The sequence below is a fragment of the Bacillus cereus group sp. Bc031 genome (assembly GCF_027716265.1).
GTDB lineage: Bacteria > Bacillota > Bacilli > Bacillales > Bacillaceae_G > Bacillus_A > Bacillus_A paranthracis.
This window is the reverse complement of sequence record NZ_JAQFUL010000006.1, coordinates 1-112,520: the sequence shown is the minus strand read 5'-3', so window position 1 is coordinate 112,520 and position 112,520 is coordinate 1. Positions and strand designations below refer to the sequence as shown.

The window sequence follows — 112,520 nt, the reverse complement described above, 5'->3', positions numbered from 1 at the left end:
CTGTTGAATACAGAAATCATCTTCTTGATGCCGCCTAACTTTTTTTAAAATGTCCTTTACAAAGGGTACGGATTAAAGAGGAACTTCTTTTACTTAATTTCGATATCCGCAGAATGAATATGATGTACTTTTCCTTCATGGTCTTCTAGGAGCAATACACCATCCTCTGTAATTCCTTTTGCTATCCCTGTAATTGTCTCTCTCATCGTTCGAGCGTTAATTTCTTTCCCGATGCTTACAGCGTAACTTTCCCAAAGAATTTTAATGACAGAGAAACCATTTTGTAAATACTCTTCATATAATTTTTCTAGTTGTAAAAAGATTTGTTGCATAAGCTCCGCACGAACAATTGGCTTACCAGATTCAATCGCTAAAGAAGTAGCAATATGCTGAATTTCCTCATCAAAATGTTCTTGCTTTTGATTCGCATTAATACCAATACCCATAATGACAGCATTAATTTTATCAGGATCAGCTTGCATTTCTGTTAATATTCCTACAGCCTTTTTCCCTTGAATTAAAATATCATTCGGCCATTTTATTCCTACGTTTACACCTGTGCACTTTTCAATTGCTTGCGCAACGCTAACAGCGGCTAACAAAGTAAGTTGTGGTGCATGTTGAACCGGGATTGATGGACGTAAAATAATACTCATCCAAATTCCTGTTCCTTTTGGTGAATGCCATTTTCTGCTTAAACGACCTCTACCCGCTGTTTGTTCTTCTGCCACAACAATTGTTCCTTCTTCTGCATCTTCATAAGCAAGCTTTGCTGCAATATGTTGCGTCGATTCAACGGACTCTTCAAAATACACTGTTCTACCAATATGTTTCGTTTGTAACCCTAACTGTATTTCATTCGCAGTCACTTTGTCTGGCTTACTTGCAATTCGATAACCTAATCGACGCACAGCTTCAAGTTCATATCCCTCATTCCGAAGGTCCTCCATATGTTTCCACACAGCAGTTCTTGAGCAACCAAGTTTATCACTAATCGTTTGACCAGATACAAACTCGCCATCCGCTTCCGAAAAAACTTGCAATAACTGCTTTCTTATAGTAGATTGCATTCTTGCAGCCACTCCCTTATACACTCTTTCTCATTTACTACGTTTCCTTGTACAATTGCTTCTTCAATTTTTTGAATCATTTCAGCAACCCACGGACCTGGCTTTTTATTTGCCCAGTTTAACAAATCATTCCCAGTCACATTCATCTCTTGTCGACTCTTAATTGGCAATGCTTGAAACAACGTTTGTACCCGGTTAACAGCTGTATGATCATAGCTTTCAATCATCGCTTCATATACCCTTTCTGCCATTTCAGCTATATGAATTCCCGTTTTATAAAGAAGAACTGTATCCCAATCCTTCTCCTTTCTCTTACGGATTGTTAATAAAACTGCGACGATATCTTTTATTTTTTTATTCGAAAACTTCCATTGACGTAAAAAGACAGCTGGATGTTCTTCTCCAATACAATATAAGAAAAACGCCCACGCCTCAATGTCTGCTTCAAAAGAATCCCATTTATACTGCGTAGCTTTTAACAATTTCTCTTCTGACATCTGTAAATATGGTAGATGAGAAAATAGTTTCGTTTCTACTAATTCTTTGAGAGCCTTCACACAATATGTGCCAGTTAACAGTTTTTCAAACTCCACTGTAATTCTCTCAATTGCTATATGTTCCAGCAAATGTCCATATGTTTCAATTGCTTGCTTCGTTTTCGTCTCTAAAGAAAAACCTAACGTACTTACGAACCGAATACCACGCATCATTCGCAGGGCATCTTCTTGAAACCGATCCGCAGCATTTCCCACTGTCACAATTTCTCTCTTTTGAATCGCTTCCTGTCCAGCAAATAAATCAACCATTTTTCCTTCTTCTGTCATTGCAATTGCATTCATTGTGAAATCACGACGTTTTAAATCCTCTTCTAATGAACGAACAAATTGAACACTACTAGGTCTTCGAAAGTCTTCATATTCACTCTCTGTTCGAAAAGTGGTTACCTCATAAGGCTCACCATTTTCTACGACAATTACAGTTCCATGTTCAAGACCAACAGGAACATGTCTTGGAAATATAGCCATCACTTCTTCTGGTAAAGCAGATGTCGCAATATCAATATCTCCAATCGGCCTATCGATAATAAGGTCTCTTACGCTTCCACCGACAAAGTAAGCCTCATGCCCTTGTTGCTTTAAAGTCTCAATAATAGAACTAGCTTTTTTAAATCTTTCCATTTTTGTCATCCCTTAGTACATCATAGTAAATCGTTTCATATTGTGAGACGATTTTTTCAGAGCGAAACTGCTCGTAAACACTTTCTCTTGCTCGCTCTCCCATATTACGGTGAAGTTCTTCATCCTTTAATAGCTGAATGGCTTGATCTGCCACTCCTGTTGTATCGCCAACTTCACATAAATATCCTGTATCACCATGTTGAATGACTTCTGGAATACCTCCAACCCTTGTTCCGATACAAGGTACACCACACGCCATCGCTTCTAATAAAACAAGACCAAAACTCTCCTTCTCTGATAAAAGCAACATTAAATCACTCATCGCAAGTAGTTCTGCAACATTATCTTGCTTCCCTAAGAATAAGACGCGATCTTCAATATGTAAATTTTTCACCAACTGTAAAATCGTGCAAAATTCTGGTCCATCTCCAACAAGAAGCAACTTCGCATCTACTTCTGTAACAATTTTAGCGAATGCCTGCACAACATCTTGCACACGTTTCACTTTACGGAAGTTTGAAATGTGAATGAGTATCTTTTCACTCTCACTTATACCGTATTCTTTCTTTAATTGGGTCATATCACGTTTGAAATATACACGTTCGTCTATAAAGTTATATACCGTTTGAATGTCTTTATTTGGTTTTACAAGCTCATGCGTTTCGCTAATTAATGAATGCGAGACAGCCGTCACAACATCAGATTGCTCAATACCAAAACGAATTAAATTATTTAGCGAAGGGTCGGATCCTAACACAGTAATATCTGTTCCATGCAAGGTTGTAACAATTTTAATACGCTCTCCAATCATTTGTTTTGCTAAATAAGCACAAATGGCATGTGGTATTGCGTAATGCACATGTAAAATGTCTAGGTTTTCTCTTTGTGCAACCTCTGCCATTTTACTCGCTAACGCTAAATCGTATGGTGGATATTGAAATACAGAGTATTGATTTACCGTCACTTCATGAAAATAAATGTTTGGATACACTTTATTTAACCGGAATGGTAAACCCGATGTAATAAAATGAATTTCATGCCCGCGTTCCGCTAATTGCTTTCCTAATTCTGTTCCAACAACTCCAGAACCACCTACAGAAGGATAACATGTAATACCTATTTTTAATTTCATTTACATCCCCCTATTAAATCAGCATGTAATAAAACCGGTTTCTTACTCATAAACCCTTCGGCATATAAAACTCCAACTTCTTTTCCAAACATTTTCTCACGGGCGACTACAGTTTCAACGTAACCTTCTGTTAACGGCGTTTTCACACCATCACTCCCTGTTGAAAACTGACTTTCATACGCTTCTAATGCTTCCACCTTTTGCGATACGTATTCACTAATATCTATACAAAAATTCGGTTTATGAAAACCATTAATCATATAATGATAAAAAGACTCCACACGATGTGGTGGAACCTCTGGCATATATTTGCGAATTCCCGCTGAAAAAATAGCTTCTTCCACAAGTTTTGCACAATTTGCATGATCTGGATGACGATCTTCATAATACGGCGCAAAAACTAGTTTTGGTTTATATGTACGAATTACCTTTACAATTTCACGTATATACTCTTCTTTCATATACAAACCACGGTCTGGCATCGCTAAATTTAGTCTCGTTTTTACTCCCATTATACGAGCTGCCGCCTTCGCTTCTTCTTTTCTTAACTCTATCGTTCCGTTAGAAGAAAGATCAGCTTCTGTTAAATCACAAATACCTACTTCATACCCTTGCTTCGTATATTTAGCAATGGTACCCGCCATGCCGATTTCAACATCATCGGCATGGGCACCAAACGCTAATATATGTAATCCACTCATAATTGTTCCCCTCATTTTCTTAACTTGCGGTAATCTAAATCTCCTCGCTCTAATGCGTGCATTAACATTTCAGCACTTGCCATATTCGTCGCAAGTGGAATTGCATATACATCACATAAACGAAGCAATGCATTCACATCCGGTTCATGCGGTTGTGCTGTTAATGGATCGCGGAAGAAAATTACCATGTCTAAATCATTTTTTGCAATCATTGCACCAATTTCTTGATCGCCGCCAAGAGGACCAGATTGATATCTTGTTACAACTAAGCCGGTCGCTTCCATAATACGAAGTCCTGTCGTTCCTGTTGCAAATAATTCATGTTGTTCAAAAATTGGTTTATATGCGTATGCAAACGAAACCATGTCGTCTTTCTTTTTGTCATGTGCGATTAAGGCAATTTTCATCCGTTGTCTCCCCTTTAGTCGATAATATTTTCTAAACCGTACACAAGATGATCTAGATTCATTACTGTCTCAATTGATAGTTTTACACCAGACATAAATGATGCACGATTGAATGAATCATGACGAACTGTTAACATTTGTCCGTCTCCACCAAACATTACTTCTTGGTGTGCAATAAGCCCTGGTAAACGTACACTATGAATATGAATGCCGTCTACATTTGCACCACGAGCCCCTTCTAGTTGCTCTACTTCATTTGGATGACCTTGCTGCTTTGATTCACGATTTTGACGGATTAATTCTACTGTTTTTACCGCTGTACCAGATGGTGCATCTAGTTTTTGATCATGATGCAATTCAATTACTTCAACATCTTGGAAGTATTTCGCTGCCATTTGTGAGAATTTCATCATAAGAACTGCACCAATTGCAAAGTTTGGAGCGATAATTGTTCCTACTGCTTTTTCTTTCGCAGTCTCGGTTAATTGTTTTAGCTCTTCTTCTGTAAATCCAGTTGTACCAATAACAGAACGAAGTCCACGCTCAACTGCTAGTGTAACGTGTTGTTTCCCAACTTCTGGCGTTGTTAAATCTAACAACACATCTGCTTCTACTTCCTCTAAACAAGTATGTAAATCTGCGTAAATAGGTGCATCTAGCGCTGGCATTCCCGGTAAATCAGAGATTTTCTCTCCACCATGCTTATAATCCACTGCTGCTACTAAATTAAAATGTTCCGTTCTTTCCATAAGAAGAACTGCTTCATGTCCCATACGTCCTCTTGGTCCAGCGATAATTACTTTAATTTCTTTCATTATTCTTTCTCTCCCTCATCAATACGTGTCCAGCGATCTTTATCGCGAGTATTAAATTTATTCATTACAATGTTATGTGCTGTTTCTAAATCAATATTTAAACTATTTGCCATACAAATCATAACAAATAATACATCTCCAAGCTCTTCTTCAATACTACGTTCTTTTTCAGTTGTTTTCTTCGGTTTCTCACCATAATAATGATTCACCTCTCTTGCAAGCTCCCCCATTTCTTCCGTTAAACGAGCCATCATTGCAAGTGGACTGAAATAACCTTCTTTAAACTGACCAATATATGCATCAACTTCTTTCTGCATATCCTTCATCGTTTTCGCTTCCATACAATTCACCTCTAATCCTTCCTCTTTCATGTTAGCCAATTCATCGCGATTTGACAAATATTATTCCCCGCTAAACACCTATTTGCGACCCTTTTTGGGAAAGATTATAATAAAGTGAAACTTCTTTTGCGTTTTTGGCAAAAAATCAACCAGAACCAATCGATTTTTATAACCTTCACTATTTTCACTAGCAACTAGAAATTACTTATCATTATGTTTTACCGTTTCAGCGGAGCAATGCCATTTACATAATTAGGGGGATTTCTATATGACATCAAATTTGAAGATTCGAAATATCATTTTTATTTTAATCGGTTCCGCTATTTTTTCTTTCGGTATTGTGAATATCAATATTGAAAATCACCTTGCAGAAGGTGGATTTACCGGTATTACACTATTATTGTATTTTCTATTTAAGTTTGACCCTTCTTATTCAAACTTAATTTTAAATATCCCTATATTTTTTATTGGTTGGAAGTTACTTGGAAGAGCGACATTTATATATACACTAATCGGCACCTTTAGCGTATCTTTATTTCTATGGATTTTTCAGCGTTACGAAGTTCTCAACTTACATGTAAACTTACAAAATGATATGACACTCGCAGCTTTATTTGCTGGGGCATTTATTGGTATCGGTCTTGGGATCATATTTAAATACGGCGGAACTACTGGCGGTGTAGATATTATTGCGAGACTCGCTCATAAATATGTTGGCTGGAGTATGGGGAAAACGATGTTTATGTTTGATGCTATCGTCATTATCGTCTCTATCCTTACCTATTTATCATATCGCGAGGGTATGTATACGTTAGTTGCTGTTTTTATCGGGGCGAAAGTCATTGATTTTATGCAAGAAGGAGCCTATGCAGCAAAAGGAGCAACTATTATCTCCGATAAAAACGATGAAATTGCTGCTAAAATTTTATCTGAGATGGAGCGCGGAGCGACCTTTTTAAAAGCTGTTGGATCGTATACAAAAGTGGAACGGAACGTATTGTATTGCGTTGTGGCTAAAAATGAAATCGTGAAATTAAAAAATATTATTACTTCTGTAGATCCTCATGCATTTGTTGCAGTAAGTGACGTACATGATGTAGTTGGTGAAGGTTTTACGTTGGATGAAAATAAAAACCCATTACATACATAAACACAACTAGAAAAGCTTTTTAGCTTTTCTAGTTTTTTATTACGTATTGCTTAAGTTTCTCTAAATCCTCATAAATAAGCTCCAATAAGCCCCGATTATAAAAAATGGAAGCAGGATGGAAGGTCGGAAAAATATGATATTCTTTCTCTGACCATGTAAATTCTGCACTTTGCATATCCTTTAATTTTTGAATGGGCTGTTTTAATAATTGTCCGTGCACATCTGTAATCTTTTTATCTTTTCCTGCTAAACGTTGAAGACCGATATTGCCAAGCGTGAAGATAAGCTTCGGATTTATTTTCTCTAATTCATAATCTAACAACGGTGCATGGGCAACTATTTCTCCTTGATTTGGCGTTCTATTATACTTTTTTTGTATGATTTCACCATTTCGTTCTTTTTTCTCTCGCCACTTATAAGGTCTACTCCGAACAGCACTCGTAATATATACTTCTTCCCTTGTAACGTGAATACGTTCTAAAAAACCCATTAATTGTTTTCCGGCTCTCCCGCTAAACGGAATCCCATTATGAATTTCTGTTTCACCAGGCGCTTCTCCTAACAACATAAATTTCGGATTTTCAGGGCCTTGTCCACTTAAAAAACCTTCTAATTGATAAGGAGCACTACGCTCCTTCACCTGTTTTACTAAATGGTCTGGATATTTCATTTCCCCACCGCCTTTCCGCATTACTTCTATTATTTCTATTTGCAATACATTATATAATTCAATCCACAAAACAAAAAAGACTATCAAAATTGATAGTCTTTAGTCGTCGCTACGCTGCATACCAGTATAAATTAATACGAGACGTAATAATTCAAATACCGCTACGGCTGCAGCTGCTACATATGTTAATGCTGCCGCATTTAATACTTTACGAGCTTGGCCATATTCATCTGTTGATACGATTCCTAACGCTTCAATTTGTTGCATCGCACGCTTTGATGCATCAAACTCAACTGGTAATGTAACGAGTTGGAACACAACACCTGCTGCCATTAAAATGATACCTAAAAATATCATGTTGGCCATCGATGCAAAAATACCGATCATAATAAATATCCAAGAAATATTTGAACCAAAGTTCGCAACTGGCACTAACGAATGACGAATACGCATAAAGTTATAATCTTTTGCATCTTGAATTGCGTGTCCTACTTCGTGTGCTGCAACTGCTGTACCAGCAACTGAATGACCGTAATAGTTATCTGTTGATAATCGAACTGTTTTGGCAGTTGGATCATAATGGTCTGATAAATGACCTGGTGTTTCTTCTACAGCTACGTTGTATAATCCATTTTCATCTAAGATTTTCCGAGCCACTTCTGCTCCTGTCATACCTGATGTTGAATAAACTTGTGAATACTTGCTATAGGCACTACGTACTTTTGACTGTGCATACAACGGTATGATCAAAATGATCGCGAAGTAAATTAAATAAAACATCATGAACCTCCATTGAAGTTTTAATTATAGTACTTCTCATTCTATTTTCTTCTGCCACCATTGTCAATGAATAAACCTTACAATCCGAATCTTTATTTATTACATTATCTATTCTTAGAATGTACATTACTTTTTCTTTTTTCTCTCTCTCCTTTATACTTTCTCCACCCAACATAAGTTAATGTGAATAAAATAAGACCTCCAGTAATTGTCATAAACCAAATGAGAGAAGGTGCAATTTCATCTTTTTTTACTGTATGAAATATTTTGTGCAAATCTCCTTTAATGATTCCTAATTGCATTTGCCCACCTTTTGTTTTTAACATAACGTTACGAAATTCATCTAAATAAGATAAATGGGCATTTACACGCTGCACTTCATTTTCTGGCAAGGCAATCATTAAGCTTGGATAAATAATATTAAATTCATGTAAAAATGTGTTTAACGTTTGTTGAAACTGTCCCGTATCTTCTTTTTTCATCGCTTTTTCCATTTGAGAAAAGGCATCCATTACTTTTCCTTCTCTTTCCATCCAAAGTGGTTGATATTTCGATACTTGCGCATCGACAGCGAGCTGCAGGGCTAACACATTATCAATTTTAACTTGTTTCCTTACATCTTCTTCCGCGAGAGATTGTTTCGCCTTGTCGTAAGCTAAAGAAATAACTCTAACTTGATCTGGCGTTACTTCCTGCTTCTTTTCATTCCCCTTTATTACAAACTGCTCCGAGAAATGTTGCAGTACTTGTACTGCTTTTTCATCTTCATTACGCTTCACTAATTGTAATGAGTCATCTAACAACCCTGTTAGTTCACTCCACTCCTCAGCATATATACGTAACGGAAACATGATAATTAGAAATGCAATCAGTCCAATTAATGTTCTCTTCATCACGGTCCCCCCTATAACTACTAGTACAAAATATGTTAATGTGGACAAGAATAGAACAGAACTGGACCGAAAAATATATTATCGTTTTACAAACAAAAAAAATTCTCTTTAAACAGAGAATTTTTCTTTTGAAATCCTTTTCTTTTTTACGAAATATTTATACAAGCTATAACAAATTATGCTACCACATAAAATAAATAATAAAATAGCACACGCTGCATGCATAAAAAACTCTTCTGGTAACATTAATATAATCGGATCCTTCTCAGGATCAAAAACCCAATAATCATTACTGAATAAAAGCTTATGGAATATCACAAAACTCTTTTCAAAATTAATAACAATCGGTAACATTAACGCTATTGGAAAAATGATTGTTAAAATAGATCCATGTAGTAAAAACTTTTCATTTTTCTTTTTTAACAAATACATGCCGCCTACTATTGCAATTATAATTGTCGCATACATTACATATTGAATCTTTACTAAAATGTTTTTCACATCTACAAAATGAACACGGCCATTTGTAGACATATCTAGTGTTGGCAAATGTAATGCTCCGTCATAAAATGGCGATAAATATGTGATAAGCACATCATAATTTCTTTTAATATCATCCTTCGTCATATCTGCTAAATCTGGAATGTTCAAAAAATCAATTTCAAAATAATATAGCCATTTTCCATATACAACCGCCGTTGTTGCGAGTGCAAATATAGAAAATGCTATGCTATATGAAACAATTATCGTAATCAATCGATCCAATATTTTTGTACCACTCGTATTTTTCTTCATTTTCTCCCCCTACATATTCTAACTATCATAAAGAAAACTGTTTTCGATTCTCACGTAAGCAATAATAATATGTCATACAAAGCACAGCAATGCTTAACCAGAACGTAAAATAACCAATTTCTCCTACAAACAAATGCATAATTCCGTATCTCGGCATTTGCCAGAACAAATAATCAATTGCATCATTATGTAATGTCCATATAGCGGCTACCGCAAAATGCCATTTTTTTATACGGTAAAACGGTGCATATAGCACTGCTTGTACTGCCATCGCAAAATGCGAAAGCATTAACATATACCCGATAAGGCCAATAGGACCTTTTACATAGATCATAACCCCATTTAAAACAACAGCCCATATACCATATTTTATTAAAGTAACAATCGCTAGCGCCTCTATTAATCCCCAATTTCTCTTTATTAAAAAAGCGATTAAAACAAAGACAAAAAAAAGACTTGCCATAGGACTATCGGGTACAAACGGCCAAAATATAGGTAAAGTTTCTTTTAATTGATTTCCATACCATATGAATCCGTATATTGTACCTAATATGTTAACAACTAATAAAAATAATAATACGGAGCGTTGCCTTAACATTGCATACAAGTAAACCAAGCTGTATGTCCAACACCTTTCATTCTTTCATCAAACTCTACTCTATTATATAGTAAACTTTCTATCATCAAAATAAAAAGCTGACTACAAATTTTGTAGTCAGCTTTTTATTATTTTTTATTATACTTTGCAACGAATTCCGAAAGCTTCTTCAGTTCCTCATCTGTACCTTTAAATACACCTTTAGGCATGGAACCTTTTCCCTCTTTCGCAATTTTAGCAATTTCTTCTGGCTTCAAAGTTAAATTTTGCAGTGCTGGTGCTGCTGCGCCGCCCTGTAAATTGTCACCGTGACATGTTAAACAAGTATTTTTTTGCATTAATTTATAACCGTCATCATTTTTATCAACTGGTGCTGTTTTTACAATTGCTCCTTGTTTTTTTGCAGCTTCCCAGTCGTGGTGTGCTACAGATTCCCAAGTTAAAAAGATAATCGATGCAACTGCTAAAAGCATAAATCCCGTTGCTACAGGACGCTTCAATGGGCGTCTTTCTGGGCCTCGATCAAGAAATGGAGCTAACAGTAATGCGCCAAACGCAATCCCTGGCATAATGAACGCTCCAATTACAGTAAATGAGCCAGAAGCATAAGAATACTTTAATAACTGATACAAGAATAAGAAATACCAATCTGGAAGTGGTATATACCCAGCATCAGTTGGATCCGCCATTCTTTCAAGCGGTGACGGATGCGCCACTGTTAAACATAAATAACCGATTAAAAAAACTGCACCAACCATCCATTCTTTTAACAAGAAGTTCGGCCAAAATGCTTCTGTTTTCCCTGGGTATTCCGAATAGTCTTTTGGAATATTTGGTTTCCGAGCTACTGGTACCCGAGAATCTCCTACAAACTTCATCCCTTTGCCGCGATGCATAATCTCCCTCCTTTAGTTCTTTCCCCTTTAATTTAGCAATCTCTTATAGTGGACCGGAAATACCTTGTTTGCGAATCATGATGAAGTGGAAGGCCATTAAACCTAGAAGTGCTGCTGGTAAGAAGAAGACGTGAATAGCAAAGAAGCGAGTTAATGTTTGAGCGCCAACAATTTCGGAATGACCAGCGAGTAATGTTTTAATGTAAGGACCAATGAGCGGCGTTTGCTCTGCAATTTGAATCCCTACTTTCGTAGCAAATAACGCTTTCATATCCCACGGTAATAAATATCCGGTAAAACCAAGACCTAACATAACAAAGAAAATAAGAACACCAACAATCCAGTTTAGCTCACGAGGCTTTTTATACGCACCCTGGAAGAAAACTCTAAGTGTATGTAAAAACATCATTACAATGACGAGACTAGCACCCCAGTGGTGCATACCACGAACAATTTGCCCATATGCAACTTCATTTTGCAAATAATAAACCGATTCCCAAGCATTTTTAATATCAGGCACATAATACATCGTCAAAAACATTCCAGATAAAATTTGAATTACAGTAACGAAAAAGGTAAGTCCGCCAAAGCAATAAACGAATGCAGAAAAGTGATGTGCCGGGTTTACATGTTCAGGTACTTCATGATCAGCGATATCACGCCATATTGGTGTAATATCTAACCTTTCATCTACCCAATCATAAATTTTATTTAGCATCTACTTTGCACCCCCTCTTGGCTTCGCTTTTCCTAAGTACAGCGTTCCATCTTTCACTTTAGATTCGTATACATCAAGTGGAGCAAGGGGCGGCGTGCCTTTAATGTTTATCCCGTCTTTTGTGTAACGGCCCCCGTGACATGGACAAAAGAATTGATTCGGATGTGCTTTGTCCGAATTCCAGTTCACTGTACATCCTAAATGTTTACATACTGGAGAGAACGCAACAATGTCTCCGCTTTCATCTTTATGAACCCAAGCTGATTTTGGCTCTTCGGACTTGTACCAACCATCAACCTGCTTCACCTTAAAGTCGAAACGTTTCGGCTCTGTTGTAATATCCTTTACTTGTGCAACAGCAACCATATCCGTTCCCGCTTCTTTTCTTAACACCGGATCAAGCGCAAATCGCGTCATCGGCATTAAAATACCCGCTGCCATAAAGCCTCCTACCCCTGTAAGGGTGTAATTTAAAAACTGTCTTCTTGACACACGATGTTCTTTCTCGCTCACGAAAATTTCCCCCCTCTATCAGAAATTGTCCCCTCGTGATAAATTATATAAAAAATAAAAACTAGGACACTATCATGATATAATACGCTCATGCACAGGTCAATATCATACTACTCATAATAATAAGAACTTTCTGTTTATTATTATTTTCCCCATTTTTCTTCTAACATTACCATTATATTTTTTATATGTGCATGAATCACTTCTCTTTTCGCTTGATCACTAAATTGTTCTAACGCTAATGAAGGAAACCAAAATAAATCTCCCTGCAATTCTTGCATATCTTCTTTCCATGAAAAATCACTTGTAACATAAGCAATATGCTTAAAACCTTGCTTTTTCAAATGATTTGTCCATTCTTGCAAACGACCTTTTTCGTTTTTTTGACTTTCTACCAGATACGTAAATGCAGGTAATAAAAGCACTCTTCCTTTATATTCTCTTTCTAGCTCCATACTCAACAATTCGATAAATTCCCCTTGTTCTACTACCATTTTCATTTCTTTCGCTGCTGAAATTGATAAAAGTGGTATAACACCCGTATCTACATATTCTCTTGCTTGCTCAAACTGTTCCACATCTTTTACAATCCATTTCAAATGTCTTCCCTCCCCCGTCTATAAATGACAGAACTTTCACTTTATATATATTAAACCATACTAAAAGAGGTAAAAAAAGAAAAACTACCTATATTAAGGTAGTTTTTCTTGAAAAAGTCTGAAATTTGTAAAATTTTATGAATCCAAATGAATTCTATAACATCTTTAACTCCGCTGTTAACCTATGAAACGCTTCCTTATCTTGCTTATCCAGCGCTTCATCAATTTGTTTCAAAAGACGTTCTCTTCTAAAAGAAAATACACTTTCTTCTAAAAACCTTTCTGCAAGTAAACGATCTTTTTCATTTACTTCAATGTGCTTTGGTAAATATGGGTTTTCTTCTAATACAGCTACGTAATTGGCATTTTGAAACGATGATTTAAAATTGAGTTGAATATAAATATCCTCATCTCGATTTAAACGAATATCATGAAACGATTTTTCAGCATCTGTTGTCATAACATTTTGTTTAAAAAAGTGAAACGGTGTGTCTTTTACACAATTCGCGGACATTACTAAGCCACGCGGACAATATTTTGCATGCTCTACGAAGTGGACTTTATGCATCAATTGGTCGTGACTCATTAAATAATTCAAAATCCATACACATTCACGCTGTTTCAGTTGGTAATTATTCAAAAACCATTTTACAAAATCCTTCTTCTCGTTTACAGAAACAGGGGTATTCATAGCAATTAAGTCCCTCCTCTGTCTTTCTCTTTTCTTTTTAGATTCAAGAAGCGGTATTCAGTTTCCTTCCAACTTATGAAAAATCCTCTAAATTATATAACAATTCTTCAATATGAATTTGTGTCGGGTCTAGTTGTATTAACTGAGTAAATACTTCTTTCGCCTCTTTTCGCATACCTTCTTCCAATAAGAAATAACCGTACTCTTCCAAGAAGTCTGGATGATTCTTAAAAGAAGTATATGCACTTTCATAGTGTTTTAATGCATCAGAATACATTTCTAATTGTTTTTTTGCAAACGCAAGATCCCAAAGTAGTTGTGTATCTGATTCTCCGCTATCGATAGCACGCTCTACAACGGCAATTAGCTCTTCATACTTTTCTTGTTCCTTTAAGATATATGCATATTTTAATGTTGCACCTAAATGTCCTGGATCTAACTCAAGCGCTTTTTGAAGCACTTCCTCTGCTTCCGCTATTTTCCCTAATTTCGCTGCAATGTTCGCTAATTCTACATAGAATGGTACAGAAAGTTCATCTACTTTAATTCCTTCATGAAGTGTTTCATAGCTTTCTTGAAGCATTCCTTCTTTTTCATAGCTTTTCGCTAAATACATGTAAAGAGATGCATACTCAGGATCTAATTCTTTCAGTTCTTGCCAAGCACCAATTGCTCTTTGGTATTCTTCACCTTGGTATAACGTGAATGCATATCCAAATAATGAGTGAATATCTTTTTGTTCCTCTAAACCTGCTTCGTAGTAAGAAATCGCCTCTTCCCAATTTCCAATGGCACTTAACGTTTCTCCAAGGCGCAGTGCAATGACAACACCACCCATTACTTTATGCTCCGCTAATAGCGACTCATAATAAGTAATTGCCTTTTGTTCTTCACCTTTACTACTATATAACTCTGCTAATCCAAACGTAATGACAGGCTCGTCAGGCATCATTTCTTTCGCCTTTAATAGTTTTTGTTCTGCTACATCATCAAAACCTTGCATTTGGAATAAATCCGCAACTAGTAATAATGATTGAACATATAAATCATCATTTTCTGGAATATCATGAAGCACTTCAATTGCTTCATCTTCTTTGTCTAGATCAATATATAATTCTGCTAAAAATACAGTGAATTCACTTTCTTCTGGATACAATAAACGCAAATCTTCTGTAATAGCTAACGCTTCATCCGTAAATCCAAGTGTATGATAATAGCGAGCGATATCATACTTCTCTTCATCATTCGCAATTTTTAATTGTTCTTTTAATAATTGTAATCCTTTTTCCGCTTCACCATTTTCAATATATGAAACAGCTTGTTCAAACTTTTGCATAAACGTCTCCTTTAATTCTAAAAAATATTCTTTTCTGTTCATTTCCCCCGCTATTAACGGGCAGGAAGACCCCACCTCAAAATTCAGCTAGGGCAAAGAAGTTAGTTTTGGGGGCAACTGCCCGTAAAAGCCCGATTGGTGTGGGCTAATAATCAGCGGGGGATAAACATCCCCCCACTGATTAAAGTTTCACTTTATCATAAGCAACTCATTGTTAGAACGCAACCTTTAGAATGAGCATGCTTCTTCTTACAGAGTAGTTAATTGTTCAAAGGTTCGGATATGATACCGATACCTTCTTATCTTCTTCTATTGTACCGCTTTCTTTTATGACCGTGCAAATAACTTCTCCCACTAATTATCGAGCCATACCAATCTTGATTTACAGAACAACTTAATTACTAAACTTCAACTTTTTTAATGCGATAAAAAAGACTCCTCTAATAGGAGCCTTCACAATCTCTTAAGAATATGTTTCCTCTTTCTGTACTTGCTCATTTACAAGTTCTTTCAGTAACTCTATAATTTCATCATTTTCTTCTTTCAAACCGACAGTAATACGAATGCCATCATCGATACCAAATGCAGCACCAGAACGAACAATATATCCTTTTTTCATTAATCGTTCAAAAGCTTCATTACCAGGAATACCGAGTTTTAAGAAAATGAAATTTGTTTGAGATGGATAATAGAATACGTTATATTCCTTACAAAATGCGTAATATTGATGTAATCCTTCTTCATTCTTTTTCACACATTCTTGTAAAAATGCTTGATCTTCTAATGCAGCAAGTGCTACAGATTGCGCTACAGTCGATGTATTAAACGGTAACCTCGCTACTTCTAGCTGCCCGATTAACTCCGTATTACCAACTGCATATCCGATACGGAAAGCAGCTAGACCATATGCTTTTGAAAACGTACGCAATACCATAAGATTTTCATACTTTTCAAGAAGTGGTAATGTTTGCGGATAGTCTTCTGCTCCCGCATATTCATAATATGCTTCGTCCATAATAACAAGCGCTGACTTAGGAACTGATTCTAAAAATGAAAGTAATTTTTGTTTTTCTACATATGTACCTGTCGGATTATTCGGGTTACAAATCCATACAATCTTCGTTTGATCATCTACTTGCTGTAACATCGCATCTAAATCGTGAACGCCATCTTTAAGTGGTACTTCACGAACTTCTGCTCCTTCAATAACAGCATGGTGATGGTATTGTGAGAATGTTGGATTCGCCATTACAACATTTGTTCCTTCGTGTAGTAACGCACGACTAATCATTTGAATAACTTCATCTAATCCACTACCAAATAACAGTTGTTCCGCTTTAACACCTAAATGTTTTGCTACTTGTGTCCGAAGTTCAAAGGCATGTCCATCTGGATAAAGAGCGTATTGACTCGCTAAAGAAGTTAATGCTTCTGTTACGCGTGCTGAGCAACCGAATGGATTTTCGTTCGATGCTAATTTCACAATTTTTGATAATCCATATTCCCTTTTTACTTCTTCAATATTTTTCCCAGGTACATATGCTCTCAAAGTTAACAATTGCTCTTTCACTCTCATTTTTCTTCCCCCAGTCGTTTTATTCAATTCGATTACAATACGGTTATACTCCCTTACTATAATCGTTTATCATAACTGTCACTATTACGAAAATGCTTCTAAATAGGCTCTCCATAGCTGTTATCTACTTCTTATACCCATATCCTTTTGAAATGCCTCTAACGCAATATGAACAGTCTCATCAGGAATAGATACGACATTCACTACCCCATATTCCTGCATAAGTACCATATGAATTGTTCCTGCATTCGCTTTCTTATCTTGTTTCATCAACCCGACGAGGCGTTCTACACTTAAATCACTTGGCATTTTTGGATAGCCGTACTTCAAGAACCACTGCTTCATCTCTTCATAAGCAAGATTTACCTTATACACTTGTTCACTTAAGAATATAGCAAATAACATTCCAACCGCTACTCCGTCACCGTGAGTAATATTTCCATATCCTAGTTCTTTTTCTAGAGCATGGCCTAACGTATGTCCAAAGTTTAAATGTGCACGTACGCCTTTTTCTGTTTCATCTTGCGCTACAATGTTTGCCTTTACAGGAATCGCCTTCGTTAATATGTGGATTAATTTCTCATCACGAAGATCTGCTAATGTTTGCACTTCTTCTTTTAGCCAATAATATAGCTTTACATCACCAATTAGAGCATGTTTTATCACTTCTGCATAACCTGAGCGCCACTCTTTTTCAGGAAGAGACTGTAAAAACGGCGTATGATATACAACTGCTTCTGGTTGATGGAATGCACCTATCATATTTTTACCTAACGGATGATTGATTGCTACTTTCCCACCTACCGCGCTATCGTGAGCTAATAAAGTAGTGGGAACTTGAACAAAGCGAATTCCACGCATAAACGACGCAGCAACAAAACCAGCTAAATCTCCAATCATCCCGCCTCCAAGTGCGATAATTAAAGAATTTCTATCTAATTTATTTTCAAGAGCTGACGTATGAGCCGCATAGAAATTTTCAAAGGACTTCTCTTTTTCACCACTCGGTACAACGAATGAAAATACTTTTTGATCTATTTGCAACGCATCTACAACTGTCTGTAAATGTAAAGGTGCAACAGCCTCATCTGAAATAATCATAATGTTTGATACAGATGGCTGCATGTTTTGAACGATTGTTGTCAAATGTGACAACGATTCTTTTCCTACATGTACATCATATTCTTTTGATTTCGTTTGAATATGTATGTTTTCCATTAAAATCCCCTCGCATATTCATTATGTTTCTCAATATTTTCACGAATAAGGTCCATACGATCTAATCCAAATTGTTCTATTAAAGCTGTCGCTAATTCCCAAGCTACAACCGCTTCCGCAACGACACTAGCTGCTGGAACAGCACAACTATCTGAACGTTCAATACTTGCTGTAAAAGGCTCTTTCGTATCAATATCGACACTTTGAAGAGGTTTATATAGTGTAGGTATCGGTTTCATCACTCCGCGCACAACAATTGGCATTCCAGTCGTCATACCGCCTTCTAAACCACCCGCGTTATTTGTTCTTCTTGTATATCCATGCTCTTCATCCCACAAAATTTCATCATGAACTTCGCTACCCGGTCTATGTGCTGCTTCAAAACCAATTCCAATCTCGACCCCTTTAAAGGCATTAATGCTCATTATTGCGGCTGCTAATTTTGCATCTAGTTTTCGATCATAGTGCACATAGCTGCCTACTCCAATTGGCATTCCTTCCACAATTACTTCCACGATGCCACCGATTGAATCACCATTTGATTTCGCATCATCAATTGCTTTTATCATTTGATTACCAGCTTCTTCATCTAAACAGCGTACAGGTGATGCTTCTGTAATACTTTTTAATTCTTCAATTGAACGATACGTAGTCTCTTTAGCCTGTACACCTCCAATTTCAATTACATGGCCTGCTACTGCAATACCAAGTTCCGCTAACACTTTTTTTGCAACCGCACCAGCAGCAACACGTACTGTCGTTTCGCGTGCCGAAGAGCGTTCCAGTACATTTCTCATATCTCTATGACCATATTTAATCGCACCATTTAAATCAGCATGTCCAGGTCTTGGTTTTGTTACTTTCCTTTTCATTTCTTTTTCTTCTTGTTCCGTTAACGGCTCTGCACCCATAATTTTTGTCCAATGTGCAAAATCACGGTTTTCAACAACAAGTGCAATTGGAGAACCTAATGTCTCTCCATGTCTAACACCACTTACAATTTGCACTTGATCTGTTTCAATTTGCATGCGTCTACCACGCCCATATCCCTTTTGCCTTCTAGCTAACTCTTCATTTATATCATCCGCTACTAATGGTAGTCCGGCTGGAACACCTTCTATAATCGTTGTAAGTTGTGGACCATGAGATTCACCAGCTGTAATATATCGCATACGTTATTCCTCTTTTCGTATATGTATTTATCTCGCTATATTAAGCAATAATTTTATCTTTCATTACTCTAAAAATATGAAAGAGTTATTCATACATCAGCCATTCGCTTATTCTCCGATAGGCCTTTACTTTACATATCAATATATCATAACAGCTCTAACTTCGTAACTAATAGAAATAAAAAAAGTGCAAGAAGAATACCCCTATTCTCCTTGCACTTTCTACTATTATCACAGTGATTAAAGCGTTTACAAATTATTTCAAAATAATTAGTAAATCCATTCATTCATTAATTTTGAGTAGTCAACTAATTCTTCTTCCTTAAAGAAAATACCAATCTCGCGCTCTGCACTTTCTAACGAATCAGAACCATGGATAATGTTTTTTGCAACAGTTACACCGAAATCTCCACGAATTGTTCCAGGAGCTGCTTCATGTGGTCTTGTTTTACCCATCATGTTACGAGCTGTATCTACTACACCTTCACCTTGCCATACCATTGCGAATACAGGACCAGATGTAATAAAGTCTACTAATTCACCAAAGAAAGGTTTTTCTGTGTGCTCAGCATAGTGTTGTCCAGCGATTTCTGGAGTGACTTGCATTAATTTTGCACCAACTAATTGAAAGCCCTTCTTCTCAAAACGAGCTACAATTTCCCCAATGAAGGCACGTTGTACACCGTCTGGTTTAACCATTAGAAATGTTTTTTCCATAAAAAATCTCTCCACTTCTGAATTATGTATGTAATTGTATATCCCCACACACATATTAACACCCTTATCACAATTGTGCAATAGTTTTGAAATAGAGAGATTATTTTATTTTTTAGAAAAAACACTAAAATTTTCGTTTTCCAATATACTTTGCTACATTTTGTAATGCATACTTTGCTTGTCCACGTGGGAGTGGTTTTATCATTTCTAATGCTTTATGTAAATAACGTTCACTAAACGCAAATGCTTTATCAATAGCAGCACTATTCTTTACAGCTTCAATAATTTCTTTCATTTCGTCCGCTGTTGTATTTTCATGTACAGATCTGATTTTCTTACAAAGGATTGGATCTTCCATAGCATATAAGGCAGGAAGCGTAATGTTTCCTTGCAATAAATCGCCCCCAGCAGGTTTTCCAAGTTTCTCTTCTGTAGAAACGAAGTCTAAAATGTCATCAATAATTTGATACGACATCCCTACGAAATAGCCATACCAAAACAGACGGCTTACCGTATCACGATTAGCGCCAGCAGCAATCGCTCCTAGTTGGCAACTTGCAGCAATTAATAAAGCGGTTTTTCGCTTTATTCTTCTTAAATATGTTCTTAAATTTTGGTCATAGTTATACTTATCTTTAATTTGTTCGATTTCACCTTTACAAACTTCTAAAATGGTATGCGATAGCGCCTGATGCGCCTCTGGAATTTCAATATTCGTTATACATTCAAGAGACTTAGCGAATAAATAGTCCCCTGTATACATTGCAATACGATCTCCCCATTTCGCATTCACAGTTGCACTACCACGTCGTAAAAACGCAGCATCAATAACATCATCGTGAACAAGAGAAGCCATATGAATAAGTTCTAACGCAACAGCTACATGCTTAATTGCATCTAACTTATAATCTCCAAATTTCCCCGCAAGCAACACAAATACAGGACGAATTCGCTTCCCACCAGCTTCAATAAGTTGTAATGCCGCCTCTTCTACTAATGGCTGTTCAGAAGCAACTGCCTTTTTTAATTCTTTTTCTATCACATTAATATCCGATCGTAAAAAAGAGTACATAAGTTGTAACTTCATATTGTTCACCTTAACCTAAAACTTCTTTTTTCTATTTTGATTCTGGTTTCATGCCTAAATGCATCGCTGCTACCCCAAAAGTAAATGGCTTCACTTGCACACGTTCAAGTCCAGCTTTTTCGAACATATTAGCCAATTCTTTCATACCTGGGAATGTACTAGCAGATTCTTGTAGCCATGAATATTCTTTATAACTTTTCGCAAATAACTTTCCAAATAACGGCATGATATATTTAAAGTATAAAATATAACCTTGTCGAAAACCAATCATTGTTGGTTGAGATGTTTCTAAACAAATTACTTTTCCACCTGGTTTTACTACACGCGTCATTTCTTTTAATACGTGCATATAATCCGGTACATTACGTAAACCAAATCCAATCGTTACATAATCAAACGTGTTATCTTCAAATGGAAGTTCCATTGCATTCCCGTGCAGAAGTTCTACTTGTTTTAATTGTAACGCCTCTACCTTTTGCTTACCAACAGATAACATATTTTCGCTGAAGTCTAAACCAACAACCTTGCCCTGTTCACCCACCGCTCCAGCTAGCGCAATTGTCCAGTCCGCTGTTCCGCAACATACATCAAGCGCTTTACTACCTGGTTTTACATCCATAATGCGCATCGTCTCTTTGCGCCACGCTTTATGTCTTTGAAAACTAATTACAGAATTCATCACATCGTATTTATCAGAGATTTTCTCAAATACATCATGTACTCTTTCTTCTTTTGATTGTTGCATGCTCGTACCTTCTTCCAATGTAAAATTGCTTATGTCTTCGATGTATCTCTTAACACAGAGTTTATTTCGCTTATATCTGTGTGATTTTCTAAAAATTGATTTTCTTTCTTCCTAAGTTTCATCATCCATCCATTCATAACTGTTTCTGCATCTGCTTTATCGTTCACAATCCCTTGAACAGCTTGAAAAACAGGTGAATGTTGTTTATTAACATGTAGTTCACATTCTTTTTGGAGACGATTTTTCCCTAGTACATATGTTATAAACGGCTTCCAATGCGCTAAATGAAAATGATCACATGTTTTTTGCAACAGTGCAGACTCAATCATTACTACACTCTCCATTATGTCATCCACCGTTTTATACGCTTTTTGATATAACATTATTTTGTGTTCATTAATTTCTTTAATTCCTTCAGCAAGCGCACGAATTAAAACAATATCACGATTCATAGACAATAAGTAATAATATAACCCGCTATAGTAATCACCAGCAAGCACTGTTAACTGGCGACGCTTATGCGATTCATTCGCTTCTTCCCCTGCTTTATTTGATACTCTTTCATGTGTATCAAGCGCAATTTGCACAAGCATAATCGTCACTACATAATGCTCAATTTGTTCTATATGTAAATTTGCACCTTTTAAAGCACCATATAACAATGCGATTTTCTCTTCATCAATAAATGGTTCTTCAATATAGTTTATAAAATAAGGATGGCGTAATTTCACCATCAATTTCTCTCTTATACCCGCATACCCTCCGTAGATGTCACACACAAAAATCACCCTTGTTTTCTAATTCATAAAACTTATTATAACACATACACTCTATTTTCTATAACCAAAACTTGGCTACTCTTTCCAAACTTCTACCGAACTACATAACATCTTCTATTCTTTTAAGTAATCTTTCTATTCTCACTCTGCCTCGCTAAAACTATATCATTTATTTACAAAAAAAAAAAAAAGAAAAGCAGTTTCCCACTTTTCTTTACTTCGTTTTAATAAAAGATAAAATTTCACTACGTGCTGCAGCATCATTTTCTAGCACACCACGTACTGCTGTTGTTACTGTTTTTGCACCTGGCTTTTTCACACCGCGCATCGTCATACACATATGTTCCGCTTCTACTACTACCATTACACCATGCGGCTCTAGTACTTCCATAATAGAGTTCGCTACCGTTGATGTAATACGTTCTTGCAGTTGTGGACGACGTGCAATTGTATCTACAGTACGAGCTAATTTACTTAACCCTGTCACTTTTCCGCCTTGCGGAATATATGCAACGTGAGCAACTCCATAGAATGGAACTAAATGATGCTCACACATCGAATAAAACGGTATATCTTTTACTAGTACAAGCTCCTCATGATCTTCTCCGAACACTTTGTGTAAATGTTCTTTCGGATCTTCATGCATACCTGAGAACACTTCTGCGTACATTTTTGCAACACGCTTTGGTGTATCAAGTACTCCCTCTCGATTAGGATCATCTCCAATTGCCTCTAAAATAAGGCGTACTGCATGTTCAATTTGTTCTAAATTAACTTTTGCCATCCGCTAGCCCTCCCGAAAACCTAAAAGTGATACGAACACATTCTAGCATATTTATGTTTTTAAAAGCAAAAAGAAGAGTTTCCAAAAAGGAAACTCTTCTTCCCTGTTAATATGTAAGGATTATTTAACCGCATCTTTTAACGCTTTACCAGGTTTGAATGCAGGTACTTTACTTGCAGCGATTTCAATCTCCTCACCTGTTTGTGGGTTACGACCTTTACGAGCCGCACGCTCACGAACTTCGAAGTTACCGAATCCGATCAGTTGTACTTTATCACCTTGTTTTAAAGCTTCTAAGATAGAATCAAAAACAGCGTCTACTGCTTTTGTTGCGTCCTTTTTAGAAAGGGAACTTGCTTCTGCAACAGCATTGATTAAATCTGTCTTGTTCATGCCATTCACCTCCTCCCAAAGATAAGACTGTATAATGATCATAAAATGAGTCTTACTTTCATTTGTAGGCAATTTTTGCAAATTCTATACTACAAAGATGTAGATAAATCATTATCAACGCCTATATTATACGATTCTCCTTTATAATTCAATATTTTTAAGGAAATTGTTACTCTTAAAATGTGAAAATCTGATGAAACTTGACAATTTACAACAATATATTAGATAATAGCTGTTTATTTTCCTATTCTATATGCGAAAATTAAAAAATCCCTCTACGATGAGAGGGATTTTTTCTTATAATATAATCGCAATTAATCCGCCAGATCCTTCATTAATAATTCTTTCTAGCGTTTCTTTTAATTTATATCTCGCATTTTCTGGCATTAAAGATAGTTTCGCTTGAATGCCTTCCCGAACAATAGAACTCAGTGAACGTCCAAATATATCAGAATTCCAAATTGATAATGGATCATCTTCAAAATCTTGCATTAAGTAACGAACTAGTTCTTCACTTTGTTTTTCCGTACCAATGATTGGCTCAAACGTAGACTCCACATCTACTTTAATCATATGAATAGATGGAGCTACAGCTTTTAATTTCACACCAAATCTTGAACCGTGACGAATAATTTCTGGTTCATCTAAACTCATGTCAGCTAACGCAGGCGCCGCTACACCATATCCTGTTTGTTTGACCATACGCAGAGCATCCGCCACTTGATCGTATTCTATTTTCGCATGAGATAAATCGAGCATAAGCTTCAATAAATGATCTTTCCCTCGAATTTCTACTCCTACTACTTCTTTTAAAATTTGATCATATAATTCATCTGGTGCATATAAATCAATCTCTGCTACGCCTTGCCCCATATCAATGCCAGCTAGGCTCGCTCGATCAATAAATTCATACTGACTAAACTGCCATACGACACGGTCTACATCACGAAGACGTTTTATATCCTTCACAGTCTCTTGAACGGCTTCTTGATAACTTTGGCGTAACCAATGCCCTTCATTTAGCACCATTACCCAGCTCGGAAGGTTCACATTCACTTCTAAAACAGGGAACTCGAATAACGCCTCTCGAAGTACATTGTATACATCTGTTTCTCTTAAACTTTCAACACTCATGGCAATGACTGGGATATCATATTCTTCAGATAAGCTTTGGCGCAATTGCTCTGTATCTGGATGATACGGCTGTACAGTGTTAATGATCATAATGAAAGGTTTTCCGACTTCTTTTAGCTCATTTACGACGCGTTCTTCTGCCTCTATATAATCTCTTCTTGGAATTTCACCAATCGTTCCATCTGTTGTAATTACAACACCAATTGTTGAATGTTCTTGAATTACTTTACGTGTTCCGATTTCTGCAGCTTCATGGAATGGAATAGGTTCTTCATACCAAGGAGTATTAATCATGCGCGGGCCATTCTCATCTTCATAACCTTTCGCTCCTGGAACAGTATATCCGACGCAATCTACTAATCGAATATTCACTTCAAGACCTTCATCTACTTCGATAGAAACCGCTTGGTTTGGAACAAATTTCGGTTCCGTCGTCATAATTGTACGGCCAGCAGCACTTTGAGGTAGTTCATCCTGCGCTCTTTGACGGTCAGACTCATTTTCAATATTAGGAATAACTACAAGTTCCATAAATTTTTTAATGAATGTTGATTTCCCTGTTCGAACAGCTCCTACAACTCCAAAATAAATATCACCGCCTGTGCGTTCCGCAATATCTTTAAAAATATCTACCTTTTCCAAGTGATTCCCTCCCTCAATATTTTTGGGAATAATTCCACGTTTATAGTCAACTAATACCTTCTCTAACGTTGCCTATAATATCTGATATAATATAATGGTATTCTAGAAGTTCGAACAATATATCATATAATTTTGTCCAATTTCATATGACTATTAAAAAAATACCTTTTGTTTGCATCGCAAGTTGTGTAACATAAAAACCTTTCTTCTAGAACTTATTCACTAAAAGAAAGGTTCATGACTTATGATTTTAAAAAAATTGGTTCTCCACTCTTTACCGTATACGGTAAAGAATACGCAGGTACAAACGGAGAATCTTTCGAAAGTATATTTCGAATATCTTCCCCCTCCTTAAATTGCCCTTCATTTTTTTTCAACGCTTCATATAAGTCGATTCTATAATCAACATAAATTTCTCCCTTCTCATTAATTACAAAAGGAAGGCCTTTACCAGAATATGGACTTGTCACTTGCGGTACATCTTTATATCCAAGTTTTTTGAAATCTAATTCATACACACCATCTGAAATTACCTTTTTAAATGGTGGATATTGATGTTCATCTCGATACATCCTCAGCTTTAATGATAATTGCTGAATTTGTTCAGCCATCCTCACATCAATTAATTTTACTGTTGGGTTTGTTTCAACGTCTATTAATACGTATTGATATACTCCCCCGCTTTCATAGGCATTCCCTGGTGCTTCTTGTATGTAACGCGGAGAAATCTTTTGAAAATCGATTGGGTATTTTTGATAAATAGGCGTATTCATATCCCGCGTCTTAATTGGCAATATCCCGTCATTTTGCTCCTTAAATGTCGCAACAGCTTTTTGAACGACTTGTAGCTGATCTTCATAAGGAACAGCATTTTGTTTCATATTTTCTTTTGGATACAGACACCCTGTTAAAATGCTCATACAACAAAATATTAAAATAATATGGACTTTTTTCACTAGTAATCACCTTTTCATACTAATATAACTCGCTCCGTACCATGCCCTTTACTGCTGTACAGGACCACTAAATACAACAAGAAAAATAACAATTCCTGACACAATCATGAGGGTGTACGCTACCAATGCTGTAATCCCTTTCAAAACTTTATTCTTTATTTTATATCTGCTTAGTAAAATAAAACTTACTGCAAAAAACATAAATCCAATTGCTCCTAAAGCAAACCACATTTTTATAAGCCCTTCCGACATATACACACCCCTTTTTATTAATCTATTTTTATACTATTTTAACAAATTAAAATCTTTAAACAAATACAAAAAAGAACATTTTACTACAAATCGAGAATATGTAGTTTTAATCAATAGGTTTTTCAGCATTTTCCACCAGTCTAGATAAAAATAAAACCGAAGCGAGCATATCTCTCGCTTCGGTTGACCAAATATGCCCAAAACAGCTCTATTCCCATACTTTCATGGCTATCATATGCAATTTACAAACTCTTTGTTTCTCATATTTTATTTTTTAAACATTTTGCTTAACGAGCCAAAATCTGTCGGCATATTATTGTTAATAATCGCTTTTACAATTTGATCCTCTTGTTCTTTCGGCACTTCACGTCCTGCCATAAGAGCCACCTGATGAATCAATTGACGAAGTACAGTCTCATCACGTAAATTCGCATTTTGTACCGATGATGCTAATTTAAAAATATCTTCTTTATTCACTTTCGCTTCTTTTTCAATGTTATTAAAAATGTTGTTATCCATTCTTTTCACCCTCTCCTCAAGTTACTCTTCATCCTATGCAAAAATAAAAAAATGGTGAAAAGACCCAAAAAATAAAAAGCGACAGAAGTACAAATGTACTTCTGTCGCTTTTCTTTAAAGTAAGTCAGGTATAGCTTCCACTTCGTGTTTTCGAACACGCCCCATTAATGAGCCTACTGCATCTTTTACATTATTCCCATTGAATAGCACATCATATAAAGCAGCTGTAATTGGCATTTCTACTTCCATTTTTTCTGCCAATTCATGAGCAGCTTTCGTTGTTCTTACACCTTCGACAACCATACCCATACTTTCTAACACTTCTTCTAAAGAGTGTCCTTTTCCAAGCATATTTCCAGCACGCCAATTTCGGCTATGAACACTTGTACAAGTTACAATTAAGTCACCCATACCAGTTAGTCCAGCAAACGTTAACGGATTTCCACCCATTTTTCTTCCTAAACGAGCAATCTCCGTTAAACCACGCGTCATTAATGCCGCTTTCGCATTATCCCCTAATCCAAGACCATCAGTTATCCCAGCAGCTAATGCGATAATATTTTTTAACGCACCACCAAGTTCAACTCCAACGATATCTGGATTTGTGTATACACGGAAGTAACTATTCATAAACAAATCTTGTACTTCCTCAGCCGCTTCCATACGCTTTGCTGCAGACGTAACAGTTGTCGCTTGGCGCAACCCTACTTCTTCAGCATGACTCGGTCCAGACAGTACAACAACATCTTTAATCAAGTCCTCTGGAATTTCTTCCTCAATCACTTCCGAAATACGTTTTGACGTACCAGGTTCAATTCCTTTACTTGCATGAATCCAAGTAGTGGGGCCCGCTACATATTTCTTCATATCTTGCAGTACTTCTCTATACGCTTTCGTTGGTACTACAAGAAGTACTACATTTACATCTACTAATGCTTCTTCTAAAGAAGAGTAGGCTACGATTGTGCTTGGCAATGTAATTCCTGGGAGATATCGACTATTCTCATGTTTTGTATTAATCTCATCCATAAGTTCAGAACGATTTCCCCAAATACGTACATCATGCCCATTGTCAGCTAATACCATCGCTAACGCTGTTCCCCAGCTACCTGCTCCAACTACTGTGATTTTTGTCATAAAATCACATCCTCTCCATTAGTCTCTTGCTCTAGCGATAATGTGAATCGGTGTTCCTACAAAGCCGAATGATTCACGTAAACGATTCTTTAAGAAGCGCTCATATGAGAAGTGCAATAGTTCTGGATCGTTTACAAACACAACAAATGTTGGTGGTTTTACCGCAACTTGTGTTGCATAGAAAATCTTCAGACGACTACCATTATGCGTTGGCGTTGGATTCATCGCTACCGCATCCATAATTACATCATTTAATACGTTCGTTTGAATACGGATACTATGGCTTTCATTTACCTCATCAATAACCGGTATTAACGTTTGTGTACGTTTTCTCGTTTTTGCAGATAAGAATACAATCGGTGCGTACTCTAAAAATTGGAAATGAGCACGGATGTTTTCTTCAAATGCTTTCATTGTTTTCTCGTCTTTTTTCACTGCGTCCCATTTGTTTACAACGATCACGACAGCTCGCCCTGAATCATGAGCGTATCCAGCGATTTTTTTATCTTGTTCAATAATTCCTTCTTCACCGTCTAAAACGACTAAAACAACGTCAGAACGTTCAATCGCTCTTAGTGCACGAAGTACACTATACTTTTCTGTACTTTCATACACTTTCCCTTTTTTACGCATACCAGCTGTATCAATAATTACATAATCTTTTCCATCTTTACTATATGGTGTATCGACAGCATCACGAGTTGTTCCTGCTACATTACTAACAATTACACGCTCTTGACCAAGAAGAGCATTTACAAGTGATGATTTCCCTACGTTTGGACGTCCAATTAAAGAGAAACGAATTGTATCTTCATCATATCCGTCTTCTTCAATCTTTGGAAAATGCTGTGCAGCTTCGTCTAATAAGTCACCTAATCCTAATCCGTGTGTACCTGAAATTGGGAATGGCTCACCAAATCCTAATGCATAGAAATCATAAATGTCACTGCGCATTTCCGGATTGTCCACTTTATTTACTGCAAGTACAACCGGTTTATTTGAACGATATAATATTTTCGCAACTTCTTCATCAGCTGCTGTTACACCGTCACGACCATTTGTCATAAAAATGATAACATCTGCTTCATCAATTGCCACTTCAGCTTGTTGACGAATTTGTGTCAAAAATGGCTCGTCTCCAATATCAATTCCACCTGTATCAATAATGTTAAATTCATGATTTAACCATTCTCCAGCGCTATAAATACGATCGCGCGTTACACCTGGAATATCTTCTACAATTGAAACTCTCTCTCCAACAATTCTATTGAAAATAGTAGATTTCCCTACGTTCGGGCGGCCTACTATTGCTATTACTGGTTTCGGCATATACTTTCATCCTTTCAACTTGCTTCTGTTTATTATGTAAAAAACCCTTCTTTGTGCAAGAAGGGATTTGCATTCCAGAATATTTCTCAGCGTATCAAAACACCTCACATTATAACACACGTTGCTAATGTTTCACAATAATATATACATTCTCTTGTAAGCGATGCGCAATGCCATCTAGAATTGCCTCTAAATTATTTGCAACAAATTCTAACTCCTCTGTCGATTCACAAGTAAACAGAGGGGCACCACCAGCAAATTTCTCCGGAGTCGTTGTAATAACTGCAAGAATTACACTTTCTAACATCATCTCTTATCTCCCCTTCCTTTCGGGGCTTCCGATGACATATGAACAGCACTTTCTAACGTCGGCACGTTCCCTATGACACCTATTGCTTTCTCCACATCTTGATCTTGTGGTAAGACAAAGATTCCAACCCTGCCATCCTCTAAATCACGCTTTGCTAGCGGCGCAAGTGCCGGCGTACCAGAATCTCTATAAATCCCTAAAGCAACAGAAACATCATGTAAAATAGCTTGTCGTTGCCCTAAGTTTGAGATTGTCACCATCGCATCAATTGATTTCGGTCTTAAAATAAAGCCCATTCCATATTTCATAATTTCCTCTTGTCTTGCTGGCAATCCAATATTCATAATGTAAATATTATCAATATATAGCCCCGCCCCTTCAAAACGAAGTGGAACATGCTCGATATCAACAAGATCATGCAACCTCTTACCAGACATTAATGTTTTCGCGATAAAAAATGCGATGATAGCCATAACGACTCCAGCAATCCATGAACGGAACCCTATATAAGCAAACGTCGTTACAAACGACGTTAACATCGCCAAATAGTTGCGACTTTCAAAAACTAATGCAATTCCTTCAATATATGTATTCCCACGTGGTACAAGCTCATAACCATCTAATTGTTGAAGTGTATTTCTTTCCATATTACGCACATCACGAAACTGTGTTGCTGCTAACGTAAGAAACGTAATGGCAGAAAAATCTTTTTTCAATATAGACGGAATTGCAATCGCTCCTAAAGCCGCCGCAATTAACCCCATCGCAATATGAATAATTTTCCCGTGGAGCCTCGTCGGATATTGCCGGGTATCTGTCCGAAGCATGAGCACTCTCGTTACTGTCCCTGCTATTACGCCGCATAAAATGGCCGGTGTATATTCAATCATGTATTACCCTCGCCTTTCTTTTACGTGTTTTCCTCTTAAACTGTTCCATGTGTACGGAGACTTTCGCAATCCAAAATAAAATTGCCATGAATAATGTAGAAACAGCAACGATATCAAAAAACGCTAAACTACCGTAATCGTAAGGAAAATGCAGTTTCCGAAAAATAATTGTCACAAACAATTCTCCCTGTAACATTCCTATATAAAGAGAACATAGTCGTAATATGCGATCCTCATGTAATAAAACGGATGCATATACAAGAGCGCTACTTAACAAAAACAACCTGTCCACCACAATCCAAATTGGATCATATACTTCTAACAAATGAAAACTTGTATATAACATTGCAATAATAAGTGCCGAAAGTAAGCTATATAATTTTTTCCAAATAGAATAGAGCGTGAGTCCTATAAAAGCTATACCAGAAAGTAAAAGTGCATTTACTGATACCGTAAATGAAGCAATCGTTACATGTAACGGAGAACAAATAATAAAAATCAATATACAGGCGCTTATCTTCCACCGAATAGAGTCCTTTTTCATAAAAAATGTTACGACAATCCACCCTATCCAAGCTACAAAATAAAAAGTACTCCCTTCCATCATTTCACCTCCTATGTTTTCCATTATGGGAACTTTTTATGAAAGTTAATCCACTTTCTTCGCGCATAGTTTTTTCATATAACAGCAACACTTTTAATAAGGAGGTGCTATTCATTATGGGTAAAGATCGTCAAGAAAAAAAACTAAGAGAATCTCGCCGCGTTGAATCTGATCGTGACCAATCACTACAATATCCGGGTGCAACTGGACTTGATACACCTGAGCAAGCTCGAAAACAGAATCAGCACTAATGAATACAAAAAGACGGTTTCGATATTGTACGAAACCGTCTTTTACATATTTCTTCATAATTTCTATTCATATTGAAATAACATTTCACATACAAATCTTTCTAAACTTTATTTTTATCCATACCTATTTTTCTTAGAAAAATTAAACCTTCTGCAATAATTCAATGGCACATTATCTACATTTCTCAGTCGCAAATTTTACAAGATACTGTTTATATATAGGAATTATTTCATTTTTCTAGAATATCAATTCCATCCCTCGCTTTATATTACTAAAATGAATAGAAAACAAAAAAATCAACCAAACGGTCGATTTTTTATCTTCTACTATAATGCGTCGTATCAATGCCACGCTGCGTTAACCAATGATACGTTTCGCCCTTTACAACAAGAGGAACAGACTGTAACTCTTCTATCGTCTTCGCGCCAAGAGCTGTCATAATAAATTTCAAGTCTGCATGTAATAGATCAATTTCATCCACTAACTTCTCGATACCATCTTGCATTAAAATGCGTAAAAAGTATCCAGCAAAAGCAGTTGTATTCGCCCCTAATGCGATTGCTTTCGCTACGTCAAGCGCTGTTTGTATACCCCCAGATGCAATAAAAGAGAGGTTATTATTTGTAGAGGTTGCTTCAATAATCGAGGTAGCTGTTTGTATGCCCCAGTTATTAAAATAAGAAAGCATTCGCTGTCTTCTTTCATTTTCAACAGCAGCAAAATTCGTACCACCTTGTCCGCCAATATCAATTGCCGTTACACCTACGCTCGCTAACTGTTGCATTGTTTCCTTACTCATCCCAAATCCAACTTCTTTTACAATGACAGGAACTTTACTATTTAAAACAATTTTCTCAATACGCTGAAGTACACCAGTAAAGTCACGGTCTCCTTCTGGCATCGTTAACTCTTGTATGACATTTAAATGAATTTGCAATGCATTCGCTTCAACCATATCAACAGCACGCTCTGCCTGTTCAACAGTTGCCTCACTACCTAAATTAGCAAAGAAAATACCATTTGGATTTACCTTTCTAATAATCTTATAAGAAGCAGCCTCACTTTCATCTTTTAACGCTGCCATTTGCGATCCTACAGCCATGGCAAGGTTATGACGTTTCGCTACATATGCTAATTGCTCATTAATATGTAACGTTTTCTCTCCTCCACCACCAGTCATCGCATTGATAAAAATCGGCGAACTTAGTGAAAGTTCGCCGATTTTTGTTTCACATGTTATTGTGTCATAATTTGAATTTGGCAAGCTTTGATGCACAAAATCAATATCATGAAAGCCATGCGTACGAGACTGACCAGTAGAAAGAGCGTATTCAATATGATCTAATTTACGTTTTGCCCTTACCACTTGTACCCCTCTTTATTTTTTTAATTTTTTCAGTTGTTCACCAATAATGTCACTTAATTGGAAAGTAGCAGAATCAGCATTCGGTTCATACTGACTATAATCTTCAGTTACATTATTTTCCTCAAGCGCTTCTTTTATACTTAAAGAAATACGTTTCTCTGCTACATGCACTTCAAGCACTTTCACTTTTACTTCTTGTCCCATTTCCAATACTTCATTTGGATTTTTCACGTGACGATTTGCAATTTGAGATACATGCACAAGACCTTCAACGCCCGGTAAAATTTCAACGAATGCACCGAATGTAACAAGACGTTTTACTACTCCTTCACGAATATCTCCAGCTTTTACTTCGCCACCAACATTTTCCCAAGGTCCCGGTTGAGCTGCTTTAATTGATAAAGAAATACGTTGTGTGTCAGCATCAACAGATAATACCTTTACTTTTACCTTTTGACCTTGCTCTAATACTTCAGAAGGTTGCTCTACACGTTCGTGTGAAATTTGTGAAATATGAACTAAACCGTCCACACCGCCAACATTAACGAAAGCACCAAAATCCGTTAGTCGTTGTACTGTCCCTTCAACAACGTCGCCTTCTTTTAATGAAGAAATTGCTTCTTTCTTCTTAGAATCTAGTTCTAATTCTACTACCGCTTTATGCGAAAGGATTACACGATTTTTTTCACGGTCCAATTCAACAATTTTCACGGCTAATGTTTTGCCTTTATAGTCAGTAAAATCTTCTACATAATGTACTTCTACAAGTGAAGCTGGTATAAAGCCACGAACACCAAGGTCCACAACTAATCCACCATTCACGATATCTTTTACGGTAACATCAAATACGTGACCAGAAGTAAATTTCTCTTGTAATTCTACCCATGCTTTTTCTGCATCAACAGCACGTTTAGATAATACAAGATCATCCTCTTCTAACTTAATAACCTTTAATTCTAGTGTTTGATCTAATTCTACAACATCGCTTGCTTTTTCAATATGAACGTTAGCTAATTCACTAATTGGAATTACGCCATCTGTTTTGTATCCAACATTTACAAGCACTTGTTTCTCTTCAACTTTCGTTACAGTACCTGTAACAACGTCACCAACTTGTAATTCTTTTGAATCCATAACTTCTTCATTCATTTTCTCTACCATGGAAATACCTCCCTACAGAATTGACAAAGCATTTTTTATGTATATACGAAATGAAAACAATTGTTTTCATTTGCATGTTTAAGAATTTATCATCACATACGTAAGCTTCATACATTTCACTAGAAAATATATTAAACCTATATAAATAGTATACAGCAAAATCATGTTGAAGAAAGTATGTTTTGAAATATAATAGCGAATATATTCTGACAGTTTTATTCCTCTTTAACTAACTTCTTATAAATCCAGTCATTTGTCAAGGAAAGAGACTCACAATTCACGTATCCTTTACATTTTTATATAAACAAAAAAGAAAGAGGCTCCCCCCTTTCTTTATTTCGCAAACACTCCCGAAACAATACCCATAATTTTTTGGACAACTTCTTCAATTGATAAAGAAGTTGTATCTAATTCCAATGCATCATCAGCTTTTTTTAGAGGAGAAACTTCGCGTTCTGAATCTAATTTATCACGCTGAGCAATTTCTTCTTTTAATTGCTCTAAATTAGAATCGAAACCTTTATTCATATTTTCTAAATGTCTTCTTTCTGCTCTTTCTTCAACAGAAGCAAGCATAAAGATCTTCACTTCAGCATCTGGTAACACATGTGTACCAATATCACGACCATCCATTACAACGCCGCCTTTTTCCGCTAACTCTTGTTGACGGCGTACCATTTCTTCACGAACAAGGCGATGTTTCGCCACAATCGATACTCGATTCGTTACCTCAGTTGTACGAATTACTTCAGAAACATCTTGTCCATTTAAAAATACAAGTTGTGTATTTTCTCCTTGCTGAAACTCGATTTTCACATTTTTTACAACTTCCATTAACTGCTCTTCATTTTCAATATCCACTTTTTGCTCAAGGGCTGCGTATGTAATCGTACGATACATTGCGCCTGTATCAATATAAACGTAAGAAAGCTTCTTCGCTACAACTTTCGCAACTGTACTTTTTCCAGCAGCTGCTGGACCATCTATAGCAATTGAAATTCGTTTATCCATTGTAACACCTCATTTTTTCACTTATAAAACAAAACGAAAAGCAGGTATTCTCCTGCTTCTTCTCATTTGCTTCACGTCATTAAATCCTCAATTATTGTAGCATAATCCTTCATAGAAGAAAATGAAAACTACCTATTCACCTGTAAGATTTCTGCTTTGTTTTTTACCATGACACCTTCATAATAAACAATTTTAGATAAATATTTCACTGATGACTTATGTATAAATAACAATTGCACAACAGAAAGACAAATGAATTGTATTATTAATATACGAATAAGCATTCTCTCCATCTTTTTCAACGTAATGGCTCCCTCCTATACTGTATTTGCACATTTCGTTTCGTAATTTTATACATCGTACATATAGCATTTCATTTTATTGTCATTTTCGAGGCATACTTTTATACATTTCCATTGTCGAATTTACTCAAAACATGTTATGTTCTAAATGTATTTTTTTACTTGAAAGGGGTATAAGCATTGAAAAGAATCCTAGTTTTACACACAGGTGGAACAATTGCAATGGAGGAAGATAAAGAAACTGGGGTCGTACAACCAGGTGAAAAAAATCCTCTTTTAAAATTCATTCCTGATTTAGAAGGCGATGTTGATTTAATCGTTGAAGATGTGTTTCATCTACCATCTCCTCATATGACACCGAGCGAAATGTTACAATTACAAGTCATCATTGATGAAAGAGTAAAACAAGACAACATTCATGGCGTAGTCATTACGCATGGTACGGATACATTAGAAGAAACGGCCTATTTCTTAGATTTAACAGTACAAGCAACTATTCCGATCGTTGTAACAGGCGCAATGCGCTCTAGCAATGAATTAGGTGCTGATGGTCTATATAACTTCTTATCAGCTGTAAAAGTCGCTAGCAGTAGTGAAGCTGCCGAAAAAGGCGTTTTAGTCGTATTAAACGACGAAATTCATTGCGCTACAAACGTAACGAAAACACATACAAGTAATGTAGCAACATTCCAAAGTCCACAGTATGGACCAATCGGTATGGTAACAAAACGTGGTGTTGTATTCCACCATGCTTTAGTACATCACGAAACATATTCAGTAAATAAGGTTTCTAAAAATGTAGTCGTTCTAAAAGCGTACGCTGGTATGGACGATACATTGTTAGCAGCAATTGAAAATCTTCCAGTAGACGGGATTGTTATTGAAGCGCTTGGACAAGGTAATTTACCTCCAAGAACACTTCCTAGTCTAGAACGGCTAATAAATAAAGGAATTCCTGTCGTATTAGTTTCTCGCTGTTTCAATGGGATCGTTCAAGATGTATATTCATATGAAGGTGGCGGCAAACAATTAAAAGATATGGGTATTGTATTCACATACGGTTTAAACGCTCAAAAAGCACGTATTAAATTATTAGTTGCATTAGAGAATACAACTTCTCATGAAGCAATCCAAAACATGTTTATGCACGATTAAAAAAGAAGCTGTCGAAGTTTATTCCGACAGCTTCTTTTTATATTTCTCTTGTTGCAATGGTTTGCGCAATCGCATCCCCATGAAATCGACCGTTCTCAATAAATATTTCATTTGCATTATTTCCAGCAGCAATTACACCTGCAATGAAAATATTTGCAGCGTTCGTTTCCATCGTATCCTCTGCATAAATTGGACGTCCTGTCGCTTCATCAATCCGAACACCCATCTTTGTTAAGAAACTATGATCAGGATGGTAACCAGTCATCGCAAATACAAAATCATTTTGGATTGTATATGCTTCGCCATCAACTGTATACGTTAATGTATGTTCAGTAATTTCTTTCACATGAGCCCCGAAATGCATGTGAATTGTACCATTTCGAACTAACGCCTCAAACTCTGGCAAAATCCAAGGCTTTATGCTTGGTGAATACTCACTTCCGCGATATAGTACCGTTACACGCGCACCAGCTTTCACAAGCTCTAACGCGGCATCTACACTCGAGTTTTTCCCACCTATAACTACTACATCTCGATCAAAATAAGGATGTCCTTCTTTAAAATAGTGAGCTACCTTCTTCAATTCCTCACCTGGAACGTTCATATAATTTGGATTGTCATAATATCCAGTTGCTACAACAATATATTTCGCTATATACATTTCTTTACTTCCGTCACGCTTTGTCGTTTCAACCTGAAAAACTTCTCCATCTTTTTGAACTTTCTCTACTCGTTCAAAAGCATTTACACGTACAGATTTACGCTTTACTACTTCACGATAATACGCAAGCGCTTGATTTCGAACAGGCTTACGATTTTCTGTAATAAAAGCTACATCACCAATTTCTAATTTTTCACTAGAAGAGAAAAATGTTTGATGGGTTGGATAATTATAAATCGCATTTACAATGTTTCCTTTTTCAATTACTAACGGATTTATCCCTACCTTTTGCAACGAAATTGCTGCTGCTAATCCGCACGGACCGCCTCCAATTATGATAGCTGTTTCTTTCTGCATACTCGGTTCACTCCTAGTCTTCTACCAATACACTATTTATAAAAACAAGAAAAAACCTACTTACAGCAGTAGGCACCTATCTTTATTGTATTCATTTTTCATATATTTGTCATCTAAACGAAACGTACATCCGATAGACATCTGCTAAAAACTGCTGAAATTTAATACCTTGTTTCCCTAAAACATTTTCAGGATCAATCTTTCTGGCTGGATCAAGTGTTTTATGTGATACGATATCTTTTTTCGGATTCAAGCCGAAGTTTTGACATAAATACGCATGATACCACGTAAAACGTGTATATGCTTCCCAAAAATTAACATCACCGCCATAACAAAGCTCCACTCCAATGGCAGCCTTATTGGCATCATACCCATATAAGTCATTATCTGTCGGCACACCATATCGAACATGATAAGCAACTTCATTTATAGGAATAATTTCTAGTATTGTTTTGTCATCTATAAATGTATGTGCCGAAGCTTTCGGTTGTATTTCATTAAAATAATCCCGATTCCCAATCGCATTGCTACCAGGATTCCCCGTATCATGGCTTACAATAAACCTTACTTTAGAAAGAGGAATTCCCGGCCGTGAACTTCCATATCCAATATAGTTACGCTCTATAGGAAACATCGCCATTACTACCAACTCCCGCTTCAAAAGATTACCTTACTTCTTTATATATGTATTCGGTAGCAATGTCCTTATAGCATATTTCTTACGCGAAGAGAAAATCGAAAATATTTGATGTGAACACCATAAATAATAAAATACTTACAGCAACTCCATAAAAACCGTAAAACCAAACACAATCTTCTTTCGTATCTAAACCGAAAAATTTATTTACTGATTGTAATAATGTGCCGCGCTTACTTTGTTTGTTTCTTAATACTTCCACTCGTTCTACAACATCCGCTGGCATCATAAATCTTTGGTCTACTGTCATTTTCATCATTTATCTCTCCTTAAAATCATTTCCGTTTTGTTTATCTAAGGAGAGTATAGCACGTTTGTTCGCATAGAACAAGCGTTCTTTTCGTTTTTATTTTATTTTTCAGCAAATCCAGTAAGAATCGTGATTACAAAGGCGATAATTGGCCCTACTACAACCGCACCAAATATTAAAAACAGTAGCCCTTCCCCGAACACCCGAACAATACTTGTCTTTTTGGCTTTCGTCGTTCTTGCAAGTTCTCCCTCTAACCTCTTAACCTTTTCTTCTAATTGTTCTACCCGTTCCATCATTTCATTTCCCATTTACAACACCTCACTCTAATACTTCAACAAAAAAAACGTGATTCCCTCGAAAGGAATCACGTTTTCTCACAATATAATATTATACCCAACCTCTGAAGCGACTTGCTTCAGCCATTTTACGAACACCGACCATATACGCTGCTAAGCGCATATTCACTTTACGAACTTGTGCTGTTTCATAAATAGAATCAAATGATCTTACCATTACTTTTTCTAAACGTTGTTCTACTTCTTCTTCAGTCCAGTAGTAACCTTGGTTATTTTGTACCCACTCAAAGTAAGATACTGTTACCCCACCCGCACTCGCTAATACGTCTGGAACAAGTAAAATTCCGCGATCTGTTAAAATTTTAGTTGCTTCTAATGTTGTTGGACCATTTGCAGCTTCAACAACGATTTTTGCTTTAATATCATTAGCATTTTCTTCTGTAATTTGGTTCTCAATTGCAGCTGGAACTAAAATGTCGCAATCAATTTCTAACAATTCTTTGTTTGAAATTGTATTATTAAATAGTTTTGTTACTGTACCGAAGCTATCACGACGGTCTAATAAATAATCAATATCTAATCCGTTTGGATCATGTAATGCGCCGTAAGCATCTGAGATCGCAATAACTTTCGCACCTGCATCATGCATAAATTTAGCTAAGAAGCTACCAGCATTACCGAATCCTTGAACAACAACGCGTGCACCTTTAATATCAATGTCGCGTTTTTTTGCAGCTTCGCGAATACAAATTGTAACACCTTTCGCTGTTGCTGTTTCACGTCCATGTGATCCACCTAATACAAGTGGCTTACCTGTAATAAATCCTGGTGAATTAAATTCGTCAATACGGCTATACTCATCCATCATCCATGCCATAATTTGAGAGTTTGTGAATACATCTGGAGCTGGAATATCTTTCGTCGGTCCTACGATTTGGCTAATTGCTCGTACATAACCGCGGCTTAATCTTTCTAACTCACGGAATGACATTTCACGCGGGTCACAGATAATTCCACCTTTACCTCCGCCATATGGTAAATCAACAATACCACATTTTAAACTCATCCAAATTGAAAGTGCTTTCACTTCATTTTCTGTTACATTCGGATGGAAGCGAATTCCACCTTTCGTTGGACCAACAGCATCATTATGTTGTGCACGATATCCTGTAAATATTTTAACAGTCCCGTCATCCATACGAACTGGTATTTTCACTGTCATCATACGAACTGGTTCTTTTAATAATTCATATACTTCGTTTGGATAACCCAATTTTTCTAACGCTTCACTGATAACAATTTGTGTTGAATTCAATAGTTCAAAATGTTGTTCCCTTTGTTGTTGTGTTTTTGTTTGAGTTCCCTTTTCGGCTACCATAGTAAGTAAACCCCCTGTAATTTCACTTGTTTAGTAAACCTTCATTGCCTAGTATACACCGTTAAATTTGGAATGCAATAGAAAACGCTAACAAATATATACAAAGTATCTTCTTTTGCAAGCGTTTTCACTATCATTATAGTCCTTTTATCGCTTTTAGAAAAGTAAAATACTTAAATATTTAAATATTTTTTATTTTATTCATGTACAGTACTTTGAAAAAATACATTTAAGTAAGGTAAAAAACAAAACCTTAGCTATGTTACATTAGCTAAGGTTTTGTTTTTTCACAAAGTAATTGTGTATTTGTTCAATTGCTTGAGAAGCCATTAATTCTTTACCATACTCCATTAGACGATAAATAGTTACTGTAGACGGATTACCATATTCCGCTAAAATAGCTATAAAATCTGCCTTCAGTAATTGTATTTGCTCCTCTTCTTCCATCCAAAGATAGAAACGCCCATCCCACGTATATAATTTTCCGCCAGTTACATCAAGGTTATATAAACGATTCGACAGGTTAATTACGTCATCTAGTGTAGCAAACTCATAAAGGATATGCTCGCTTTCATCTAGAGTCACTTGCATTTCAATAAACTCGTCACGGAACTCATCATCTGTATCCGCTTCTTGATGTTCTTTCGTTACAATTACGACCATTCCTTGTGCTTGTAGAGAAAATACTTCAACTGCAATCGGGCCATCCGCTTCAAATCCCAATTCTTTATTTGCTTCTTGCATCATATCACGAAATAATTGCTGTACTTTCGGTGCATTTCTCCACAAATCTTCTTTCGTTAATCCTCGTTCAGATAAATCATCAAATGTTAAGAAAATTTTTATCTTATTGTAATTTAATCGTTCCAGCCTCATCTCATACCCTCCCTACGCAACCAATGAATATAATTTTTATTATATGAAATAGAAAATAGATGGTTCTTTTCGAACAACTATTCTAACATTTTTAACCAATCATCCCATTCTTCTTTCGTGTCACCAATTAGGCTTGTTTGAATGTTCAACTGATCTCCAGCACCTATTTCTCCTATAACCCCAACAGAAAGGTTTTCACTTTTTTCTTGCAACAAATTCAAGTAGCTCGTTGCGTTCTTCAGTTCTCGTCCGTCATCAAAAGAGATTACTACATATTTAGGTCTTATTTGCTCAACAGCTAACGTAATACTATCTTCCGCTAAGCTTGCCCTAATATATATCACCTCATATCCTTTTAATCGTAAATACGTTGAGAAAACAAACCCTTTCAACATATTACTTTCTAACACAACAACTTTGTGTATAGAAGAAAACGATGATGCATTATGATATACCATCCCTAGACGCGTTTGTAAAAATGATACGACATATTGGAATTGCACCATTGTAACTTCATTATTATTTTTTAACGTTAACAATTTATTTGACACTTGAAGAACAATACTTGCGATAACTTTTTCTGTTGCATAAATACTAAAGGCCTCGTTTAACAATGCAGAAGTTGTAATTTCATCAAATTTTAACAAAGCTTGTAGTAAATCGTCCACTAAAACAACTTCTCTATCGTAATGTATTTCATTTTGAACACTATTCTGCAAACGATTCCCTTCTAATAATTGAACTGCTTGTCCAATCATCATGCCGGAAGAAACCTTGTCCATTAACCATTTCAAAATTTGAATATGCTCTTCTGTATATAATCGATGCCCCGCATGATTCCGCTTTGGGGCAATCATTTGATATCTTCTTTCCCATGCACGAAGCGTACTTGGTTGAACTCCAATTATTTTTGAAACAGCTTTTATGTTATATTTTCCGTTTAGAGTTGGCATCATTTCCCTCCGCATAACGTAATAATATGTGTTTGAGCAGGTGCTCGGAAGCGAAGTGGAATCAACGTTGTTCCATACCCATTACTAACAAAAAGAGTTATATTTGAATGCTTATATACGCCACCTTTTAAATATTTTTTAGATGGGAATAATCGAATCTGCCCTCCATGTGTATGTCCACTTAGCACAAGTGAAATTTGTTCTTTTCCAGACATTTTATTTATTATATCAGGGTTGTGGCTAATTAATATGCGAAAACCATCTTCTTTACAATCAGCCAACGCTAAATCTAAACGATCACGTTCCAAACCAACATCATCTACACCGAGCAAACAAATTTTCTCTCCTAATTCAGACTCAAATACAACTCTTGTATTATCTAAAACTTTTACATTATTTTCTAATAACAAAGCATCTAATTCATGATATTCAATTTCATAATCATTATTTCCCCATACAAAATATACAGGAGCTATCGCTCTTAGCTTTTGTATATTTGCAGAGATTTTCGATAAAGGGACACCTTTTTCCGCTAAATCACCACCAATAATTACAAGATCAACTCTTCCTTTTACTTGTTCAATTAACGAATTCGAAATGACCCTTCTATGAATATCAGATATAAAAAATACATTTACTTTTTGAAAACTTTTCGGAAATTCTTCAAATATTAAAGTATGTTCTAGCACCGTATTACGCATTGCTTCTGTATACATTACAAGAAGCATTATAATACCAATACAAACGAGAGTACTTAATAAGATAATCCATATCATATATTTTTACTCCCCTCCTCATAAAGATAATCCTCAGTTTTTATAGTAAGTATTTTACTAACTTTCTCGCTTTGTGGACTTATCTTTTATCGGAATTTTTAATTCTTGACCTACATTCACTTCATCTTTTTGTAAATCATTATACTTTTTAATCACTTCGATCCCAGTTTCATCTGAAAAATATTGCTTCGCTATACTTTCTAAAGTTTCTCCCTCTTTCACCGTATGCGTGACGACTTTCTCAGATGATGCCTCGGACTCAGATTTAGCTGAATCAAAAAAAATAACCTCAAATGCACTTTTTCCAGCGTTATTACTATCACTTTTCACCTGAATATATTTATCTGTATACCATAAGATGCTAATTGGTAGTAATATGAATAGAAATGTTAAAACTCGAACGAAAATATGATTCATTTTAAACTTTTGTTTTTTTTCTTTATTTCTATGAATTTCACTACGCGGCGGTAAACCTTCTTTTTCTTCCACTCGCTCAACTTCTAATTCCTCTTCAAAATCAGGAATTCGTCTTCTCATGTTGTTCACCACCACCTTCCATTTATTTTCTTAATTGGAGTCCCATTATAAAATCAACAAGAAAGTGTGCAAAGATTGTTATAAACAAATTTCCTGTCCATTCAAATACGTAACCAAAGACAAAACTAATGAAACAGACGAAACAAAACAAAAATGGCTTTTTTATATACCGAATATGTAACACTGCAAATACAAAACTCGCTATTACAATTCCAAAGTGCGTCTGCACTACACCTCTAAATAAAAATTCTTCTGCAAAGCCGATAATGAACGTAATAACGAGTAGATGCATAACTGACATCCCTTGAAACATCCTATCATTAATACCACCATCATCAAACCAAGACTCTGGAAATACTCGCATTGCAACATAATCTAATAACACAATACCAATCGCTAACAAGCCACCTATTATAAATATAGACACCGGTTCCCATTTCCACAGACTATACACCGATTTTATATCTCGGAATAGTATATATGCTAGTAAACAACCGATACCGATAATAATGAACTGTGTGATATACAGATTCAGCCTTATTTCTTTCGGACTCATATCTTCAATATTATGCCTTTGAATGTTCATCATTCCCCCATCTTTTCTAGACCGAAAAGCTTTTGTAACTCTGTTTCCCAATTATAGTCGAAATCCGATTGTTGCGCTTGTCTTTTTTTATAATCTGTTTTTGTAATATGACAATAGTCGCAGCAATTCTTTAACTCGCCCTCTTTTCTGTAATCGAACTGTTGTAGCAAATATTCACGTCTACATCCTTTCACTTGTATCCACGATTTCATATTTTCTAGCTCACTATATTTATTACGTAACCTTATTTCTACTTCAGCTATTAATCTGTTCATAATTTCATCTGACAAGCTCTCTAATATTAGTTTTCGTTGTTGTATGATTCCAAGCTGTTCAAGATGATAGCGGATGAAACGCCAATATTGTTCATTAAATCTTGCTGCATTATAACAAATTTCTTCTACCTCTTCTATTGGTAATTCTTTCGTTTGAAACATTCTTTCCTGTAGTAAAGAAAATAAAAATTGTATTTGTGACTGGCTTGGCAATTCATCTTCAATTATTGATATTGGTAAATCGTGATCTAACGGACTACATAGTAAAATAGCTATACTTGGTTCACCATCTCTTCCAGCTCTTCCGATTTCTTGTAAATAAGAAGCTATATTAGTCGGATAGTGAAAATGAATAATATATCTCGTGTTCGATTTATTTACTCCCATACCAAAAGCACTTGTACATATTACAAGCTGTAATTGGTCATTCATAAACTGCTGTTGAATTAACATACGCTCTTCATGTTCCATACCACCATGATAGAAAGCGACACCAGTAACGCCTTTTCCTCTTAAATATTCCGTTAAACGTTCTGTCCACGCTCTGCTTGAACAATATACAATCCCCGGCCCTTGTAAATACATCACCTGGTCCAAAAGCGCCTCTTTCTTCTCTTCTATCGTCTCTACAAATTGTACTTCCATTGCTATATTTGGACGATCAATAGAGTATACATGCTGCGTCACATTCTCCAAATTCAAACTCTCTGCTATATCTCGGAGTACATCTTTCGTCGCTGTTGCAGTTAATGCTAGCACTGTAGGAGACCCAATATTCTTAATAACTACATTTAGTTTTTTATAATCTGGTCTAAAATCATAACCCCATTGCGAAATACAATGAGCTTCATCCACAACAAATAATGAAATATGAACTTTCTTCAATTCTCTTATTAACAATTCCGACTGCAACATCTCTGGTGATACAAAAATAAATTTATAAGAAGCTAATCTTTTCATCGCTTCTCTTTTTTCCTGTAATGTCCGAAAACTATTAAATGCTATCACTCGGTTTTTCACAACATATTTTAATTGTGTAACCTGATCTTCCATCAAAGATAATAATGGTGATACAACAAGTACTGTCCCTTCTTGCATGAGCCCTGGAAGTTGATAGCACATAGACTTCCCTCTTCCGGTCGGAAGCATCGCTATAACATCTTTTCCTTCCAATAAATCTGTAATTACCCCTTTTTGACCTGGACGAAATTCAGAATATCCAAACCACCTATATAAATATTCCTCAAGTTTCATTTATACCCTCCATCCGCGCCAATACAAGACGAACTTCAAAATAAGAGATATCCTCTCCAACCGCTTGTTTCAACTCACGCAGCTTACGTGTTTGTAATGCATCAATTACTTCTGTTACTTTATCTATTTTGTCTTTTTCCATAAACATCTCGATTGAAAAATCTCTTTCTCGCAAAGCAATTTCAACAAAATGATCTTCTATCGTTGCAACCTTTAGATTTCTAATTGTCGCTATTTCTTCTAATGAGCGCCCTTGCCTCCAAAAATTATATGTTTTTTTTGTTGATAAACTAAATAATTCAGCTCTCTCATTTGGATAAGAAATAATTTCAGCTAATAACGGAAATTCATTTTCATAATCGCGAACTTCTTGTATAAGGAAATGAATTGTACCCCAAAATAAAAAGTACACCCTGAAAACATCTCGTTTCGTAATTTCTGCTAACTGCTGCAATGTACAACCGATACGTTCATATCCTGTTAATCTATATGTTACAATCGTTGCTTCTACCACATCACATTTCCTTAAAAGAGTATATATTTCTTTCCATAATCTTTTTGCCAATTCACTACGCCTATACGGCATACCTGTTAAAAAGCGTTTCACCCAAACCATTATTTCTGTATCTTGTTGAATAGGAATAAACTTCGTATTATTCTGTTGTAAATTAGATATAGTTTGAATAATTAAAGATAATCTTTTCCAAAATGTTTCACCTAATTCACCATAGTGCAAACCATGTAAATGCGCTGGAAAAGCATACCCTTCCTCCCATGTATGTAACTGCATTTTACCTTTAGGTGTTAACAAATATGTATTTTCATGTATTTCTTGAATCAAATCTGCTTGCAACAACTTTGCAACTTCACGATCATATTCAGCTCTATTTAGCGATTTATATATTCCAAACAAAAAAGAAATTCGGAACATATTTCCATCTTGTAACGTTTGCGAAGAACGTTTTCCCTTTAATAAATAATAAATAGAAGAAACGGTCCTTTCACCATTCAATTGTTTTAAACAATACAATACAGTATATTGTAGTTGCATTACCGCTTCCACCTTTCAATCTAACTTAGTTACTCATTAAACTTATCATATGGGCAATATGAACTTGTATATATTCTATTGTACCAAACGAAATAACATTTACGTATTTTGAAAATCTTATGACATAATGCAGAAATTAGTTGACACTCTAATTGATAAGGATTATCATTATAATTTTATGTTGAAAAGTTTTAAAAACCGTTTTACAATAAGGTTATAATTTTTATGGCGAGCTTTTCACATACATATTATCAGGAGGGAAAAAAGATGGCAAAATATACAATCGTTGATAAAGATACTTGTATCGCATGTGGTGCTTGTGGCGCTGCTGCACCAGACATTTATGACTATGATGATGAAGGTATTGCATTCGTAACATTAGACGATAACCAAGGTATTGTTGAAATTCCAGATGTATTACTTGAAGATATGATGGATGCATTTGAAGGTTGTCCAACTGACTCAATTAAAGTTGCTGACGAATCATTCGACGGCGATGCTTTAAAGTTCGAATAGTCTTTTATTAACTTCAAAAAATACCCCTCATTTCTTTGAGGGGTATTTTTTGTTTTCTATTTTCATTCTCCTTATTAAAAAACCATTAGTAGTTACATACTACTAATGGTTTTATTTTATATTTTATGCATTTTTCATTTTTGCAAACACCCATACTTTCAGGCGTGAGAATAACGCTACAAATACAATTGTCACAACAATTCCTTTAATCAAATTAAATGGTAAGATTGCCGTTACAACCGTTGTCTTTATCGCTTCGCTAGACATAGCTGGTGAATTTAAAAACCAAGTGTAAGCTGGGAATATGATGATGTAATTTAATACGCTCATAATAAGAGCCATTGTAATTGTCCCTAGCATTAATCCTGTCGTTAAACTCTTAACAGTACGATACTTTCTAAATAAGAAAGCTGCTGGTCCAATAAATAAACATCCTGCAATAAAGTTAGCAATTTCTCCAACTGGTACTCCCGTTAAACTCCCTTGAATCCCGTAATGTAAAATATTCTTTATCGCTTCTACAATTATCCCTGCAACCGGCCCGAAAATAATTGCAGCAATTAGAGCTGGTACATCACTAAAATCAATTTTTAAAAATGGCGGAAGCCCTGGGAATGGGAAATCCAACATCATCAGTAAATATGCAATACTACTTAGCATCGCTACACTCACCATCTGCACTACACTGTTTTTTTGTTTCATCTTTCTCTCTCCTTTTCCATCGATCATCTCATGGAAAGTGGAAAGGTTCTGCTATGCCTACTTTTTCATAGAACGAAAAAACCCTTTGTGTTTTACACAAAGGGAGAATTTAAGGCACATCAAACAGACGTTCAAATACTTATCTTTTTTGAACGCTTGAACCTCCATCTTCTCCCATCCAGACTGTACTGTCGGCTTTGGAATCACACCAAATCCTGCCTTAACGGCTCGCGGGCTTAGAACAAAATCACATATAGTTCATCACCGCCGGTCGGGATTTTCACCCTGCCCCGAAGATAGACCGATATTCTATTTTCCACTTCATTATACAACAACATGATCGTATTGTGAACAAAAAAATCGTAACTTATTAAAAATAAGTTGTTGATTTTACATAATCAAAATCATTCATTATATTTTACAATACACTCCATATTTTTTAGTATTCGGCATTTCTCCTATGAATCCCCTAGTCATATATAATTAAAAGTGATAAGATGTTGAATTGTTAAGATAAGAACATTTTCTGGATTATGGAGGAAATGTCATGAAGAAAGAGAAGAGACACTCTATTCGAGAAACAATGAAAAAAAACTTAAGGAAAGAATACTTTTACTTAAAAAAAGAATTACTTTTCTACTGTCCAATTGATTTAGGCACATTCTCAAGCGAGACATACTATGCTGCTTTCGATGAAGATGGCATCAGTATTTATCAGTATGATAAAAAGACAGAAAGTAAATTAAAATTATGTGAGCGTCATCCGTGGAAGAGTTGGAATAAAGTGAAGGTGGATCATTATTTAACAACTTCACAATTTATTTTTCAAGGTGAGCGAAACTGGATATTATCCCTTTTCCAAAAAGGAAAAGAAGCTCAAAAAATAATCGAAGAGCATACATCTTTACAAACTGAAGTTGTTTCCCGCTCTTTCTTAAAAAAACTTCCTGGTTTCCGTTCTAATGCACCGTTGAATAAATACATCGGCAGCATTTGCTATACTGCACTCATTGCATTTTTATTAAAATGGATGATTCCATTTCAAGGACCACAAATCGCCCTGTACTCTATTTCAATCGGTTGTATGCTTCTTGGTTTACTTTGTTTGACAATTGGTTTAATTGAACCGACTATTGTACTATTTCGAACAAACGAAAAAACAAGAGCGAAAGTATTTTACTTATATAGCTACTTAGCTATTTCTGGATTTATATGTGTCTTTATTTTTTGGTAAAAAAGAGCTAGTTAAACTAGCTCTTTTTTTACTTTACATATAATTGTTGATTTGGATAAATGAGCTCTTGTTGCAACCCATTTTTTTCTTGAATTTCCTTAACGGACATTCTAAATTTCCGTGCAATGCTAACTAGAGTATCACCTTTTTGGACAACGTATAACGATGAAGAAACTGTTTCATTTCTTTGTTCATGTAAAACAAGCAATGGATTCATCGCATTCTTTTTTGCCATCGTCCATCTTCCTTGATGAACTTCTAAATGTAAGTGTGCACCTCGGGATTCTCCTGTATTTCCTACTTCTCCAATTATTTCTCCTTTTGAAATATAATCCCCTTGAACTACATATCTCTTATTTAAATGTGCATACACAGCCTCATATTCTCCATGTTTAATAAATATAACGTTTCCATAACTACTTGAATAATAAGACTTTGTTACCTTCCCTTCTTGAATAGCTGACACAGGCGTGCCGATCGGTGCCGCTATATCTATACCGTAGTGTTTTCCGTGCCTTGTTCCAAAATAATCACTTATCTGTCCTTCAACAGGCCATGCCCATTGATTTCCCTCTGCGTACACATGTAATTGAGATAAAAACAGTACTGTCAATAACATGACGCCGTATTTTAAAGCTTTCATATACATCCTCCGTTTTCTAATTACGACCATACCTTCTCTATTTTGGTATATTACAGAAAAAAGTATACAAAAAAAGAAAGTGAATCACTCCACTTCCTTCTCTTTCTTATCACGAAAAACGATTGCACTGCGATTATACTCTACATCTTTTACTTGTAATCGAGCGTTTATTACTCTAGCCACTGCAAATAAATAGTCAGATAATCTATTGACATACTTTAGAACAACTGCATTTATTTCTCCTTCCTTTTGCAAGGACACAATACATCGTTCTGCTCGCCTTACAACTGTACGTGCAATATGAATAGCAGCTGCCGATTCGCTTCCACCTGGTAAAATAAAGCGCTCTAGCGGCGGTGCTTCTTCTATATATGAATCAATTCTACCTTCTAAGTTTTCGACCATTTCAATTTTTACTTTATAAGGAATTTTCTCACCTACTATCGCCAAGTCTCCCCCGCAATCAAATAGTTCATGTTGAATATTTTCAAGTTCATTGTAAATATCTCCGAAAACCCCGCCTTGTAGTTTAGTCATCGCATATCCAATATGAGAATTCGCCTCATCTATCGTGCCATATGCTTCCACTCGGATATTATCTTTATCCACTCTGCCACCTATTACACTTGTTGTCCCTTTATCTCCTGTTTTTGTATATAATTTCATTGCTTTACGACACCCCTCTCATCATTCTTCATTCGACTAAGTTAGAAAAAAAAGTTCTACTATTATTTATTTAATTGATTTTACAAAAAAATAAACAACAGTAGAACTTTATTCATTATCAACTTTTAAAACGCATATTTAAATTATACGATTCGGTAAATATACAGAGAATGTAGTTCCCTCTCCAACAACACTTGAAACAGCAATTTTCCCATCATGGCCTTGCACAATATTTTTTGCAATCGCAAGCCCGAGTCCTGTTCCACCTTTTTTCCCACGTGTTCTTGCTTTATCAGCTTTATAGAAACGATCAAATAAAAATGGAATATCTTCTTCTGGAATACCAGCGCCCGAATCTTGTACTTCAAAAATAAGACCATTATTTTTCGTATCAATTACAAGCGTTACGTGTCCACCTGCGTTCGTATGACGTATTGCGTTATCAATTAAATTCGTCAATACTTGTTCCATACGATCTGCATCAAACGGGTATTGCTCAATTGGATTTTTGAAATTAACCGTTAACGCGACTTCTTTATCCTTTGCAATTCCTTGGAATTTACGACCTATTTTTTCAACGAAAGGATGAATATCAACTTCACCTATATGTAACTCTACATTACCACTTTCCATACGCGCTAAATCTAACAATTCATTTACAAGTTTCCCTAAACGAACGGATTCATCATAAATGATTTGAACAAACTCGTTAATTTCTTCTTTTGTTTGCACAATATCATCTAAAATTGCTTCACTATACCCTTGGAGCATGACCATCGGTGTACGAAGTTCATGTGATACGTTCGCAATAAAGTCTTGGCGCATTTTCTCAAGACGGCGTTCTTCCGTCATATCACGCAATACAGCTACAGCCCCACGAATTTTCGTTTGATTGTAAAGCGGCGTCATAAGAACTACATAGTTACCTTTTTGTAAATTAATTTCAACCACTTGTTGTTGTTCGCTTTCTACAACGAGATGGAATAGTTCAACAAGTTCAGAAGGTAGTTTTTTACTGAGCTCTATCTCTTTTTCTTCTTGCCAAACTTGTAAGAAATGTTCAGCCGGCGGATTGATTACAACGACTTCACCCTCTTGATTTAATGTAATAACCCCATCTGCCATACTACTTAAAATACTAGCTAACTGTTCTTTCTCTTGCTGCAGGGCATTCATATTAAACTTCAACTGTTTCCCCATTTGATTTAAGGCTGTTGCAAGCTCACCAATCTCGTCCTGGGATACCATAGGAGCTTTTGCATCAAACTTCCCACGCGACACCTCAAAAGCAACCTCACGCATTTTACGAAGTGGCGCTGTAATTCGAGTAGATAAGAAGAATGCAAAGAAAGTTGTTAATATAATCGCAATCCCTGCTGATAAGAATATAAAATCAGTCGTTCTTTCCATACCTTGTATCGGTACTTGTAAAGATTCGTATACAAACACTGCACTTTGATTTTTTGACTGCACTGGTTTTCCGACAATCATAATATCATTTTCAGTATTTTTATTCTTTCTACTATTAGAGGCTTTTCTAATGTTATTCTTAATTTCTTTTTTGTCTGTAAAAACAGCCGCTAATTCTTTATCTTCTTTCAAATCATCCATTGTAAGAGTGACTAATCCTTCTTGTTTCGGTGAAGAAGATATTTCTTTACCATCTTCTACAATAATGATCCTTGAAAGTGGGTCAGAGAATTTGTACGCGATATTCTCAATCGTTTTTACATCGGCACCTTCTTCAATTAACTCTGAAACACTTGTTGCAACTTTTTGAAGCCTAGCTTCACTCATATCTACATAATATGTTCTAAAAAACTGTGAAAGTAAAATCGCAACAAATCCAAGCACGAACGAAACGAGAAGTAATATGGTCATCCATAATTTCCCTACTACACTTCTCCAAAGCATCAGTCGTTCACAACCTCAAACTTGTAACCTACGCCCCAAACGGTAACAATCATCTTCGCAGCATCGGGTGATTTTTTACTTAACTTCTCACGTAAACGCTTTACATGCGTATCAACTGTACGTAAATCTCCGAAGAATTCATATTGCCATACTTCTTTTAGCAATTGCTCACGATCGAATACTTTATCAGGCGCTTTCGCTAAGAATAATAGTAATTCGTACTCTTTCGGTGTTAAGTTCACCTCATTACCATCTGCTGTAACACGGTGTGCATCATTATCAATTGTTAAATGAGGGAATACAGTAACATCTTTTGTCGTTGTATCTTGTGTAAAGAATGTTGTTGGTACAGAACGGCGTAAGACCGCTTTCACTCGAAGCACTACTTCACGTGGGCTAAATGGTTTCACAATATAATCATCGGTTCCTACCTCAAACCCTTGTACTCGATTTACTTCTTCACCTTTTGCTGTCAACATAATAATTGGCGTCGCTTTCTTCTCACGAACCCCTTTACATACTTCAATACCATCTTTACCAGGCATCATAAGATCTAATAGGATTAAATCATAATCATTTTGCAGCGCCATTTCTAAAGCTGTATCACCATTGTCTGCTTCTTCAATTGTGTATTGTTCTCTCTCTAAATACATTTTCAACAAACGACGAATACGATCCTCATCGTCTACAATTAAAATTCTTGATTCATTTTCCATTTCTACCCGTTGCGTACTTTTACCACAACGGTTCACACCTACCCTTCTATACTATTATGTTGCGCTATTCTCGTTTATTTAAGCAATCTTCTAAATGTTTCACTTCCCATATTATGCTTCACAAGAATAATAAAGTTTGTTCAATTTTTTTCCAAAACTATGTATTTTTTTTGAACAGTATATAATGTCCTCGACATCATTTTACAAAATCAACCGCTACTTTGTCATGTTTTTCTCAAAAAAGAAGAAAAGTTGACAAAAATAAAATAGGAAAGTGACATACACTCTCCTATTTTATTTCTCTATGCGTATGAATGTAAACCCGCGATAATTAAGTTTACTACAATAAAGTTAAACATAATGATTGCAAAACCAATTACCGCTAACCATGCTGACTTCTCTCCATGCCATCCTTTTGATAAACGTAAATGTAATACCGCCGCATAAAAGAGCCACGTTATAAGTGCCCAAACCTCTTTCGGATCCCAGCCCCAAAAACGTGTCCACGCTATTTGAGCCCAAATCATAGCGAAAATTAATGCACCCAATGTGAAAACTGGGAATCCAATTGCAATAGAACGATATCCTATTTCATCTAACAAATCGCTATTCGTATTTTTCACTAACGGCTGAAGTGCCGCTGATACTCGTTTACGTAAAATTAGCCTTAATACAATATAGAGTAACGTTCCGACTAACACTGACCAAATAACAGTATTTAATTTTTTCGCATTTACAATCGCCGGAACTTCAACTGTCGGCTCTAATTTATTTTCTGTCAGTAACTTCCCTTCATGCGGCCCCACTAAAGCCGGAAGATTGTATTTCATTTCCACTTGTTGTTCATTTTTATCAATCCATTGAAACTTTGCTTCATATTTCATACTAGAATATACCGTTGTTACTCCAATAAACCCAACTGTACAAACAAGTGTGAATACTACCGTCTCTAGCCAAAATGTACGTTTACTTTTCACTGATTGATCTACATTTTTCAATAAATACATAACGCCTGTAATAAAACTAATTGCTAAAATTGCTTGCCCTGCAGCCGCAGTCGTCACGTGAATATGTAACCAATTACTTTTTAAAGATGGAATAAGCGGTGATATTTCCCTCGGAAACATACTCGCGTAGGCAATTAATAAAAGCGCAACTGGTAATGCAAAGAGCCCAATTATACTTACGCGGTACATAAAATACATGACAATAAATGCTCCGACAAGCATCATGCCGAAAAACGTACCGAACTCAAAAAAGTTACTAACCGGTGCATGTCCTGATGCAATCCATCTTGTAACAAAATATACCGTTTGTGCAATAAACCCTAAAATTGTAATCGTTATTCCTACATTTGCCCATTTATGACCCTTTTCTTTAATTGCTCCCCCAAAAAATAGAGTGGCAATTAAATATAAAATAAATGCGGTAAAGAGAAAGTTACTACTTATTTGCACCATATCGTTTCCCCACCTTAACTAATTTTTTTATCGACTACTTTATCATTTGGTTGCGGAATTGCTGTACCTTCTAGTACTCTTTCAATATCTTTCTTTAAACCGAACCAGTTTTTATTCGTATGTCCTGCAATCCACCATTCATCATTAACGCGTTGTATCCAAATACGGCGATGATTCCAATACATTCCTTGAATGACACCAACCATAAATATAAACCCTCCAATACCGAGAATCCAAAGCGTTAAATCTTTTCTTACAGTAAGTGCTGTTGCATTTTGCATTTCCACACCTGCAAAGGACATTTTATATTTGTTATTCCCATCAGGTTCTATATTTTGCTGGATACCAACAAAACTCACTTCACCATCTGGTGTTTCAGGTGTAAACATTTTAAATACAAATGCAGGGTTGTTTGGTAATTTTGTTTTTGTATTTGGTCTTCCATTCTCATCAAAATAAAAATCAGGGAAATAGCTTAATAGTTCTAAAGAATAACCATTTCCTAAATCATATTTTTCTGCAGGGTTTGTTAAATCAACTTTAATCGGTCCCCACTTTTGATTATTTTCTTTATTTTGCAAGTTAAAGGACATACTTTTAAATTCATTTTCTTTATAATCCACTTGATACACTGCAAACTTATCAAATTTCAGTGGTTCATTCACTCGAATTTCCGCTTCTTTTACTTTTTCCAATTTCGGCTTTTGTCCTGCTATATTTTCCCCTACTGCTTTATACAATACAGCATTCGTTTGGAAGTTTTTCGCAATCATTTTATCACCTACACGGTCAATTGCTTCATCAAAAACCTCCTTGTCCTTACTTTTATCATAAACTTCCTTTATAAACTTCTCGTTTTTTAAATAGTATTGACCATCTGTCCCTGGTATTTCTTTCATTTCTCCATCACGTAACCAAATCGCTTCGTCTACGTACATACTTGGTAAAAAACGGAGCATCGCACCGAATAAAAAGATGATGAGACCGATATGATTCACATATGGACCCCAGCGTGAAAACCGTCCCTTTTCTGCCAAAATATTTCCGTCTTCCACTTTTACGTTATAGTTTCTTTTCTTTAAATTCTTTTGAACTCTTTCAAAATCACCATCTTGCGGTGTACCAGTACCGTATAATCTTTGTCTCTTTAAAAAGCTAGGGTGTCTTTTCACCCCTTGCTTCTTTAAAGCTTTATAAAGTGGAATGACACGATCTAAACTGCATATCACAAGTGAAATACCAATTGAAGCAATTAAAATCATATACCACCACGAACCGTATAAATTATTAAAGCCTAATTGATAGTATAATTGCCCTAAAAATCCGTATTCTTGCTTATAATATTCAGCTGGTGCAATTCCTGGAGTTATGTACATTTCTTGCGGAAAAATAGTCCCTATCGCCGATGCAGCTAAAGTGATTACAATGAGCCATACACCGACTTTTACAGAAGAGAAAAAGCTCCAAATTTTATCAATAATCGTTTTTGTTTGCGTGAGAGATCTCCGAGCACTCCCCTCATAGCGCATATCCAATAGTTTTATATTTTCATTGCTTTCAAATGGTTTCCCGCAAGCTTCACAAAAAACAGTTCCTATCGGATTCACATGTCCACATTCACATTTAATTTCTTTCAACACTCTCACCGCCCCTGTATCTATATGTACTATTGTATATTCTAACCTCAAGTTACCGCAATACTCAGAATTTTTAAACCAAAGGCACTATAGGTAAGCGCCTTGTATGTAAAGGTTTTCTTTATTACGGAGTGATTTTCTTTAAATACTCCTCCAATTGTTCCTTCGTTTGTTCACCTTTAATCTCTTGAATCACCTTACCATCTTTATCAATCAAGAAGCTTGTTGGTAATGGTATTACTCCATACGTTTTTATAATTTCTCCACCTTTATCGATTGCAACAGGGAACTTAAGATCGTATTGTTTCACAAAATTCTTAACAGCAATATCCGTTTCATCTGCATCTAACGCAATGATTTCAACGCCTTTTTCTTTATACTTTGGATATAGTTCATTCATATAAGGCATTTCTTTTTCACAAGGTTTACACCACGTACCCCAAAAGTTTAAAAATACACCTTTTCCCTTAAAATCTTTTAGCTCAATTTTCTTTCCTTCTAAATCTGTCACAACAAAGTTAGGTGCTTCTTTTCCAATTTCCATTTTCTCTTCTTTAGAGAAATATCCTTGATAAAGTGTAAATCCTACAGCACCACATAAAATGAGCAGAATAATAACGCGAAATAATAAGCGATTTTTTTTCATATTGTCTCCCCTCTCTTCGACGAGTGATGAATATATGTATTTTTTAATAAATCACCAGCGGAGCATTCCACTGGTGAAATTTTCACAATATCGATTAGCGAGGCTTTGTAGAAGCCAATGCACGTAATTGTTTTACCTCATGTGGTGTCAATTCTCTTGCATCACCAGGTCGCAGGCTTCCTACTTCTAAGAAAGCATAGCGTTCACGCTTTAGTTTCACTACTTTACAATCTAACACTTCAAACATACGACGTACTTGACGGTTACGTCCTTCATGAATTGTTAATTGTACAATCGCCATTTCTTTACGCTTGTCCCAAGAAATAATCTTCACACGTGCTGGTGCTGTTTTTCCGTCTTCTAACATCACACCGCGTTCTAACATGCGGATTTTTTCACCTGTTAGAGGCCCTTTTATTTTTGCAACATATGTTTTTTCAACTTTATATCTAGGGTGCATTAATACGTTTGCGAAGTCCCCATCGTTTGTCATTAATAATACGCCAGACGTATCATAATCTAAACGTCCGATTGGGAATAAACGTTGTGTAATTTCCGGGAAAAAGTCTGTTACAACACTTCTTCCTTTATCATCTGATACACTTGAAATTACGCCAGTTGGTTTATATAGTAAAAAATAAACAGGTTCTTCTTTTTCAAGAGGGATGTTATTTACTTCTACTTTATCTTGAGGAGTTACTTTCGTTCCTAACTCCTTCACTATTTTTCCGTTAACTTTCACTTTTCCTTGCTGAATTAATTCCTCAGCCTTTCTTCTCGATGCAATACCTGCTTGCGCAATCACTTTTTGTAATCGTTCCATTTCTTTTTTTCACCTCGAATTTATCTTACCTTACATTAGAAAGACTTGGCAACCGCATACGCTTGACGGCTTTTTGCTCCATCTTACTTAAACAACATAGCGATGATAATAAACATATAAAGGTCAAATCATGTTTTTACCTTTTATTATTGTCCATATTTTTCATATTGCTCACAATAAAAGTTCATTATTTTGTCAAAAATACCGCATAAAAAAACCACTATTAAGCAACACCTTAATAGTGGTCGTATACGTATTATAAGCGAAATAGCATAAAAAATGAATAGCATTACTGAAACAATAGAGAAACAAATACAATCGAACAAATAATTCCGATTAAATCGGCAAAAAGTCCTACTTTTAATGCATCTCCCATTTTTCTAATTCCAACAGCTCCGAAGTATACTGTTAAAATATAAAAAGTTGTGTCTGTACTCCCTTGCATCGTAGAAGCCAATCGCCCAATGAACGAGTCCGGTCCATACGTCGCAATTAAATCGGTCGTAATACTTAAACCAGCAGAGCCCGAAATAGGACGTATAAGTGCTAGTGGAACAATTTCTGCTGGGACATGAATTAAATCTAACATCGGCTTCATTACTGATATCATTGCATCTAATGCACCTGAAGCTCGAAATATAGAAATAGATACGAGCATTCCAACCATAAACGGTAAAATAGAGATTGCAATTTGAATCCCTTCTTTTCCTCCCTCAACGAACGATTCATACGTCGGAACTTTCTTTATCGTGCCATATAGAAGGATAAAACCAATGACACAAGGGATTACCCATAATGATATCGTATTGACAATGCTCATTTTTTCCGCCCCTTCCTACTCCTTCTTCGGTAAAAATAGCGGTCAATCCAAATCGCTCCGATCATAGAGAGTACTTGTGCAATGAATGTTACCCCAACAATTTCAGTTGGATTTGCTGATTCATACGTCATTCGAATCGAAATGACGGTCGTAGGAATTAAAGTAATCGCTGATGTATTTAATGCCAAAAACGTTACCATAGAACGGCTCGCCGAATCCTTCCCTCCATTTAACTCTTTCAATTGTTCCATCGCTTTAATGCCAAGAGGGGTCGCTGCATTACCTAAACCAAAAAAGTTTGCCATCATATTTGATAAAATAAATCCCATTGACGGATGATCCTTCGGTATTTCTGGAAACAGCCTTTTTACTATCGGCATAAAAAGTGCCACTAACTTTTTTAACAATCCGGCTTCCTCTGCAATTTTCATTAAGCCGAGCCAAAATACTAAAACACTAATGAGTCCTATACAAATCGTTACCGCATCTTTCGCTCCATCAAATACAGCTTTATTTATTTCTTCCATTGTTCCATTTATCATCGCATACACAATCCCAATGACAGCCATCGCTACCCATACGAGATTAACCATCGTTCCCAACACCTATCATGTAAGAAAAAATTTCTTTCACATTATTCCAGTATATTCCCGTTGTAGCTACTAACTTTCGTTTACTATAAAATAAATTCCGTTCTCCAACTTTCTCATTGCCAACATAAACGTCTGTCTTTCCAACCTTTACTCCATCCACAAGCTTTGCACTTTTATCTAGTTCAACTTTTAATACTACGCTCTTTTTTTCTTCTTCAGTTAAAGGTACTGAAAAACTATTTTTCGTGTAAACATGATTGGCGTATTTCTTTTCGGTTATTTCAGCAAGTGCTCCTTGTCCTAAAACTTTTGTTTGTTCGAAACGGTCAAAACCTTTATCAAATAAATTCATATGATCATCCCAATCACTAGAAGCGCTCAAAGTTACGACAATTAGATCTAGTCCATCTTTTGATGCTGTTGTAACAAGCGTTCTTCCTGCTTTCTTCGTAAAACCTGTTTTTCCCCCTGTTGCAAATTCATAATACGACGTCACAAGTTTATGTTTATTTTTCCACGGATAATCCCACGAATCTGATTTATACGTTTTTGTTCCAAAAATTTTCTTAAAAGTTTCGTTCCCCATTGCATACCTTGTTAAAAGTGCCATATCATAGGCCGACGAATAATGGGATCCATCTCCATCCAAACCATGTGGGTTTGAAAAGTGAGTGTCTTTCATTCCAATTTGTTTCGCCTTTTCATTCATTAAATATACAAACCCTTCTATACTCCCTCCTACATTTTCAGCAATTACTTGTGCTGCATCATTACCAGATCTAAGCATGAGTCCATATACTAAATCCTCTAATTTTACTTTCTGTCCAGGCTTTAAATAAATTGCTGAGCCTTCTACTCTCACTGCTTCATTACTAACCGAGACCATTTCTTTCATTTTTCCTGACTCAGCAGCTAACAAGGCAGTCATAATTTTTGTTATACTAGCAATCTTTTGCGGCTCATGTTCTGCTTTTCCGTATAATACGCGACCTGACTGTTGCTCCATTAATACAGCATTTCGAGCACTAACATTGCTGGTCATCTTTGCATATGTAGGAATTGGTATAACGCTTGCGTACATAATAAGAAGCGTAATGATTACACAAATTCGTCTCATATTTCCCCCCACGTCCTTTTGGCACTTTTTGTACAAGTGTATGCTTGGCCTTTTAAAATATGAACGAAATCTCCCTCTCCTTCCAATAAAAAAGACGCAGAGAACCTGCGTCTAATAAGGTGTCCATTCTATTTGTTTTGCACTTTCAAATCTTTTTTCTACATCCGGCCAATTTACAACATTCCACCAATTTTTAATATATTCATCTTTTCGATTTTGGTATTGTAAATAATACGCATGTTCCCACACGTCTAGTACAAGGAGCGGTATCGTATCCCATTGTGTAAATAATTGATGAAGTGTACTCTGTAAAATTTCTAATCTTCCCGATCGCGGAACCCAAACGAGAATTGCCCATCCTGAACCTTCCACTTTAGAGGCTGCTTCTGTAAAATGTTTTTGAAAACGCAAGAAACTTCCAAAATCTTGTTCAATCCGGTGTGAAAGAGCCCCTCTTGGACTTCCGCCGCCACCTTTTTTCATGTTATTCCAAAATATTGTGTGCAAGTAATGACCTGATCCATGAAAAGCAGCTTCTCTTTCCCAATGCTTAATTAAATCAAATTGATTTGTTTTTCTTGCTTCTTCCATCATCTTCTCTGCCTTATTTAATCCTTCCACGTAACTACGATGATGTTTATCATGGTGTAACATCATAATTTCTCTAGAAATATACGGTTCTAACGCATTATATGGATAAGGTAGTGGTGGGAGTGTATGCCCTCCAATTGGAACAGCTCGTTCACTATCCCCTCTTTCACATAGTTCATATTCCTCTTCCCCCTGCACGAATACTTCCTGCAAATGATGCTGAATATGTTCTACATCATCACTTATTTCATACATAAACTCTGCATCTGTATCATACTCATGCTCTTTCATACGGTCTAATAACGTTTGAATTTTATAAGCAAGCATATGGACATCATACACTTCCATTGCACGGCTATCTAATACGTGAAGAACACTTTCACACCAGCTTTCTACTTCATGAAAGTAATCTGTGAATACACCTTGCTGACTCATGTTACACCTCCTTAATGCTATCCCCTTAAATATATTCAAAGGAAATCTCTTATATAACTGTACAAAAGGAAAAGAAGCTAAGTCCCCTCAGCTTCTTTTTCGCAGTTAATATTTGTGTAACATCTTTGTTTGATAATCAGTCTCATAATATTCTAATTCTTCACGCATCAATTGGAATTTCCCCTCTAAGCTCTTCATTACTTCCTCTACAGATGCAGGTGGTGTTTGTTGAAAAACGATGGAGTTTTTCCCTGTATAAGCAGACCGACTATTTTCATACCAATGATCACTCTTTGGTGAAAAAAACTCTGCAATTACTTGATGATAAATTTTATATAAAATCTTTTCAGCTGCTGTCTTTCGAAATGGCTGGCTATTTAACAAAACAAAACACGCATCATGTCCTTCTTCACAAAAAACGAGAAGACGTCTTATTGACGCTAATAACCCTTTATAATATTGTTCGTTTCCTGCCGGTGTCTCTTCTAATAAAGAAGGCAACGTATGATAATTTACATAATTGGTTATCAAATGAATAACATCTTCTAAAAACATAGAAACTTGTTCTGTTTGATTTTCCACCATTAGATTAGACATTTTTCCCTCTCCTTTGCCAGTTCACTCTATTTCTACTCTTTTATTTTTATGTAATTCAGCCAATATTTCTTGTACTTTCACGACTATTTCCTCATCAAAATATTGTTGGAATTCTTCTATATTATTTAAATACAAACGTTTTTGCATGCGAAGCTCATTCTCTTTCAGTAAACAACAGATCGCTACAATATCCCGCAAATATATGTCTTGATTTTCTACTTTACATACCGGATTTCCTTCAAAAGGAGTAATTTCTTGTACAACTTCTTCAAAATACCGAACATATAAAACAGAAAAGGTTCTTTCTTTATCATTTAATATATATGTCACTTCAGATCTATTAAAAAAATCTTCTGACGTATTAGGTTTTGCTTTCTCTAGCTCATATCCCGCATAACCTATTATAATCATCTACTTCCCCTCTCTTCCTTCTTTCAATTTATTTTAACTTAATTTTCTGACAAACGAAATACTCTTTTAAATATAACCCTTATAAAAAATAGCTTCCTTATACAGGAATTTACCTTTTTATTTTTCTTGAAGTTTGTCATAATAATATTATTGTCTCAGTTTTCTTATACAAGGAGAGTTGTATTTATGTCGTTTTCATGGAAATGTTTCTTACAAATCGGGAAAATTATCTTCCCATTTGTTGTATTAACCATTGTATTCTTTCAAGCAAAAAAAGAATTAGCAGGCATTTCTTTTTTAGAAGCAATCAATACAATTAAAAACATTCCAACCGGAGGAGTCTTTTTAGCCATTACACTTGGTGCATTTGCCGTATCAACAATGTTCTTTTACGACTATGTTATGCTTCGTTATTTAAAAGCTGATATACCTGTCCAAAAGATTTTTCGTATCTCATGGATTGCTAATACCTTAAATGGATTTATTGGATTTGGTGGTCTCGTTGGAGCGGGTGTACGTACGATGCTTTATCGTCCATACATAAAAGAAAATGGCAAGCTGATTAAAAGTATCGCCTGGATGACAACTGCTTTTATTAACGGACTCGCTATTCTTTCATTCCTCGGCCTTATTGGAATATTAGACACAAGTTTTATTTTGCATGAAAAACCGTGGCTATGGCCTGTTTTGATCTTCTTCGCCCTTTTCGTCCCTATATACATTGGCTTTTCTAAACTAAAAAATAGAAAACCAAAGCAAACCGAAGGACAAGATGAACGAGAAGAAGAGAAAAATCCAACTGTTTTATACTCATTAGTTTCATTAGTTGAGTGGGTATCTGCTGGTATTGTTATGTACGTCATACTAATATTATTTGGCATTGATATCGAATTTCAAAAGTTTTTAGGTGTGTATGTAATTGCTGCTTTAGCTGGTGTTGTTAGTCTTGTACCTGGTGGACTTGGTTCATTTGACCTTGTCTTTTTAACTGGGCTCGGACAATATGGCATTGATACAGGCGTATTACTACCTGCTATGTTATTATATCGCCTCGTCTATTACATTTTACCATTCTGCCTTGGTCTTATTTTTGCAGCTTTTGAAATGACAGGCGTGGCCATTAAAAAGTTTGAAGACAAACCTTTTATTGCGCCTGCATTAGAAACAACTGGTGTTATATGGACTTTGCAGCGTGATTTTCTAGGAAAACTAGGTTCGTGGGCCTCTGCTGCTTTAACAGTATTTGCTGGATTAATGGTTATTTTATCGACCATTCTACCGACAAGTATAAACAGAGCACACGCCTTACATATTCTAGCTCCAAAACATCTTATTCAATTTTCTTTTAGCTTATCACTAACATTCGGTATTCTCCTCCTGATCCTTTCACGAGGCATATATTATGGAACAAAGCGTTCTTACTATATGACGATTATTTCTTTAATCGGAGCAGCTATCTTTAATACGCTAAAAGGGATTGATATTGAAGAAACGTTTATTTTATTAATTGTACTCGCTGTATTATATATGCTTCGTAAAAGATTTGTACGCGAGAAAATGGAAGTCTCACTTTCTGATATCGTAAAAGTTTTTATATTCTTACTTATAACTTTATATTTATATAAAAACTTAGGTATTTTATTTGCAGGTACAAAAGAAGCTTTTAAACCTGATTTTGTCGTTCGTAATATTACGCAAGTAAAACGAAGTGCATTAGCAGCTGCCTTTTTCGTTCCTACATTTTTACTGATTGGCTCACTCATTGCTAATCGTTATCGAAATGAATTTCCCGGGCAACCAGCTAATGATAAAAGATTACAAAACTTTTTAGATGAACATGGTGGAAATGTACTTAGTCATTTAGGTTTCTTAGGCGATAAACAATTCTTCTTTAGTAGTGATGGGAAAGCGCTCCTTCTCTTCTCTATAACTGGAAAACGTCTTGTTGTACTAGGTGATCCAATTGGAGATCCTTCCTCCTACCGTACTGTGTTACAAGAGTTTTTAGCTGAAGCTGACCGATTTGGATACATTTGTGTATTCTACCAAATCGAAAGTAAATGGATGAGTTTATATCATGATTTTGGTTACAACTTCTTTAAGCTTGGTGAAGAAGCTGTCGTTGATTTGAATACATTTACAATAACAGGAAAAAAACGCGCCGGTATGCGAGCGACTTTCAACCGTTTTGAACGAGAAGGCTATACATTCTCTATTCACCAGCCGCCGTTCTCAGATGAACTATTTGAAGAATTAAAAAAAGTTTCAGATGCGTGGCTCGGTGGAAAAAAAGAGAAAAGTTTCTCACTCGGATACTTTGATCGTGAATATATTAGCCGTGCTCCTATCGCTACATTATCTGATGCAGATGGAAAAATCATTGCATTCACGACATTTATGCCCGTATATCAAGACGGATCATTGTCTGTTGATTTAATGCGGTATTATCCAGATGCACCTAGCGGCATTATGGATGCCATTTTCATCCACCTATTCCAGTGGGCAAAAGAAAATGAATACCACTCCTTTAATATTGGCATGGCGCCACTTTCGAATGTAGGTTTATCGACACAATCTTTCTGGTCTGAACGAGTTGCCGCTGCCATCTTTAATAATGTTCGTTACACATATAGTTTCAGCGGGTTACGACATTTTAAAGAAAAATATAAACCAACATGGAGCGGTAAATATTTAGCATTTAGAAAGAATCATTCTTTACCAATTACAATGCTCTCTGTAACAAAATTAATAGGAAAAAGAAAAAACAGCTAAATAGTTAGCTGTTTTTTCTTTTTTGAACTTGTACAATAAATTCTTTTTCATATTTCTTACCATTTATATAGAAATCTCCCCATATTTTGTACGTTCCTTCAACGGGAAATGTAATACGGTATTGTAATTGCCCCTCTGTATCAACAGGGATTGCATATAAAAAATTTTCTCTCGTTTCATCCACAATATAGAGCGCCTCCACTTCTCCTCTCTCTGCATGTAATTTCAATTTCTCACCCTTTTTCGCTTGAAATTGAAATGTTAACGTCACTGGCTCATTCGGATGCAGTGCACCGAATAAAAGAGAAACTTCATACTCCCCTATTTTTTTTGTAAGTACACTATCGATTGGAAATTTTACTTTTTTCTTATTTTTCTCGTCTATTTCTTTCCCAAAATCTTTCTTCGCAAATGATTGCACAGACTTATTTTTGTCTTCATATAAAAATATTGTATATCCTTCATCTTTCGCTATTTTAGAAGATACTTTATATGATCCATTTCCTGCGAATGTAGGTTTCATTTGTTGTACATGTTTTAATTGTCCGTCTACAATAACTGCCCGAATTTGATCGTTCACACCACGAACTTCGTTATTTTTATTATTTAATAATTGAAATGAAATATTTGCTTTCTCATTTCCTTTTCCATTTGATACATCCCATTTTACTTCCTGAACATCACCTACAGTCTCTGTAGTTTCCTGATACTTTTTTATGTAAAATCCACCTACCACAATAAATAACAAAGCAACAAGTCCAATGACAAGATTTTTCAAAACATCACCTACCATTTTTATAGTCTCTATTCATACAAAACTTCTTTCATATATATTCTAGATTATGATTTATGAAATCCTTCTGTTTTGCACATATTACAAAGGATAAAAAAGATTTTAATTGAAAGGATTCATAGTGTATAATGCAAATGATATTGATTTCTATCAATACATTATAAGGAGGACTTTTCATGAGTGTACATATTGAAGCAAAACAAGGTGAAATCGCTGAATCTATTCTATTACCTGGTGATCCATTGCGTGCAAAATATATTGCTGAAACATTTCTAGAGGACGTTACTTGCTATAATAACGTACGTGGTATGTTAGGTTTCACTGGAACTTATAAAGGAAAACGTGTATCTGTGCAAGGTACAGGTATGGGTGTTCCTTCTATTTCTATTTATGTAAACGAATTAATCCAAAGCTACGGAGTTAAAAATTTAATTCGCGTTGGAACTTGCGGTGCTATTCAAAAAGACGTAAAAGTACGTGACGTTATTATTGCAATGACAGCTTGTACGGATTCTAATATGAACCGTTTAACATTCCCAGGATTTGATTTTGCACCAGCTGCAAACTTCGACCTTCTAAAAAAAGCTTACGATGCTGGAACTGAAAAAGGCCTACACGTTCGTGTTGGTAACGTTTTAACAGCAGATGTATTTTACCGTGAGAGCATGGACATGGTGAAAAAGCTTGGAGATTACGGTGTACTAGCAGTAGAAATGGAAACAACTGCGCTTTACACATTAGCAGCGAAATACGGTGTAAATGCATTATCTGTCTTAACAGTAAGTGATCACATCTTCACTGGTGAAGAAACAACATCTGAAGAGCGTCAAACTACATTTAACGAAATGATTGAAATCGCTTTAGATGCAGCAATTCAACAATAATACATTAAAGAACTCGTCATACGTCTGTCGAGTTCTTTTTATGTGACTTTTTATTAAAAACTACTTTCGGAAGAGACAGATTTTCTCGTCTACTTTTTTGTACCATTTGTTATAATAAAGAAATCATTTACAGTATTTCTCACAAGAGGTGACGCAGTGAAAAACAGAAGTATCGTCTTTAAACTATTTTTATTAACATCGACATTATTTACAATCATATTCCTCCTTTTTTTCTTAGGACAATCTCTATTTTTAGAGAAATTTTATATTAATAAAAAAGTAAAAACAGTTCAAACTGCTTTTGAGGATTTCGTAGATACGTACGAAAAAAGTGGGAAAAGTTATGAAGAAATTCGAAAACTAAAACAAGAATTTCATGATAAAACAAATGCTGATATGCAATTTCTATCTCCTGAAGGCATTATTAAAAGTGACAACAATTACTATATCGATGTAATTAATCCTAAAAATAGTGAAGCATATTCCATTCCGCTCAATAATCTTTTAACGCCCGAAGAATATAAAAAATTTGAAAACTTAGGATTGAAAAAAGATGACATGATCAACGTCGTCGGTTGGGTACGAGGGAAAATAATAACACCACTAGAATTGACAACAAGTTATAATCGATGGCAAAACGAACGTATCAATTCAGATTTTTCATCCATTAATGGCAATCCTTCTAAAAATAGAATTACAAGCCGATACAAACCTGTGACTCAAATTGAGTTTACTGGTATTGTTTCTAAGTTACAGCTTCCATCCAAAGCGGATGTTCGTCTTGCAAATGATTTTGAAACATTACAAGCCGTTCAATATTTTGCAGATATTATTAGAAATGGTACTGCTAACTCGCATCAATTAAGCTATTTTCTACTAGATAGTGAAGAGAATATAAAAAATAGCATCTTTGTAAAGCCTATTATGGAAAATGGAAAGATTACAGAATATGCTTTTGCGATAGCATCCTTGCAACCTGTTAATGAAGCGATGCTCGTTTTGAAAGATTATTATGTCTATGCCTTAATCATCGTATTTCTCGTAATTATTTTGTTATCCTTCTACTACTCAAAAATTATTGTGAAACCATTAATTAAAATGAATCGTGTTACAAAAAAAATGGCCAATTTTGATTTTAGCGAGAAATTACCTGTAACAGCAGATGATGAAATTGGCGGACTTTCCGGTAGTATTAATACGTTATCTGTAAACTTAAAAGACCGAATTGATCGATTAAATGTTGCCAATACAAAATTACAACAAGATATTGAACGTGAACGTCAATTAGAAAAAACGCGGAAAGAATTCATCTCTGGTGTATCACACGAATTAAAAACACCGCTCAGTGTAATTAGAAGTTTTGCAGAAGGAATTAAAGATGGCGTTAGTAAAGATACGACGTATTACACAGATGTTATTTTAGAAGAAACAGAAAACATGAACAGACTTATTGTTGAAATGTTAGAGTTAGCAAAATTAGAATCAGGTACGTACAAACTAGATATGACGACATTCTCAATCGGGGAATTAATTCAACAAGTCTATACAAAATTATTATTTAGCATGGAGGAAAAACATTTACAAGTGAATATAGATGTAGACCCTTCTATATTTGTGAAAGCGAATCGTAGTCGAATTGAACAAGTAGTTGTGAACTTACTTAGCAATGCAATTCGCTATACGCCAGATGGAGAAAAAATACAAGTCTCCGTTATAGAAATGGAAGATACAGTAAAAGTTGAAATCGAAAACACAGGAAACCCTATTCCAGAAGACAGTCTTGAAAAAATTTGGGATCGTTTCTACCGTTTAGATGCATCGCGTAGCCGTCATACTGGTGGTACTGGTCTTGGATTATCTATTGTTAAAAATATTTTAGACCTACACCATGCCGAGTACGGTGTATATAATACGACTAATAGTGTTGTATTCTACTTTAATTTACAAAAAGTAAAAGAAGTCAAATAATTTGTCTTAATTTCACTAGGAGTTCACATGAAATTCACACTCTCCCTTTATAGTAAGAAACAAGTTAATCCTTTCCTTTACACATATAAAAGAGGAGAGTGCGTGAAATGAAACAAGCAGGACAACCTATTCAAAATGAAAAACAATTAGAAACTATCAAAAATATACTTTTACAATCTTCGAAACGTGATGGCTTATTATTCGTATTAGCTGTAAATTCTGGCTTAAAAGTAAGTGAAATCTTACAATTAAAAGTTAGTGATGTAATCGATGAAAATGAAAATGTTCGCCATTCCATTTTATTTTACAATGAAAAAGTAAAGAAACATAAATGGTTCGCTGTAAATGAAGACTTACAGCACGCGATCGAAGACTACATGAAAGAACGTAAAACTTGGAAACGTAATGAACCATTGTTAAAGTCTCAAAAAGGAACAAAATCTATTACGAGACAACATGCGTGGTACATTTTAAACAAAGCTGCAAAAGAAGTTGGATTAGAAGGGATTAGCTCACATACACTTCGAAAAACTTGGGGATATTGCGCATACAAATCAGGTGTTGATATCGCATTTTTACAACACTTCTTTGATCATAGTACTCCATCAAAAACTTTAAAGTATATCGGTATTGCTTAATAACTCTTATACATAAAAAAGGTTACCATTTATAAATGGTAACCTTTTTTATGTTTCACATTCTCTTTTCTTGTCTCTCCTATATTGTAGTGGTACTCTAATAGTAAGGGGGAGAAATTATGAACACTTTAACAATTGAATTACCGAAAGAAACGGCTGAAAAACTTGATTTATTGAAACAAGCTTATGAAAAGAAAACAGGTGCTTCTATTTCTGAGAGTACTCTTGTTCAAACACTTATCTCAAAAGAATTTATCCAAGCGATAACTCCTTTTGATTTACAACAATTCATCACTAGCAAAGAACAGCATTAATTGCTGTTCTTTTTTTATACGTTATCAGGAGTTTGCTAGAAATTTACCTCGAAACAACTCATTACTTCAGCCAAACTTCTATTAGAGATCTCCCTATCGCTCCTATCTCCTAAAAAGTTTTTTATTTATTTTTAGGAAAACTATTGACAATGATAATGATAACCATTATCATTTATTACGAAGCCAACAATTGATGAATCAACCAAACGCTCAGTAACATTGTTACCCCTCTTTTTCATATAGAAAGGCACTGTACATTCCCCCTGTTTGTACAGTGCCTTTCTTGTTTATTATCACTCAAACAAATTTAATTGCTCAGGCTTTGGCTCACCATATGTAATGTTCATCATTTTCATAAGCTGTTTCGCATTATCAGCTGCATCTCCGCCTGAATTATTGTTAAATAATACGTATATGTCCTTTGTCTTCTTTTTTAATTGTTCTAGTCTTTCTACCCATTCTTCTAATTCTTTATTGTTGTAGCGATATAAGCAACGAACCGCTCTCCAATTTTCCCCTTTATCAAGCCAGCCATGAACATTTCGGCCATGAAAACGTATTAACACCATCTCTGCATTCGTTACTTCTAATACGAGTGGTACTGACCCCATCCCTGCCTGTGGCTCATCACAAATTGTATGAATCCATTTCTCCTGCTCTAGAAACTGTAACGTCTTATCTCTCATTTCTGGATAAAACCATGTTTGATTTCGAAATTCTATCGCACGCGGCAAACCTTCCATTTTTTCTTTCGTATATCGGAGAAAATCTACATTCTTCTTTTTACAATCAAACCATGGTGGATATTGAAATAAAATCATTTTTAATTTACTAGCTTCAATTAAAGGAAGAATAGATTGTTTATATACATCAAACATCTCATCGAACGTAGAAAAAGGAATCTCTCCTTTCATATGTCCTGTCATTCCTTGATATGCTTTTACGATAAAAGAAAAATCTTTCGGTGTTTCCATTGCCCATTTTGTATAATTTCGTTCAGGTTGCATCGCATAAAATGAACTGTCCACTTCTACTATAGGAAAATACTCACTATATGTTCGTAATTTATTTCTATTTTCATAGGGGTCTATATATAAAGAATCATGATCTCCCCACCCTGTTACTCCAATGAAAAGCAAATATATTCCTCCCTTTTTCACTTCACTTTCTATCCATTCTACCCACTTTCTGAACACTTTGACCAATCAATTTCATTAAGTAGTCCCATCTTTAAGAGTATTCATATAAAAATATGATATACTAGATGGAAGAATTTTTAAATTGAGGGGTTATTTATTTATGCTTCCAAACGATGATATTATATCTCATGAAAAACGAATAGAAGAACTAGAGAATAAAGTACGTTTTTATGAAGAACTTGTAAATCAATTACCACATCATTTCACATATAAAAATCCACATATTGGTTTACAAATAAAGAAAACGAGATCGACTCATTCCATTCAAAACATACAAAAAGAGAATAAAGAGGCTGACTTTCAACTTACTTGCGATTCATTATTTTTATTTAAACAACTTGAAACATACTTTATTCATATTTTTGATGCTTTTTCACATCATGTAACCTTTGTTGATAATAAAGGAAATATAACTTTATGTAATCAGGCTGCAGCAGATGATTTTGGTGTAGTACGAAATGATATAATTGGAAAACCAATTCAACAATTACTAAAATTGCCTGAAGAAAAAATTAAAGCTCTAGAAACATTAAGAACAGGCACAGAAATATATAATGAAGAAGTTTTAGACAAAAACTATGGCATTTTAAATAACCGAATTATTCGTGATTATAACGGAGAGATTTTTAGGGTTATTAGTGTTTTTCATTATTTAAACACAGAACGTGATGCAGAAAAATTTTCGTTAGCAGGGCGAATCGCGGCTGGTATTGCGCATGAAGTACGTAATCCTCTTACAACCGTACGAGGATATTTACAATTTTTACAAGAAAATGTTTCTCCATCTAATAAAGAACTATTTAAAAACTTACTTATTCCTGAATTAGATCGCGCAAATAGTATCATTACAAAATTTTTATCTATTTCAAAAACACGGGAATTTACAAGAGAACCCTTTCCCATTAATACGTTTTTACGTGAGTATATTCAACAGTTACTAGCTAGTGAAGTCTTTTTACATAACATTTCAATTGATTATAATTTTTCTACCGAATTAGATGATATTTTAGTTCATATTGATCGTCATGAACTTGTGCAAGTTTTTTTAAACTTATTCCAGAACGCTGTCGATGCTCAAGGAGAAAAAAAACTTTCTATACAAATTACTAGTTACCGCCTTGATAATTTTGTTCGTATTACTTTCACTGATAATGGGACTGGTATTCCACCAGCGATTCAAGAATATATCTTTGATCCATTCTTCTCAACAAAAGATTCCGGTACAGGACTCGGCTTGGCAGTAACGAAAAAAATTATTCAAAATCATAATGGTACATTAAAAATGACTAGCAATGAAGATGGTACTACTTTTACTATTTCAATTCCAATCTTACCTAAAACAGCCCTTGAAAGATTAAATCAAGACAAATAAAATCCAATCCACGAACTGCATGTCAATTGTTAAATCCCTTAACAATCGACATGCAGTTTTTTATGTTGAACTTTTCTTCTTTACATTATATGAAACCTTCTCTATATCTTACTTATTTGTTTGCCAAGCGGGCCAATTTCTTATTTTTTTAGAAATGGTAGTTTGTCCATCACGAATTCAGTATAAATTTCATTTTAATATATAGTAATGACTATTGATTCTATGAAAGAAAGGAATGAAAAGATGAACAATAAAAATAAAGGAAAAGTATTTTATGGTAATGACTGTTGCGAAGTCAGAGCTTGTAGTCATATTAACATCTCTAAGTCCGAACTTACAGAATTTGTTAGACTCCTTCAAGTTCTTGGCCAAGCTATTCAAGCTGTCTTTCAGAACCCTTCTCAAACTAATATCGATAACTTGATAGCTGCGCTCAATAACTTACAAAAGTTCCTCAATTGCTTAGATTTATCCCCAGCACAAAAACAAATTGGAAATTCTATCATTGCTAATTTATTAACTATTTTAAGAACAACACCTTTCTCATGCGGAGCATTATACGTTGAACTACAAAGTCTGCTTAATTATTTATTGTATATCGCTAAGTTATTCAAAGTAGATTGTTGTACGACCGACAAACTAGTTAAACTCATAACAGAGATCCAAGCTATCCTAGTTCAATACGGATCAGGTTGTCTTGGAGGCGGAGGCGCTACTGGTGCTACTGGTGCTACCGGCGCTACTGGGCCTCAAGGACCGGCGGGGGCTACTGGTGCTACTGGGCCTCAAGGACCAGCGGGCGCTCAAGGTGCCACTGGACCTCAAGGACCTCAAGGCGCTCAAGGACCTGCAGGTGTTCAAGGCGCTACTGGACCTCAAGGGCCTCAAGGTATTCAAGGACCTGCAGGGGCTACCGGTGCTACTGGTGCTCAAGGTGTTCAAGGACCAGCAGGGGCTACTGGCGCTACTGGACCTCAAGGTATTCAAGGGCCTGCAGGGGCTACTGGTGCTACTGGTGCTCAAGGACCTCAAGGCGTTCAAGGGCCTGCAGGGGCTACTGGCGCTACTGGTGCTCAAGGACCTCAAGGTGTTCAAGGGCCTGCAGGGGCTACTGGCGCTACTGGTGCTCAAGGACCTCAAGGCGTTCAAGGGCCAGCAGGCGCTACTGGTGCTCAAGGACCTCAAGGTGTTCAAGGACCTGCGGGGGCTACTGGCGCTACTGGTGCTCAAGGACCTCAAGGCATTCAAGGACCTGCAGGGGCTACTGGCGCTACTGGTGCTCAAGGACCTCAAGGTGTTCAAGGACCTGCAGGGGCTACTGGCGCTACTGGACCTCAAGGCGTTCAAGGGCCAGCAGGGGCTACTGGTGCTACTGGTGCTCAAGGACCTCAAGGTGTTCAAGGGCCAGCGGGGGCTACTGGCGCTACTGGTGCTCAAGGACCTCAAGGTGTTCAAGGGCCAGCGGGGGCTACTGGCGCTACTGGACCTCAAGGGCCTCAAGGTATTCAAGGACCTGCAGGGGCTACCGGTGCTCAAGGACCGGCAGGCGCAACAGGTGCTACTGGTGCAACCGGACCAGCGGGTACACCAATTCCTGTAACAATCGCGGCAATCGGAAACTCAAATCCACAAACTATATCACCTGGAACAAACCTTCAATTCAATCAAGTGTTTGAATTAACTAATATCTCTTTCAATGATACTTCAGATACTTTAACAATTTTAGAAACAGGCGTATATGATATTAGTTTCTCAGCGTCTACAACTTTCCCAGGGTCTTCACCATTTGGATTCGGTATTTCATTCAATGGTCAACCACCTACTCGTAATTTCTCAACTAACGTTATCGGTAGTGCTGTTTCTTTCTCTACAATTGTTACTTTACAAGCTGGTACAACGATTTCTATACAGCCTACAGCAAACACTATTTCTATTCCTAACACAGGCGATACAACAGCAACACTATCTGTATTCCGAATTTACTAATTTTCGCTTAAGAAGTATATTTATAATAATATGTATCGTTTAACCGTGCATTAAATCTCTCTTTATATAGAAAGGAGCACTTATTTGGGAGGATAAGTGCTCCTTCTTTACGTTTCTTTACCTCAAATTTACTCTATCTTAATCCTTATTTTGTATGATAAATAGTGAAGTCAAAGATATGAAAGAGGGATGAAAATGAGAGTTATGTCACTAATACGCATTTGGTTTGCACTTATGGTATGCATTATTTTATGTGTAGGATTTTTTTTAACTCTAAAATATTCCACTATATCAAAAGCAGAGAGAAAAACTACTCCATACAAACTTTTGTATACAAAACAAAGCAACATCCCTTATTCCAATTCCACAAAGAATGAAAAAAGGGTTATAAAAGGAATGCTTATTACGAAAGCTTCTAGTTCCGAGGCGTTGCTCCAGATTGCTGAAACGATTAAAAATCAGTATACAAATAAAAAAATCGATGAAATTACACTTTCTATCCACAATGAAAATAACGGTAATTACGAAGAAGAATTACCTTACGAACCTATTAGTAAAGGCAAAATAATCGTAACATACGATTCCGAATCCTTTGGCAGTACGAATATTGTACTTAACGAGTAATCTCATGTATCTCAACGGATATGGATTAATAGCTAATTAAGATAGACAAAAATCTCTACCGATTAAAATTTTGTTTTCATACAAAATAAGAGGCGAATTTTTTTATTCGCCTCTTTCTTTTACCAAAATGAAGGAATCCATTCTTTCACTTTATCAAGCCACTCTTGTTGCTCTTGTTTTCGTTGTTGTTCCTCTTCTTTCCTTCTCTTCTCTTCTTCTTTTCTTCGTTTTTCCTCTTCTATTGTAGTCAATTGTTTTTTATAATCAGCCTCAGATATGAGCGATAACTGAAATGCTTTTTGAGCTGGATTTGCGTTCGCTTTTTTCATAATATCCCGGAACATTGTCGTCGTAATTTGACTACCACCCGGAACATAATGATCGCTATCGGTTTTATCATATCCTACCCAAATCGCACCTACTAAATCTGGTGTGTATCCAACAAACCATGAGTCCTTTGCACCGGTGCTCGGGCCATTTACAATTTGAGTAGTTCCTGTCTTACCTGCCGTATCAACATTAGTAACTTTTGCCTTTTCGCCCGTTCCCTTTTCGACAACACCTTTTAATAAATATGTCATTTTTTGAGAAACTTTCTCACTCGTCACTCGTGTCTCTTTCTTATACCACTTTCCAAGCGTTTCACCTTCAGCATTTTGTATCTCCCTAATTGCATGAGCTTCCACTTGGACTCCGTCATTTGCAAATGTACTGTATGCTTGAGCCATTACAAATGGAGATGTCCCCACATGCATACCGCCTAAAGCAATAGGATACGTACGATCTTCTGGCACTAATGGAATACCAAATCGCTCTAAAGATTTCAATCCTTTATCTAATCCAATTTGTTCTAATAGCCACACAGCTGAAACATTATACGACTTTGCTACGGCTTCATACATTGTCACATCACCGTGAAAAGTATGATCGCTATTTTGTGGTTTATATTCTTTAATGTTAAATGGTTCATCTTTTAATATATCGTATACTTCATATCCTTGTTCTAACGCTGGTACATATACAGCCAAAGGTTTTAACGTTGAGCCCGGTTGTCTTTTTAATTGGGTTGCATGGTTAAACTGTAAAAACTGATACGGCCCTCTGCCTCCAACTAAAGCTGGTATACCACCTGTTTTGGGATTCATAAGAACTACACCCGTTTGCATGAGTTGATCTGAGCCACTATCTTTGAAATAACTATCATTATTCACAACGTCTTCTACGGCCTGTTGTTTTTTCGGGTCAAGCTCTGTATAAATACGATAACCACCTGCTAAAATTTCATTTTGTGTTAATTCGTACTTGTCCATCGCCTCTCTAACAATATAGTCTACATATTGAGAGTATTTTCCCTTGTATTTATCATCAACGCCACGTTTTAACACAAGTCCACTCTCTTTTTCTTTATTATACTGTTCGTCCGAAATATACCCTTGCTCTTTCATTAAACTTAATACGACATTACGTCTTTCAATTGACTTGTTAAAGTTTTTATAAGGTGAATACGCAGATGGTGCTTTAATCAAGCCCGCAATCGTTGCTGCTTCTGAAATTGTTAAATCTTTTACATCTTTATCAAAATAAGATTTAGCTGCTCTTTTTATACCCCAAGCACCTTCACCAAAATAAATTTGGTTCATATACATTTCAATGATTTCATCTTTCGTATACGTACGCTCTATTTTTTTTGTTAAAAAATATTCCTTAATTTTTCGAGAGTATGTGCGGTCTTGTGTCAGAAATACATTTTTCGCAAGTTGTTGTGTAATTGTACTTCCCCCTGCTACAACTTCTCCTGCTGTAATATTTTTAAAAACTGCACTTATAATTCCACTATAGTAAATCCCGTGATGGTTAAAAAATTCCTTATCTTCTACTGCAACAATGGCCTGAACCATAATATCAGGAATATCTTTCTTTTTTACGCCTTCTGTTTTAGAAGAAGCTAATTTAGTCGCAACTTCATTATTTGCATCATAAATTAAGGTCGGCTGCGGAACAGCTTGCTTTAATTCAGATATGTCTTGAATAGAAATTATTATATTTATAGCAATAAATAGAGTAGCGAGCAAACTTCCTAATACAATTAATGAATTACGAAGCTTCTTCCTCTTGTTGAACCACTCCTGCATTTTTTTTAAGTGAGTGTTCTTCAATTTCATTCGTTCACTTCCTTCGTTTGTTTACACTCTTCTTTTCAAAAGGAAGAATATACCTCCTTTTAAATTTATTATAATAACGTAGTCTTTCCTGTAGTGTAAAGCTTTTCTTTCACATTCATACTTTTTGCAAGAAAAGGACATTCTACAAGTAAGATATTCAATATTGATTATTAATATTATTAATACAACAATAAGAGTTATGTTAAGTTTTTGTAAACTTTTCGATAAAATGTTTTAAAAAACGACAGTTTTTTGTTAGAATTGACTAGCCAATATATTTTACATATATTACTTTTGTGGGGGTAACTAATAATGGTCTTTAAATCAAAAAAAGATAAATTTTCTGAAATGTTAATGAATGTTTCCGAAAATTTAAAAGAAGGCGCGCAGTTTTTCGTGGAGTATAAAATTAAAAATGCTAGCGATTTAAAAGAGTTTTCTATGCGCATGAAAGAGTATGAGTCAAAAGGTGACTCATTTATTCACGAAATCATTATGGAGCTAAATAAAGCGTTTATTACTCCTATTGAACGTGAGGACATCCTACAGCTTGCAATGAGTATGGATGATGTATTAGACGGATTAGATCATAGTGCTGGTCTATTCGAAATGTATTCTATTACAGAAGCTGATGAATACATGATTAAATTCGTAGAAGCAATTAATCAATGTGCGATTGAAATTGCAAACTCTGTTGAATTAATGTCTAACAAAAAATTAGTCGACATTCGTACAAATGCGATTAAGATTAAAGATTATGAATCACAATGTGATGATATTCGCCGTCACGCGATTAAGCACTTATTCTCTCGTGAAAAAGATCCAATTAAGATCATTCAATACAAAGAGATTTACGAAGAGCTTGAAGAAGTAGCGGATAGCTGCCAAAGCGTTGCAAACGTATTAGAAACAATTATTATGAAGAACGCGTAAGGAGTTTGATCATGGATACACTCTTGATACTGACCGTTTTAGTAGTCATTTGCGCTTTAGCTTTTGACTTTATTAATGGATTTCACGATACAGCAAACGCTATTGCAACGGCTGTTTCAACGAAAGCTCTAAAGCCTAGACATGCAATTATTATGGCAGCTATTATGAACTTTTTAGGTGCGATGACATTTACAGGTGTAGCAAAAACGATTACGAAAGATATCGTTGATCCGTTCGCTTTACAAAATGGTTCTCTTGTAATTTTAGCCGCTTTACTTGCGGCAATAGCATGGAATTTGATTACTTGGTACTACGGTATTCCAAGTAGTTCTTCGCATGCAATCATTGGCTCCATCGCAGGTGCAGCTATCGCTGCTGCTGGTTTTAGTTCATTAAACTTTAAAGGATTCATAAAAATTATTGAAGCTTTAATCATTTCACCAATTATCGCATTTGTTATTGGTTATATCGTATACAGTATTTTTAAAGTCGTCTTTAAAAACTTTAATTTAACGAAGACGAACAAAAACTTCCGTATATTCCAGATTTTCACTGCTGCATTACAAGCTTATACACATGGTACGAATGATGCGCAAAAAGCAATGGGAATTATTACAATGGCTCTTATGGCGAATAGTTATCATACTTCTAGCGACATCCCGTTCTGGGTACAATTATCTTGTGCCATTGCAATGGGTCTTGGTACTTCTGTCGGCGGATGGAAAATTATTAAAACTGTCGGTGGACAAATTATGAAAATTCGTCCTGTAAATGGTGTAGCTGCTGATTTATCATCATCTCTTGTTATTTTCGGGGCAACATTCATTCACTTACCAGTTAGTACGACGCACGTTATCTCCTCTTCTATTCTAGGGGTTGGTGCTTCTCATCGTGTAAAAGGTGTAAAATGGGGAACTGCAAAACGCATGTTAATTACTTGGGTTATCACACTTCCTATTTCAGCTTCATTAGCTGCTTTATTTTATTCTTTATTACACTTAATCTTTTAATTAAAAGTCGTCTTCCTTATTTTTCTAGGAAGACGACTTTTTTGTGAACAAAGCTTTTTCTCATGAAAAAGCGTGTATAATAATTGGTGGATAAGTTATATAGAGGAGTTGGCAATTTTGGAATACATCATGTTACTTTTCATCGGGCTAATCGCCGGGACAGTCGGGAGTCTAGTCGGACTTGGCGGCGGAATTATTATTGTTCCGTTATTAATCGGATTACATAGCCTGTCACCACAACTTGCAGTAGGAACTTCAATGGTCACAGTCGTTTTTACGGGACTATCTTCCACCCTTACTTATATGAAGCATAAACGAGTAGATTACAAAAGTGGACTTATTTTATTTATCGGGAGTGGCCCTGGTGGTATCATCGGCTCGTGGGCGAATAAATTTTTAAACCAAGATACATTTTCTTTATATTTTGGGATTTTTCTTATTTTTGTCTCCATTCTTCTTATGTTACGAGACAAATTAAAACCCCTTTCTTTATCAAATATGACTGTAATCAAGCGCTCTTTTACAGATAACGAAGGAAACACTGTACACTATCAATTCCCACCGCTTCTCGCTATCTTTATCGCCTTTATAGTTGGTTTTATATCTGGATTATTTGGAATTGGTGGCGGTGCTTTACTTGTTCCAGCAATGATGCTACTTTTTGCATTCCCAGCACATATTGCTGTAGCAACTTCGATGTTTATCGTATTTCTATCAGCAATTGTAAGTTCTGCAACTCACATCTCCCTTGGAAATGTCAGCTGGATTTACGCATTAATTCTTATTCCTGGTGCATGGATTGGTGGAAAAATCGGGGCATATATTAATACAAAATTAAGCGGTAACGCCGTAATTAATTTATTGCGTATCACATTAATTATTCTTGGGACTAGATTAATCATTACTTCTTTTTTATAACGCGTTCTTTTTAGAATGCGTTTTTTTATACACATGAATATAAAAATCCTCCTAAGAGAACAAATAAAATTAGACAAACACATAATAACATGTAATTGGAAATATGTACTTTCTTCACGTTGACCACTCCTATGACTGCGACTGTTATCTTTATGATAGCGAAAAAATAATTCAGTTGCAGTTACAAAGTGCTAACAATGCAAAATCATTTATTACAAATTTTATCCTTATATTTCATTTCTTTGTATATTCTATCGGTTTAATAAAAAAAGATGTCATATTGACATCTTTTTTAATGAAGAAGTGACCATCCCATAAAATCTTCATGTACTTGGCACGCCCTCTTATCGTTTCGATCATATAATTCAGCATAACTATCTGTTTCTTCATCATAAGCCATCGTATAAATAATTTGGCCGTCTACTTCAACGGATAACACGACTCCACCTTTCATCTCTTCTACATGAATGATGGCATTCGCTGGAATTCTCATATCCGTCATTTTTATCGCATCTAACAATATACTAAACCCCCTACAGCGTATTCATTGCTAGTACTATTACACACTAAATCGTATACTACTGTAATAGCATATATTTCGTCAATGAAATTGCTGTTGTAAAGTATATTATCTTTATACATATACGCTAAAATAAAAGAAATAGAGATGTTTAAATGGGGGGCTAACATTGATTTTACACAAAGGAGATGTACTATTCCGTCAAGGTGAGGACGGTCCTTTATATTTTATAAAAACAGGTTTATTAAAAGTAGTAAGGTTAGAAGAAAATGGAACACCATTTCTATTCAATATTATCGTTCCAGGAGAAACGATACCTCACCATTCTTTAATTTCACCGAAGGAATATCACGGTACAGCAATCGCTTTAATGAAAACAGAAGTTGAACCTATAATGAGTAATGAATGGTATAATCAACTTCAAGCGGATCCTGCATCATATGCAAATATCGCTATGCAATTACAGTCAAAATTAAGAATGATGCAGCAACGTATCGACCAATTGACGACCGTCTCTCCGAAAGAACGCCTTCATCGCTTACAAGAATGGTTCACACTATATTTAGGTGACATTCCTATATATGAAATATTAACGCAAACTGAAATTGGTCAACTGATCGGTATACGCCGTGAAACAGTAAATCGACTATTACGAGAACAAATAAAAAACGAGGTAAAATAACACCTCGTTTTTTTTGCTTCTTAAAGCTCAATTTATTGTAAACTTGCTGCTGGACCGAAAAATTCATAATGAATATGTTCTTGTTTCACACCTAAATCAGTTAGTACAGCATTTATATGTTTCATAAATGGTATTGGACCACAGAAATAAAACTCTGCTTCAGTTGTCGGAATAATAGTTTGTAACCATTCTCTTTCAACAAAACCTTCTTTATCAAAGTTCTTCATTTCTAAATCTTTTTCAGTTGGTGCAGAATAACAAGTATATGCTTTAACTTGTTCATATTCATTATCTACTGCCTCAACGTGTTCTTTCATTGCATGTGTATTACTATTTATCGCTGCATGAACAAAACATACATTACGTTTTGAATCTTGTTCAATTAACGTATTTAGCATACTCATCATTGGTGTAATACCTACTCCACCACTAATTAAGACAACTGGTAAAGTTGAATCCATATTTAATACGAAATCTCCTGCTGGTGCACTTACTGGTAACATATCGCCTTCTTTTACATGATCATGTAAGTAATTAGATACTTTACCATCCGGCGTATCTATACCTTTTTCTTTCTTTACACTAATACGATAATATTCTTTTCCAGGAGCATCTGATAAGCTATATTGACGATTATGTGTATATGTTTCACCTTCGATATTTATTTGAACCGTTACATATTGTCCTGGGATGAATGAAGAAACTTTCCCTCCATCTTCAGGTTTTAAATAAAATGACGTAATAACATCGCTTTCCTTCACTTTTTTAACAACTACAAAGTTACGGAAATCTTTCCATCCACCTTCTTTATGTGCCGCTTCTTCATACATCTCTGCTTCAATGCTAATGAATGCATCAGCAATGACACCATACGCTTCTCCCCATGCGTTTAATACTTCATCAGGTGCACCTGCGACCTCTTTAATTGCACGTAATAAACATGTACCTACAATCGGATAATGCTCTGCTTTAATACCTAAACTTCTATGCTTATGACCAATTTGTTTTACAACTGGAATAATAGCTTCTAAATTATCAATGTACGTTGCAGCTGCATAAACAGCATTCGCTAACGCTTGTTGTTGTCTTCCCTTTTTCTGATTTGTATGGTTGAAAATATTCAATAACTCCGGATGTTCCGAAAATAAAATTTCATAAAATCTCGTTGTAATTTCAACGCCTTTTTCCTGTAATAATGGTACTGTTGACTTTACGATTTCAATTGTTTTTTCACTTAACATTGTATCCCACTCCTCTATTTCCTTAACTGTTTTTAGTTTAACTGAATTGTATAATACAGATTGTGATTTTAATCACTATTAACACGGTGTTTTTGTGAAAAATATATGAACATTGAACTTACAAAATAAAATAAGCCAACTAGAATGCTAGCTCGCTTATTATTTAGACTGTATCGCTTGTTCAATTACCCTTATATCTTTCCCATCTCCAACTTCTGTATACCCCCAGATGTTCGTTTCACCCCTATATTTATTTACAATAATGTCTAAGTCATGGTATACGCGATGTGCATACACTACATACTCAATATTTTGGAGCTCCACACCTTTTTTTACAATTTCATAGCTTCTATTTACATCACGTTTTATTTTTTCATTCTTTATGTCTGTATGTATATTTTTTAACGATAATTCTTGTTGTTGAAACCATTGTTTAAATTGGTTCCAGTCCCCTTCTGTATAATTCTCTGCTTTGCCATAATTTAAGAAATTATTATAACTTTCATGTGTCATACGAATAAAATCTAGTACTTTTGTCTCTTCTTGCACATCTTCTATTTCAGCTGTTGTACTTACCTCAGCGGGCTTATTCGCATAATGTAATAATACTTTCATAAGACTATAGCTCGCAATGATCATTACGATAATAATCACGAATACATTTAACAATTTCTTCATATACAGAACTCCTTCTCTACTAAAGATATTACAATGTATGACTATACTTGTAACATTCTCTCGTAGAAATATAATTCCTGTATAAATTCTTCCTATCATTTCGACAATATTCTTTTATACATTTCTCGTTGGCAAATGTTCTTGTAAAACAATATATCCTTCATAAGCTGCGTAGCCAAGTATAGCCATTAATCCGATATAACAAGCAAATACCGTCCATTTCGTTTTTGTATCCACTTTATAGTAGTTTTCCTGTTGTCTCTTTTCCGCATCCCATTCCTCTAATTTTCTTTCTGACATTTCAAATGCTTCTCTTATATGGATGGTATGTGTTTCTTTTTCATCTTCATACGGGACGTAATCCAGTGGCTCAAACTTCGGTAACAAATACTCTAACACTTCAATCTTTTGAAATTCTCCTGTTTTTAATTCTTTCTCTCTTTCTTTTTGCCTTAATACATTTATTTCATGTTGCATCATATATATATATATATTTCGATGCACAGCACCAGTTTCTTTTAACTCCTCTTCAAGCCTTGCAACATATTCTTTCATTCCATCAATTTTATATCCTAATTCCTTAATTGGCTCATCTCTTTTTATTACTCTATACAATTCCATACAGCCGATAATAACAATAAATCCTCCCAAAATACTTTTAAAATAAATTGAATACCCAAGTAATAAAACAAGCCCCGCTCCCAAAATTTTCGTACTTACAACTGAAATAATCCGTCCCCCGTCTAACGGAGAAACCGGAATTAAATTAAAGAAATTAATCATACTTCCGAGTAAAATAATGAGCGCCCAAAACGGCTCTTTCGTTATCATATAAAGTGGAATAGCCGGTAAAAATGAAAGTAATCCGAAAAGAGGTCCCATATAGGCAATATATGCTTCATCTTTTGCATTTTTAGGCATCTCTTTCATTCCAATAAGAGCGCCCATAAATGGCCCATTTCATGAATAAACAACAAATAAATGAGCGCTACCCCAAATTTCCAACCATATATAACCGCGTACGCACCAAGTGATAGAAACATACTAAATACCGTTGAAAACTTTGCTAATTTAAAAATTGCAAATACCCACTTTAACTTAGAAAGTAAAAATAGCCCTATTGCAACAAGAATTCCCCATAATCCTTTTTTATTATTTTTCATATTCCTCTCCTTTATCTTTCATTAATGAATCATATACATTCATCAAAGCTTGTTCTTTTCTCTATTATGACATATTTTTTTCTATTGTTAGAAATAATGTTTATATAATCCATTTTTAGCCAAAAATATAAATAAAAGGAGGTGCACACAATTGAATTTACAATCTCTCATAATAGGCGCTCTATCGTTTTTAGCTTCAACTCTTATTTTTTATACTGTTAGTTACGTATTATTATTAGATTTGTTGCCCAATCACGTATTTATTGCCCTTATCATCCTTTCCGCTCTTATGATTTCTTTCCTTATTACACGAAAATCAATGAATGAGCCATCTGCAAAAGCAAAGTAATAGAGAGGGGCGTCCCCTCTCTATTATCATTTCCTAGGAAAGTACATATAAAATTGACAAATTTTTATTCATCCCAATCCGTAAGGACTAAATAAAGATTCACTTTACCTTTGTAAATTCATTTTTTCACCATACTCTTTAACAATTTGAATAATATTTTGAAAAACACCTATTTTTTCTTGTTTACTATTTAATATTTTTAAATCATAATTTTCATAATATGTTTCTAATGACTTTAATTGTGATTCTGAAGCACCTTGTACCGGAACAGTAGCATGCAATTCATACTGTTTATATCCTTCCTTTACCTTTTCTCCTAAGATTTTTTCACTCTCTTTTGCTCCAATTAATTTTTGAACTTTTTCTGGAAAAATAACCTGCAAATAGTATTTTTGTTCCTTCTCTAACTTGTTGTATAGTGATTGTGAAATCGTATACCGTACTGTATAATTCACTTTTTGATCGCCCGCTTTAATATGAAACGCGGTAATCTGCAAATCTTTTTTCGTTACTTCCGTTAAAGGACCGACTTGTATCTCATCTTCTTTTTGTTCTGATACATTTGGAAATATAGCCAAAAGCTTTTCTGTATCTTTTTTATTCAGCATATACATAGCTTTCTTATGTTGTATCCATCCTCGTCTATCCTCTCCTCTTAGCCATGCATAATATGTTTCCTTTTTCCCATCTCTACTAATTTGTATTTCATATTCAGGTTCACCGAAGCTACCTGTTATTTCTTGTTTTTCAGCTTTATGTATAATGTCTATTACTACATTAGCTTCAGATTCCTGTAACTTTTTCTCTTTATCTTTTTTTTGTATAACGGTTACCTCTATTGTTTCTTTCACTTCATTCACCGTCTCTTCCACTTTTTTTGTTTCTTTTTTTTGCTCAACTTGACTACAAGATGCTAGTAACATAGCAAATAACAACAATACATATTTCCTTTTCAACTGAATCCTCCTTTTACAATAAGAAATTCTTATAATCTTCATATAAAAAACAAAAACGTGACACACTATAAAATACGCTATACTAAGCATTGAAAGGAGGTCTTTTTCATGCCCATTAATTTTCACGATGCAAATAATAAATACACATACGCACAGCGAAACGCCCATATTTCTTGGAGAGAAATGATAAAAAATATTACAGACATACAAAACAAACGAATAATTGATATCGGCTGTGGTGGCGGGATTTATACGAAAGAACTTGCTCTTATGGGAGCAAAAAGTGTTGTTGGGCTTGATTTTTCAAAAGAAATATTACAAGCTGCAAAAGAAAACTGTAGTGGATTTTCAAATATTTCATTCATTCACGGTGATGCACATAGTACTCCATATCCTAACGATACATTCGACATTGTTATTTCGCGTGCGGTTATTCATCATTTGCAAGACATTCCTACATTTCTACGTGAAGCTTCTCGTATATTAAAGAAAAACGGTGTACTTATTGTACAAGACCGAACCATTGAAGATTGTACAATTCCTGGAAGCCCTGAACACATTCGTGGATATTTTTTCTCTATATTTCCGAAACTTATCGAAATAGAATCAAAAAGACGACCAAAAACCACCACGATACAACAAGAATTACAAAAATATTTTCTTCACGTGTTCCCCACTCAAACACAATGGGAAGTACGAAAAATACATGAGTCTGTCGAAGCATTATTGCAAGATTTATCCCCCCGAACAGGTCGATCCATTCTATACGAATTAACAGATTATGAACTTTCTCAACTTCTACAACAAGTACAGACTGCCTTACAAAACGTTTCTCCTATTATCGAAAGGGATAGGTGGACCATTTGGAGCGCCATGAAGTTGTAAGGAAGGAAGCCTCACAAAATAATGTGAGGCTTCCTTCTTTCATAATCTAATTTTGCAACACTCTTGATACCCTCCACTTCTGGCCTGTGCACTTCCACACTTCGGACATACTAAATATCTAGACTGATTTGTCAACAAACTACCTTTTTGAAAGAGTAAAACTTCTGCTTGTTTAAACGAACGCGAATAATATAACCACATAAAACCAATTATAGCAATAATGCCAAATAATACTCCCATCGCAAGCATTCCAGTCACCTCTTTTGGTTTGTTCTTTCCAGCAAGTGGATTGTTGTATTATTCTCTGTAAATTCAAATAATCCCTTCTTTACTCCTATAAATATCAACTTTCTCCGCAAACTTTACAATTCTCTACAAATTTTTACTCCCAATTTACATCCCCCTTTACCTCAAAAAAAGAATATTACCTCAAATAATTCCGCATATAAATATATCTTTTTCAAAAAAATATTGACTTTCAAAAAAAAACATGTAACAATACTGTCAGAATACTTGAATAAAAATTCATTGACGAGAACGAGTACGTTATAGGACTGTCCCCCAGAGAGTTGGCGATTTGCTGAAAGCCAACGTTCAGTGCATAACCGAAAATCATCTCCGAGAAGTAGAACCGAATGTTATAGTAAGTTCTTACCGGCTGTCCCCCGTTACAAGGAACACGTATCATGTTGTACGTTGTAAAGCCGTATACATATAGACTCATTTCTACATGTATAAATTAGGGTGGTATCGCGGGTAAATATAACTCGTCCCTTTCTTTAGGGACGAGTTTTTTGTGTTCTTACAAATGAATGTAAAAAAGGAGGAAAAACAATGAACACTGTATCAAAAAAACATATTTTTTTCACGGGTCTTATGCTATTTTCTTTATTTTTTGGGGCAGGTAATTTAATTTTCCCTCCCATGCTTGGACAAAATGCAGGTGAAAACTTTTGGCCGGCAATGATTGGATTTTTACTAACAGGAGTCGGTTTACCACTACTAACTGTTATCGCAATTTCTCTATCAGGAAATGGTATGCAACAACTTGCAAGTCATGTTCACCCATTATTCGGAATATTCTTTACGGTAGTTGTATACATTGCCATTGGTCCTTCTATGGGTATTCCACGCGTTGCAAATGTCGCTTATGAAATGGGTGTAAGTTCTTTCTTACCAGAAACAATCCGTTCTAGCAGCCTAGTGCTATTTGTATATACAATCATATTCTTTGCTATCGTATATTGGCTGAGCTTGAATCCATCTAAACTTGTAGATCGCATTGGAAATATATTAACACCTATTTTATTACTCTCTATTTTCTTATTGTTTGTTAAAAGTGTATTTACACCACTCGGGCAATCAGGACCAGCGATGCAAGAGTATCAAACTTCCCCGATTTTCAAAGGATTTATGGAAGGATACTTAACGATGGATACCATTTCAGCACTTGCATTTGGAATTATCGTTGTAAATGCTATTCGCTCTAAAGGTGTGAATGATCGTAAATCCATTGCCATCGCAACAGCAAAAGCAGGACTTATTGCCGCTACTGGTCTCGTACTTGTATATGGTGCGCTTGGCTGGCTCGGTACAACTAGCGTCTCGCTCGGATATGCAAAAAATGGCGGACAGTTACTTACTGTTATCGTACAACAATTATTCGGTCCATACGGCTTACTTCTACTAGCTCTAATCGTTACACTCGCTTGCTTAACGACATGTGTTGGACTCGTATCTGCATGTAGTCAATATTTCTCAACATTATTGACTAAATTTTCATACAAAACATTCGCAAGTATCATTTGTGCTTTAGGGTTACTAGTTGCTAACTTAGGTTTAACAAAAATCATTGCCATCTCTGTTCCAATTCTACTCGTTGTATATCCAATTGCAATCGTACTTGTTCTACTATCGTTACTTCATAAATATTTTGGTGGATATCGTTCTGTTTATGTAGGTGCTTTAATTGGAGCAGCTATAGTGAGCGTATTTGATGGATTAAAACAAGGGGGTATTTCAGTTTCATTTATCACATCATATTTTGAATTTATCCCTTTATATAATGAAGGCATAGGCTGGCTAGTACCTGCATTAGCTGGAGCTCTTATTGGCCTTGCAATCGCTAAGCTAAGTGGCGCGAAAAAAGTTCACTTACTAACCGAATCTTGTGAAGTAAAAGCATCCTAAAAAAACTCCCAAAAGGGAGTTTTTTACTTTTGATAAGCAGTATGATTAAAACTGCTTATTTTATACGCTTTCGTATAATAGTCAATATTTGTATCCACTGTTTCTACTTTGACAACATCGTAGCACTCTTCTTGCTTTATTAAAAATAAATAGTACTCTTCTGTCGCCTCAACAATTGCAATTTTATCTGTTTCAACATTATATTGTTCACAAAGCGCTTGTAATGCGTTCACATAATCCCCTAATTTTTTTGATTTATCCATGCCAAATATCGTTTGAACTAGCATATACATTCTCCCCTTTGTATGTACTGTTAACAACTAAATGATAACGCTTACATTCATTAGCGTCAATAAAAAGATTTTGTACAAACTAATAACCAGTGGGGACCACCCCACTGGTTAAAATTTCACTTTCTCATTTCGTCAATTGATGTCGAAACGCATAAATAACTGCCTGTGTCCGGTCACTTACATTTAGCTTATTTAATATATTGCTCACATGTGTCTTTACTGTTTTGAGGGCAATAAACAACTCGTCTGCAATCTCTTGATTACTTTTCCCCTCTGCAATTAATAACAAAATTTCAGACTCTCTTTCTGTTAACTCCTCATGCAAAGGTTGTTCTTTCTTCTGACGCATACGAGACATCATTTTACCAGTAACTTTCGGCTCTAATACCGTTTCTCCATCATAAGTAGCTCGTACAGCGTCTGCTATATCACTCGCTCTTGATGTTTTTAATAAATAACTTGTCGCTCCAGCCTCAATAACAGGATACAATTTCTCATCATCTAAAAAACTCGTTACAACTACAATTTTTGCTTCTGGCCATTCTTGAATAATAGCACGTGTTGCTTCAACACCATCCATCTCATCCATGACAAGGTCCATCAAAATAATATCCGGCCTTAATTGCAAAGCTAACTCTGAACCTTTTCTTCCATTTTCAGCTTCTCCAACTACTTCAATATCTGGCTGCGTTGATAAATATGCTGATACACCCATTCGAACCATTTCATGATCATCCACTAGTAATACTTTAATCATGATTCTCCCCCTCTCTCAATCATAATCGGTACTTTTACTTCTATTTGTGTACCTTTATTCGGAAAACTAAGTACCTTTAATGTCCCACCAATTTCATGAACACGCTCTTGTATTGACCTTAATCCGTAAGAACCAGCCTTATTCACTCCTACTTTAAAACCTACACCATCATCAATAATTTTCAATATTGCATATTGATCAATTTTTCGAAGACGCACTTCCGTTTTCTTTGCCTTCGCATGACGTAAAGTGTTAGATAGCGCCTCTTGTACAATGCGGAATAAGTGATCTTCTACACCTTTTTTTAATTGAATCGGTTCAATTAACCATTCAATTTTCATATGTTGCTTTCTAGATAGTTCTGTTAATAATTCTTCTATACCTTCTGTTAGTTTCTTACCTTCTAACTGTACTGGGCGTAAATGAAGAAGCAATGCTCTCATCTCTGATTGTGCATTTACAACCATATTTTCAACGAGCTGTAACTGCTTTTTCGTCGTTTCTGGAAATTCAGCTACTTGTTCATTAATAGCCGACATCATCATCGACATTGCAAAAAGCTGCTGACTTACAGAATCATGCAGCTCCCTCGCCAATCGATGCCTTTCTTGGGAAATCGCTTCTTGTCTCATCTCTTCATTCCAATGAGCTCGTTCATTCGTTACTTTTTGAAAGAGTCCAGCTTGCTCCTCTAATCGACGAGCCAGACCGATTACTTTTCGTTCCACTTCATGAAATTCATCATCTGCAGTAAACGAAACATCGCTTGGAAAATTCCCTCGCTCCACTTCAAATAGAAACGTATTTAACCCTTGTATACGCTGCTCTATATAGTAACCGATTGCATATCCTACAATTCCCCCGATAAGTAAACTTGTAGTCATAATAAACAAGCCAATTGGAACAGAAGCGATGGATTCCTTCCATAATAAATCATATACTTGTTGCTCACTTTTCCATACATATACAATTGTACAAATAAGTGCGATACTAACTGAGGACAACATAGAATAACGAATATACATCCACGAAATATTTTTTTGTTTCTTCATTATACTTTCCTCACTTCCGTATCGCCTACGACAAGCGAAGAAATAATTTTAATACGACGAGGAGCCTCTTTATACTGCTCTGTTCTAAATGTAACATTGCGGTTAAACCCTGTTTCCTCATGACCTGGCAAGAGCACACGTCCGACAATAACAGAATGATTTAAAGACAGTTCAATATCATATGGCACATATAAACGAATATTACCAACGACACCCCGAATAACAATTACCGTTTCTCCTTCTGGAATCATGGCAGTTGTTAAATCTATTTCCACATCACAAGCACCATATTGAACATTTATATCCTCAAGTTCATAAATATGATCCATCATTCGTACATTGCCTACAAACATATTTTTCAAATATGGTTCTGTACGATATATTTGCTTCTCTTCGTCTATAATCCCTTTTTCTTTAATTTCAACCTTCATTGCCTTTTGCTTATGTCCTTGTTGAATCAATTGATAACCAATTAAAGCTAAACAAGCAAATACGACAAGAACAAATGCTGCCGATGAAAATAAGAAGAATAAAAATACGATACCACCAATAAATAAAAATACATTTCCCCGTACATAACGATTCTTTTTACGATAATGTCTTCCAAACATAAGCATAATAAATGCAAAAATGAGACCACCTGGTTCAAAATGTCCAAGTATCATATCAAGAAAAAGACCGAATCCAAATATGATGAGGAGCATCCCCATTAATTGTGTCTTTGAAAAATGTTTCTTCATTTCAGCTCCCCCCTTCTTGTCACATATACATAGAAGAAAAGGCATTGCTTTCCAACACCTTTTCTCCTATCACTATATCATAAGCCTGTTTTATAATATACTACTATTATTTTGTTAACTCTTTCGTTAACGATACATCATTCTTTTCTTTCATTTCACGCTCAAGCTTTGCAATCTTCATATCAAATGTATCACGTTCATGCTCCTCGTTCATACGAGTTTCTAAGTCACGAATATGATCTTCAATTTCTTCAAAGCGTAAGAATGGATTATTTTCATCCATTTTATGCATCGCAGTATTCATACGACGATTTGCATGTGCCATATTTTCACGTGCCATTAATTCCATACGTTTTGCGTGCATTTCTTTTAATTTATTTTTCATTTCAGAAAGACGACGCTCTAACTCATCAATTTGTTCTACAACACCTGTATACATTTCTTCTAATCGAGTTACTTGCCCTTCATAATAAGCTACTTCTTCTAATGCACGCTCATGTAGTTGTAATTCGCCTGCTTCTTGAGCGATGATCGCTTGCTTAGATCTTTTATTCACGAAATAACGTGCTTGCTCAAGCTCACGAGCAAAGTTAGATTTTAATGTTTTATGACGCTGAATTAACTTCTCAATTTTTGTTATTTCACGCTCACTATCACGTAAATATTGGTTTAACATAGCAATTGGATTTTTTCTTTCTTTCTCATCTAACACATTATGAAAATCTGCTAAAATTGCATCGCGTACACGTCCGAATAAAGATTGTTTCATTATAATCTTCCTCTCTTCTACTTTATAAATTTGATTGATTTTATATTAGTTTTTCATTAACTTGTTCCACTCATCTTCAAAGTTGCTATATGGTTTAGAACTTTCTGGAGCAGAATCAACAACTACATCTTTTTCTTTTTTCCACTCACGGTATCCGTAGTATAAAACTACTAATGCTGCAATACCAATTAATGCTGGGGAATGAGAAAGGGCGATGGACAAGCCGATCAAACCAACAATACCCCAAGCTAACTTTCCAAAAAATGATTGTGCTCGCACAAATGATTTATAGCTCCAGTACACAACTCCTGCTCCGATTGCGAATCCTACAATACCAGCAAGACTACCAAGAGCAATTAAAGCTAAAATACCAGCCGCGATAAACGCTAGAAATTGTTTCATCTTGTGCTTGCCTCCCTTCGATTTGATACTCTTATCTTAACTATTTTTTCTTTTTTCCATAACGAGCTTAAGAACCGTTTTTAACTCAGACTTAAGACCGAGTTGCATTCAGCCTTTTGTAAAAACATACGGTAGCATGGGATCATTCACTCTTTTCCCGCACATAAAAAGCCGTACAGAGAACATTCTCTGTACGGCTTTCGTTACTTTTCATACACTTCATTTTCATTATGCTGTTTTATGATACTCTTTCTTTTCCGCTACTTTAGAAAACCTCGGGAAACCAATTAATATAGAAATGATTCCACATACTCCAACTAAGATTGGATAAAACGCATATGGTAACAGTTCAATTGGAGATAACGCCGCAAATCCTGCTGCTGTTAACATTTGCGCACCATACGGAATTAACCCTTGCACACAGCACGAGAAAAGATCTAATACACTCGCTGATTTACGAGGATCAATTTCATATTGATCTGCAATGTTTTTCGCAAGCGGACCTGTAAAGATAATAGAAATGGTATTATTCGCTGTACACATATTCGTCATACCTACTAAACCAGCTATACCGAACTCTGCTCCTTTTTTTGAACGAATGTTACGCGTTAAAATATTCATTAAATATTGAATGCCACCATTATATTGAATCAATTCGACCATACCGCCAATTAAAATAGCGAGTAATACTAACTCCATCATACCGCCCATTCCAGTCGTTACACTTTTAAAGAAACTCTCTAACGTATAACTTCCATCTAAAAGACCGATAACCCCAGATAGTACAGTTCCACCAGTTAACACGATAAGTACATTCCAACCAAGTAGCGCTGTAATAAGTACTCCTGCATACGGTAAAATCTTTATCCAGTCAAAGCTATGCGTTTTAATCTGCGTATCACTTCCTAAAGTAATGATTACTAATAGTACGATTGTAATAATAGCCGCTGGTAATACAATTAAAAAGTTCGTTTTAAACTTATCTTTCATTTCTGTTCCTTGTGAACGTACAGCTGCGATTGTTGTATCTGAAATAAATGATAAATTATCACCAAACATCGCTCCGCCAACAACAGTAGCCATCGTAAGTGCAATTGAGATATCAGTTTGCCCACTAATACCTACAGCAATTGGTGCTAATGCAGCAATTGTTCCCATTGAAGTTCCCATCGCTAATGAAATAAATGCTCCTATAACGAAAATGCCAGCTACGATAAATCCTTGTGGTAAAATTGATAGCGCTAAGTTAACTGTAGAATCAACGCCACCCATCCCTTTTGCTGTTTCAGAAAATGCTCCTGCCAGTACAAAAATTAGAACCATAATCATAATGTCTGGGTTCCCTGCACCTTTAGCAAATCGTTCCACTTTTACATGAAAACTTTCTTTACGATTCATTGCTAAAGCGACTCCTACAGCAATTGAAATTGCTACAAGTATCGGCAATTTATAGAAATCACCTGTAATAATTCCAGAACCAATAAATAGCGCCAAAAATATCCCAAGTGGTAATAATGCCAAACCATTTCCTCTCGTTTCTTTCAAAGTACCATCTCTCCCTAGTTTCAACCTTTTTTTTATGAATAACAAAAGACCTCTTCCAACGAGAAGAGGTCTTATACATCTATAAGAAACGCTCTTCTCATCTTTCAAGCATATGCTTGCTGGATTTGGCACAGCACTCTGAAATCGAGTCCGCTGCCGAGGCATCGTAGGGCCAGTCCCTCCGCCTCTCTTTATAAGAAGGTTTCATATTTATTTTTTAATAATAATTTCTTCCCTAACTTTACTCGCTTACAAAACAAAAGTCAATTATTTTTTGTATAGATTTTTTTGGTAATTATACAAAAATTTGAATACAATAATCATTTTAACTTTTTGATTTCTTCTTCCAATATTGAAATCCAATAAAATTCATTATTTTTTATTGCAGCTATAATCCACTTTGTAGTGTACCAAGCTAACTCATACTCTTCTTTTGTAACATCGCCACTTTTATAAGCATCCTCTAACTCATCTTCATCCAATACATAGATTTTACCATTCGGTAATAATACTACATCTAAATATAAATCATCAAAATACGGTAAACCACGCTCGTCTATTTCATAGTCTTTCGCCACATCGATATAATATTGCACTAATTCCTTTTGATCATCTAACATAGCAGTAATCGCAAAGTTTTTCTCGTCTATGAAATATTGAATCCACGTATACTGATTGCCAGCAATACATAGCTCTTTACCGTCATATTCTTTACAACTAGGTTCTCTCACCTTTTTTATTTCCAGTATTCCTAGCATTCCTTCTTCTATTTGCTTAACCGTATAATCCTTCTCTAGTAGTCGCTTCCACGAAGAACCGTCACCATATTTACGTTTCATTACGTCTGCTCCCCTTCTATATAGAAAAGCCCCCACATATTATGTGAGAGCTTGTTCAAATTATAATTAAGCTGCTTGCTTATTAGAAATTTCTTTCAAGTAGGCTTGTCCTTTTTCAGCGTCATATTGACCTTCCCATTTAGACATAACTACAGCTGCTAAAGAGTTACCTACAACGTTAACTGCTGTACGAGCCATATCTAGAATACGGTCAATACCTGCAATAAACGCTAAACCTTCAGGTGGAATACCTACTGTACCAAGTGTCGCTAATAATACAACGAACGATACGCCTGGTACACCTGCGATACCTTTTGATGTAACCATTAATACAAGCAATAATGTAATTTGTTGTGTAATGGATAAATCAATACCGTACATTTGCGCTAAGAAAATAGCCGCAATTGCTTGATATAAAGTTGATCCATCTAAGTTAAATGAATAACCTGTCGGAATAACGAAAGATGTAATTGCTTTCGGACAACCGAACTTCTCCATCTTCTCCATGATTTTCGGTAAAACTGTTTCTGAACTCGCTGTAGAATATGCTAAGATCAGCTCGTCTTTTAAAATCTTAAAGAATTGGAAAATGTTAATTCCAAATATTTTCGCTGTAAGTCCTAAGACAACTACAACGAAGAAAATCATTGCCCCGTATACTACAATTAATAATTTCCCTAATGGAATTAACGAAGCAAGGCCAAATGTAGAAACTGTAACTCCAATTAGTGCAAACACACCAAATGGTGCAAATTTCATAACTTGATTTGTTACGTAAAACATCGCATCAGCTACACCTTGGAAAAATTGAAGAACCGGTCTTCCTCTTTCACCAATTGCTGCTACACCTAAACCAAATAATACAGAGAAGAAGATAATAGCAAGCATATCTCCGTCAGCTAATGACTTTACAATGTTTGTTGGAACAATATTTACAAATGTATCTGCAAACGAATGACTTTGTACTTGCTCTGTCGTATGTGTATATTTCGAAATATCTGTCTTTGTTAACTGCTCCATATTTACGCCTTTTCCTGGTTGGAAAATATTCGCAATTAATAGACCGACAATAATTGCAATTGTTGTAATAATTTCAAAGTAAATAATTGTTTTTCCGCCTAGTCGACCTAATTTTTTAACATCGCCAACACCAGCAACCCCAACAACAATACTTGCTACAACAATCGGTACTACAATCATTTTAATTAGTCGGATGAAAATATCACCAATTGGTTGTAAGTAACTCACCACTGCTGGATTGCCAAAGAAAATCGCACCAACCGCAATACCAAGCACAAGTCCTATTAATATTTGCCATGCAAGTCCTATTCTTTTCATATTTGTTGTAACCCCCTCTTCGATGTGTCACTCTACCTCTCATTCTATATCTATAAAACTTGAAATTAAGAGTATTACATATTATTCGACAATTCACTACATTTGTCCCTGTTAAAAATCATAAATCAAAATTTAAAATCTGACAACAAAATAAGTTTGCCCGAACGCAAATAATTTTCTTGACAAAAATAAAACCCATGTCAGAAAACCTAACATGAGAACGATTCCTTACTAGTATTTTATTGAGTTTCCAAATTAAATTTCACTACATAAAATAGACCTAATTATTCCTTTATTTAACAAAACGTAATCCAGAACACACCTTTGTTACACAAATTAAGAAAGAGAATCACCATTACAATTACCGTAAAAAAATGATAAATTCCGACAAAACTTAGTAATTTTATAAAATTTTCTTTACATTATGGTTACAACGATAGACACTCTTCTTCTTATGATATATAACATTCATAGGGAAAGGAGCCAGACAACCATGAAAAAGAAATTTGTAGCGTTCAGCGTTTTAGCAGCAGGAACGATTTTTGCTTCCCCGTTACTTTCACCCGCATACGCTGAAACGAATCAAGATAAATTATCTAATATTCAATCTGAATTAGAAGGAAAACAAAATGACTTACAAAATAAATCAGCCGAGAAAGAACAAATAGAAAAAGAAATTCAAGAATTACAAAAGAAAATCGACGATTTAACTACTTCTATTAATAAAAACGAAGCTGAATTAAACGATACAAAAAAAGAAATTAGTAAGACACAACAAGTAATTACTGAAAAAAAGAAACATATAGAGCAATTACAAACAAACATAGATACGCGTCAGGAAGTTATTAAGCAACGACTGCAATCTATGCAAGAAAAACCTCGCACAAATATCATTACGGAAGTATTAACAAATTCTGCAAACATTGCTGATCTTGTTGATAATATGTACTCTGTCAGTTTAATTTTAAATAATGATACTGATATTGTGAAAAAACAAACAAATGACCAAGATGCTGTGACGAAAGAAAAAGAGGCTGTTGAGAAAAAAGAACAACAACTGAAAGAATCCGAGCAAAAATTAGAACAAAAACAACAAGAATTACAAAACAACCAACAACAGCAACAAACTCTTATTAGCGATCTACATACGAAAGTAGCAAAAGTAGATTCAGAGATTGAAGGATTAGAAGAATCTAAAGGTATTTTAGAAAATCAGCGTCAAGCTGTTCAAAAGGCAATTGAAGAAGAAAAACGCGCAGAAGAAGCTCGTAAAGCTGAGGAAGCTCGCAAGGCGGAAGAAGCTCGTAAACAAGCTGCTACATCTGCTCAAACAGCTCAAGCGGCCCCAACACCACACGATACAAACATCGGAGGATTTATTAAACCAGCAGCTGGATCAAAAACTTCTGGTTTTGGCGTACGCTCTATAGATAACCATAAAGGAATCGATATCGCTGCTTCAGGAACTGTTCCAATTATTGCCGCTGCAGATGGCGTTGTTATTCGCTCAGAATTATCATCTAGTTACGGAAATGTTGTGTACTTATCTCACCGTATTAACGGAAAAACATATACAACAGTATATGCTCATATGAGTAGCCGTTCTGTATCAAATGGACAAACTGTAAAACAAGGAACTCAACTTGGATTTATGGGGAATACTGGCCAATCATACGGACAACATTTACACTTCGAACTTCATCTGGGAGAATGGAATGTCGGCAAGACAAACGCAGTTGATCCATCTCCTTATATCGGATTATAAAAAAACTCGGTGCATACCGAGTTCTTTTATTTCCACTTCACACACTATAGGCATTCTACATAGACTATAACTAAATGCCTATAGTTTAAGGGGTGAATTATATGAATACACAATTACAGCAAGAAATACAAGAAGCTAGAGAGACTTTTATTGGCCGGATATTTACATTTGGTGGCTCAGTTTTATTTTTAATCGGATCATTCCTCGCAGTCATCACAGCCTACAAAGCATATAATCGCTTACTAAATACACCTACAACATAATAAAAAGACGGAGATTTCTCCGTCTTTTTATTATGTAAACATTTTAAATACACCTATCACATTTAAAAATACAATAATTACAGTTACTGGAATAACATAACGAAGTAAGAAGAACCAAATATTAAATAATGTTTTCCCTTTCGTTTCCGTAACTTCTAATTCTTTCATTAACATTTCTTTACTCATTTTATTTGGTACGAATAGCGAAATAGCTAGTACCCCTAACGGCAGCAATACGTTACTTACTGAGAAGTCGACTAAGTCAAAGAATGTTTTCCCAAATATTTTCACATCACTCATAATACCAAACGATAACGCTGACGGAATTCCAACCGCAAAAATTAGAATACCAATTAATAATGATGCTGACGGACGCTTTTTCTCATTATCTTTCGCAACAGATGCTACTACAATTTCAAGCATGGAAATCGCAGATGTTAGCGTTGCAAAGAAGAATAACACCAAAAACATAATGAAGAAAAATTGTCCAAATGGTATTTTTGCAAATACCGCTGGAAGGACGATAAATAGTAACCCCGGTCCTTCAGTCGGCTTAACACCTAATGCGAAAATCGCTGGGAAAATCGCTAATCCTGCAAGTACTGTAATAAAAACAGTTAAACTTACAATAGATGTTGCTGATTTTGCTAAATGTTCTTCTTTCTTCAAATAAGAACTATACGTGACCATTACCGAGGCCCCAACTGTTAGCGAGAAGAATGATTGTCCCATCGCGTATAAAATCGTATCTGCTGTCAGCTTTGAAAAATCTGGTTTTAAGAAGAACTCTACCCCAGCAAAAGCACCATCCAGTGTTAACGCACGAACAATAATTGCAATAAACAAAATAAATAATAGCGGCATCATATACTTACTTGCTTTTTCTATCCCTTTCTCTACACCTTTACTTACAACAAAAATCGTACAAAGCATAAAGACAAATTGCGCTCCAATCGCGCTTACTGGATTTGAAATCGTCTCACCGAATAATTGCCCATAATCAGTCACTCCATTCCAGAAACTTCCTGTCACACTATAGTATAAGTAAAGTAAAATCCATCCACCTACAACACTATAAAAAGATAGTACACTAAAACAAGTAACAACTCCCATACGACCAATCCAAGGATATAACTTGCTATTTGGCACCAATACTTTATACGCTGTAACTGCCTCTTTTTGCGTACTACGTCCAATAACAAATTCAGCTAAAAGGAGTGGCATACCTATAAATAAAGTTAATAGTAAAAATACAAGGAAGAATGCGCCTCCCCCGCCATTACCTGCAACATATGGAAATTTCCATATTGCACCAAGACCTACTGCGGCTCCGGCTGCTGCGAGTACAAAGCCTATTTTCGACGTCCATTGCTGTGTTTCTTTCATCATAAATTCCCCTTTTCTGAATATTTAAACTTTTATCAATTATACACTTTCATTTCATACTCGCACACCTCCTTTAGAAAATAAAAAAGTCCCCTACACGCAAATATGCATGTAGAGGACGATATATGTAATGTTAATACCGTGGTACCACCTCAATTGGATTGATAAATCCCACTTGTTCAAGTACAGGAAAAACTCCGATACTCTATCCTTTTAACGGCGGAACCCGGGTTGCCTACTACAATGTCAACATACCTCTCGCAAGCCCATTCTGTATATCTTATCGTACCGGGCTCACACCTTACCCCAGTTCTCTGAACGTATCAAATATACATACTCTTCTTGCTCATCGATTTCATCTATTGAAGTTACTTGTGATTATAAATTATATTTTTATAGTTGTAAAGTACAATTTACTCATTATCCTATATGAACTCTTCTCTCTAATTCTTGTAAAAACAATTCTCTTTTTTGTTCATTTTGAACATATATCGACTTCAATACCTCTTGCAACAATATATTTTTCTCTCTTTTCTCTATTTGTAATTCTTTCACCTTTATTCTAACTTCGTATAAAAAATCAAGATACGATTCATACGTCTCATCATATTTATTTGCGATATCATCTCGAATTTTTTTTGCAAGTTTTGTGCTCGCTCCGCCAGTAGAAACAGCCACATTCAGTAATCCACGATGAATCGCTGCCGGAAAATGAACATTACCACTTTCCGGATTCGTAATAACATTTACTAATTGATTCTCTGCGACATCTTCAGCAATTTGTTCATTCAATACAGCATCACTACTCGCTGCAACAACTAAAAAGGCGTCTTTAATATCACTTTTTTCATACTCCCTTTGATACCAACGAATTTTCTTTTCTTCTACAAGTTTCACTAAATTTGCATCCAATTCAGGACTTACCACGACTATATCTGCACCTTGTTTGAGTAAAGGAATAATTTTGAATCCCGCGACTTTCCCTCCACCAATGACAACAACACGTTTCTTCTCAACTCGCACTGTAAGTGGATACATATTGATCTCCCTTCAATAATTTCTTCGTTTTCTGAATTAACATATATTGAAACGCTTCATTCTTCCCTAAATATGGACTTATTTTTATCTCATCTAGCTCATATTGGCGTACTTCTTTTTCAATATGCTTCATAAGCAAACCTGTAAATAACAAGTAAGGCAGTACAACGATATTCTTTTCTTTTCGTTCTACAACTTCCTTTAACTTCTCCTCAAATTTCGGCTCGGCAGCTGCTAAATAACAAACTTCTACTTTTTTAATTTTCTCTTCCGTTTGAAATAAAGAAGCGATCCAGTTTATATCTTTTAGTACTTCAGGATCACTGCTCCCTCTTGCAACGAGAAGTAACGTCACTTCATTCTTATCTTCCTGTTCAATGCCACTTCCGCTATACACCGATTTAACAAGTGTTTCTGATACACCAAACGGATTACCATAGGTCACTTTAACATTCAAAAATTGATTAGTTAACTTTTCCAATTCAAACGGAATATCTTTTTTCACATGACCTGCCGCTAATAAAAAAACTGGAATAACAATAATCTCTGTAGCACCACGCTTCACACATGTACGGAACCCTTCATCAATAGTTGGACTCGCTAACTCTAAAAAACAAATTTCTTGAATACTTGCCTCTACACGGTTCATACATGACGTAATAAATGCAACCGCTTCTTCTTTCGCTGCTTTCAAGCGACTTCCATGACATATATATAAGATGGCTTTCATTTTATAACACTCCACTTACTTGATACGTACCTTCTGTCTGTTTCTCAAACCAATGAATTTTTTCTCTAAAACGGACGACTTCTCCAATTACAATCATGCTTGGATTTTGGATTTGTTCTTTTTTCGCAACATCTACAATTGTTCCTAACGTCCCAACAACTGTGCGCTGCATAGATGTCGTTCCCCGCTCAATAATAGTAGCAGGCGTACTTTTATCTTTTCCATGCTTTATCAGTTGCTCACATATGTAGGGTAAATTGCTAACCCCCATATATACAGCTAAAGTCTCTACACCTTTCACTAAATTTTCCCACTTCACTTCCTCTTCAGCATCTTCTTTTCTATGCCCTGTCACAATAGCAAAACTTGCACTTGCATCACGATGTGTCACTGGAATACCAGCATAAGCAGGAGCAGCTATTCCAGCTGAAATACCAGGAACGATTTCAAACGGTACACCTTGCTTTGCTAACGCTTCAGCTTCTTCTCCTCCTCTACCAAATACAAATGGATCCCCACCTTTTAGCCTCGTTACAACTTTTCCTTTTTTCGCATATTTAATAAGAAACGTGTTAATTGTCTCTTGCTTCATCGTGTGATAATTTGGTAGTTTTCCGCAATAAATTAAATCCGCTTCAGGCTTTGCATAAGAAAGCAATTCTTTATTCACGAGACGGTCGTATAAAATAACATCTGCTTTCTCAATGCATTTCAATCCTTTTACAGTAATTAAATCTGGATCACCAGGGCCCGCTCCAACGATATATACTTTTCCCATCATCTCTCCTCATTTCTACTATTAAAGTGAAACTTCCATCCTTATATAGGAATGGAAGTTTTCATTTCTTCATATTTCAATGTTCCTTACTCATGAATAACAAAGGCTGCGCTTTTTCGAATCTTCTTTTTTTCAAATAAAGCAATCTCCTTTACTTCTGGTAACGGTAAAAAATGTTTTTCAAGTTCAATCTCCGCCATCTTAAATGCCTTTTCTTCACTTTCAGCAACAACAACAATTGGAACAATACTATTCTCTAATACAGCTTCAAATCGATATAAATCCATATTGTCCCTCCTAAGACGCTATTACTTCTTCTAACACGTTATTTAACGCTGTTTGTAATGTCTCTACACCAACACGGCCTACAAAATCATAAAACGTTTCAGCTGGTAATTTATTTTCTTTGAAGTAACTTATAAATGATGCGAGTACATCAGGTAGATCCTCGCCATCTATTTTTCCTTTTAACTTTTGATTATAAGCACCACCATCTAACAACGTTCCACCTACATATATTTCAAAGGCTTCAACAATTCCTTTTTCCTTCGTTTTCATTTTTACACCTTGTAATCCAATGTCAGCAATTTGACGTTGACCACATGAATTCGGGCATCCTACCATATGAATACGAATCGGAACATCGAGTGCAATTTGCGTATCTAAGTATTCGGCAATTTTTCGTAACCTTTCTTTCGTTTCTACTAAAGCAAGATTGCAATATTCAATACCAGTACAAGAAACCGCGTGACCAATAAACGATTTCGGATTTGCTGATATCGCTTCAAACAACGGCTCATTTAGCAAGCCAGGTACATTTTCTGGCGGAACATTCGGAATAATGAAGTTTTGTGAATTACATGTACGAATTTGTCCATTTCCATATTGTTTAGCAATTCTTGCAATCTCAAACATTTCTTCTGCATGTAGGCGTCCTACCGGCACATTAAAACCTACATATTTTAGTCCCTCTTGTTTTTGATCTTGGACACCATAAAAGTATCCCGCATTCCAGCCTTTAAGAGCACTTTCTCCTTTACTTTGTAATGGTCCTGTATATTCTATTAGTTTCTCTTTAAACTTCTCTGCTCCCCAGTCTGCAACAAGAAATTTCAAACGAGCTAAATGACGTTTTTCACGATATCCAAAATCACGGAATATCGTAGCAATTGCAATCGCTACCGCTTTGACTTCTTCTGGCAAAACGAATACATCTAATTCATCAGCTAAATATGGACGAGCCGATAACCCACCGCCTACTTTTATATGAAAACCAACTTTTTTCTCACCATCTATTTCTTTCGTAGCAGGTGTAAATGCAACACAGTTAATCTCTGCGTTTGCTGCGTTATAAATGTTAGAACTAATAGACATTTTAAATTTACGTGGTAAGTTAGAAAACTCTTCATTATGTTGGAAGTAGTCATATACCTCTTTCACAATATGTGTTGTATCAAATAATTCATTTGCATCAATGCCAGCAAGTGGATTTCCCGTAATATTACGCGTTATATCACCACACGCCCCAGCTGAAGATAACCCAACTCTTGCTAACCTTTTAAAAATATCTGGAATTTGATGAATTTCTAACCAATGAAACTGAATCGCCTGTCTTGTCGTAATATCGATTACGTCACGTCCATAATCCTCAGCGATAGAAGCAAGCACTTCTGCCTGTGCATTCGTAATAATTCCAGAAGGAATATTTACGCGCATCATAAAATAACCCGCTTCTTTCGGTCTTTGTAAATACAACCCTGCCCATTTGAATGCGTCCCACTCTTCTTTCGGAATAGATTCGAAGCCATTCTCTGCATAGTAAGGAATATCATTAAAGATTTCCAATCCATCTTTTTTTAATTTATTTTTCTCAGTTTGATTTAATTTTTCATTGTTAGCCCATACTTTTTCATAACTCATTTTTTATCCCCCTATATAAAACTACGCTCTTGTAAGTATTTCACGATTTGTTCTGCACATTCTTCAATAGAATACTTGTGCGTTTGTACAATTAATTCCGCTTTCTCTGGTTCCTCATACGGTGAATCGATACCTGTAAAGTCTTTAATATCACCTTTTCTTGCTTTTTTATAAAGCCCTTTCGGATCACGTTTCTCACACTCTTCAATTGGACATTTTACAAACACTTCTATAAATTCATCTGCAGCTAATAGATCTCTAACTTGTTTTCGGTCTACTCGAAACGGTGAAATAAACGCTGTAAGAACAACAGTCCCTTGATCTACAAATAACTTCGCCACTTCGCCAATCCGTCTTATATTTTCCATACGATCACTTTCAGAAAAGCCTAAGTCTTTATTTAAACCGTGGCGTATATTATCTCCATCTAGTACATAGTTTCCAATATTCTTTTCAAATAGTTTACGAGCAACCGCGTTTGCTACTGTAGATTTACCCGACGCTGATAAACCAGTAAACCAAATTACAAAACTATGATGCCCATTCTTCACTCTTCTCTCATCTTTTGAAACAGAAGCTGTATGCCAAGTAATATTCGTATCCATTTCATTCTCTCCCTATTCTGTTACTACTTCTTTTTTCAAACCTTTAATTAGTACCTCTACTACCTCTTTACGACTAAATGTACTTGGAGGAATCTCACCGTTTCTTAATAGTTCTCTTACTTTCGTACCCGATAAAATAACATGATCTTCTTTTCCGTGCGGGCATGTTTTTGTCGAAGCCATCGCTTCACATTTCGTACAGTAAAAACTATGTTCAAAAAATAACGGTGTAATCCCTAACTCTTCCACTGTAAAGTTTGTAAAAATTTCTTGTGCTTCATAAGTTCCGTAATAATCTCCTACCCCAGCATGATCGCGCCCTACAATAAAGTGGGTACATCCAAAATTCTTTCTAACTAACGCATGGAATATTGCTTCCCTCGGTCCTGCGTAACGCATTGCCGCAGGAAATACACTTAAAAAGACACGATCTTTCGGATAATAGTTTTGAAGTAATACTTCATAGCTTTCCATCCTTACATCAGCTGGAATATCATCCGACTTCGTTTCCCCAACGAGTGGATTTAAAAAGAGTCCATCTACAATTTCAAGAGCAGATTTTTGAATGTATTCATGGGCACGATGCACCGGGTTCCTCGTTTGAAATCCTACTACTGTTTTCCAACCACGTTTTTTAAATTCTTCTCTCGTTTCAATTGGGTCTAAATGATAAGAAGGAAACGGATTATTTTCAAAGCGTTTCGTAAGAACAATAGCCCCACCGACATAAACATTCGGTCGTTCATATAATTTTTTCACTCCCGGATGAGCCTCATCCGTCGTTTTATATACTAGTAACGCTTCTTTTTCCTTATCAGGCACAAAAATATCTTCTATTTGAATGACACCATATACGCTTCCACCGTTAACAAGTTTTACTTCCTCTCCAACTTTTAGCGTCTCTGCTACTTCTTCTGTTACTGGTAATGTAATTGGTATACTCCAAACGCTCCCATTAGCTAAACGAAGCGTTTCTACAACCGAATCATAATCTTTCTTTCCTAAAAAACCAGTAAGCGGGCTATATCCCCCTGTTGCTAATAGTTCTAAATCACTTAACGCAATGTTATCTAGCCCAATTTCTTTTTCAATTTGTAATACGTCATATGTCTCGTCTACACGGTTTACTAATTCGTTTACTGTACTCATGTTCTATATCCCCTCTTAGTTTTATTTCAAGATTCATCTTATTGATAATGAAGACCACATTCAGTTTTCACTTTCCCAGCCCATCTACCATCTCTTGAATCGCCACCCTCTCCTACAGGCAACGTACACTTCTCACACCCAATACTTGGATATCCAATATCATGTAATGGGTTATACGACAAGCTATGCTTGTATACATATCGCCATACCTCTTTCCACGTCCAATGAATGAGCGGACAAACTTTAATAGATTGAAAGCGATGATCTTGATTTATAAACTTTGTATGCTTACGCGTTTCTGATTGTTCCCTCCTCAACCCCGAGATCCACGCTTTTTCATTCGCTAATGATTCTTCTAACGGTGAAATTTTCCTAATCTTACAACAAAGATTAGGATTGCTTTCCCATAGCTTGTTACCATGCAATTTGGCTTGTTCATCAAGTGTAAGTTTTGGCTGTTTTTCTATAATATTTAATGAAGGAAATCGTTCTCGTACTTTTTGAATTAATTCATACGTTTCTTGAAAATGAACATTTGTATCCAAAAATACAACTTTAGCAGATGGATTTACTTGGTTAATAAGATGCAGTAGTACCATCCCTTCCACTCCGAAGCTACATGCGTATACAATTTCACTTTTATATTCTTTATAAGCCCAACTCAATACAGATAACGCGCCTTTTGTTTCATCTTCTTCTGAAAATAAAACATCATTTTCTTCCCACGTTTCATACGTCAACATGTTTTTTCCCCCTGTAAAAGCAAAAAGGCGGTTTTAACCTAATGAAATAGGTTAAAACCGCCTCTAGTTTTTCTAGTCAGCGCTTTTTACTTTAAACGTACTTTTTCACTTTTCTCTAATTGAATGACTTTTCCATCTTGCACAACAATTGTAATTGAACCATATTTCATATCAGCAAGCATCGCTTCAATTTTCTCAGATACTTCCTCAAAATGTTCCCGTACACTCACGCGAACAGCCCCCCCTTTTTTATTCATAAAAAAAATCTTTCCCATTTCGAAAAGACTGTTCGGTAATATATTTTACCTTATCTTTCAAAATGGATTCCATTTTGCTGGATTTAGCACCTTGCTTTCTATAAGCAGGTTGCCGAGCTTCGCCGGGCCAGTTCCCTCCGCTTCTCTTGATAAGCTTTGTATTTGTATTTTATCATAATTCTGATTTTTTTCAATCCTAGTTTTCCGATATATTTTAATTATTTTATTTTACAAAAAAGGAATTGCCCATCCGAACAACTCCTTTTTCCTCATTTAAACAAGTTCTTTAATACGTATGCGATCGTTCCCAATAATATTTTCATATGTTTCGCGCTCTACAACAATTTGTGATGTACCGCCTTTCACGAAGACGACAGCTGGTCTACGAATCCGATTATAATTATTCGCCATCGAGTACCCGTATGCCCCTGTACAAGAAATCGCTAGTAAATCGGCAGAGGCAACTTTCGGTAAAGTAATATCCCAAATTAACATATCTCCACTCTCACAGCATTTCCCTGCAATCGAAACAACTTCCTCGTTCTCATCATTCCCTCGATTCGCTAACATCGCTTCATAACGAGCGTTATATAAAGCAGGTCTTAAATTATCAGTCATCCCACCATCCACTGATACATATTTCCGAATACCCGGAATGTCCTTCACAGATCCGACTGTATAAAGTGTCGTTCCAGCATCACCTACAATGCTACGGCCTGGTTCAACCCATATTTCTGGCAATGGATAATTACATAACGTAAATTGTTCTCTCACCGCACTTGTTACAGCTCGCACATACGTCTCAAGAGTTAATGGTGTATCGGACTCTGTGTAGCGTATTCCGAATCCTCCCCCTACATTTAGCACTTTTACTACATAGTTGGTTCGCTCTCTCACTGCTTCTAAAAATTGACGAAGAACTTCAATCGCTCGCACAAAGCCAGCCGTTTCAAATATTTGTGATCCGATATGTGAATGAATTCCTAACACGTTATAATTTGATTTTTGTAAAGCAAGCTCAATTGCCTGCATCGCTTGACCATTTGACACGCCAAATCCAAATTTTGAATCATCTTGACCTGTTGTAATATATTCATGTGTGTGCGCCTCTACTCCGGGCGTTACACGAATTAATATGTTCACAAATTTCCCATGTTGCACTGCTAAATCATGCAAAATTTCTAATTCTAAGAAGTTATCTACGACAAAACAACCAATATTCGCCTGAAGAGCCATCACAATTTCTTCATCTGTTTTGTTATTGCCATGAAAATGAATGCGCGATGCAGGAAATCCTGCTTGTAGTGCAGTATATAATTCTCCTCCAGAAACAACATCTAATGACATATTCTCTTCACGAGCTACTCGGCACATCTCCATGCACAAGAACGCCTTGCTTGCATATGCTACTTGATAAGAGAACCCACTTTCTTTAAAAGCACGATGAAACGCGCGGCACTTTCCTCGAATTGACTCTTCATCGTATACATAAAGTGGTGTTCCATATTGTTTTGCTAGCTGCGTCGTGTCGCACCCTCCAATTTCTAAGTGTCCTTGCCCATTGATTCGGCTTGTGCCGTGTAAATACATTTGAATTCCTCCCTTATTTCCTCTAAAACTCATAACCCCAATCTTCTATTCATTGCAGCACGCTTTTAGATAGACAAAAAACGCGCGGAACAATGTTCACACGCGTTTCTTATTAGGAAAAATATATATTGAAAAAATAAACGAGTTGTTATCTCCTCAAAATAAGAAACCGCATCAACATCTCCAAATAGCTCTCCATAAAATAAATCTTATGACAGTACTACATTTATTCAATGCAGTCCCAATATATGAATAAGATGGTTATTCTTATATTTCGGCAATAGTCCCTTTCAACCTATGATCACAGATTCCATTAAATCTCCCATAGCTTACTCTTTCCTATCGCGGCCTCTACCTTTGAGAGTAGATGAGGTAAGTCTATTTAATTTTCAAACATCTAATTGTTGCTATTAACAATACCAAAGGACCATTTTATTTGTCAAACAATTTTTTATATTGCTTTTTGACAGTTTAGTTTCGTATCGTTTGGTAAGCGCTTTACTGAAACCTTTGTCACTTCCCATTCACCTTCTTCGTTATTAAATGTAATCGTTACCTTCTCAAATGGTGGCGCAATTTTCCCTGCAACACGTTCATACTTAGTCACTTCAATACTCGCTTGAAATAAATATGTACCGCTATACACTTTTTTTAAACTAATAATTTTCGGGCATTGATAAGGCTTCAAGCTCCCATATTGTTTTTCGATTGCTTTATTTATTTTCGGAAATAACACAGAATAAAGGGCATCTTCCATAAGAGGTGCATCATACTCTGCTACCGACACACTTGGTGAAGCCAAAAGTATAACACTACTGCATACTATAAAATATAATAATTTTCGCATTATAACCTCCGTATTGTTACACGATTCTTTCCGCGCACGATAATAATCATACATAGACACTCCATTTTATTGTCTCCTACTGCCCTTTTTCTACTCAATTGTTATAAAAAAGTCCACAACTCTCTTTTATTTTCGTATAATGATACTCATAGTATAATAAACATAATAATAAAGGACTGTTCGTATATATAAAATGAGGCGCTAATCAAATAGGCCCACAAGAACCGTCATGCTTTTTAGGAGAGGAGTATATTATGCTACAACGTCTGTTTCCAAAACTGCGATTCGCACTCGTTGCAGTCGTTTTATTATGGATAAAAACATATATTGTGTACAAGCTAGCGTTTGATATTAAAATTGATAATTTCTTTGAAGAATTTATGCTTTTTATGAATCCACTAGCTGCGTTACTTTTATTTTTCGGTTTTGCATTATTTGCATCTAAACACCGAAATCGCATTATAGTTGGAATTAGTTTTATACTGTCATTCATTTTATTTGGAAATGCAATGTTTTATGGGTTTTATAACGATTTCGTTACGTTCCCAGTATTATTTCAAACAAATAATATGGCTGATTTAGGGACGAGTATAAAAGAACTCTTTACGTATAAAACATTACTGTTATTCGCAGATGCGATCATCTTAATGTTTCTTTCGCGTAAATTCCCATCATTTTGCGACAAAACGCCGCTTTCTCGCTCTGAGAAGAGAACTTTCTTTAGCGGTGTAACAGCTCTATTAGCACTACAAATTGTTGTTTCTGTTATTTATAAACCACAAATGTTCTCACGCTCATTCGATCGTCAAACTGTCGTGAAAAATTTAGGTTTATACACATATCATCTATTTGATATTACACTGCAATCAAAATCTTCAGCTGAACGTGTATTTGCAAGTGGGGACGGGTTCTCTGAAATTAAAAACTATACAGACTCAAAAGATAAGCAAGTTGATAAGAACTTATTTGGATCTGCAAAAGGTAAAAATGTCATTTTGATTTCAATGGAATCTACACAAAGTTTTGTTATTAATAAAAAAATAAATGGAAAAGAAATTACTCCATTTTTAAACGAATTTATTAAAGATAGTTTTTATTTCGATAACTTCTATCATCAAACAGGACAAGGTAAAACTTCTGATGCTGAATTTATCGTTGAAAATTCACTTTATCCGTTAGATCGCGGTTCTGTATTCTTTACTCACGCAACAAATGAATATACAGCTACACCCGAACAATTAAAAAAATACGGATATTCTTCTGCTGTCTTCCATTCAAACGATAAAGCGTTTTGGAATCGTGATGTAATGTATCCTGCACTTGGATATGATCGTTACTTTAATTTGAATGATTACGTAGGCACAGAACAAATGTCTGTCGGTTGGGGATTAAAAGATAAAGAGTTCTTTGAACAATCTATTCCAAAGTTAAAATCCTTACCACAGCCGTTCTATACAAAATTCATTACTTTAACAAATCATTTTCCATTTCTTCTAAATCCAGAAGATCAATATGTTGATGAGTTTAATTCGGAAAGTGGCGTTGTAAACCGTTACTTCCCAACCGTTCGTTATACGGATGAAGCTCTTAAACAATTTATTAAACAATTAAAAGCAGAAGGACTGTATGACAACTCTGTTATTGTCATTTACGGAGATCATTACGGTATTTCTGAAAACCATAACGCAGCTATGGCTCAGTTCCTTGGGAAAGACGCTATTACACCATTTGATTCTATGCAATTACAACGCGTCCCTCTCATTATTCATGTACCTGGTCAAGAAGGAAAAGTCATTTCTAAAGTGTCTGGTCAAATTGATATTAAACCAACGCTACTTCATTTACTTGGTATTAAAACAAATAAATCAGTTGAATTTGGAACTGACTTATTTATTAAAGAAGAAGATCCACTTATGGTAATGCGTGATGGTAGCTTCGTTTCGGAAGATTATGTGTATACAAAAAACATGTGCTATAAACGAAACACAGGTGAAGAAGCAGACATCTCATTATGTCAACCGAATATTGAAAAAGCAAAAACAGAATTGAAACTTTCCGACAAACTCATTTATGGAGATTTGTTACGTTTCGATCCTAACAATCGGTATAAAACTGGAACTATGATAACGAACTTTGAATAATACAAGAAGAGGCTGTCCCAAAAAGTGCTTTTTAGCCAAAATCGAATAAAAAGTGAAGGGCAGAAATGTTAATTTTATAACGTTTCTGCCTTTTCAATTTCATGTGATCTTACTTCGAAAGAGACTTATGAGACAGCCCCTTCTTTTTTCACTTATTTTTCAAATCATTCTGATATGAAATCTTTCACAAATTGGGAATTTCTTTCGTGTGAAGAAGAAATTTATGGTATGATAAAATAAGTAAACTTTCATACACTAATTAAGAATTTATTACAGAAAGCAAGGGATCAGATTTTGTATAGAGCAGCTATTCCAAACTTATTTACGCTCGGAAATTTATATAGTGGATTCTTGTCAATCGGCTATGCATCTTTAGGATATTATAAATCAGCTGCTATTTTAGTACTTATCGGGATGATGTTAGATAGTCTTGATGGGCGTGTTGCTCGTTTATTACGTGTTGATTCACAAATGGGAAAAGAGCTTGACTCGCTTGCGGATGTCGTAACATTTGGTGCAGCACCTGCTGTTCTCATGTATTACACATCTTTCTCTAATTATGGAATCATCGGACTATACATAGCGGGGCTATTCCCTCTTTTCGGAGCATATCGTTTAGCACGATTTAATGTAACACCATCTTCTACTTCAATGAAATATTTCACTGGGGTACCGATTACAGCAGCGGGAGGGCTTGTTGCTTTCTTAACATTATTTTCACATACCATTCCAAAAATCGTTCTTATTACAGTATTTGTAACGTTCGCATTTTTAATGGTGAGCCGCATTCGTATCCCAAGTTTAAAAGATGTACCAATTCCACGATATAGCATCATTATTACACTATTTTTAGTGGGCATCATTATCACAATGTACCAAACAGGGTTCGGTAATTTTTCTGTTTTCTTATTCATTGCTATTCCACTATATATTTTGTACATGCTATCTCAATTCCTTAGACAAAGACCATCAAAAAGAGCAAATAAAGAAAAATAAAAAGAAACCTTCCGATTCTAATCCGTACCCTTTGTAAAGGACATTTTAAAAAAAGTTAGGCGGCATCAAGAAGATGATTTCTGTATTCAACAGGG

General features: G+C 35.6%; 120 protein-coding genes, 1 pseudogene, 4 riboswitches and 2 other annotated features. Of the genes and pseudogenes, 24 read left to right on the top strand and 97 right to left on the bottom strand.

Annotated elements, in window-relative coordinates; translation table 11 throughout:
* Positions 1 to 89: 89 nt before the first annotated feature.
* The 7 genes from PDQ33_RS04345 to PDQ33_RS04315 are packed head-to-tail and all read right to left on the bottom strand — an operon-like array spanning position 90 to position 5,644.
* Positions 90 to 1,070 (bottom strand): biotin--[acetyl-CoA-carboxylase] ligase, encoded by a 981-nt coding sequence (locus PDQ33_RS04345; RefSeq protein WP_250669721.1) that lies wholly within the window; start codon positions 1,068 to 1,070, stop codon positions 90 to 92.
* Entirely contained in the window at positions 1,055 to 2,248 is a 1,194-nt protein-coding gene (locus PDQ33_RS04340; RefSeq protein ID WP_000439308.1) for a CCA tRNA nucleotidyltransferase, read from the bottom strand. Before PDQ33_RS04340 ends, PDQ33_RS04345 begins: the two co-directional genes overlap by 16 nt.
* Positions 2,235 to 3,380 carry an N-acetyl-alpha-D-glucosaminyl L-malate synthase BshA gene (gene bshA / locus PDQ33_RS04335; RefSeq protein ID WP_250669720.1) on the bottom strand — a complete coding sequence of 382 codons (1,146 nt, stop codon included), beginning with the start codon at positions 3,378 to 3,380 and terminating at the stop codon, positions 2,235 to 2,237. Before bshA ends, PDQ33_RS04340 begins: the two co-directional genes overlap by 14 nt.
* The gene (bshB1, locus tag PDQ33_RS04330; RefSeq protein ID WP_000015666.1) at positions 3,377 to 4,081 is read right to left on the bottom strand and encodes a bacillithiol biosynthesis deacetylase BshB1; all 705 of its coding nucleotides are present in this window, start codon (positions 4,079 to 4,081) and stop codon (positions 3,377 to 3,379) included. The genes bshA and bshB1 overlap by 4 nt, the downstream gene beginning before the upstream one ends.
* An 11-nt stretch (positions 4,082 to 4,092) precedes the next feature.
* Entirely contained in the window at positions 4,093 to 4,488 is a 396-nt protein-coding gene (gene mgsA, locus PDQ33_RS04325) for a methylglyoxal synthase (RefSeq protein WP_000684755.1), read from the bottom strand.
* 14 nt (positions 4,489 to 4,502) lie between these two features.
* Entirely contained in the window at positions 4,503 to 5,303 is an 801-nt protein-coding gene (dapB, locus tag PDQ33_RS04320) for a dihydrodipicolinate reductase (protein ID WP_000658802.1), read from the bottom strand.
* Complete coding sequence (locus PDQ33_RS04315) at positions 5,303 to 5,644, bottom strand: nucleotide pyrophosphohydrolase (protein WP_002108639.1); 342 nt, start codon at positions 5,642 to 5,644, stop codon at positions 5,303 to 5,305. The genes dapB and PDQ33_RS04315 overlap by 1 nt, the downstream gene beginning before the upstream one ends.
* A gap of 268 nt (positions 5,645 to 5,912) precedes the next feature.
* Here PDQ33_RS04315 and PDQ33_RS04310 point away from each other — a divergent pair, with 268 nt between their 5' ends.
* The gene (locus PDQ33_RS04310) at positions 5,913 to 6,794 is read left to right on the top strand and encodes a YitT family protein (protein WP_000203301.1); all 882 of its coding nucleotides are present in this window, start codon (positions 5,913 to 5,915) and stop codon (positions 6,792 to 6,794) included.
* 28 nt (positions 6,795 to 6,822) lie between these two features.
* On the opposite strand, the gene PDQ33_RS04305 is transcribed toward PDQ33_RS04310, so the two are convergent.
* The 29 genes from PDQ33_RS04305 to PDQ33_RS04160 all read right to left on the bottom strand — a co-directional run bounded on the left by PDQ33_RS04305 (position 6,823) and on the right by PDQ33_RS04160 (position 31,527).
* Positions 6,823 to 7,464, bottom strand: a complete 642-nt coding sequence (locus PDQ33_RS04305; RefSeq protein WP_270754809.1) for a uracil-DNA glycosylase — start codon at positions 7,462 to 7,464, stop codon at positions 6,823 to 6,825.
* Between the two features lie 99 nt (positions 7,465 to 7,563).
* Complete coding sequence (locus PDQ33_RS04300; RefSeq protein ID WP_000499536.1) at positions 7,564 to 8,244, bottom strand: zinc metallopeptidase; 681 nt, start codon at positions 8,242 to 8,244, stop codon at positions 7,564 to 7,566.
* A 104-nt stretch (positions 8,245 to 8,348) separates the two neighbouring features.
* Positions 8,349 to 9,137: a sporulation protein YpjB gene (gene ypjB / locus PDQ33_RS04295; RefSeq protein WP_250669719.1), complete on the bottom strand. Its 789-nt coding sequence runs from the start codon at positions 9,135 to 9,137 to the stop codon at positions 8,349 to 8,351.
* Between the two features lie 108 nt (positions 9,138 to 9,245).
* A complete protein-coding gene (gene lit / locus PDQ33_RS04290; protein WP_000742533.1) occupies positions 9,246 to 9,932 on the bottom strand; it encodes a lipoprotein intramolecular transacylase Lit in 687 nt (228 codons plus the stop codon).
* Positions 9,933 to 9,957: 25 nt separating this feature from the next.
* On the bottom strand, positions 9,958 to 10,548 hold the full coding sequence (locus PDQ33_RS04285) for a DUF1405 domain-containing protein (RefSeq protein ID WP_250669718.1): 591 nt from the start codon (positions 10,546 to 10,548) through the stop codon (positions 9,958 to 9,960).
* A gap of 110 nt (positions 10,549 to 10,658) precedes the next feature.
* Complete coding sequence (gene qcrC, locus PDQ33_RS04280; protein WP_000554606.1) at positions 10,659 to 11,426, bottom strand: menaquinol-cytochrome c reductase cytochrome b/c subunit; 768 nt, start codon at positions 11,424 to 11,426, stop codon at positions 10,659 to 10,661.
* 43 nt (positions 11,427 to 11,469) lie between these two features.
* Positions 11,470 to 12,144 carry a menaquinol-cytochrome c reductase cytochrome b subunit gene (gene qcrB, locus PDQ33_RS04275; protein WP_000932700.1) on the bottom strand — a complete coding sequence of 225 codons (675 nt, stop codon included), beginning with the start codon at positions 12,142 to 12,144 and terminating at the stop codon, positions 11,470 to 11,472.
* Positions 12,145 to 12,657, bottom strand: a complete 513-nt coding sequence (gene qcrA, locus PDQ33_RS04270; protein ID WP_001290418.1) for a menaquinol-cytochrome c reductase iron-sulfur subunit — start codon at positions 12,655 to 12,657, stop codon at positions 12,145 to 12,147. It abuts the gene before it with no gap.
* Between the two features lie 143 nt (positions 12,658 to 12,800).
* A complete protein-coding gene (locus tag PDQ33_RS04265; RefSeq protein ID WP_000871307.1) occupies positions 12,801 to 13,256 on the bottom strand; it encodes a YpiF family protein in 456 nt (151 codons plus the stop codon).
* 154 nt (positions 13,257 to 13,410) lie between these two features.
* Complete coding sequence (locus PDQ33_RS04260) at positions 13,411 to 13,947, bottom strand: ReoY family proteolytic degradation factor (RefSeq protein WP_001095923.1); 537 nt, start codon at positions 13,945 to 13,947, stop codon at positions 13,411 to 13,413.
* 73 nt (positions 13,948 to 14,020) lie between these two features.
* Positions 14,021 to 15,283, bottom strand: a complete 1,263-nt coding sequence (locus PDQ33_RS04255; RefSeq protein WP_250669717.1) for a tetratricopeptide repeat protein — start codon at positions 15,281 to 15,283, stop codon at positions 14,021 to 14,023.
* A 463-nt stretch (positions 15,284 to 15,746) separates the two neighbouring features.
* A complete protein-coding gene (gene hisC, locus PDQ33_RS04245; protein ID WP_001264009.1) occupies positions 15,747 to 16,859 on the bottom strand; it encodes a histidinol-phosphate transaminase in 1,113 nt (370 codons plus the stop codon).
* Positions 16,860 to 16,979: 120 nt separating this feature from the next.
* The gene (aroB, locus tag PDQ33_RS04240; RefSeq protein ID WP_000427695.1) at positions 16,980 to 18,077 is read right to left on the bottom strand and encodes a 3-dehydroquinate synthase; all 1,098 of its coding nucleotides are present in this window, start codon (positions 18,075 to 18,077) and stop codon (positions 16,980 to 16,982) included.
* Positions 18,077 to 19,249, bottom strand: a complete 1,173-nt coding sequence (aroC, locus tag PDQ33_RS04235; protein WP_001269362.1) for a chorismate synthase — start codon at positions 19,247 to 19,249, stop codon at positions 18,077 to 18,079. Before aroC ends, aroB begins: the two co-directional genes overlap by 1 nt.
* Before the next feature lie 270 nt (positions 19,250 to 19,519).
* Positions 19,520 to 19,966, bottom strand: a complete 447-nt coding sequence (gene ndk / locus PDQ33_RS04230) for a nucleoside-diphosphate kinase (protein WP_000415887.1) — start codon at positions 19,964 to 19,966, stop codon at positions 19,520 to 19,522.
* Between the two features lie 124 nt (positions 19,967 to 20,090).
* Positions 20,091 to 21,053: a heptaprenyl diphosphate synthase component II gene (hepT, locus tag PDQ33_RS04225; RefSeq protein ID WP_270754816.1), complete on the bottom strand. Its 963-nt coding sequence runs from the start codon at positions 21,051 to 21,053 to the stop codon at positions 20,091 to 20,093.
* A 31-nt stretch (positions 21,054 to 21,084) separates the two neighbouring features.
* Complete coding sequence (menG, locus tag PDQ33_RS04220; RefSeq protein WP_001187667.1) at positions 21,085 to 21,798, bottom strand: 2-heptaprenyl-1,4-naphthoquinone methyltransferase; 714 nt, start codon at positions 21,796 to 21,798, stop codon at positions 21,085 to 21,087.
* Positions 21,799 to 21,827: 29 nt separating this feature from the next.
* Positions 21,828 to 22,577: a heptaprenyl diphosphate synthase component 1 gene (locus PDQ33_RS04215; RefSeq protein WP_270754820.1), complete on the bottom strand. Its 750-nt coding sequence runs from the start codon at positions 22,575 to 22,577 to the stop codon at positions 21,828 to 21,830.
* Positions 22,578 to 22,791: 214 nt separating this feature from the next.
* Positions 22,792 to 23,361 carry a GTP cyclohydrolase I FolE gene (gene folE / locus PDQ33_RS04210; RefSeq protein WP_001151482.1) on the bottom strand — a complete coding sequence of 190 codons (570 nt, stop codon included), beginning with the start codon at positions 23,359 to 23,361 and terminating at the stop codon, positions 22,792 to 22,794.
* 120 nt (positions 23,362 to 23,481) lie between these two features.
* Positions 23,482 to 23,754 carry an HU family DNA-binding protein gene (locus PDQ33_RS04205; protein WP_001043860.1) on the bottom strand — a complete coding sequence of 91 codons (273 nt, stop codon included), beginning with the start codon at positions 23,752 to 23,754 and terminating at the stop codon, positions 23,482 to 23,484.
* Positions 23,755 to 24,051: 297 nt separating this feature from the next.
* Positions 24,052 to 25,530: a stage IV sporulation protein A gene (spoIVA, locus tag PDQ33_RS04200; protein WP_000416519.1), complete on the bottom strand. Its 1,479-nt coding sequence runs from the start codon at positions 25,528 to 25,530 to the stop codon at positions 24,052 to 24,054.
* Between the two features lie 242 nt (positions 25,531 to 25,772).
* On the bottom strand, positions 25,773 to 26,486 hold the full coding sequence (locus tag PDQ33_RS04195; RefSeq protein ID WP_000755470.1) for a hypothetical protein: 714 nt from the start codon (positions 26,484 to 26,486) through the stop codon (positions 25,773 to 25,775).
* 48 nt (positions 26,487 to 26,534) lie between these two features.
* The gene (locus tag PDQ33_RS04190) at positions 26,535 to 26,738 is read right to left on the bottom strand and encodes a DUF2768 domain-containing protein (protein ID WP_001288998.1); all 204 of its coding nucleotides are present in this window, start codon (positions 26,736 to 26,738) and stop codon (positions 26,535 to 26,537) included.
* A 267-nt stretch (positions 26,739 to 27,005) separates the two neighbouring features.
* Entirely contained in the window at positions 27,006 to 27,257 is a 252-nt protein-coding gene (locus tag PDQ33_RS04185; RefSeq protein ID WP_000369754.1) for a stage VI sporulation protein F, read from the bottom strand.
* Between the two features lie 114 nt (positions 27,258 to 27,371).
* Positions 27,372 to 28,394 carry an NAD(P)H-dependent glycerol-3-phosphate dehydrogenase gene (locus PDQ33_RS04180; protein ID WP_000161776.1) on the bottom strand — a complete coding sequence of 341 codons (1,023 nt, stop codon included), beginning with the start codon at positions 28,392 to 28,394 and terminating at the stop codon, positions 27,372 to 27,374.
* Between the two features lie 18 nt (positions 28,395 to 28,412).
* On the bottom strand, positions 28,413 to 29,723 hold the full coding sequence (gene der, locus PDQ33_RS04175; protein WP_001125893.1) for a ribosome biogenesis GTPase Der: 1,311 nt from the start codon (positions 29,721 to 29,723) through the stop codon (positions 28,413 to 28,415).
* 124 nt (positions 29,724 to 29,847) lie between these two features.
* Positions 29,848 to 30,033: a capping complex subunit for YIEGIA gene (locus PDQ33_RS04170; RefSeq protein ID WP_000979054.1), complete on the bottom strand. Its 186-nt coding sequence runs from the start codon at positions 30,031 to 30,033 to the stop codon at positions 29,848 to 29,850.
* Positions 30,030 to 30,923, bottom strand: coding sequence for a YIEGIA family protein (locus PDQ33_RS04165; RefSeq protein WP_000575282.1), 894 nt, complete (start codon positions 30,921 to 30,923; stop codon positions 30,030 to 30,032). The genes PDQ33_RS04170 and PDQ33_RS04165 overlap by 4 nt, the downstream gene beginning before the upstream one ends.
* The gene (locus tag PDQ33_RS04160) at positions 30,916 to 31,527 is read right to left on the bottom strand and encodes a YphA family membrane protein (RefSeq protein ID WP_000399224.1); all 612 of its coding nucleotides are present in this window, start codon (positions 31,525 to 31,527) and stop codon (positions 30,916 to 30,918) included. Before PDQ33_RS04160 ends, PDQ33_RS04165 begins: the two co-directional genes overlap by 8 nt.
* Before the next feature lie 116 nt (positions 31,528 to 31,643).
* Between PDQ33_RS04160 and PDQ33_RS04155 the strand changes: the two genes are divergently transcribed.
* Positions 31,644 to 31,778 (top strand): YpzI family protein, encoded by a 135-nt coding sequence (locus tag PDQ33_RS04155; protein ID WP_000513898.1) that lies wholly within the window; start codon positions 31,644 to 31,646, stop codon positions 31,776 to 31,778.
* 317 nt (positions 31,779 to 32,095) lie between these two features.
* On the opposite strand, the gene PDQ33_RS04150 is transcribed toward PDQ33_RS04155, so the two are convergent.
* From PDQ33_RS04150 to PDQ33_RS04135, 4 genes are all read right to left on the bottom strand, one after another.
* Positions 32,096 to 33,145: a type 2 isopentenyl-diphosphate Delta-isomerase gene (locus PDQ33_RS04150; protein ID WP_000251042.1), complete on the bottom strand. Its 1,050-nt coding sequence runs from the start codon at positions 33,143 to 33,145 to the stop codon at positions 32,096 to 32,098.
* A gap of 12 nt (positions 33,146 to 33,157) precedes the next feature.
* Positions 33,158 to 34,306 carry a 30S ribosomal protein S1 gene (gene rpsA, locus PDQ33_RS04145; RefSeq protein WP_000229577.1) on the bottom strand — a complete coding sequence of 383 codons (1,149 nt, stop codon included), beginning with the start codon at positions 34,304 to 34,306 and terminating at the stop codon, positions 33,158 to 33,160.
* Positions 34,307 to 34,639: 333 nt separating this feature from the next.
* Positions 34,640 to 35,317 (bottom strand): (d)CMP kinase, encoded by a 678-nt coding sequence (cmk, locus tag PDQ33_RS04140; protein WP_270754830.1) that lies wholly within the window; start codon positions 35,315 to 35,317, stop codon positions 34,640 to 34,642.
* Between the two features lie 128 nt (positions 35,318 to 35,445).
* On the bottom strand, positions 35,446 to 35,619 hold the full coding sequence (locus tag PDQ33_RS04135) for a YpfB family protein (RefSeq protein ID WP_000738061.1): 174 nt from the start codon (positions 35,617 to 35,619) through the stop codon (positions 35,446 to 35,448).
* A 180-nt stretch (positions 35,620 to 35,799) separates the two neighbouring features.
* On the opposite strand from PDQ33_RS04135, the gene ansA reads away from it, so the two are divergent.
* The gene (gene ansA, locus PDQ33_RS04130) at positions 35,800 to 36,774 is read left to right on the top strand and encodes an asparaginase (RefSeq protein WP_000822020.1); all 975 of its coding nucleotides are present in this window, start codon (positions 35,800 to 35,802) and stop codon (positions 36,772 to 36,774) included.
* A gap of 37 nt (positions 36,775 to 36,811) precedes the next feature.
* Here ansA and PDQ33_RS04125 read toward each other — a convergent pair whose 3' ends face one another.
* The 12 genes from PDQ33_RS04125 to PDQ33_RS04070 form a co-directional block, all read right to left on the bottom strand.
* Complete coding sequence (locus PDQ33_RS04125) at positions 36,812 to 37,792, bottom strand: YpdA family putative bacillithiol disulfide reductase (protein WP_001168493.1); 981 nt, start codon at positions 37,790 to 37,792, stop codon at positions 36,812 to 36,814.
* 109 nt (positions 37,793 to 37,901) lie between these two features.
* A complete protein-coding gene (locus PDQ33_RS04120) occupies positions 37,902 to 38,432 on the bottom strand; it encodes a peptidoglycan recognition protein family protein (protein ID WP_001240643.1) in 531 nt (176 codons plus the stop codon).
* Positions 38,433 to 38,511: 79 nt separating this feature from the next.
* The gene (locus tag PDQ33_RS04115) at positions 38,512 to 38,748 is read right to left on the bottom strand and encodes a DUF3961 domain-containing protein (protein WP_001983018.1); all 237 of its coding nucleotides are present in this window, start codon (positions 38,746 to 38,748) and stop codon (positions 38,512 to 38,514) included.
* Positions 38,749 to 38,840: 92 nt separating this feature from the next.
* Positions 38,841 to 39,050, bottom strand: a complete 210-nt coding sequence (locus PDQ33_RS04110; protein WP_000526181.1) for a hypothetical protein — start codon at positions 39,048 to 39,050, stop codon at positions 38,841 to 38,843.
* A 79-nt stretch (positions 39,051 to 39,129) separates the two neighbouring features.
* Positions 39,130 to 40,416 (bottom strand): Glu/Leu/Phe/Val family dehydrogenase, encoded by a 1,287-nt coding sequence (gudB, locus tag PDQ33_RS04105; protein WP_226640118.1) that lies wholly within the window; start codon positions 40,414 to 40,416, stop codon positions 39,130 to 39,132.
* A gap of 267 nt (positions 40,417 to 40,683) precedes the next feature.
* Positions 40,684 to 41,292, bottom strand: coding sequence for a genetic competence negative regulator (locus tag PDQ33_RS04100; protein WP_270754837.1), 609 nt, complete (start codon positions 41,290 to 41,292; stop codon positions 40,684 to 40,686).
* A 77-nt stretch (positions 41,293 to 41,369) separates the two neighbouring features.
* Entirely contained in the window at positions 41,370 to 42,245 is an 876-nt protein-coding gene (locus PDQ33_RS04095; RefSeq protein ID WP_001142636.1) for a MerR family transcriptional regulator, read from the bottom strand.
* Positions 42,245 to 43,021, bottom strand: coding sequence for a metallophosphoesterase (locus PDQ33_RS04090; RefSeq protein ID WP_000637818.1), 777 nt, complete (start codon positions 43,019 to 43,021; stop codon positions 42,245 to 42,247). Before PDQ33_RS04090 ends, PDQ33_RS04095 begins: the two co-directional genes overlap by 1 nt.
* 57 nt (positions 43,022 to 43,078) lie before the next feature.
* Complete coding sequence (locus tag PDQ33_RS04085; RefSeq protein ID WP_001254345.1) at positions 43,079 to 43,558, bottom strand: LysM peptidoglycan-binding domain-containing protein; 480 nt, start codon at positions 43,556 to 43,558, stop codon at positions 43,079 to 43,081.
* A gap of 22 nt (positions 43,559 to 43,580) precedes the next feature.
* The gene (locus tag PDQ33_RS04080; protein WP_061130497.1) at positions 43,581 to 44,144 is read right to left on the bottom strand and encodes a CPBP family intramembrane glutamic endopeptidase; all 564 of its coding nucleotides are present in this window, start codon (positions 44,142 to 44,144) and stop codon (positions 43,581 to 43,583) included.
* On the bottom strand, positions 44,144 to 45,673 hold the full coding sequence (locus PDQ33_RS04075) for a RecQ family ATP-dependent DNA helicase (protein ID WP_061130498.1): 1,530 nt from the start codon (positions 45,671 to 45,673) through the stop codon (positions 44,144 to 44,146). Before PDQ33_RS04075 ends, PDQ33_RS04080 begins: the two co-directional genes overlap by 1 nt.
* Positions 45,663 to 46,724 carry a helix-turn-helix domain-containing protein gene (locus tag PDQ33_RS04070; protein WP_001176996.1) on the bottom strand — a complete coding sequence of 354 codons (1,062 nt, stop codon included), beginning with the start codon at positions 46,722 to 46,724 and terminating at the stop codon, positions 45,663 to 45,665. The genes PDQ33_RS04075 and PDQ33_RS04070 overlap by 11 nt, the downstream gene beginning before the upstream one ends.
* A 267-nt stretch (positions 46,725 to 46,991) precedes the next feature.
* On the opposite strand from PDQ33_RS04070, the gene PDQ33_RS04065 reads away from it, so the two are divergent.
* The gene (locus tag PDQ33_RS04065; RefSeq protein WP_001151996.1) at positions 46,992 to 47,240 is read left to right on the top strand and encodes a ferredoxin; all 249 of its coding nucleotides are present in this window, start codon (positions 46,992 to 46,994) and stop codon (positions 47,238 to 47,240) included.
* A gap of 123 nt (positions 47,241 to 47,363) precedes the next feature.
* Here PDQ33_RS04065 and PDQ33_RS04060 read toward each other — a convergent pair whose 3' ends face one another.
* Positions 47,364 to 47,942 carry an ECF transporter S component gene (locus PDQ33_RS04060; RefSeq protein WP_000810850.1) on the bottom strand — a complete coding sequence of 193 codons (579 nt, stop codon included), beginning with the start codon at positions 47,940 to 47,942 and terminating at the stop codon, positions 47,364 to 47,366.
* 162 nt (positions 47,943 to 48,104) lie between these two features.
* A riboswitch (FMN riboswitch) is annotated at positions 48,105 to 48,244 on the bottom strand.
* A 245-nt stretch (positions 48,245 to 48,489) separates the two neighbouring features.
* Here PDQ33_RS04060 and PDQ33_RS04055 point away from each other — a divergent pair.
* The gene (locus PDQ33_RS04055; RefSeq protein ID WP_000711807.1) at positions 48,490 to 49,176 is read left to right on the top strand and encodes a hypothetical protein; all 687 of its coding nucleotides are present in this window, start codon (positions 48,490 to 48,492) and stop codon (positions 49,174 to 49,176) included.
* A gap of 28 nt (positions 49,177 to 49,204) precedes the next feature.
* On the opposite strand, the gene PDQ33_RS04050 is transcribed toward PDQ33_RS04055, so the two are convergent.
* The 14 genes from PDQ33_RS04050 to PDQ33_RS03985 form a co-directional block, all read right to left on the bottom strand.
* The gene (locus PDQ33_RS04050; protein ID WP_000645703.1) at positions 49,205 to 49,819 is read right to left on the bottom strand and encodes a peptidoglycan DD-metalloendopeptidase family protein; all 615 of its coding nucleotides are present in this window, start codon (positions 49,817 to 49,819) and stop codon (positions 49,205 to 49,207) included.
* 84 nt (positions 49,820 to 49,903) lie between these two features.
* On the bottom strand, positions 49,904 to 50,485 hold the full coding sequence (locus tag PDQ33_RS04045) for a cob(I)yrinic acid a,c-diamide adenosyltransferase (RefSeq protein WP_076873271.1): 582 nt from the start codon (positions 50,483 to 50,485) through the stop codon (positions 49,904 to 49,906).
* A 138-nt stretch (positions 50,486 to 50,623) separates the two neighbouring features.
* A complete protein-coding gene (gene resE / locus PDQ33_RS04040) occupies positions 50,624 to 52,399 on the bottom strand; it encodes a sensor histidine kinase ResE (RefSeq protein WP_098671838.1) in 1,776 nt (591 codons plus the stop codon).
* Positions 52,399 to 53,115 carry a DNA-binding response regulator ResD gene (gene resD, locus PDQ33_RS04035; protein WP_000426862.1) on the bottom strand — a complete coding sequence of 239 codons (717 nt, stop codon included), beginning with the start codon at positions 53,113 to 53,115 and terminating at the stop codon, positions 52,399 to 52,401. Before resD ends, resE begins: the two co-directional genes overlap by 1 nt.
* A gap of 302 nt (positions 53,116 to 53,417) precedes the next feature.
* Complete coding sequence (gene resC / locus PDQ33_RS04030; protein WP_000250096.1) at positions 53,418 to 54,575, bottom strand: cytochrome c biogenesis protein ResC; 1,158 nt, start codon at positions 54,573 to 54,575, stop codon at positions 53,418 to 53,420.
* Positions 54,576 to 54,589: 14 nt separating this feature from the next.
* On the bottom strand, positions 54,590 to 56,215 hold the full coding sequence (resB, locus tag PDQ33_RS04025) for a cytochrome c biogenesis protein ResB (RefSeq protein WP_000910527.1): 1,626 nt from the start codon (positions 56,213 to 56,215) through the stop codon (positions 54,590 to 54,592).
* A gap of 121 nt (positions 56,216 to 56,336) precedes the next feature.
* On the bottom strand, positions 56,337 to 56,858 hold the full coding sequence (gene resA, locus PDQ33_RS04020; RefSeq protein ID WP_000742198.1) for a thiol-disulfide oxidoreductase ResA: 522 nt from the start codon (positions 56,856 to 56,858) through the stop codon (positions 56,337 to 56,339).
* 94 nt (positions 56,859 to 56,952) lie between these two features.
* Positions 56,953 to 57,681 (bottom strand): 23S rRNA pseudouridine(2605) synthase RluB, encoded by a 729-nt coding sequence (gene rluB, locus PDQ33_RS04015; protein ID WP_061130455.1) that lies wholly within the window; start codon positions 57,679 to 57,681, stop codon positions 56,953 to 56,955.
* A gap of 289 nt (positions 57,682 to 57,970) precedes the next feature.
* Positions 57,971 to 58,501 (bottom strand): spore maturation protein SpmB, encoded by a 531-nt coding sequence (gene spmB, locus PDQ33_RS04010; protein ID WP_000029510.1) that lies wholly within the window; start codon positions 58,499 to 58,501, stop codon positions 57,971 to 57,973.
* The gene (gene spmA, locus PDQ33_RS04005) at positions 58,498 to 59,094 is read right to left on the bottom strand and encodes a spore maturation protein SpmA (RefSeq protein WP_000247808.1); all 597 of its coding nucleotides are present in this window, start codon (positions 59,092 to 59,094) and stop codon (positions 58,498 to 58,500) included. The genes spmB and spmA overlap by 4 nt, the downstream gene beginning before the upstream one ends.
* Complete coding sequence (gene dacB, locus PDQ33_RS04000) at positions 59,087 to 60,211, bottom strand: D-alanyl-D-alanine carboxypeptidase DacB (protein ID WP_270754845.1); 1,125 nt, start codon at positions 60,209 to 60,211, stop codon at positions 59,087 to 59,089. Before dacB ends, spmA begins: the two co-directional genes overlap by 8 nt.
* A 111-nt stretch (positions 60,212 to 60,322) precedes the next feature.
* On the bottom strand, positions 60,323 to 61,237 hold the full coding sequence (locus tag PDQ33_RS03995) for a superoxide dismutase (RefSeq protein WP_000082669.1): 915 nt from the start codon (positions 61,235 to 61,237) through the stop codon (positions 60,323 to 60,325).
* Between the two features lie 105 nt (positions 61,238 to 61,342).
* Positions 61,343 to 61,834 carry a YpuI family protein gene (locus tag PDQ33_RS03990; RefSeq protein ID WP_000067567.1) on the bottom strand — a complete coding sequence of 164 codons (492 nt, stop codon included), beginning with the start codon at positions 61,832 to 61,834 and terminating at the stop codon, positions 61,343 to 61,345.
* Positions 61,835 to 61,855: 21 nt separating this feature from the next.
* Positions 61,856 to 62,245 (bottom strand): hypothetical protein, encoded by a 390-nt coding sequence (locus PDQ33_RS03985; protein WP_000583786.1) that lies wholly within the window; start codon positions 62,243 to 62,245, stop codon positions 61,856 to 61,858.
* 186 nt (positions 62,246 to 62,431) lie between these two features.
* Between PDQ33_RS03985 and mprF the strand changes: the two genes are divergently transcribed.
* The gene (gene mprF, locus PDQ33_RS03980; RefSeq protein WP_270754850.1) at positions 62,432 to 65,017 is read left to right on the top strand and encodes a bifunctional lysylphosphatidylglycerol flippase/synthetase MprF; all 2,586 of its coding nucleotides are present in this window, start codon (positions 62,432 to 62,434) and stop codon (positions 65,015 to 65,017) included.
* Positions 65,018 to 65,021: 4 nt separating this feature from the next.
* On the opposite strand, the gene PDQ33_RS03975 is transcribed toward mprF, so the two are convergent.
* Positions 65,022 to 65,810, bottom strand: a complete 789-nt coding sequence (locus PDQ33_RS03975) for a hypothetical protein (protein ID WP_073536390.1) — start codon at positions 65,808 to 65,810, stop codon at positions 65,022 to 65,024.
* A 176-nt stretch (positions 65,811 to 65,986) separates the two neighbouring features.
* Between PDQ33_RS03975 and deoD the strand changes: the two genes are divergently transcribed.
* The 4 genes from deoD to PDQ33_RS03955 all read left to right on the top strand — a co-directional run bounded on the left by deoD (position 65,987) and on the right by PDQ33_RS03955 (position 69,614).
* On the top strand, positions 65,987 to 66,694 hold the full coding sequence (gene deoD, locus PDQ33_RS03970; RefSeq protein WP_000110707.1) for a purine-nucleoside phosphorylase: 708 nt from the start codon (positions 65,987 to 65,989) through the stop codon (positions 66,692 to 66,694).
* A gap of 156 nt (positions 66,695 to 66,850) precedes the next feature.
* Positions 66,851 to 68,662, top strand: coding sequence for a sensor histidine kinase (locus tag PDQ33_RS03965; RefSeq protein WP_000797491.1), 1,812 nt, complete (start codon positions 66,851 to 66,853; stop codon positions 68,660 to 68,662).
* Between the two features lie 107 nt (positions 68,663 to 68,769).
* Entirely contained in the window at positions 68,770 to 69,300 is a 531-nt protein-coding gene (locus PDQ33_RS03960; protein WP_000806236.1) for a tyrosine-type recombinase/integrase, read from the top strand.
* 119 nt (positions 69,301 to 69,419) lie between these two features.
* Positions 69,420 to 69,614, top strand: a complete 195-nt coding sequence (locus PDQ33_RS03955; RefSeq protein WP_001094859.1) for a DUF3924 family protein — start codon at positions 69,420 to 69,422, stop codon at positions 69,612 to 69,614.
* A gap of 293 nt (positions 69,615 to 69,907) precedes the next feature.
* Here PDQ33_RS03955 and PDQ33_RS03950 read toward each other — a convergent pair whose 3' ends face one another.
* Positions 69,908 to 70,753, bottom strand: a complete 846-nt coding sequence (locus PDQ33_RS03950; protein WP_270754857.1) for a DUF72 domain-containing protein — start codon at positions 70,751 to 70,753, stop codon at positions 69,908 to 69,910.
* Between the two features lie 160 nt (positions 70,754 to 70,913).
* Between PDQ33_RS03950 and PDQ33_RS03945 the strand changes: the two genes are divergently transcribed.
* From PDQ33_RS03945 to PDQ33_RS03935, 3 genes are all read left to right on the top strand, one after another.
* Positions 70,914 to 72,185 (top strand): ATP-binding protein, encoded by a 1,272-nt coding sequence (locus PDQ33_RS03945; protein ID WP_061130457.1) that lies wholly within the window; start codon positions 70,914 to 70,916, stop codon positions 72,183 to 72,185.
* 243 nt (positions 72,186 to 72,428) lie between these two features.
* Entirely contained in the window at positions 72,429 to 74,171 is a 1,743-nt protein-coding gene (locus PDQ33_RS03940; RefSeq protein ID WP_270754858.1) for a Gly-Xaa-Xaa repeat protein, read from the top strand.
* Positions 74,172 to 74,366: 195 nt separating this feature from the next.
* Entirely contained in the window at positions 74,367 to 74,795 is a 429-nt protein-coding gene (locus PDQ33_RS03935) for a hypothetical protein (RefSeq protein WP_270754860.1), read from the top strand.
* Between the two features lie 119 nt (positions 74,796 to 74,914).
* On the opposite strand, the gene PDQ33_RS03930 is transcribed toward PDQ33_RS03935, so the two are convergent.
* Positions 74,915 to 76,957 carry a transglycosylase domain-containing protein gene (locus PDQ33_RS03930; protein WP_000769282.1) on the bottom strand — a complete coding sequence of 681 codons (2,043 nt, stop codon included), beginning with the start codon at positions 76,955 to 76,957 and terminating at the stop codon, positions 74,915 to 74,917.
* A 312-nt stretch (positions 76,958 to 77,269) separates the two neighbouring features.
* On the opposite strand from PDQ33_RS03930, the gene PDQ33_RS03925 reads away from it, so the two are divergent.
* From PDQ33_RS03925 to PDQ33_RS03915, 3 genes are all read left to right on the top strand, one after another.
* Positions 77,270 to 77,890 (top strand): DUF47 domain-containing protein, encoded by a 621-nt coding sequence (locus PDQ33_RS03925; protein WP_000231448.1) that lies wholly within the window; start codon positions 77,270 to 77,272, stop codon positions 77,888 to 77,890.
* Positions 77,891 to 77,901: 11 nt separating this feature from the next.
* Complete coding sequence (locus PDQ33_RS03920) at positions 77,902 to 78,900, top strand: inorganic phosphate transporter (RefSeq protein ID WP_000380271.1); 999 nt, start codon at positions 77,902 to 77,904, stop codon at positions 78,898 to 78,900.
* A gap of 117 nt (positions 78,901 to 79,017) precedes the next feature.
* A complete protein-coding gene (locus tag PDQ33_RS03915; protein WP_000455758.1) occupies positions 79,018 to 79,818 on the top strand; it encodes a sulfite exporter TauE/SafE family protein in 801 nt (266 codons plus the stop codon).
* Between the two features lie 292 nt (positions 79,819 to 80,110).
* Here PDQ33_RS03915 and PDQ33_RS03910 read toward each other — a convergent pair whose 3' ends face one another.
* Positions 80,111 to 80,338 carry a hypothetical protein gene (locus tag PDQ33_RS03910; RefSeq protein ID WP_000882907.1) on the bottom strand — a complete coding sequence of 76 codons (228 nt, stop codon included), beginning with the start codon at positions 80,336 to 80,338 and terminating at the stop codon, positions 80,111 to 80,113.
* Between the two features lie 169 nt (positions 80,339 to 80,507).
* Between PDQ33_RS03910 and PDQ33_RS03905 the strand changes: the two genes are divergently transcribed.
* A complete protein-coding gene (locus PDQ33_RS03905) occupies positions 80,508 to 81,020 on the top strand; it encodes a Crp/Fnr family transcriptional regulator (protein ID WP_000600591.1) in 513 nt (170 codons plus the stop codon).
* 32 nt (positions 81,021 to 81,052) lie between these two features.
* Here PDQ33_RS03905 and hmpA read toward each other — a convergent pair whose 3' ends face one another.
* The 3 genes and pseudogenes from hmpA to PDQ33_RS03890 form a co-directional block, all read right to left on the bottom strand.
* Positions 81,053 to 82,261 (bottom strand): NO-inducible flavohemoprotein, encoded by a 1,209-nt coding sequence (gene hmpA, locus PDQ33_RS03900; RefSeq protein WP_000947704.1) that lies wholly within the window; start codon positions 82,259 to 82,261, stop codon positions 81,053 to 81,055.
* 159 nt (positions 82,262 to 82,420) lie between these two features.
* A complete protein-coding gene (locus tag PDQ33_RS03895) occupies positions 82,421 to 82,939 on the bottom strand; it encodes a hypothetical protein (protein ID WP_071741635.1) in 519 nt (172 codons plus the stop codon).
* A 114-nt stretch (positions 82,940 to 83,053) separates the two neighbouring features.
* Positions 83,054 to 84,102, bottom strand: a pseudogene (locus tag PDQ33_RS03890) (site-2 protease family protein).
* 151 nt (positions 84,103 to 84,253) lie between these two features.
* Here PDQ33_RS03890 and PDQ33_RS03885 point away from each other — a divergent pair.
* Positions 84,254 to 84,451, top strand: coding sequence for a hypothetical protein (locus tag PDQ33_RS03885; protein ID WP_001053353.1), 198 nt, complete (start codon positions 84,254 to 84,256; stop codon positions 84,449 to 84,451).
* A gap of 104 nt (positions 84,452 to 84,555) precedes the next feature.
* Here PDQ33_RS03885 and PDQ33_RS03880 read toward each other — a convergent pair whose 3' ends face one another.
* Positions 84,556 to 85,407 (bottom strand): hypothetical protein, encoded by an 852-nt coding sequence (locus tag PDQ33_RS03880; protein WP_270754865.1) that lies wholly within the window; start codon positions 85,405 to 85,407, stop codon positions 84,556 to 84,558.
* A gap of 108 nt (positions 85,408 to 85,515) precedes the next feature.
* Here PDQ33_RS03880 and PDQ33_RS03875 point away from each other — a divergent pair, with 108 nt between their 5' ends.
* Positions 85,516 to 86,292 carry a class I SAM-dependent methyltransferase gene (locus PDQ33_RS03875; RefSeq protein WP_001122122.1) on the top strand — a complete coding sequence of 259 codons (777 nt, stop codon included), beginning with the start codon at positions 85,516 to 85,518 and terminating at the stop codon, positions 86,290 to 86,292.
* A gap of 39 nt (positions 86,293 to 86,331) precedes the next feature.
* Here the strand turns inward: PDQ33_RS03875 and PDQ33_RS03870 are convergent, their stop codons facing one another.
* On the bottom strand, positions 86,332 to 86,541 hold the full coding sequence (locus tag PDQ33_RS03870; protein ID WP_000880630.1) for a hypothetical protein: 210 nt from the start codon (positions 86,539 to 86,541) through the stop codon (positions 86,332 to 86,334).
* 270 nt (positions 86,542 to 86,811) lie between these two features.
* Positions 86,812 to 87,070: a binding site (T-box leader), on the top strand.
* 56 nt (positions 87,071 to 87,126) lie between these two features.
* On the opposite strand from PDQ33_RS03870, the gene brnQ3 reads away from it, so the two are divergent.
* Entirely contained in the window at positions 87,127 to 88,482 is a 1,356-nt protein-coding gene (gene brnQ3 / locus PDQ33_RS03865) for a branched-chain amino acid transport system II carrier protein BrnQ3 (RefSeq protein ID WP_270754867.1), read from the top strand.
* Positions 88,483 to 88,505: 23 nt separating this feature from the next.
* Here the strand turns inward: brnQ3 and PDQ33_RS03860 are convergent, their stop codons facing one another.
* The 9 genes from PDQ33_RS03860 to gltP all read right to left on the bottom strand — a co-directional run bounded on the left by PDQ33_RS03860 (position 88,506) and on the right by gltP (position 96,217).
* Positions 88,506 to 88,775: a DUF3992 domain-containing protein gene (locus PDQ33_RS03860; RefSeq protein WP_001997062.1), complete on the bottom strand. Its 270-nt coding sequence runs from the start codon at positions 88,773 to 88,775 to the stop codon at positions 88,506 to 88,508.
* A 124-nt stretch (positions 88,776 to 88,899) separates the two neighbouring features.
* Positions 88,900 to 89,532 (bottom strand): response regulator, encoded by a 633-nt coding sequence (locus PDQ33_RS03855; RefSeq protein WP_000598709.1) that lies wholly within the window; start codon positions 89,530 to 89,532, stop codon positions 88,900 to 88,902.
* Complete coding sequence (locus PDQ33_RS03850) at positions 89,529 to 90,584, bottom strand: sensor histidine kinase (RefSeq protein ID WP_000744320.1); 1,056 nt, start codon at positions 90,582 to 90,584, stop codon at positions 89,529 to 89,531. Before PDQ33_RS03850 ends, PDQ33_RS03855 begins: the two co-directional genes overlap by 4 nt.
* Entirely contained in the window at positions 90,584 to 91,324 is a 741-nt protein-coding gene (liaF, locus tag PDQ33_RS03845) for a cell wall-active antibiotics response protein LiaF (protein WP_000716087.1), read from the bottom strand. The genes PDQ33_RS03850 and liaF overlap by 1 nt, the downstream gene beginning before the upstream one ends.
* A gap of 106 nt (positions 91,325 to 91,430) precedes the next feature.
* A complete protein-coding gene (locus PDQ33_RS03840) occupies positions 91,431 to 92,093 on the bottom strand; it encodes a PspA/IM30 family protein (RefSeq protein ID WP_000814144.1) in 663 nt (220 codons plus the stop codon).
* Between the two features lie 45 nt (positions 92,094 to 92,138).
* Entirely contained in the window at positions 92,139 to 92,495 is a 357-nt protein-coding gene (locus tag PDQ33_RS03835; protein ID WP_000808648.1) for a lmo0954 family membrane protein, read from the bottom strand.
* Between the two features lie 228 nt (positions 92,496 to 92,723).
* Entirely contained in the window at positions 92,724 to 94,040 is a 1,317-nt protein-coding gene (locus PDQ33_RS03830) for a Na+/H+ antiporter NhaC family protein (protein ID WP_000665478.1), read from the bottom strand.
* A gap of 94 nt (positions 94,041 to 94,134) precedes the next feature.
* A riboswitch (SAM riboswitch) is annotated at positions 94,135 to 94,240 on the bottom strand.
* Positions 94,241 to 94,360: 120 nt separating this feature from the next.
* Complete coding sequence (locus tag PDQ33_RS03825; protein WP_000824677.1) at positions 94,361 to 94,879, bottom strand: DUF402 domain-containing protein; 519 nt, start codon at positions 94,877 to 94,879, stop codon at positions 94,361 to 94,363.
* Between the two features lie 66 nt (positions 94,880 to 94,945).
* Positions 94,946 to 96,217 carry a glutamate/aspartate:proton symporter GltP gene (gltP, locus tag PDQ33_RS03820; protein ID WP_000821149.1) on the bottom strand — a complete coding sequence of 424 codons (1,272 nt, stop codon included), beginning with the start codon at positions 96,215 to 96,217 and terminating at the stop codon, positions 94,946 to 94,948.
* A 493-nt stretch (positions 96,218 to 96,710) separates the two neighbouring features.
* On the opposite strand from gltP, the gene PDQ33_RS03815 reads away from it, so the two are divergent.
* Together PDQ33_RS03815 and PDQ33_RS03810 are read left to right on the top strand one after the other, a co-directional pair.
* Positions 96,711 to 97,982, top strand: a complete 1,272-nt coding sequence (locus PDQ33_RS03815; RefSeq protein ID WP_000726431.1) for a murein hydrolase activator EnvC family protein — start codon at positions 96,711 to 96,713, stop codon at positions 97,980 to 97,982.
* Positions 97,983 to 98,083: 101 nt separating this feature from the next.
* Positions 98,084 to 98,245, top strand: coding sequence for a hypothetical protein (locus tag PDQ33_RS03810; RefSeq protein ID WP_001095993.1), 162 nt, complete (start codon positions 98,084 to 98,086; stop codon positions 98,243 to 98,245).
* Between the two features lie 30 nt (positions 98,246 to 98,275).
* On the opposite strand, the gene PDQ33_RS03805 is transcribed toward PDQ33_RS03810, so the two are convergent.
* From PDQ33_RS03805 to PDQ33_RS03750, 12 genes are all read right to left on the bottom strand, one after another.
* A complete protein-coding gene (locus PDQ33_RS03805; RefSeq protein ID WP_139264492.1) occupies positions 98,276 to 99,631 on the bottom strand; it encodes a sodium-dependent transporter in 1,356 nt (451 codons plus the stop codon).
* A gap of 111 nt (positions 99,632 to 99,742) precedes the next feature.
* Positions 99,743 to 99,990: a binding site (T-box leader), on the bottom strand.
* A gap of 61 nt (positions 99,991 to 100,051) precedes the next feature.
* Positions 100,052 to 100,669: an NAD(P)-binding protein gene (locus PDQ33_RS03800; protein WP_270393899.1), complete on the bottom strand. Its 618-nt coding sequence runs from the start codon at positions 100,667 to 100,669 to the stop codon at positions 100,052 to 100,054.
* On the bottom strand, positions 100,644 to 101,399 hold the full coding sequence (locus PDQ33_RS03795; protein ID WP_000644366.1) for a sirohydrochlorin chelatase: 756 nt from the start codon (positions 101,397 to 101,399) through the stop codon (positions 100,644 to 100,646). Before PDQ33_RS03795 ends, PDQ33_RS03800 begins: the two co-directional genes overlap by 26 nt.
* Before the next feature lies 1 nt (position 101,400).
* A complete protein-coding gene (gene cobA / locus PDQ33_RS03790) occupies positions 101,401 to 102,177 on the bottom strand; it encodes a uroporphyrinogen-III C-methyltransferase (RefSeq protein WP_270393903.1) in 777 nt (258 codons plus the stop codon).
* Positions 102,178 to 102,263: 86 nt separating this feature from the next.
* Positions 102,264 to 102,464, bottom strand: coding sequence for a DUF3906 family protein (locus PDQ33_RS03785; RefSeq protein WP_000366909.1), 201 nt, complete (start codon positions 102,462 to 102,464; stop codon positions 102,264 to 102,266).
* Between the two features lie 10 nt (positions 102,465 to 102,474).
* Positions 102,475 to 104,097 (bottom strand): nitrite/sulfite reductase, encoded by a 1,623-nt coding sequence (locus tag PDQ33_RS03780; protein ID WP_270393905.1) that lies wholly within the window; start codon positions 104,095 to 104,097, stop codon positions 102,475 to 102,477.
* Between the two features lie 11 nt (positions 104,098 to 104,108).
* Positions 104,109 to 104,702, bottom strand: coding sequence for an adenylyl-sulfate kinase (gene cysC, locus PDQ33_RS03775; RefSeq protein ID WP_000380508.1), 594 nt, complete (start codon positions 104,700 to 104,702; stop codon positions 104,109 to 104,111).
* Between the two features lie 12 nt (positions 104,703 to 104,714).
* A complete protein-coding gene (gene sat, locus PDQ33_RS03770) occupies positions 104,715 to 105,851 on the bottom strand; it encodes a sulfate adenylyltransferase (RefSeq protein WP_270393907.1) in 1,137 nt (378 codons plus the stop codon).
* A gap of 38 nt (positions 105,852 to 105,889) precedes the next feature.
* Complete coding sequence (gene cysH, locus PDQ33_RS03765; protein ID WP_270754873.1) at positions 105,890 to 106,594, bottom strand: phosphoadenylyl-sulfate reductase; 705 nt, start codon at positions 106,592 to 106,594, stop codon at positions 105,890 to 105,892.
* Between the two features lie 86 nt (positions 106,595 to 106,680).
* Positions 106,681 to 106,824 carry a YezD family protein gene (locus PDQ33_RS03760; RefSeq protein ID WP_000116161.1) on the bottom strand — a complete coding sequence of 48 codons (144 nt, stop codon included), beginning with the start codon at positions 106,822 to 106,824 and terminating at the stop codon, positions 106,681 to 106,683.
* 74 nt (positions 106,825 to 106,898) lie between these two features.
* Positions 106,899 to 107,007: riboswitch (SAM riboswitch) on the bottom strand.
* A 117-nt stretch (positions 107,008 to 107,124) separates the two neighbouring features.
* Positions 107,125 to 108,441 carry a diaminopimelate decarboxylase gene (lysA, locus tag PDQ33_RS03755; protein ID WP_000280639.1) on the bottom strand — a complete coding sequence of 439 codons (1,317 nt, stop codon included), beginning with the start codon at positions 108,439 to 108,441 and terminating at the stop codon, positions 107,125 to 107,127.
* Positions 108,442 to 108,621: 180 nt separating this feature from the next.
* Positions 108,622 to 108,803, bottom strand: a riboswitch (Lysine riboswitch).
* A gap of 89 nt (positions 108,804 to 108,892) precedes the next feature.
* Positions 108,893 to 109,342: a DUF3888 domain-containing protein gene (locus PDQ33_RS03750; RefSeq protein WP_270393911.1), complete on the bottom strand. Its 450-nt coding sequence runs from the start codon at positions 109,340 to 109,342 to the stop codon at positions 108,893 to 108,895.
* 200 nt (positions 109,343 to 109,542) lie between these two features.
* Between PDQ33_RS03750 and PDQ33_RS03745 the strand changes: the two genes are divergently transcribed.
* A complete protein-coding gene (locus PDQ33_RS03745) occupies positions 109,543 to 111,429 on the top strand; it encodes an LTA synthase family protein (protein WP_000941733.1) in 1,887 nt (628 codons plus the stop codon).
* A gap of 294 nt (positions 111,430 to 111,723) precedes the next feature.
* On the top strand, positions 111,724 to 112,425 hold the full coding sequence (pssA, locus tag PDQ33_RS03740; protein WP_000285422.1) for a CDP-diacylglycerol--serine O-phosphatidyltransferase: 702 nt from the start codon (positions 111,724 to 111,726) through the stop codon (positions 112,423 to 112,425).
* The last annotated feature ends 95 nt before the right edge of the window (positions 112,426 to 112,520 follow it).

Excerpts from the sequence above, each read along its gene's own strand:
- PDQ33_RS04345 (WP_250669721.1), bottom strand. The coding sequence starts at position 1,070 with ATGCAATCTACTATAAGAAAGCAGTTATTGCAAGTTTTTTCGGAAGCG.
- PDQ33_RS04340 (WP_000439308.1), bottom strand. The coding sequence starts at position 2,248 with ATGGAAAGATTTAAAAAAGCTAGTTCTATTATTGAGACTTTAAAGCAA.
- bshA (WP_250669720.1), bottom strand. The coding sequence starts at position 3,380 with ATGAAATTAAAAATAGGTATTACATGTTATCCTTCTGTAGGTGGTTCT.
- bshB1 (WP_000015666.1), bottom strand. The coding sequence starts at position 4,081 with ATGAGTGGATTACATATATTAGCGTTTGGTGCCCATGCCGATGATGTT.
- mgsA (WP_000684755.1), bottom strand. The coding sequence starts at position 4,488 with ATGAAAATTGCCTTAATCGCACATGACAAAAAGAAAGACGACATGGTT.
- dapB (WP_000658802.1), bottom strand. The coding sequence starts at position 5,303 with ATGAAAGAAATTAAAGTAATTATCGCTGGACCAAGAGGACGTATGGGA.
- PDQ33_RS04315 (WP_002108639.1), bottom strand. The coding sequence starts at position 5,644 with ATGGAAGCGAAAACGATGAAGGATATGCAGAAAGAAGTTGATGCATAT.
- PDQ33_RS04310 (WP_000203301.1), top strand. The coding sequence starts at position 5,913 with ATGACATCAAATTTGAAGATTCGAAATATCATTTTTATTTTAATCGGT.
- PDQ33_RS04305 (WP_270754809.1), bottom strand. The coding sequence starts at position 7,464 with ATGAAATATCCAGACCATTTAGTAAAACAGGTGAAGGAGCGTAGTGCT.
- PDQ33_RS04300 (WP_000499536.1), bottom strand. The coding sequence starts at position 8,244 with ATGTTTTATTTAATTTACTTCGCGATCATTTTGATCATACCGTTGTAT.
- ypjB (WP_250669719.1), bottom strand. The coding sequence starts at position 9,137 with ATGAAGAGAACATTAATTGGACTGATTGCATTTCTAATTATCATGTTT.
- lit (WP_000742533.1), bottom strand. The coding sequence starts at position 9,932 with ATGAAGAAAAATACGAGTGGTACAAAAATATTGGATCGATTGATTACG.
- qcrC (WP_000554606.1), bottom strand. The coding sequence starts at position 11,426 with ATGCATCGCGGCAAAGGGATGAAGTTTGTAGGAGATTCTCGGGTACCA.
- qcrB (WP_000932700.1), bottom strand. The coding sequence starts at position 12,144 with ATGCTAAATAAAATTTATGATTGGGTAGATGAAAGGTTAGATATTACA.
- PDQ33_RS04260 (WP_001095923.1), bottom strand. The coding sequence starts at position 13,947 with ATGAATACCCCTGTTTCTGTAAACGAGAAGAAGGATTTTGTAAAATGG.
- PDQ33_RS04255 (WP_250669717.1), bottom strand. The coding sequence starts at position 15,283 with ATGCAAAAGTTTGAACAAGCTGTTTCATATATTGAAAATGGTGAAGCG.
- hisC (WP_001264009.1), bottom strand. The coding sequence starts at position 16,859 with ATGAGAGTGAAAGAGCAATTGTTAACTTTGAGAGCATATGTACCTGGG.
- aroB (WP_000427695.1), bottom strand. The coding sequence starts at position 18,077 with ATGGAAAACATACATATTCAAACGAAATCAAAAGAATATGATGTACAT.
- aroC (WP_001269362.1), bottom strand. The coding sequence starts at position 19,249 with ATGCGATATATTACAGCTGGTGAATCTCATGGTCCACAACTTACAACG.
- ndk (WP_000415887.1), bottom strand. The coding sequence starts at position 19,966 with ATGGAAAAAACATTTCTAATGGTTAAACCAGACGGTGTACAACGTGCC.
- hepT (WP_270754816.1), bottom strand. The coding sequence starts at position 21,053 with ATGAAGTTACAACTTATGTACTCTTTTTTACGATCGGATATTAATGTG.
- menG (WP_001187667.1), bottom strand. The coding sequence starts at position 21,798 with ATGCAACAATCAAAAGAAGAAAGAGTACATGATGTATTTGAGAAAATC.
- folE (WP_001151482.1), bottom strand. The coding sequence starts at position 23,361 with ATGGCAAAAGTTAATTTAGAACAAATTGAACATGCAGTACGCCTTATT.
- PDQ33_RS04205 (WP_001043860.1), bottom strand. The coding sequence starts at position 23,754 with ATGAACAAGACAGATTTAATCAATGCTGTTGCAGAAGCAAGTTCCCTT.
- PDQ33_RS04190 (WP_001288998.1), bottom strand. The coding sequence starts at position 26,738 with ATGTCGGAAGGGCTTATAAAAATGTGGTTTGCTTTAGGAGCAATTGGA.
- PDQ33_RS04185 (WP_000369754.1), bottom strand. The coding sequence starts at position 27,257 with ATGGATAACAACATTTTTAATAACATTGAAAAAGAAGCGAAAGTGAAT.
- PDQ33_RS04180 (WP_000161776.1), bottom strand. The coding sequence starts at position 28,394 with ATGACAAAAATCACAGTAGTTGGAGCAGGTAGCTGGGGAACAGCGTTA.
- der (WP_001125893.1), bottom strand. The coding sequence starts at position 29,723 with ATGCCGAAACCAGTAATAGCAATAGTAGGCCGCCCGAACGTAGGGAAA.
- PDQ33_RS04170 (WP_000979054.1), bottom strand. The coding sequence starts at position 30,033 with ATGATGTTAGAAAGTGTAATTCTTGCAGTTATTACAACGACTCCGGAG.
- PDQ33_RS04165 (WP_000575282.1), bottom strand. The coding sequence starts at position 30,923 with ATGATTGAATATACACCGGCCATTTTATGCGGCGTAATAGCAGGGACA.
- PDQ33_RS04160 (WP_000399224.1), bottom strand. The coding sequence starts at position 31,527 with ATGGAAGGGAGTACTTTTTATTTTGTAGCTTGGATAGGGTGGATTGTC.
- PDQ33_RS04155 (WP_000513898.1), top strand. The coding sequence starts at position 31,644 with ATGGGTAAAGATCGTCAAGAAAAAAAACTAAGAGAATCTCGCCGCGTT.
- rpsA (WP_000229577.1), bottom strand. The coding sequence starts at position 34,306 with ATGGTAGAGAAAATGAATGAAGAAGTTATGGATTCAAAAGAATTACAA.
- cmk (WP_270754830.1), bottom strand. The coding sequence starts at position 35,317 with ATGGATAAACGAATTTCAATTGCTATAGATGGTCCAGCAGCTGCTGGA.
- PDQ33_RS04125 (WP_001168493.1), bottom strand. The coding sequence starts at position 37,792 with ATGCAGAAAGAAACAGCTATCATAATTGGAGGCGGTCCGTGCGGATTA.
- PDQ33_RS04120 (WP_001240643.1), bottom strand. The coding sequence starts at position 38,432 with ATGGCGATGTTTCCTATAGAGCGTAACTATATTGGATATGGAAGTTCA.
- PDQ33_RS04115 (WP_001983018.1), bottom strand. The coding sequence starts at position 38,748 with ATGATGAAAATGACAGTAGACCAAAGATTTATGATGCCAGCGGATGTT.
- PDQ33_RS04110 (WP_000526181.1), bottom strand. The coding sequence starts at position 39,050 with ATGGGAAATGAAATGATGGAACGGGTAGAACAATTAGAAGAAAAGGTT.
- gudB (WP_226640118.1), bottom strand. The coding sequence starts at position 40,416 with ATGGTAGCCGAAAAGGGAACTCAAACAAAAACACAACAACAAAGGGAA.
- PDQ33_RS04100 (WP_270754837.1), bottom strand. The coding sequence starts at position 41,292 with ATGAGGCTGGAACGATTAAATTACAATAAGATAAAAATTTTCTTAACA.
- PDQ33_RS04095 (WP_001142636.1), bottom strand. The coding sequence starts at position 42,245 with ATGCCAACTCTAAACGGAAAATATAACATAAAAGCTGTTTCAAAAATA.
- PDQ33_RS04090 (WP_000637818.1), bottom strand. The coding sequence starts at position 43,021 with ATGATATGGATTATCTTATTAAGTACTCTCGTTTGTATTGGTATTATA.
- PDQ33_RS04085 (WP_001254345.1), bottom strand. The coding sequence starts at position 43,558 with ATGAGAAGACGAATTCCTGATTTTGAAGAGGAATTAGAAGTTGAGCGA.
- PDQ33_RS04080 (WP_061130497.1), bottom strand. The coding sequence starts at position 44,144 with ATGAACATTCAAAGGCATAATATTGAAGATATGAGTCCGAAAGAAATA.
- PDQ33_RS04075 (WP_061130498.1), bottom strand. The coding sequence starts at position 45,673 with ATGAAACTTGAGGAATATTTATATAGGTGGTTTGGATATTCTGAATTT.
- PDQ33_RS04070 (WP_001176996.1), bottom strand. The coding sequence starts at position 46,724 with ATGCAACTACAATATACTGTATTGTATTGTTTAAAACAATTGAATGGT.
- PDQ33_RS04065 (WP_001151996.1), top strand. The coding sequence starts at position 46,992 with ATGGCAAAATATACAATCGTTGATAAAGATACTTGTATCGCATGTGGT.
- PDQ33_RS04060 (WP_000810850.1), bottom strand. The coding sequence starts at position 47,942 with ATGAAACAAAAAAACAGTGTAGTGCAGATGGTGAGTGTAGCGATGCTA.
- PDQ33_RS04055 (WP_000711807.1), top strand. The coding sequence starts at position 48,490 with ATGAAGAAAGAGAAGAGACACTCTATTCGAGAAACAATGAAAAAAAAC.
- PDQ33_RS04050 (WP_000645703.1), bottom strand. The coding sequence starts at position 49,819 with ATGAAAGCTTTAAAATACGGCGTCATGTTATTGACAGTACTGTTTTTA.
- PDQ33_RS04045 (WP_076873271.1), bottom strand. The coding sequence starts at position 50,485 with ATGAAATTATATACAAAAACAGGAGATAAAGGGACAACAAGTGTAATA.
- resE (WP_098671838.1), bottom strand. The coding sequence starts at position 52,399 with ATGCTTTGGAGAAGTGTAGTAGGGAAATTATGGATGACCATATTACTT.
- resD (WP_000426862.1), bottom strand. The coding sequence starts at position 53,115 with ATGGAAAATGAATCAAGAATTTTAATTGTAGACGATGAGGATCGTATT.
- resC (WP_000250096.1), bottom strand. The coding sequence starts at position 54,575 with ATGGTGCAAATAAGTAGTAACTTTCTCTTTACCGCATTTATTTTATAT.
- resA (WP_000742198.1), bottom strand. The coding sequence starts at position 56,858 with ATGAAAAAAAATCGCTTATTATTTCGCGTTATTATTCTGCTCATTTTA.
- rluB (WP_061130455.1), bottom strand. The coding sequence starts at position 57,681 with ATGGAACGATTACAAAAAGTGATTGCGCAAGCAGGTATTGCATCGAGA.
- spmB (WP_000029510.1), bottom strand. The coding sequence starts at position 58,501 with ATGAGCATTGTCAATACGATATCATTATGGGTAATCCCTTGTGTCATT.
- spmA (WP_000247808.1), bottom strand. The coding sequence starts at position 59,094 with ATGGTTAATCTCGTATGGGTAGCGATGGCTGTCATTGGGATTGTGTAT.
- dacB (WP_270754845.1), bottom strand. The coding sequence starts at position 60,211 with ATGAGACGAATTTGTGTAATCATTACGCTTCTTATTATGTACGCAAGC.
- PDQ33_RS03995 (WP_000082669.1), bottom strand. The coding sequence starts at position 61,237 with ATGAGTCAGCAAGGTGTATTCACAGATTACTTTCATGAAGTAGAAAGC.
- PDQ33_RS03990 (WP_000067567.1), bottom strand. The coding sequence starts at position 61,834 with ATGTCTAATCTAATGGTGGAAAATCAAACAGAACAAGTTTCTATGTTT.
- PDQ33_RS03985 (WP_000583786.1), bottom strand. The coding sequence starts at position 62,245 with ATGATTATAATAGGTTATGCGGGATATGAGCTAGAGAAAGCAAAACCT.
- mprF (WP_270754850.1), top strand. The coding sequence starts at position 62,432 with ATGTCGTTTTCATGGAAATGTTTCTTACAAATCGGGAAAATTATCTTC.
- PDQ33_RS03975 (WP_073536390.1), bottom strand. The coding sequence starts at position 65,810 with ATGGTAGGTGATGTTTTGAAAAATCTTGTCATTGGACTTGTTGCTTTG.
- deoD (WP_000110707.1), top strand. The coding sequence starts at position 65,987 with ATGAGTGTACATATTGAAGCAAAACAAGGTGAAATCGCTGAATCTATT.
- PDQ33_RS03960 (WP_000806236.1), top strand. The coding sequence starts at position 68,770 with ATGAAACAAGCAGGACAACCTATTCAAAATGAAAAACAATTAGAAACT.
- PDQ33_RS03955 (WP_001094859.1), top strand. The coding sequence starts at position 69,420 with ATGAACACTTTAACAATTGAATTACCGAAAGAAACGGCTGAAAAACTT.
- PDQ33_RS03945 (WP_061130457.1), top strand. The coding sequence starts at position 70,914 with ATGCTTCCAAACGATGATATTATATCTCATGAAAAACGAATAGAAGAA.
- PDQ33_RS03940 (WP_270754858.1), top strand. The coding sequence starts at position 72,429 with ATGAACAATAAAAATAAAGGAAAAGTATTTTATGGTAATGACTGTTGC.
- PDQ33_RS03935 (WP_270754860.1), top strand. The coding sequence starts at position 74,367 with ATGAGAGTTATGTCACTAATACGCATTTGGTTTGCACTTATGGTATGC.
- PDQ33_RS03930 (WP_000769282.1), bottom strand. The coding sequence starts at position 76,957 with ATGAAATTGAAGAACACTCACTTAAAAAAAATGCAGGAGTGGTTCAAC.
- PDQ33_RS03925 (WP_000231448.1), top strand. The coding sequence starts at position 77,270 with ATGGTCTTTAAATCAAAAAAAGATAAATTTTCTGAAATGTTAATGAAT.
- PDQ33_RS03920 (WP_000380271.1), top strand. The coding sequence starts at position 77,902 with ATGGATACACTCTTGATACTGACCGTTTTAGTAGTCATTTGCGCTTTA.
- hmpA (WP_000947704.1), bottom strand. The coding sequence starts at position 82,261 with ATGTTAAGTGAAAAAACAATTGAAATCGTAAAGTCAACAGTACCATTA.
- PDQ33_RS03895 (WP_071741635.1), bottom strand. The coding sequence starts at position 82,939 with ATGAAGAAATTGTTAAATGTATTCGTGATTATTATCGTAATGATCATT.
- PDQ33_RS03875 (WP_001122122.1), top strand. The coding sequence starts at position 85,516 with ATGCCCATTAATTTTCACGATGCAAATAATAAATACACATACGCACAG.
- PDQ33_RS03870 (WP_000880630.1), bottom strand. The coding sequence starts at position 86,541 with ATGCTTGCGATGGGAGTATTATTTGGCATTATTGCTATAATTGGTTTT.
- brnQ3 (WP_270754867.1), top strand. The coding sequence starts at position 87,127 with ATGAACACTGTATCAAAAAAACATATTTTTTTCACGGGTCTTATGCTA.
- PDQ33_RS03860 (WP_001997062.1), bottom strand. The coding sequence starts at position 88,775 with ATGTATATGCTAGTTCAAACGATATTTGGCATGGATAAATCAAAAAAA.
- PDQ33_RS03855 (WP_000598709.1), bottom strand. The coding sequence starts at position 89,532 with ATGATTAAAGTATTACTAGTGGATGATCATGAAATGGTTCGAATGGGT.
- PDQ33_RS03850 (WP_000744320.1), bottom strand. The coding sequence starts at position 90,584 with ATGAAGAAACAAAAAAATATTTCGTGGATGTATATTCGTTATTCTATG.
- liaF (WP_000716087.1), bottom strand. The coding sequence starts at position 91,324 with ATGAAGAAACATTTTTCAAAGACACAATTAATGGGGATGCTCCTCATC.
- PDQ33_RS03840 (WP_000814144.1), bottom strand. The coding sequence starts at position 92,093 with ATGAAACAATCTTTATTCGGACGTGTACGCGATGCAATTTTAGCAGAT.
- PDQ33_RS03835 (WP_000808648.1), bottom strand. The coding sequence starts at position 92,495 with ATGAAACAATTTCTAGCGTTTATCGCGGCTGGTATTTTAGCTTTAATT.
- PDQ33_RS03825 (WP_000824677.1), bottom strand. The coding sequence starts at position 94,879 with ATGAAACGTAAATATGGTGACGGTTCTTCGTGGAAGCGACTACTAGAG.
- gltP (WP_000821149.1), bottom strand. The coding sequence starts at position 96,217 with ATGAAAAGAATAGGACTTGCATGGCAAATATTAATAGGACTTGTGCTT.
- PDQ33_RS03815 (WP_000726431.1), top strand. The coding sequence starts at position 96,711 with ATGAAAAAGAAATTTGTAGCGTTCAGCGTTTTAGCAGCAGGAACGATT.
- PDQ33_RS03810 (WP_001095993.1), top strand. The coding sequence starts at position 98,084 with ATGAATACACAATTACAGCAAGAAATACAAGAAGCTAGAGAGACTTTT.
- PDQ33_RS03805 (WP_139264492.1), bottom strand. The coding sequence starts at position 99,631 with ATGAAAGAAACACAGCAATGGACGTCGAAAATAGGCTTTGTACTCGCA.
- PDQ33_RS03800 (WP_270393899.1), bottom strand. The coding sequence starts at position 100,669 with ATGTATCCACTTACAGTGCGAGTTGAGAAGAAACGTGTTGTTGTCATT.
- PDQ33_RS03795 (WP_000644366.1), bottom strand. The coding sequence starts at position 101,399 with ATGAAAGCCATCTTATATATATGTCATGGAAGTCGCTTGAAAGCAGCG.
- cobA (WP_270393903.1), bottom strand. The coding sequence starts at position 102,177 with ATGGGAAAAGTATATATCGTTGGAGCGGGCCCTGGTGATCCAGATTTA.
- PDQ33_RS03785 (WP_000366909.1), bottom strand. The coding sequence starts at position 102,464 with ATGGATTTATATCGATTTGAAGCTGTATTAGAGAATAGTATTGTTCCA.
- PDQ33_RS03780 (WP_270393905.1), bottom strand. The coding sequence starts at position 104,097 with ATGAGTTATGAAAAAGTATGGGCTAACAATGAAAAATTAAATCAAACT.
- cysC (WP_000380508.1), bottom strand. The coding sequence starts at position 104,702 with ATGGATACGAATATTACTTGGCATACAGCTTCTGTTTCAAAAGATGAG.
- sat (WP_270393907.1), bottom strand. The coding sequence starts at position 105,851 with ATGAGTACAGTAAACGAATTAGTAAACCGTGTAGACGAGACATATGAC.
- cysH (WP_270754873.1), bottom strand. The coding sequence starts at position 106,594 with ATGTTGACGTATGAAACGTGGGAAGAAAATGATGTTTTATTTTCAGAA.
- lysA (WP_000280639.1), bottom strand. The coding sequence starts at position 108,441 with ATGTATTTACACGGCACAAGCCGAATCAATGGGCAAGGACACTTAGAA.
- PDQ33_RS03750 (WP_270393911.1), bottom strand. The coding sequence starts at position 109,342 with ATGTATGATTATTATCGTGCGCGGAAAGAATCGTGTAACAATACGGAG.
- PDQ33_RS03745 (WP_000941733.1), top strand. The coding sequence starts at position 109,543 with ATGCTACAACGTCTGTTTCCAAAACTGCGATTCGCACTCGTTGCAGTC.